General features: G+C 53.4%; 104 protein-coding genes, 1 tRNA gene and 1 other annotated feature (1 of these 106 running past the window's edge). Of the genes, 69 read left to right on the top strand and 36 right to left on the bottom strand.

The window, feature by feature from the left end:
• Positions 1-1,286: the 5' portion of a nucleoside permease gene (locus A936_RS04710; protein WP_008455141.1), read on the bottom strand. Its footprint begins 7 nt before the window's first position; the window shows 1,286 of its 1,293 coding nt (coding positions 1-1,286); the start codon lies at positions 1,284-1,286; its stop codon lies off the left edge, out of view.
• A gap of 259 nt (positions 1,287-1,545) precedes the next feature.
• Here A936_RS04710 and fbaB point away from each other — a divergent pair, with 259 nt between their 5' ends.
• Positions 1,546-2,598: a class I fructose-bisphosphate aldolase gene (gene fbaB / locus A936_RS04705; protein ID WP_008455139.1), complete on the top strand. Its 1,053-nt coding sequence runs from the start codon at positions 1,546-1,548 to the stop codon at positions 2,596-2,598.
• A gap of 175 nt (positions 2,599-2,773) precedes the next feature.
• Here the strand turns inward: fbaB and yegS are convergent, their stop codons facing one another.
• The 9 genes from yegS to A936_RS04660 all read right to left on the bottom strand — a co-directional run bounded on the left by yegS (position 2,774) and on the right by A936_RS04660 (position 16,767).
• The gene (yegS, locus tag A936_RS04700) at positions 2,774-3,673 is read right to left on the bottom strand and encodes a lipid kinase YegS (RefSeq protein WP_008455137.1); all 900 of its coding nucleotides are present in this window, start codon (positions 3,671-3,673) and stop codon (positions 2,774-2,776) included.
• Positions 3,674-3,923: 250 nt separating this feature from the next.
• The gene (gene trhP, locus A936_RS04695; RefSeq protein WP_008455135.1) at positions 3,924-5,285 is read right to left on the bottom strand and encodes a prephenate-dependent tRNA uridine(34) hydroxylase TrhP; all 1,362 of its coding nucleotides are present in this window, start codon (positions 5,283-5,285) and stop codon (positions 3,924-3,926) included.
• 129 nt (positions 5,286-5,414) lie between these two features.
• On the bottom strand, positions 5,415-5,672 hold the full coding sequence (locus A936_RS04690; protein ID WP_008455133.1) for a hypothetical protein: 258 nt from the start codon (positions 5,670-5,672) through the stop codon (positions 5,415-5,417).
• 113 nt (positions 5,673-5,785) lie between these two features.
• Positions 5,786-6,508 (bottom strand): envelope stress response regulator BaeR, encoded by a 723-nt coding sequence (baeR, locus tag A936_RS04685; RefSeq protein WP_008455132.1) that lies wholly within the window; start codon positions 6,506-6,508, stop codon positions 5,786-5,788.
• Entirely contained in the window at positions 6,505-7,899 is a 1,395-nt protein-coding gene (gene baeS, locus A936_RS04680; protein WP_008455130.1) for an envelope stress sensor histidine kinase BaeS, read from the bottom strand. The genes baeR and baeS overlap by 4 nt, the downstream gene beginning before the upstream one ends.
• Entirely contained in the window at positions 7,896-9,311 is a 1,416-nt protein-coding gene (locus A936_RS04675; RefSeq protein ID WP_008455128.1) for an MFS transporter, read from the bottom strand. The genes baeS and A936_RS04675 overlap by 4 nt, the downstream gene beginning before the upstream one ends.
• Positions 9,308-12,391, bottom strand: a complete 3,084-nt coding sequence (mdtC, locus tag A936_RS04670; protein ID WP_008455125.1) for a multidrug efflux RND transporter permease subunit MdtC — start codon at positions 12,389-12,391, stop codon at positions 9,308-9,310. Before mdtC ends, A936_RS04675 begins: the two co-directional genes overlap by 4 nt.
• Positions 12,392-15,514, bottom strand: coding sequence for an MdtB/MuxB family multidrug efflux RND transporter permease subunit (locus tag A936_RS04665; RefSeq protein ID WP_008455124.1), 3,123 nt, complete (start codon positions 15,512-15,514; stop codon positions 12,392-12,394). It abuts the gene before it with no gap.
• The gene (locus tag A936_RS04660; RefSeq protein WP_008455121.1) at positions 15,514-16,767 is read right to left on the bottom strand and encodes an MdtA/MuxA family multidrug efflux RND transporter periplasmic adaptor subunit; all 1,254 of its coding nucleotides are present in this window, start codon (positions 16,765-16,767) and stop codon (positions 15,514-15,516) included. The genes A936_RS04665 and A936_RS04660 overlap by 1 nt, the downstream gene beginning before the upstream one ends.
• 270 nt (positions 16,768-17,037) lie before the next feature.
• Here A936_RS04660 and A936_RS04655 point away from each other — a divergent pair, with 270 nt between their 5' ends.
• Positions 17,038-17,397: a type II toxin-antitoxin system RelE/ParE family toxin gene (locus A936_RS04655; RefSeq protein ID WP_008455119.1), complete on the top strand. Its 360-nt coding sequence runs from the start codon at positions 17,038-17,040 to the stop codon at positions 17,395-17,397.
• A complete protein-coding gene (locus tag A936_RS04650) occupies positions 17,381-17,677 on the top strand; it encodes a helix-turn-helix domain-containing protein (protein ID WP_008455117.1) in 297 nt (98 codons plus the stop codon). Before A936_RS04655 ends, A936_RS04650 begins: the two co-directional genes overlap by 17 nt.
• Before the next feature lie 45 nt (positions 17,678-17,722).
• Here A936_RS04650 and yegD read toward each other — a convergent pair whose 3' ends face one another.
• On the bottom strand, positions 17,723-19,075 hold the full coding sequence (yegD, locus tag A936_RS04645) for a molecular chaperone (RefSeq protein ID WP_008455114.1): 1,353 nt from the start codon (positions 19,073-19,075) through the stop codon (positions 17,723-17,725).
• A gap of 161 nt (positions 19,076-19,236) precedes the next feature.
• On the opposite strand from yegD, the gene alkA reads away from it, so the two are divergent.
• The 4 genes from alkA (at position 19,237) to A936_RS04625 (ending at position 24,228) form a co-directional block, all read left to right on the top strand.
• On the top strand, positions 19,237-20,079 hold the full coding sequence (gene alkA / locus A936_RS04640; RefSeq protein WP_008455113.1) for a DNA-3-methyladenine glycosylase 2: 843 nt from the start codon (positions 19,237-19,239) through the stop codon (positions 20,077-20,079).
• A gap of 156 nt (positions 20,080-20,235) precedes the next feature.
• Entirely contained in the window at positions 20,236-21,180 is a 945-nt protein-coding gene (locus A936_RS04635) for an NAD-dependent epimerase/dehydratase family protein (protein WP_034807778.1), read from the top strand.
• Positions 21,180-22,208, top strand: a complete 1,029-nt coding sequence (locus tag A936_RS04630; RefSeq protein ID WP_008455109.1) for an MraY family glycosyltransferase — start codon at positions 21,180-21,182, stop codon at positions 22,206-22,208. The genes A936_RS04635 and A936_RS04630 overlap by 1 nt, the downstream gene beginning before the upstream one ends.
• A gap of 121 nt (positions 22,209-22,329) precedes the next feature.
• Positions 22,330-24,228: a nucleoside-diphosphate sugar epimerase/dehydratase gene (locus A936_RS04625; RefSeq protein WP_008455107.1), complete on the top strand. Its 1,899-nt coding sequence runs from the start codon at positions 22,330-22,332 to the stop codon at positions 24,226-24,228.
• A gap of 123 nt (positions 24,229-24,351) precedes the next feature.
• Here A936_RS04625 and A936_RS04620 read toward each other — a convergent pair whose 3' ends face one another.
• Positions 24,352-27,684, bottom strand: coding sequence for a diguanylate cyclase (locus A936_RS04620; RefSeq protein WP_008455105.1), 3,333 nt, complete (start codon positions 27,682-27,684; stop codon positions 24,352-24,354).
• Positions 27,685-28,039: 355 nt separating this feature from the next.
• Between A936_RS04620 and udk the strand changes: the two genes are divergently transcribed.
• The 3 genes from udk (at position 28,040) to asmA (ending at position 31,286) form a co-directional block, all read left to right on the top strand.
• Complete coding sequence (gene udk / locus A936_RS04615) at positions 28,040-28,681, top strand: uridine kinase (RefSeq protein ID WP_008455103.1); 642 nt, start codon at positions 28,040-28,042, stop codon at positions 28,679-28,681.
• Positions 28,682-28,804: 123 nt separating this feature from the next.
• The gene (dcd, locus tag A936_RS04610) at positions 28,805-29,386 is read left to right on the top strand and encodes a dCTP deaminase (RefSeq protein WP_008455101.1); all 582 of its coding nucleotides are present in this window, start codon (positions 28,805-28,807) and stop codon (positions 29,384-29,386) included.
• A 46-nt stretch (positions 29,387-29,432) separates the two neighbouring features.
• Complete coding sequence (asmA, locus tag A936_RS04605; RefSeq protein WP_008455099.1) at positions 29,433-31,286, top strand: outer membrane assembly protein AsmA; 1,854 nt, start codon at positions 29,433-29,435, stop codon at positions 31,284-31,286.
• Between the two features lie 30 nt (positions 31,287-31,316).
• Here the strand turns inward: asmA and A936_RS04600 are convergent, their stop codons facing one another.
• Positions 31,317-32,900, bottom strand: coding sequence for a TerC family protein (locus A936_RS04600; RefSeq protein WP_008455097.1), 1,584 nt, complete (start codon positions 32,898-32,900; stop codon positions 31,317-31,319).
• A gap of 726 nt (positions 32,901-33,626) precedes the next feature.
• Here A936_RS04600 and A936_RS04595 point away from each other — a divergent pair.
• From A936_RS04595 to wzzB, 35 genes are all read left to right on the top strand, one after another.
• Positions 33,627-34,766, top strand: a complete 1,140-nt coding sequence (locus A936_RS04595) for a polysaccharide export protein (protein WP_008455095.1) — start codon at positions 33,627-33,629, stop codon at positions 34,764-34,766.
• A 6-nt stretch (positions 34,767-34,772) separates the two neighbouring features.
• Positions 34,773-35,216, top strand: a complete 444-nt coding sequence (gene wzb, locus A936_RS04590) for a low molecular weight protein-tyrosine-phosphatase Wzb (RefSeq protein WP_008455093.1) — start codon at positions 34,773-34,775, stop codon at positions 35,214-35,216.
• Between the two features lie 2 nt (positions 35,217-35,218).
• Positions 35,219-37,387, top strand: a complete 2,169-nt coding sequence (gene wzc, locus A936_RS04585; RefSeq protein ID WP_008455091.1) for a tyrosine-protein kinase Wzc — start codon at positions 35,219-35,221, stop codon at positions 37,385-37,387.
• 10 nt (positions 37,388-37,397) lie between these two features.
• Positions 37,398-38,246: a colanic acid biosynthesis glycosyltransferase WcaA gene (gene wcaA, locus A936_RS04580; RefSeq protein WP_008455089.1), complete on the top strand. Its 849-nt coding sequence runs from the start codon at positions 37,398-37,400 to the stop codon at positions 38,244-38,246.
• A gap of 2 nt (positions 38,247-38,248) precedes the next feature.
• Positions 38,249-38,734, top strand: coding sequence for a colanic acid biosynthesis acetyltransferase WcaB (wcaB, locus tag A936_RS04575; RefSeq protein WP_008455087.1), 486 nt, complete (start codon positions 38,249-38,251; stop codon positions 38,732-38,734).
• Positions 38,731-39,948: a glycosyltransferase gene (locus tag A936_RS04570; RefSeq protein WP_008455085.1), complete on the top strand. Its 1,218-nt coding sequence runs from the start codon at positions 38,731-38,733 to the stop codon at positions 39,946-39,948. Before wcaB ends, A936_RS04570 begins: the two co-directional genes overlap by 4 nt.
• Complete coding sequence (gene wcaD / locus A936_RS04565) at positions 39,923-41,155, top strand: colanic acid polymerase WcaD (RefSeq protein WP_008455083.1); 1,233 nt, start codon at positions 39,923-39,925, stop codon at positions 41,153-41,155. Before A936_RS04570 ends, wcaD begins: the two co-directional genes overlap by 26 nt.
• Complete coding sequence (wcaE, locus tag A936_RS04560) at positions 41,155-41,907, top strand: colanic acid biosynthesis glycosyltransferase WcaE (RefSeq protein WP_008455081.1); 753 nt, start codon at positions 41,155-41,157, stop codon at positions 41,905-41,907. Before wcaD ends, wcaE begins: the two co-directional genes overlap by 1 nt.
• A gap of 17 nt (positions 41,908-41,924) precedes the next feature.
• The gene (gene wcaF / locus A936_RS04555) at positions 41,925-42,464 is read left to right on the top strand and encodes a colanic acid biosynthesis acetyltransferase WcaF (RefSeq protein WP_008455080.1); all 540 of its coding nucleotides are present in this window, start codon (positions 41,925-41,927) and stop codon (positions 42,462-42,464) included.
• A 103-nt stretch (positions 42,465-42,567) separates the two neighbouring features.
• Complete coding sequence (gmd, locus tag A936_RS04550; RefSeq protein WP_008455078.1) at positions 42,568-43,689, top strand: GDP-mannose 4,6-dehydratase; 1,122 nt, start codon at positions 42,568-42,570, stop codon at positions 43,687-43,689.
• Between the two features lie 2 nt (positions 43,690-43,691).
• On the top strand, positions 43,692-44,657 hold the full coding sequence (fcl, locus tag A936_RS04545; protein ID WP_008455076.1) for a GDP-L-fucose synthase: 966 nt from the start codon (positions 43,692-43,694) through the stop codon (positions 44,655-44,657).
• Between the two features lie 2 nt (positions 44,658-44,659).
• Positions 44,660-45,139: a GDP-mannose mannosyl hydrolase gene (locus A936_RS04540; protein WP_008455075.1), complete on the top strand. Its 480-nt coding sequence runs from the start codon at positions 44,660-44,662 to the stop codon at positions 45,137-45,139.
• Complete coding sequence (gene wcaI, locus A936_RS04535; RefSeq protein ID WP_008455072.1) at positions 45,136-46,356, top strand: colanic acid biosynthesis fucosyltransferase WcaI; 1,221 nt, start codon at positions 45,136-45,138, stop codon at positions 46,354-46,356. Before A936_RS04540 ends, wcaI begins: the two co-directional genes overlap by 4 nt.
• A 3-nt stretch (positions 46,357-46,359) precedes the next feature.
• Positions 46,360-47,802, top strand: a complete 1,443-nt coding sequence (cpsB, locus tag A936_RS04530) for a mannose-1-phosphate guanyltransferase (RefSeq protein ID WP_008455070.1) — start codon at positions 46,360-46,362, stop codon at positions 47,800-47,802.
• A gap of 74 nt (positions 47,803-47,876) precedes the next feature.
• Entirely contained in the window at positions 47,877-49,247 is a 1,371-nt protein-coding gene (gene cpsG, locus A936_RS04525; RefSeq protein ID WP_008455069.1) for a phosphomannomutase CpsG, read from the top strand.
• A gap of 195 nt (positions 49,248-49,442) precedes the next feature.
• Positions 49,443-50,837, top strand: coding sequence for an undecaprenyl-phosphate glucose phosphotransferase (gene wcaJ / locus A936_RS04520; RefSeq protein WP_008455068.1), 1,395 nt, complete (start codon positions 49,443-49,445; stop codon positions 50,835-50,837).
• A gap of 12 nt (positions 50,838-50,849) precedes the next feature.
• A complete protein-coding gene (locus A936_RS04515; protein WP_008455067.1) occupies positions 50,850-52,328 on the top strand; it encodes an MOP flippase family protein in 1,479 nt (492 codons plus the stop codon).
• Between the two features lie 56 nt (positions 52,329-52,384).
• Positions 52,385-53,665 (top strand): colanic acid biosynthesis pyruvyl transferase WcaK, encoded by a 1,281-nt coding sequence (gene wcaK, locus A936_RS04510; protein ID WP_008455066.1) that lies wholly within the window; start codon positions 52,385-52,387, stop codon positions 53,663-53,665.
• The gene (wcaL, locus tag A936_RS04505; RefSeq protein ID WP_008455065.1) at positions 53,662-54,882 is read left to right on the top strand and encodes a colanic acid biosynthesis glycosyltransferase WcaL; all 1,221 of its coding nucleotides are present in this window, start codon (positions 53,662-53,664) and stop codon (positions 54,880-54,882) included. The genes wcaK and wcaL overlap by 4 nt, the downstream gene beginning before the upstream one ends.
• A 26-nt stretch (positions 54,883-54,908) precedes the next feature.
• Positions 54,909-56,333, top strand: coding sequence for a colanic acid biosynthesis protein WcaM (gene wcaM / locus A936_RS04500; protein WP_008455064.1), 1,425 nt, complete (start codon positions 54,909-54,911; stop codon positions 56,331-56,333).
• A gap of 174 nt (positions 56,334-56,507) precedes the next feature.
• Positions 56,508-57,407, top strand: coding sequence for a UTP--glucose-1-phosphate uridylyltransferase GalF (galF, locus tag A936_RS04495; RefSeq protein WP_008455063.1), 900 nt, complete (start codon positions 56,508-56,510; stop codon positions 57,405-57,407).
• Between the two features lie 379 nt (positions 57,408-57,786).
• Positions 57,787-58,803, top strand: coding sequence for a glycosyltransferase (locus A936_RS04490; protein WP_008455062.1), 1,017 nt, complete (start codon positions 57,787-57,789; stop codon positions 58,801-58,803).
• Positions 58,804-58,831: 28 nt separating this feature from the next.
• Positions 58,832-59,905, top strand: coding sequence for a dTDP-glucose 4,6-dehydratase (gene rfbB, locus A936_RS04485; protein WP_008455061.1), 1,074 nt, complete (start codon positions 58,832-58,834; stop codon positions 59,903-59,905).
• Complete coding sequence (gene rfbA, locus A936_RS04480; RefSeq protein WP_008455060.1) at positions 59,905-60,768, top strand: glucose-1-phosphate thymidylyltransferase RfbA; 864 nt, start codon at positions 59,905-59,907, stop codon at positions 60,766-60,768. Before rfbB ends, rfbA begins: the two co-directional genes overlap by 1 nt.
• An 8-nt stretch (positions 60,769-60,776) precedes the next feature.
• Positions 60,777-61,172 carry a sugar 3,4-ketoisomerase gene (locus tag A936_RS23635; RefSeq protein ID WP_008455059.1) on the top strand — a complete coding sequence of 132 codons (396 nt, stop codon included), beginning with the start codon at positions 60,777-60,779 and terminating at the stop codon, positions 61,170-61,172.
• Positions 61,173-61,631: an acyltransferase gene (locus A936_RS23630; protein ID WP_008455058.1), complete on the top strand. Its 459-nt coding sequence runs from the start codon at positions 61,173-61,175 to the stop codon at positions 61,629-61,631.
• A 3-nt stretch (positions 61,632-61,634) separates the two neighbouring features.
• The gene (locus A936_RS04465; RefSeq protein ID WP_008455057.1) at positions 61,635-62,738 is read left to right on the top strand and encodes a DegT/DnrJ/EryC1/StrS family aminotransferase; all 1,104 of its coding nucleotides are present in this window, start codon (positions 61,635-61,637) and stop codon (positions 62,736-62,738) included.
• Positions 62,739-62,967: 229 nt separating this feature from the next.
• Positions 62,968-64,251, top strand: coding sequence for an O-antigen translocase (locus A936_RS04460; RefSeq protein WP_008455056.1), 1,284 nt, complete (start codon positions 62,968-62,970; stop codon positions 64,249-64,251).
• Complete coding sequence (locus tag A936_RS04455; protein WP_008455054.1) at positions 64,232-65,221, top strand: glycosyltransferase family 2 protein; 990 nt, start codon at positions 64,232-64,234, stop codon at positions 65,219-65,221. Before A936_RS04460 ends, A936_RS04455 begins: the two co-directional genes overlap by 20 nt.
• A 2-nt stretch (positions 65,222-65,223) precedes the next feature.
• Complete coding sequence (locus A936_RS04450) at positions 65,224-66,111, top strand: glycosyltransferase family 2 protein (protein WP_008455053.1); 888 nt, start codon at positions 65,224-65,226, stop codon at positions 66,109-66,111.
• 1 nt (position 66,112) lies between these two features.
• Complete coding sequence (locus A936_RS04445; RefSeq protein WP_008455051.1) at positions 66,113-67,258, top strand: EpsG family protein; 1,146 nt, start codon at positions 66,113-66,115, stop codon at positions 67,256-67,258.
• Positions 67,259-67,260: 2 nt separating this feature from the next.
• Positions 67,261-68,367, top strand: coding sequence for a glycosyltransferase (locus tag A936_RS04440; protein ID WP_034807770.1), 1,107 nt, complete (start codon positions 67,261-67,263; stop codon positions 68,365-68,367).
• Positions 68,368-68,463: 96 nt separating this feature from the next.
• On the top strand, positions 68,464-69,474 hold the full coding sequence (gene galE / locus A936_RS04435; RefSeq protein ID WP_008455049.1) for a UDP-glucose 4-epimerase GalE: 1,011 nt from the start codon (positions 68,464-68,466) through the stop codon (positions 69,472-69,474).
• Positions 69,475-69,622: 148 nt separating this feature from the next.
• A complete protein-coding gene (gnd, locus tag A936_RS04430) occupies positions 69,623-71,032 on the top strand; it encodes an NADP-dependent phosphogluconate dehydrogenase (protein WP_008455048.1) in 1,410 nt (469 codons plus the stop codon).
• 233 nt (positions 71,033-71,265) lie between these two features.
• Positions 71,266-72,261 (top strand): LPS O-antigen chain length determinant protein WzzB, encoded by a 996-nt coding sequence (gene wzzB / locus A936_RS04425; RefSeq protein WP_008455046.1) that lies wholly within the window; start codon positions 71,266-71,268, stop codon positions 72,259-72,261.
• Positions 72,262-72,320: 59 nt separating this feature from the next.
• On the opposite strand, the gene hisIE is transcribed toward wzzB, so the two are convergent.
• The 9 genes from hisIE to hisL all read right to left on the bottom strand — a co-directional run bounded on the left by hisIE (position 72,321) and on the right by hisL (position 79,555).
• Entirely contained in the window at positions 72,321-72,932 is a 612-nt protein-coding gene (hisIE, locus tag A936_RS04420) for a bifunctional phosphoribosyl-AMP cyclohydrolase/phosphoribosyl-ATP diphosphatase HisIE (protein ID WP_008455044.1), read from the bottom strand.
• Positions 72,926-73,702: an imidazole glycerol phosphate synthase subunit HisF gene (hisF, locus tag A936_RS04415; protein WP_008455042.1), complete on the bottom strand. Its 777-nt coding sequence runs from the start codon at positions 73,700-73,702 to the stop codon at positions 72,926-72,928. Before hisF ends, hisIE begins: the two co-directional genes overlap by 7 nt.
• The gene (hisA, locus tag A936_RS04410; RefSeq protein WP_008455040.1) at positions 73,684-74,421 is read right to left on the bottom strand and encodes a 1-(5-phosphoribosyl)-5-[(5-phosphoribosylamino)methylideneamino]imidazole-4-carboxamide isomerase; all 738 of its coding nucleotides are present in this window, start codon (positions 74,419-74,421) and stop codon (positions 73,684-73,686) included. Before hisA ends, hisF begins: the two co-directional genes overlap by 19 nt.
• A gap of 3 nt (positions 74,422-74,424) precedes the next feature.
• Positions 74,425-75,015, bottom strand: a complete 591-nt coding sequence (hisH, locus tag A936_RS04405) for an imidazole glycerol phosphate synthase subunit HisH (protein ID WP_008455038.1) — start codon at positions 75,013-75,015, stop codon at positions 74,425-74,427.
• Positions 75,015-76,082: a bifunctional histidinol-phosphatase/imidazoleglycerol-phosphate dehydratase HisB gene (gene hisB, locus A936_RS04400; protein ID WP_008455036.1), complete on the bottom strand. Its 1,068-nt coding sequence runs from the start codon at positions 76,080-76,082 to the stop codon at positions 75,015-75,017. Before hisB ends, hisH begins: the two co-directional genes overlap by 1 nt.
• Complete coding sequence (gene hisC, locus A936_RS04395; protein ID WP_008455033.1) at positions 76,079-77,161, bottom strand: histidinol-phosphate transaminase; 1,083 nt, start codon at positions 77,159-77,161, stop codon at positions 76,079-76,081. The genes hisB and hisC overlap by 4 nt, the downstream gene beginning before the upstream one ends.
• The gene (hisD, locus tag A936_RS04390) at positions 77,158-78,465 is read right to left on the bottom strand and encodes a histidinol dehydrogenase (protein WP_008455031.1); all 1,308 of its coding nucleotides are present in this window, start codon (positions 78,463-78,465) and stop codon (positions 77,158-77,160) included. Before hisD ends, hisC begins: the two co-directional genes overlap by 4 nt.
• Before the next feature lie 4 nt (positions 78,466-78,469).
• Positions 78,470-79,369 carry an ATP phosphoribosyltransferase gene (gene hisG / locus A936_RS04385; RefSeq protein ID WP_008455029.1) on the bottom strand — a complete coding sequence of 300 codons (900 nt, stop codon included), beginning with the start codon at positions 79,367-79,369 and terminating at the stop codon, positions 78,470-78,472.
• Positions 79,370-79,406: 37 nt separating this feature from the next.
• Positions 79,407-79,529 (bottom strand) — a sequence feature (His leader region).
• Entirely contained in the window at positions 79,505-79,555 is a 51-nt protein-coding gene (gene hisL / locus A936_RS23405) for a his operon leader peptide (protein ID WP_126358378.1), read from the bottom strand. It overlaps the preceding feature by 25 nt.
• 200 nt (positions 79,556-79,755) lie before the next feature.
• On the opposite strand from hisL, the gene A936_RS04380 reads away from it, so the two are divergent.
• The 5 genes from A936_RS04380 (at position 79,756) to A936_RS04365 (ending at position 83,316) form a co-directional block, all read left to right on the top strand.
• The gene (locus A936_RS04380; protein ID WP_008455027.1) at positions 79,756-80,583 is read left to right on the top strand and encodes an SDR family oxidoreductase; all 828 of its coding nucleotides are present in this window, start codon (positions 79,756-79,758) and stop codon (positions 80,581-80,583) included.
• A gap of 26 nt (positions 80,584-80,609) precedes the next feature.
• Positions 80,610-81,524, top strand: a complete 915-nt coding sequence (locus tag A936_RS04375; RefSeq protein ID WP_008455025.1) for a LysR substrate-binding domain-containing protein — start codon at positions 80,610-80,612, stop codon at positions 81,522-81,524.
• A 36-nt stretch (positions 81,525-81,560) separates the two neighbouring features.
• Positions 81,561-81,797 (top strand): hypothetical protein, encoded by a 237-nt coding sequence (locus A936_RS04370; RefSeq protein WP_008455023.1) that lies wholly within the window; start codon positions 81,561-81,563, stop codon positions 81,795-81,797.
• A gap of 102 nt (positions 81,798-81,899) precedes the next feature.
• A complete protein-coding gene (locus A936_RS24040) occupies positions 81,900-81,962 on the top strand; it encodes a hypothetical protein (RefSeq protein ID WP_494493252.1) in 63 nt (20 codons plus the stop codon).
• Complete coding sequence (locus A936_RS04365) at positions 81,952-83,316, top strand: APC family permease (RefSeq protein WP_008455022.1); 1,365 nt, start codon at positions 81,952-81,954, stop codon at positions 83,314-83,316. The genes A936_RS24040 and A936_RS04365 overlap by 11 nt, the downstream gene beginning before the upstream one ends.
• 60 nt (positions 83,317-83,376) lie before the next feature.
• On the opposite strand, the gene sbcB is transcribed toward A936_RS04365, so the two are convergent.
• Both sbcB and A936_RS04355 read right to left on the bottom strand, forming a co-directional pair.
• Positions 83,377-84,804, bottom strand: coding sequence for an exodeoxyribonuclease I (sbcB, locus tag A936_RS04360; RefSeq protein WP_008455020.1), 1,428 nt, complete (start codon positions 84,802-84,804; stop codon positions 83,377-83,379).
• Between the two features lie 76 nt (positions 84,805-84,880).
• The gene (locus A936_RS04355) at positions 84,881-86,032 is read right to left on the bottom strand and encodes an acyltransferase family protein (RefSeq protein WP_008455017.1); all 1,152 of its coding nucleotides are present in this window, start codon (positions 86,030-86,032) and stop codon (positions 84,881-84,883) included.
• A 252-nt stretch (positions 86,033-86,284) separates the two neighbouring features.
• Here A936_RS04355 and dacD point away from each other — a divergent pair, with 252 nt between their 5' ends.
• From dacD to A936_RS04330, 5 genes are all read left to right on the top strand, one after another.
• Entirely contained in the window at positions 86,285-87,451 is a 1,167-nt protein-coding gene (gene dacD, locus A936_RS04350) for a serine-type D-Ala-D-Ala carboxypeptidase DacD (protein ID WP_008455015.1), read from the top strand.
• Between the two features lie 152 nt (positions 87,452-87,603).
• Positions 87,604-88,068, top strand: a complete 465-nt coding sequence (sbmC, locus tag A936_RS04345; RefSeq protein ID WP_008455013.1) for a DNA gyrase inhibitor SbmC — start codon at positions 87,604-87,606, stop codon at positions 88,066-88,068.
• 12 nt (positions 88,069-88,080) lie between these two features.
• Positions 88,081-88,515 (top strand): VOC family protein, encoded by a 435-nt coding sequence (locus A936_RS04340; protein WP_008455011.1) that lies wholly within the window; start codon positions 88,081-88,083, stop codon positions 88,513-88,515.
• Positions 88,516-88,669: 154 nt separating this feature from the next.
• Entirely contained in the window at positions 88,670-89,728 is a 1,059-nt protein-coding gene (locus A936_RS04335) for an FUSC family protein (RefSeq protein WP_008455009.1), read from the top strand.
• A gap of 173 nt (positions 89,729-89,901) precedes the next feature.
• Positions 89,902-90,237, top strand: coding sequence for a DUF496 family protein (locus tag A936_RS04330; protein ID WP_008455006.1), 336 nt, complete (start codon positions 89,902-89,904; stop codon positions 90,235-90,237).
• A gap of 37 nt (positions 90,238-90,274) precedes the next feature.
• On the opposite strand, the gene A936_RS04325 is transcribed toward A936_RS04330, so the two are convergent.
• The gene (locus A936_RS04325; RefSeq protein WP_008455004.1) at positions 90,275-90,583 is read right to left on the bottom strand and encodes an ArsR/SmtB family transcription factor; all 309 of its coding nucleotides are present in this window, start codon (positions 90,581-90,583) and stop codon (positions 90,275-90,277) included.
• A 202-nt stretch (positions 90,584-90,785) separates the two neighbouring features.
• On the opposite strand from A936_RS04325, the gene fusA reads away from it, so the two are divergent.
• From fusA to proR, 3 genes are all read left to right on the top strand, one after another.
• Positions 90,786-92,885 carry an elongation factor G gene (gene fusA / locus A936_RS04320; RefSeq protein WP_008455002.1) on the top strand — a complete coding sequence of 700 codons (2,100 nt, stop codon included), beginning with the start codon at positions 90,786-90,788 and terminating at the stop codon, positions 92,883-92,885.
• Positions 92,886-93,106: 221 nt separating this feature from the next.
• On the top strand, positions 93,107-93,481 hold the full coding sequence (locus tag A936_RS04315; RefSeq protein ID WP_008455001.1) for a type II toxin-antitoxin system RelE/ParE family toxin: 375 nt from the start codon (positions 93,107-93,109) through the stop codon (positions 93,479-93,481).
• Complete coding sequence (gene proR, locus A936_RS04310; protein ID WP_008454998.1) at positions 93,466-93,768, top strand: transcriptional regulator ProR; 303 nt, start codon at positions 93,466-93,468, stop codon at positions 93,766-93,768. Before A936_RS04315 ends, proR begins: the two co-directional genes overlap by 16 nt.
• 34 nt (positions 93,769-93,802) lie before the next feature.
• Here proR and A936_RS04305 read toward each other — a convergent pair whose 3' ends face one another.
• Together A936_RS04305 and A936_RS04300 are read right to left on the bottom strand one after the other, a co-directional pair.
• Positions 93,803-94,177, bottom strand: a complete 375-nt coding sequence (locus tag A936_RS04305; protein ID WP_008454996.1) for a DUF4440 domain-containing protein — start codon at positions 94,175-94,177, stop codon at positions 93,803-93,805.
• A gap of 3 nt (positions 94,178-94,180) precedes the next feature.
• Positions 94,181-95,557: an MFS transporter gene (locus A936_RS04300; protein WP_008454993.1), complete on the bottom strand. Its 1,377-nt coding sequence runs from the start codon at positions 95,555-95,557 to the stop codon at positions 94,181-94,183.
• Between the two features lie 110 nt (positions 95,558-95,667).
• Between A936_RS04300 and A936_RS04295 the strand changes: the two genes are divergently transcribed.
• The gene (locus A936_RS04295) at positions 95,668-96,567 is read left to right on the top strand and encodes a LysR family transcriptional regulator (protein WP_008454991.1); all 900 of its coding nucleotides are present in this window, start codon (positions 95,668-95,670) and stop codon (positions 96,565-96,567) included.
• Positions 96,568-96,584: 17 nt separating this feature from the next.
• On the opposite strand, the gene A936_RS04290 is transcribed toward A936_RS04295, so the two are convergent.
• Positions 96,585-98,111 carry a purine-cytosine permease family protein gene (locus A936_RS04290; RefSeq protein ID WP_008454989.1) on the bottom strand — a complete coding sequence of 509 codons (1,527 nt, stop codon included), beginning with the start codon at positions 98,109-98,111 and terminating at the stop codon, positions 96,585-96,587.
• A gap of 22 nt (positions 98,112-98,133) precedes the next feature.
• Positions 98,134-98,847 (bottom strand): purine-nucleoside phosphorylase, encoded by a 714-nt coding sequence (deoD, locus tag A936_RS04285; RefSeq protein WP_237717566.1) that lies wholly within the window; start codon positions 98,845-98,847, stop codon positions 98,134-98,136.
• Between the two features lie 281 nt (positions 98,848-99,128).
• Between deoD and A936_RS04280 the strand changes: the two genes are divergently transcribed.
• From A936_RS04280 to A936_RS04260, 5 genes are all read left to right on the top strand, one after another.
• Positions 99,129-99,797, top strand: coding sequence for a Crp/Fnr family transcriptional regulator (locus A936_RS04280; RefSeq protein ID WP_008454985.1), 669 nt, complete (start codon positions 99,129-99,131; stop codon positions 99,795-99,797).
• An 84-nt stretch (positions 99,798-99,881) separates the two neighbouring features.
• On the top strand, positions 99,882-101,009 hold the full coding sequence (locus tag A936_RS04275) for a DNA alkylation repair protein (protein ID WP_008454983.1): 1,128 nt from the start codon (positions 99,882-99,884) through the stop codon (positions 101,007-101,009).
• Positions 101,010-101,367: 358 nt separating this feature from the next.
• Positions 101,368-101,904, top strand: a complete 537-nt coding sequence (locus tag A936_RS04270) for a hypothetical protein (protein WP_008454981.1) — start codon at positions 101,368-101,370, stop codon at positions 101,902-101,904.
• Positions 101,901-102,257 carry a putative T6SS immunity periplasmic lipoprotein gene (locus A936_RS04265; RefSeq protein ID WP_008454978.1) on the top strand — a complete coding sequence of 119 codons (357 nt, stop codon included), beginning with the start codon at positions 101,901-101,903 and terminating at the stop codon, positions 102,255-102,257. Before A936_RS04270 ends, A936_RS04265 begins: the two co-directional genes overlap by 4 nt.
• A gap of 124 nt (positions 102,258-102,381) precedes the next feature.
• The gene (locus A936_RS04260; protein WP_008454976.1) at positions 102,382-102,738 is read left to right on the top strand and encodes a putative T6SS immunity periplasmic lipoprotein; all 357 of its coding nucleotides are present in this window, start codon (positions 102,382-102,384) and stop codon (positions 102,736-102,738) included.
• Positions 102,739-102,804: 66 nt separating this feature from the next.
• On the opposite strand, the gene A936_RS04255 is transcribed toward A936_RS04260, so the two are convergent.
• Positions 102,805-102,880: transfer RNA gene (locus A936_RS04255), tRNA-Asn, on the bottom strand.
• A gap of 197 nt (positions 102,881-103,077) precedes the next feature.
• Here A936_RS04255 and A936_RS04250 point away from each other — a divergent pair.
• On the top strand, positions 103,078-104,532 hold the full coding sequence (locus tag A936_RS04250; RefSeq protein ID WP_008454974.1) for an EmmdR/YeeO family multidrug/toxin efflux MATE transporter: 1,455 nt from the start codon (positions 103,078-103,080) through the stop codon (positions 104,530-104,532).
• Here A936_RS04250 and A936_RS04245 read toward each other — a convergent pair.
• Positions 104,529-105,770 carry a mechanosensitive ion channel family protein gene (locus A936_RS04245; protein WP_008454972.1) on the bottom strand — a complete coding sequence of 414 codons (1,242 nt, stop codon included), beginning with the start codon at positions 105,768-105,770 and terminating at the stop codon, positions 104,529-104,531. The genes A936_RS04250 and A936_RS04245 overlap by 4 nt on opposite strands.
• A gap of 160 nt (positions 105,771-105,930) precedes the next feature.
• Here A936_RS04245 and ldtA point away from each other — a divergent pair, with 160 nt between their 5' ends.
• Positions 105,931-106,866 carry a L,D-transpeptidase gene (ldtA, locus tag A936_RS04240; protein WP_008454970.1) on the top strand — a complete coding sequence of 312 codons (936 nt, stop codon included), beginning with the start codon at positions 105,931-105,933 and terminating at the stop codon, positions 106,864-106,866.
• A gap of 44 nt (positions 106,867-106,910) precedes the next feature.
• On the opposite strand, the gene A936_RS04235 is transcribed toward ldtA, so the two are convergent.
• The 5 genes from A936_RS04235 to puuD all read right to left on the bottom strand — a co-directional run bounded on the left by A936_RS04235 (position 106,911) and on the right by puuD (position 111,750).
• On the bottom strand, positions 106,911-107,171 hold the full coding sequence (locus tag A936_RS04235; protein ID WP_008454967.1) for a YdgH/BhsA/McbA-like domain containing protein: 261 nt from the start codon (positions 107,169-107,171) through the stop codon (positions 106,911-106,913).
• 323 nt (positions 107,172-107,494) lie between these two features.
• On the bottom strand, positions 107,495-108,775 hold the full coding sequence (locus tag A936_RS04230) for an NAD(P)/FAD-dependent oxidoreductase (RefSeq protein ID WP_008454965.1): 1,281 nt from the start codon (positions 108,773-108,775) through the stop codon (positions 107,495-107,497).
• On the bottom strand, positions 108,772-110,265 hold the full coding sequence (puuC, locus tag A936_RS04225) for an aldehyde dehydrogenase PuuC (RefSeq protein WP_008454963.1): 1,494 nt from the start codon (positions 110,263-110,265) through the stop codon (positions 108,772-108,774). Before puuC ends, A936_RS04230 begins: the two co-directional genes overlap by 4 nt.
• Before the next feature lie 137 nt (positions 110,266-110,402).
• The gene (gene puuR / locus A936_RS04220; RefSeq protein ID WP_008454961.1) at positions 110,403-110,960 is read right to left on the bottom strand and encodes an HTH-type transcriptional regulator PuuR; all 558 of its coding nucleotides are present in this window, start codon (positions 110,958-110,960) and stop codon (positions 110,403-110,405) included.
• Positions 110,961-110,985: 25 nt separating this feature from the next.
• On the bottom strand, positions 110,986-111,750 hold the full coding sequence (gene puuD / locus A936_RS04215; protein ID WP_008454959.1) for a gamma-glutamyl-gamma-aminobutyrate hydrolase: 765 nt from the start codon (positions 111,748-111,750) through the stop codon (positions 110,986-110,988).
• A 212-nt stretch (positions 111,751-111,962) separates the two neighbouring features.
• Between puuD and A936_RS04210 the strand changes: the two genes are divergently transcribed.
• The 3 genes from A936_RS04210 to A936_RS04205 all read left to right on the top strand — a co-directional run bounded on the left by A936_RS04210 (position 111,963) and on the right by A936_RS04205 (position 115,148).
• On the top strand, positions 111,963-113,381 hold the full coding sequence (locus A936_RS04210; protein WP_008454958.1) for a glutamine synthetase family protein: 1,419 nt from the start codon (positions 111,963-111,965) through the stop codon (positions 113,379-113,381).
• Positions 113,382-113,566: 185 nt separating this feature from the next.
• Complete coding sequence (locus tag A936_RS23400) at positions 113,567-113,770, top strand: hypothetical protein (RefSeq protein ID WP_157141374.1); 204 nt, start codon at positions 113,567-113,569, stop codon at positions 113,768-113,770.
• Complete coding sequence (locus A936_RS04205) at positions 113,760-115,148, top strand: APC family permease (protein ID WP_008454957.1); 1,389 nt, start codon at positions 113,760-113,762, stop codon at positions 115,146-115,148. The genes A936_RS23400 and A936_RS04205 overlap by 11 nt, the downstream gene beginning before the upstream one ends.
• Positions 115,149-115,343 lie beyond the last annotated feature (195 nt).

The following is a 115,343-nucleotide window of genomic DNA, read 5'->3' as shown; positions in this document are numbered from 1 at the left end:
TCCTTTAATACTTTTTCAGATTCATCACCGGCAACGGCGATGGCAGCAATCTCTTTGTCCGACTCGCGGAAGAAGACCATGAACAGCACGGCGATGACGGCAATCATTATTGCGCCAAAGCCCCACATCCCCGCCCAGTTAAAGGTCTGACCGTTCACCGGTGAGGAGTAAGCAAACATTTTTTCCATCATTTTGCCGCCAAAGCTGTAGCCCAGCAGGCTGCCGAAGCCCTGGCAGCAAAGGGTGATCAGCCCCTGCGCCGCGGTGCGCATGTACACCGGGGATTTCTTGTCTACGTAAATGTAGGCGGTGACGTAGTAGAAGTCGTAGCTCACGCCGTGCAGCAGAATGCCGAGGAACAGCAGGCCGTAAGTGAACAGGTGCGACGCGTCGCCGTAGACAAAGAAGCCGTAGCGGATGGCGGCGGTGATCAGACCCAGCAGCAGAACCTTTTTAATACCAAAGCGCTTAGTGAAGAACGGCAGCGCCAGCATAAAGAAGATTTCCGAGAACTGGCCAAGCGTCATCCAGCCCGTGGCGTTGTGCATCCCGACTTCGGTCAGATAGCCGTTGGCGAAGATGTAGTAGAACGCCAGCGGCATCGCAAACAGGAAGGAACAGAAGAAGAAGACCAGGAAGTTTTTGTCCTTCAGCAGCACCAGCGCGTCCAGGCCCAGCATCACCTTCAGGCTGAGCTTGCCGGTGCTTTTCGGCGGCGTGTTCGGCAGGAACAAAGCGAATACGCCTAACATAACCGAGCTGATGGCGGTGATCAGCAGCGGTACGTTGGTTGGCGAGATATCGCTAAAGCCCATTATCTGCGGCAGGAAGCCACACACGATCCCGGAGGCAATCCAGCCGATGGTGCCCATCACGCGAATACGCGGGAAATCACGCTCCACGTCGTCGACGTTGGAAAACGCGATGCTGTTGGTCAGCGCGATGGTTGGCATATAGGTGAGCGAGTAAGCCAGCAGTAACGGGAAGAAATAGACAAACTCCGTTTGCTGGGCGGCCAGATACATCAGCCCGGCGCCGACAAACATCAGCAGCGCCAGTACTTTTTGTGCGGCAAAGAAGCGGTCGGTCAGCGAGCCGACCAGAATAGGAGACAGAATAGCAGCGATGGCGGTGCAGGCGTAGGACCAGCCGATTTCACCGGCGGTAAAACCACTTTTGTTGAGGAACAGCCACAGGGGCAGAAACCAGGCGCCCCAGATAAACCATTCCATAAACATCATGAACGAAAGGCTAATCGTTGTACGTTTCATGCTCAGGACCTTCATGACAGGTGTAGGGTGTGCCTTAACCATACCAATTAATAATACCTTTTAAATACCTTTGCGTCGATTCTATGATCGCCTTTGCAAAAATAGCCGGGGTGGCCACCTGGCTTTACTCCTGGAAAGGAGGCAAAAGTGCGCTTGAACTGGCAAATCCCCGCCGTCGGTACCAGGCTTAGTGCGGCCGGTTTTTTCGACCCGGCAGAACAGGATTCTTCATGCGCAGCGGGCAGGGGGCTCGCTGCCTTTACGGGAGCGTATTATGACTGATATTGCGCAGTTGCTTGGCAAAGATGCCGACGGCTTGTTACAGCATCGTTGTATGACTATTCCGGCAGACCAGCTTTATCTGCCCGGCTCGGACTACGTTGACAGGGTGATGGTAGACAACAATCGCCCGCCTGCGGTGCTGCGAAACATGCAGACGTTGTACAACACCGGGCGTCTGGCTGGGACTGGCTACCTCTCTATTCTTCCCGTCGATCAGGGCGTTGAACACTCGGCGGGGGCTTCTTTCGCCGCGAACCCGCTCTACTTCGATCCGAAAAACATCGTTGAACTGGCCATCGAGGCAGGCTGTAACTGTGTGGCTTCTACCTATGGCGTACTGGCCTCGGTTTCACGCCGCTATGCCCACCGCATTCCGTTCCTGGTGAAGCTTAATCACAATGAGACGTTGAGCTACCCGACCACCTACGACCAGACGCTGTACGCCAGCGTAGAGCAGGCCTTCAACATGGGCGCCGTTGCTGTCGGGGCCACGATTTACTTTGGTTCACCGGAATCCCGCCGCCAGATTGAAGAGATCTCCGCCGCCTTTGAGCGTGCGCATGAACTTGGCCTGGTCACCGTGCTGTGGGCCTATCTGCGTAACTCCGCATTTAAAAAAGACGGGGTGGATTATCACGTCAGCGCCGACTTAACCGGGCAGGCTAACCACCTGGCGGCGACCATCGGGGCCGATATTGTGAAGCAAAAAATGGCGGAGAATAACGGCGGCTATAAAGCGGTAAACTTTGGCTACACCGACGAAAAAGTTTACAGCAAGCTGACCACCGACAACCCTATCGACCTGGTGCGCTACCAACTGGCTAACTGCTATATGGGCCGTGCCGGCCTTATCAACTCCGGCGGTGCCGCTGGCGGTGAAACTGACCTGGCGGATGCGGTGCGTACGGCGGTGATCAACAAACGTGCGGGCGGTATGGGGCTGATTCTGGGGCGCAAAGCGTTCAAGAAATCAATGGCCGACGGCGTGAAGCTGATCAACGCCGTGCAGGATGTTTACCTGAATGAGAAAGTGACCATCGCTTAAGCTCTGTTGAGTAAGGTTATAAGGCCCTCTTTTATGAGGGCTTTTTTATGCGGATTTTTATACTGTGGCATTATTACCCTCACCCTCACCCTCACCCTCACCCTCACCCTCACCCTCACCCTCACCCTAACCCTCTCCCTGGAAGGGAGAGGGGAAAAGGCTTCACCGTGCTGGCTTACCCCAATAGCGGGCAATTAGGCGGTAAACGACAGGCCAGCGCATTCGGATGCACTTCAATGCGAAAATGCCGTCCGCTCAGCGGTTCCCCGTCCAGGTTAAAGGTAATATCGTGCGGGGCCGAAATCTCAAACCAGGCCGATTTCCCTTCAATAATGTTTGGGTTTTCATCCGGGCGCGTGAGCGTAGTCAACAGCGCAGGAAGCAGGTCTTCACCGGTGAAAATCCGTAGATCAAGCAGCCCGTCGTTGATCAACGCCTCCGGGCAAAGCTGTTGCCCGCCGCCGGCCTGGCAACCGTTACCGATGCCGATCACTAATGCGTCGCCCTGCCAGCTAAAGCCTTCTCCGCGAATGTCGCAGCGATCCGGCTTGAGCATGTCCATGCGCATTAAACCGTGAATAAAGTATGAGACGCCGCCAAGCGCTGCTTTGAGTTTTTCTGGCGTTTCGGTGGTGATGCGTGTGCCAAATCCGCCGGTCGCCATGTTGATGAAGAAGGCTTCATCGTTGACCTGCACCAGGTCGATATTGGCGGCTTTGCCAAACAGCGCGAGGCGCAGCGCTTTTTCAAAGTCCTCAGGAATACCGACGCTGGTGGCAAAGTCGTTGGCCGTCCCCAGCGGGAGAATGCCCAATGCCGGGCGGCTGTCCGGAGAAAGCTTCGCGAGGCAGGTGGCAATCTCATTGATTGTGCCGTCACCGCCGCCGGCAACCACGGTGTCTACGCCTAGGCTCAGGGCTTCGTCAATGTAACGTTCGGCATCACCTTTTTCCCAGGTCACCCTGATATGCAAGGTGTAACCTTCCTCACGCAGCGTATGCACGGCCTCGCGCAGCTGTGGGTTACCGGCGCCTTTACCGTTCAGAATCAAAAATGAATGCGGGGATCTCTCCATGACTTACCTCAGAAAAGTGAGCATTATCAAAGTGTAGAGCAAAGTGGGCGCGGGGGAGTAAGAACTGGCTGAATCAGCGGAAAAAAGAAAGCCTGCGCAAGGGAGATTGCGCAGGCCAAGGAGGTGGTTCCTGGTACAGCTAGCATTTATGGGTTATGTTTTTCAGCTTGCGGATAATAACGTTATCTTGTGTAACCGTATGTGATCGGTTTCTAAGAATGCTCTTAGCGCGAAAAATAACCCTAATTCACTAGTTTGCGTGCGGTTTACGGGTTGTCTGACCAGAGAGATTGCGCATCAGTAGAGCATAATCCAGCGCTATCTCCTGAGGTACAGGCATCCATACGGTATGACCGTCGCCCGGAGCCACGTCTATCGGCTGGGATTTGCCATTTTCCAGCGTTTCCAGCGTAAAGGTGATATTCCCCTGCGGGGTCATCATTTCCAGACTGTCGCCCAGCAGGAATTTGTTTTTCACCGCTACGGCCGCCAGATCACCCCGGCGTTCGCCGGTAAACTCGCCCACAAACTGCTGGCTCTCGGAAATGGAGTGCCCGTACTCGTAATTCTGATGGCTGTCGTGGGTATGTCGGCGCAGGAATCCTTCGGTATAGCCACGGTGGGCCAGGCCTTCCAGCGTTTGCAGCAGCGTAGGGTCGAACGGCTTGCCCGCTGCGGCGTCGTCAATGGCGCGACGATACACCTGCGCGGTACGTGCGCAGTAGTAGTAGGACTTAGTACGGCCTTCGATTTTCAGCGAGTGCACGCCCATTTTTGTCAGGCGCTCCACGTGCTCAATGGCGCGCAGATCTTTCGAGTTCATGATGTAGGTGCCGTGCTCGTCTTCGAAAGCGGTCATGTATTCGCCTGGACGTTTGGCTTCTTCCACCATAAACACTTTGTCCGTTGGGGCGCCGACGCCAAGCGTAGGCTCAACGTTTTGCACCGGAATTGGCTCGTGCACGTGGACGATATTGCCGATGTCGTCTTCTTTGCCTTCCTGAACCTTATATTCCCAGCGGCAGGCGTTGGTGCAGGTTCCCTGGTTAGGATCTCGCTTGTTGATATAGCCGGAGAGCAGGCAGCGGCCTGAATACGCCATGCACAGTGCGCCGTGGACGAAGATCTCCAGCTCCATTTCTGGAACCTGTTCGCGAATTTCGGCGATTTCTTCCAGCGACAGCTCGCGGGAAAGAATCACGCGCGTCAGCCCCATTTGCTTCCAGAACTTCACTGTCGCCCAGTTAACGGCGTTAGCCTGCACGGAGAGGTGAACGTCCATTTCCGGGAACGCCTCGCGCACCATCATGATTAGCCCTGGATCGGACATGATCAGCGCATCCGGGCCCATGTCGATAACCGGCTTAAGGTCGCGAATAAAGGTTTTGAGCTTGGCGTTATGCGGGGCAATGTTCACCACCACGTAGAATTTTTTACCCAGCGCGTGGGCTTCGTTGATCCCTAGCTGGAGGTTTTCGTGGTTGAATTCGTTATTGCGCACGCGCAGCGAATAGCGCGGCTGGCCAGCGTAGACGGCGTCTGCACCGTAGGCGAAAGCGTAACGCATGTTTTTCAGCGTTCCCGCCGGGGAGAGGAGTTCCGGTTTAAACATGAAGTTCTCGTTCTGATATCAGGTCAGAACCGCTCCATCTGGTGAAGCGGCTAAAGTCGAGTGGATTACCACAATTTAAGGGCGGGAATTGTAGCGCCGTGAGGCTGGAGAGTAAACCGTCTTGCGGATTCAGGCGATGAGCGGGATACCGACAAAAAGGAGCGACGCGAAGGCAATATTCTCCGTGTACTCTTTCAGTGCTTCGGTATTTTCTTTGAAATGCGCGATGAACTTGTCGAGCGCGGCGGCTTCATCCGTCGCCAGTATCTCGAAGCCAATTTTTTTAAATCCATCAGCGGCCAACTCTTTTTTCTCTTCCACACCAAGAGATGCCTTCGGGTAGATATTGAAAGCAATATCCCGGCTATAGAAAACATACTTTTCCACGACAACCTCCTTGCAGGGAAGACGCCGGTCAATGTTGACCGGCCTGTGTTCTATCTTAGAGTTTTTTGGGTTCTCTGAGCAGTCTACTAAAAGTAGTCGTCCCGGATATGAGTTTAAATTACTCGCCCGGCGTCCGCCTCCCAGCGATAACCCACCCCGTAAACGGCGCGAATAAACGACTGATCGGTATCCAGCGCTTCAAGCTTGCGGCGCAGGTTTTTTATGTGACTGTCGATGGTGCGGTCGGTGACCACGCGGTAGTCGTCATACAGATGGTTCAGCAGCATTTCGCGGGAGAACACCTTCCCCGGCTCGTGGGACAGGGTTTTTAGCAGGCGGAACTCGGCGGGGGTGAGATCCAGCAGTTTACCGCGCCAGATAGCCTGGAAACGGCCTTCATCAATCACCAGCGGACTTTCTTCCGACCCGGCGGAAATGGCAAGCTGACGCTTGCAGCGGCGGAGAATTGTTTTCACGCGTGCGACGACTTCGCGCGGGCTGTAAGGCTTGCAAATATAGTCGTCAGCGCCAATTTCCAGCCCCAGCAGACGGTCAATTTCTTCTATTTTGGCGGTCACCATGACGATGGGGACTTCGGAGAAACGTCTAATCTCTTTGCACAGCGTCAGGCCGTCTGTGCCGGGCAGCATCAAATCCAGCAGAATGAGATCCGGCGGCGTGTGGCGAACATACGGCAGCACCTGGTCGCCGTGGTTCAGCAGAGTAGGGGCATAGCTTGCCGCGCGGAGGTAGTCGATGAGCAACTGTCCAAGCTTAGGTTCATCTTCTACGATCAAAATACGGGGCGTACTGTCGTCAATCGGTAGCTCGGTCATAGTGTCCTCGACGTTTCTGTTTCCAGAGGAAGTTCAACGGTAATACTAACGCCGCCAAAGCGTGAATGGGAGGCGGTTAGCGTTCCGCCATGGGCGGTCACAATATTCTGGCAGATAGACAGGCCCAGCCCTGAACCGCCGCTGGCGCGGTTGCGGGAACCTTCCGCGCGGTAGAAACGGTCAAACAGCTGGCCTAGCTGCTCGTCCGAGACGCCGGGTTCGCTGTCGTCAAAGCTCATCACAAACTGCTGATTCACAATTTTACCGCCGATCACCAGTTGCCCACCGCTGTCGGTGTAGCGGAGGCTGTTTTCCAACAGGTTATTGAACAGCTGCATCAGGCGGTCTCCGTCACCGAAAATAGTCGCGGTTTCCGGTAGCGCAAGGCGTATTGTCAGCCCGCGTGACTCAAAACGGGATCGAAATGCCCCGGCAACCACTTCCAGCAGCGCAATGATATCCAGCGATTTTTTCTGGTAGGCCAGCGCGCCTTCATCGGACATGGAAAGCTGGTGCAGGTCGTCAACGAGCTTGGTCAGGGTGGCGACTTCCATCTGCAGTGACGTGACGGACTCCGGCGTAAACTGACGCACGCCGTCCTGAATTGCCTCTAGCTCACCGCGCAAAACGGCAAGCGGGGTGCGCAGCTCGTGAGAAATATCCGCCATGTAAGCCCGGCGCATTTTATGGTTTTTTTCCAGGGTGCTGGCAAGCTGGTTAAAGTCCTGTGCCAGCCGCCCCAGCTCATCCTGGCTGCCGACCGCAACCCGGGTGGAAAAATCTCCGGCGGCCAGCTTGTGCGTACCTTCAACCAGGCGTTTCACCGGGGCCAGAAGGCCACGGGCAAGCAGGAAGGTGGCCGCTGCCGCCAGCAAACTGGACAGGGCGACGATGATCCAACTTGTGCGCCGCTGCTGGCGATCGAAGTTAATGTCGGTATTGCGGGTCAAACGCTCAATGGGGGAGGCTATCACCCAGCCAACGTCCTGACCATTGACGTTAATCGGTTTGCGCATCCCGTCTGGAGGGAGCTTCTCTCGAGGGCCAACCAGAACCTGATAGTTTTGATCGACCACCCAAAACTTAGTGCGCCAGCCCTGCGGCGGCATGCCGTGAGCTTCATCCCCTTCGCGCTCAAACGAACGTAAAATCTGAAACACAAACCTGTCGTTGTGCCGCAGGAAGCGCCAGTTGCCGTGCAGCGCATACTGTTCGCCCAGGGCATCACTCAGCATCTCAATGCGCTGAGTATTACCGCGTTTGATGTAGTCGATAAAGCCACGCTCAAAGCTTAACCTCACGCCCCAGTGCATGATGGCCAGCACCAGCAGGCAGGTGGAGAATATGGCGAGGAATAATTTCCCGGTGATCCCGGAGCGGTAAAGTTTCATGTTTCGCTCCTTTTACGGCGGCTGATGACCGTGTTTTCTGAACGGTCATTTGGGACGCGGGCAAACAGCAATGCCGGAAGGGCGATGACCAGCGCCATGCAGAAATAGGTGTACATAAAGATGCTGTGAGCCTGTTCCCCACCCACCGGAAGCTGCTGGTGGCCAAACATGCCCAGCAGCAGGCCCGCGACGGTCACGCCGATACTCATGGAAAGCTGCATGACCATTGAGAGCATGCTGTTGCCGCCGCTGGCGAGGTCATCCGGCAGATCTTTTAGCGTCAGCGTATTCATGGAAGAGAAGCGCATGGAGTTGACCATGCCCTGTACAAACAGGACGACCGGCAGCAGCCAGAACCAGCCCATCAGGGCCGTACCCATAAACATCAGCGTGATCAACGCCAGGCCGAGCGTGGCGACGACCAGCACGTTGCGGTAGCCGAAGCGGTTGACGACCTGCACAACGATACGTTTCATGCCCATGCTGCCAAGCACCATTGGGACCATCATCAGCCCGGCATGGAATGGCGAGAAACCCATCCCAATCTGCAGAAACACCGGCGTCATAAACGGCAACATGCCGCTGCCGATGCGCCCGCACAGGCTGCCCAGCAGGCCAAGCGAAAAGGGTTTCGTGTTGAACAGATTGAGATTGAACAGCGCGTTTTCGTTGTCGCGGGCATGCCACAGGTAAAGCAGAATGGCGATAACCCCGCCAAGGATCAGCAACCCGAGCGTTTCACTGGAAATGCCCAGGCCTTTTTGTCCGTCCAGGGCAATGGTCAGCGCCGCCATCCCAAACGCCAGTAGCAGGAAGCCGGAAATATCAAAGCGTCGGGTTTGCATGGTGTAGTTGGGCATCAGCCACAGGGTAGCGATGGCCCCGACAATGCCGACAGGAATGTTTATCAGGAAAATCCAGTGCCAGGAGGCGTACTCCACCAGCACGCCGCCCAGCGCAGGGCCGAGCAGGGGGCCTACCTGGCCTGGGATCGTCACGAAGGTCATCGCCGCCATATATTGCGCCCGCGGAACGATTTTCATCACCGTGAGGCGCCCCACCGGTACCATCATGGCCCCGCCAATGCCCTGCACGACGCGGGCGAGAACAAGCTCGTTGAGCGTTGAGGCATTGGAACAAAACAGGGACCCGAGGGTAAAAAGAATTATCGCCGTGAAGAAGATATTGCGAACGCCCACTCTGTCCGCCAGCCAGCCGCTTGCCGGAAGCATGACCGCAACCGTTAACACGTAGGCCACCACCACCGAGTGCATATGCAGCGGGCTTACGCCCAGACTATGCGCCATCGAGGGAAGCGCGGTGTTCACAATCGTGGTGTCCAGCGCCTGCATAAAGAAGCCAAAAGCGACAATCCATAACTGCCAGCGAACGGCGGTGGGCAAATCAGTCATACGGACAGAGCCTTACTTTCACGGGGTTTGCGGCTAAAGCGCAATCTCAGTCGGTCAAAGAACAGGTAAACCACCGGCGTGGTGTAAAGCGTCAACAGCTGGCTCATCACCAGCCCGCCTACGATGGTGATCCCCAGCGGCTGGCGAAGTTCTGCGCCATCCCCGCTGGTTAGCACCAGCGGTAGCGCGCCAAACAGCGCGGCCAGCGTGGTCATCATAATAGGGCGGAAGCGCAGCAGGCAGGCCTGGAAAATCGCCTCTTCCGGCGTTAAATCGCCCTTACGCTGCGCCTCTATTGCGAAGTCCACCATCATAATGGCGTTCTTTTTCACGATACCTATCAGCAGCATGATACCGATTAGCGCAATCAGGCTGAAGGGGGCGCCGAAAAGTTCCAGCGCCAGCAGCGCCCCGACGCCCGCAGAAGGCAGCGTCGAGAGGATGGTCAGCGGGTGAACGTAGCTTTCGTACAATATACCCAGCACGATATACACTGTGGCAATGGCTGCCAGAATCAGAATCACCTGCGAGTTCATCGTCTGCTGGAACACCTGTGCCGTCCCGGCGTAGCTGCCGCGCACGGTAGTCGGTACGCCCAGCGAGGTCATGGTTCTGTCGATGGCGTCGCTGGCTTCAGAAAGCGATACCCCGTCAGGCAGGTTGAACGAGATGGTTGATGCGGCGGACAACCCCTGATGGTTAACCGACAGCGGGGCATTCGCTGGCTGCCATTTGGCAAAGTAGGAGAGGGGGATCGACTTCCCTTCGCTGTTAATCACAAACATCTGGTTGAGCGAGCTGATGTCCTGGGTGTAGCGCGGGTCGACCTCCATGACCACCTTATACTGGTTCAACGGCTGGTAGATGGTGGAAATCTGGCGCTGACCAAAGGCGTTGTTGAGCAAATTGTTGGCATCCGAGACGCTGATCCCCAGACGTGACATGGTTTCACGGTCGTAAATCAGGTCCATCTCCGAGCCGTTATCCTGCTGGTCGGAGTTAACGTCAGCCAGTTCCGGCAGCGCCGCCAGCGCTTTACGGATTTTCGGCTCCCACTCTCGCAGGGCGCTTAACTCATCGGAAAGCAGCGTGTACTGGTAGCTGGCGTTCGCCTGACGGCCACCAACGCGAATATCCTGCACCGCCATTAAATAGAGGTTGGCGCCGGGCTCTTTTGCAAGCTTGCCGCGCAGTCGGTCAATCACCTGCTGGGCGGTTTCCTGGCGTTCGCTCAATGGCTTAAGTGAGATAAACATCATGCCGCTGTTAACCCGAGAGCCGCCGGTAAAGCCGGTGACGTTATCCACCGCCGGATCTTCACGAATGATCTTCATAAAGTCCTGCAGCTTACCGCGCATGGCCTGGAAAGAGATGCTCTGATCGGCCTGAATATTGCCCATCAGCCTGCCGGTGTCCTGCTCCGGGAAGAAGGTTTTTGGGATCGCAATGTAGAGCCAGACGCTCAGGGCTATCGTCCCCAGCAGCACCATGCCCACCAGCCGCGTATGGTTTAGCACCCATTTCAACGACCGGGCGTAACCGCCCTGCATGGCAATCAGCAGGCGACCAAATCCACGGTTTTTGTTTCTCTTTTCCGGCGGACGGTTCTTCAGGAGCCAGCCACACATCATCGGCGTGAGGGTGAGCGACACCACCAGCGAAATCCCGATAGCGACCGAAAGTGTGACCGCAAACTCGCGGAATAGGCGCCCCGGCAGACCGCCCATCAACAGCAGCGGCAGGAAGACCGCCACCAGCGACAGACTCATGGACAACACGGTAAAGCCCACTTCCCGCACGCCCTGGAGCGCCGCTTGCATGGGCTTCACTCCCGCTTCCAAATGACGGGAAATGTTTTCCAGTACCACGATGGCGTCATCGACCACAAAACCTGTGGCGATGGTCAGCGCCATCAGCGACAGGTTATTGAGGCTGAAGCCGCACAGATACATGGCGGCAAAAGTCCCGATCAGCGACACCGGCACGGCCACCGCCGGAATAAAGGTCGCGCGCCCTGAGCGAAGAAACAGAAACACCACCAGAATCACCAGCGACACGGAGATCACCAGCGATTGTTCTACCTCGGCCAGCGAGGCGCGAATGGTTGGCGACCGGTCCTGGGCTACCTGCAGGTCGATGGAAGCCGGAATGGTTTCTCGTAGTTCGGGTATTTTGGCGCGGATGCGGTCCACGGTTTCGATGATGTTCGCTTCCTGCGACTTGCGAATCATCAGCAAAATGGCTGGTTTGGCGTTGGTCATCCCGGCGTTACGCACGTCCTGTACGCTGTCGGTGACGTTGGCGACATCCTGAAGGCGTACGGCCGAACCGTTATTGTAATGCACGATAAGCGGCATATAGTTTGCCGCTTTTTTTAGCTCGTCGTTGGTCTGAATTTGCCAGCGGCTTGTACTGTCCTCTACCGAACCAAGGGGACGGCGAACGTTGGCATTGCTTATTGCAGTCCGGACGGCATCCAGCGACACGCCCTGGTTAAACAGCGCCTGTGGGTTGAGGTCCACGCGCACCGCGGGCAGAGAGCTTCCGCCGACGTCCACGTCGCCCACGCCGTCGATTTGTGAGACGGTTTGCGCGAGCTGCGTGGAGGCAAAATCATACAGCTCACCCTGCGATAGTGTGTCCGAAGTGAGCGTCAGGATCATGATCGGCGCATCGGACGGGTTGGCCTTGCGGTAAGTTGGCCGCCCCGGCATCCCGCTTGGCAGCAGGCTTTGGGCAGCGTTAATCGCCGCCTGCACGTCCCGCGCGGCACCGTTGATGTCACGGTCGAAATTAAATTCCAGAATGATGCGGGTGCTGCCCAGCGAACTGGACGAGGTCATTTCGTTGACCCCGGCAATGCGGCTCAGGGAACGCTCTAGCGGCGTGGCCACGGACGACGCCATGGTTTCCGGCGACGCGCCCGGCAGCGAGGCGCTGACCATGATCACCGGAAAATCGACCTGCGGCAGCGGGGCAACCGGCAGCAGGCGGAAGCCCAGCACGCCGCACAGCGTAATGGCGACGGTCAATAAAATCGTCGCCACCGGGCGGTAAATGAAGAGGGCAAAAAACTTCACTTACGCCTCCTCATGCTGTCGGCCGAAACGACGGCGCGTGTAGTGCGACAGGCGGTCGAACAGCAGGTAAATCACCGGCGTGGTAAACAGCGTCAGCACCTGGCTGAGCAGCAGGCCACCCACCATGCCAATACCCAGCGGGCGGCGAAGTTCTGCGCCAACGCCGGTTGAAAGCATCAGCGGGAGTGCACCCAGCAGCGCGGCGAGCGTGGTCATCAGAATCGGACGGAAACGCAGCAGACAGGCCTGGTAAATCGCTTCGTACGGGGCCATGCCCTGTTCACGCTCGGCGGCCAGCGCAAAGTCGATCATCATGATCGCATTCTTCTTCACGATACCAATGAGCAGAATGATGCCGATAATAGCGATAACGTCCAGTTCGGCCCCCGCCAGCATCAATGCAAGCAGCGCGCCAACGCCCGCCGTGGGCAGCGTCGACAGGATAGTGATCGGATGGATAAAGCTTTCATACAGCACGCCAAGCACGATGTACATCGCCACGACCGAAGCAATAATCAGCCAGATGGTGCTGCCCAGCGCGGCCTGGAAGGCGAGGGTGCTGCCCTGGAACTGCGTCGTGATATCGGACGGCATCGCCAGCTCTTTTTCCGCCGAGGTGATGGCGTTCACCGCGTCGCCCAGCGATTGCCCTTCCGGCACGTTAAAGGAGAACGTGGTGGACGGGAACTGGTCCAGGTGATTGATCGACAGCGGGGCAAAGCGCTGCTCCACCTTCGCAATCGCGCTTAATGGAATGCTTCCGCCGGTGCTGCTGGTGAGGCGAATGTTGTCGAGCGCGCTCAGCCCTGGCGTGGTGCTAGTGTCATGTTCGAGTACCACGCGATACTGGTTGGCCTGGGTGTAAATGGTTGAAATAAGGCGCTGGCCGAAGGCGTTATACAGGGCGCTGGTCACCGATGACATGTTGATGCCGAGGCGGCTGGCGCTGTCGCGGTCAACGTTGACGTAGGCCATCAGCCCCCGATCCTGCCAGTCACTGCTGATATCCGCGAGCTGAGGCAGCGTTTTAAGCTTGTCTTCCAGCTGCGGCACCCAGGTGCTCAGTTCGTCCAGCGAGGTCGCCTGCAGGGTGAACTGGTACTGGGTGCGGCTCACCGTGGTGTCGATAGTCAGATCCTGGATCGGCTGCAGATAAAGCTGCACGCCCGGGACACTGGCGACATTCTGCTGCAATCTGTCAATCACCGTCGGGATGCGGTCATCACGGTCGCTGAGCGGCTTAAGGTTAATTTGCAGGCGGGCGCTGTTTAACGAAGGGTTGGTGCCGTCTACGCCGACAAACGAAGTCAGGCTTTCCACCGCCGGATCTTTCAGTATCACGTCTGCGACCTGCTGCTGACGCTGGGCCATGCTGGCGAAGGAGACCGACTGCGGAGCCTGCAGCGTGCCCTGGATAATGCCGTTATCCTGAATCGGGAAGAAGCCTTTGGGGATAAAGATCCACAGCACAATGGTCAACGCCAGCGTGCCAAAAGCAACGCTCAGCGTCAGCCACGGATGATTCAGCACTTTGCTAAGCAGGCGGCCATAGGCGGCAATGATGTTATCAAACATCTTCTCGCTGGCGCGGGAGAAACGGTTCTGCTTACGCAATGATTCGTGGCTCAGCATTCTGGCGCACATCATCGGGGTAAGCGTCAGCGAAACCACGGCGGAGATTAAAATAGAAATTGCCAGCGTCACGGCAAACTCGCGGAACAGACGGCCCACGATATCACCCATAAACAGCAGGGGGATGAGCACCGCAATCAGCGAGAAGGTCAGGGAAATAATGGTAAAGCCGATTTCCCCGGCACCTTTTAGCGCGGCGGCTAGCGGCTTCTCGCCTTTTTCGATGTAGCGAGAAATGTTCTCTATCACCACGATGGCATCGTCCACCACGAACCCGGTGGCGATGGTCAGCGCCATCAGCGTCAGGTTATTGATGGAGAAATCAAGGAATACCATCACCGCAAATGTGCCGACCAGCGACAGCGGCACGGCGACGGCAGGAATGATGGTGGCCGGCACGTTGCGCAGGAACAGGTAAATGATCATCACCACCAGCGCAATGGCCAGCATCAGCTCGTGCTGGGTGTCAGTCACGGAGGCGCGAATGTTGGTGGTACGGTCACTGAGCAGTTTTACTTCAACCGACTTCGGCAGGCTTTGGGTCAGCGTCGGCAGCATCTGGCGGATGCTGTCTGCCGTCTCAATGATGTTGGCCCCAGGCTGGCGCTGGACGTTCATCACTATGGCCTGCTGCTTGTTTGCCCAGGCGCCGAGCCAGCTGTTCTCTGCCCCTTGCTCAACGGTGGCAATATCCCCGAGGCGGATTGGCGCGCCGTTCTGATAAGCGATGATTAAATCCCGGTATTCCTGGGCCGACTTCATCTGGTCGTTGGCGGAGAGCGTGACGGCGCGCTCCGGGCCGTCAAGGCTGCCTTTGGCGGAGTTGACGTTGGCATTGGTGATGGCGGTGCGAATGGTTTCGCTGGTCAGGCCGAGTGCGGCAATCGCCGGCGCGTTCAGCTTAACTCGCACGGCAGGGCGTTGGCCGCCCGCCAGCGTAACCAGACCTACGCCAGAAACCTGGGAGATTTTCTGGGCTACGCGGGTTTCCACCATATCTTCCACCTGCGTCATCGGCAGGGCGGTTGAGGTCACGGCAAGCGTCATGATAGGCGGATCCGCCGGGTTGACCTTGCTGTAAACCGGCGGGTTTGGCAGGTCAGTGGGCAGGAGGTTTGTCGCGGCGTTGATGGCCGCCTGCACTTCCTGCTCGGCAACGTCAAGCGCCAGCGTCAGCTGGAACTGAAGGGTGATAACCGACGCCCCTCCGGCGCTTTGCGATGACATCTGCTTCAGGCCGGACATCTGCCCAAACTGGCGTTCGAGTGGGGCAGTGATCGCCGAAGTAATGACGTCCGGGCTGGCGCCGGGATAGAGCGTGACCACCTGAATGGTAGGGTAGTCCACCTCCGGTAGCGCTGATACCGGGAGAAAGCGATAGCCAATAATCCCCGCCAGCAGGATAGCCACCATCAATAGCGTGGTGGCAACTGGACGAAGAATAAACAGGCGGGAAGGGCCGCCAGTGGAGCCTGGAGGTAACACCTGCATCAGGAGCGTGCTCCGTTGTGTTTGTGGCCGGATTTTGCCTGGGCGGCAGGTTTGGCGTTATCGTCGGCCGCGCTGTGCGGTTCGACAACCTCAACCTGCGCGCCTTCCGTCAGGCGGTCAATACCGTCGGTCACTACGCGATCGCCTGCGGAAACGCCGGCGCTAATCACGACTTTCTGACTGTCCTGAATTCCCGGCGTAACCAGGTGTTTACTGACTTTGTTATCGCCGTTCAGTACCCAGACGAAGTGGCCTTCATTGCCCATTTGCAACGCACCGGCTGGGATCACCACGGCATTTTGCTGGGTGTCCACCAGCATACGGGCGTTCACAAACTGATTTGGGAACAGAGCGTCATCCAGATTATCAAAGCGCGCTTTCAGCTTGATGGTGCCGGTGGTGGTATCGATTTGGTTATCAAGGCTCAGCAGTTTACCGCTGCTGAGTTTTGCGCTGTTGGTGCGGTCCCAGGCTTCAACGCTCAGCGTTTCGCCGGCTTTCTGCGCTTTAATCACCGTGGCGATGTCGTTTTCCGGCAGGGTGAACACCAGGTCAATCGGGTGCGTTTGCGTCAACACGACAATACCGTTGGTGTCGCTGGTGGAGATCTGGTTGCCAATATCGACCTGCTTCAGGCCAACCCGGCCGTCGATAGGGGCGGTGACGCGACTCCAGTTAAGCTGCAACTGAGCGCTGGCAACGCTGGCTTCATCGGCCTTAACCGTGCCGAGTGTGGATTCCACAAGCGACAGCTGAGTATCGAGGTCCTGGCGGGAGACTAAGTTGGTTTTTACCAGCTGTTGGTAGCGGGCGAGGTCGCGGCGAGCATTTGCCAGGGTGGCCTGATCCTTAGCCAACTGCCCCTGGGCCTGAGCCAGGGCGACTTTGAACTGGCTCGGGTCAATTTCTGCCAGCAAATCACCGGCTTTTACCTGCTGGCCTTCCTGGAAATGAATGGCCAGAAGTTGCCCGTCAACGCGGCTGCGCACCGTCACGGTATTGGCCGCGGTGATAGTGCCCAAGCCGGTTAAGTAATGCGGCACGGCTTCACTGGTTGCCGTTGCGGCCTGAACCGGGGCCAGCGCACCGCCGCGCATTCCGCGTCGGCCGCCCTGGGCGGTTGTCTGGCCTGATTTAGCCTGGGGCTGAGTCCCCGAAGATGTATTGTGGCTGCGCCAGAACCAGACGGCGGCAATCACCACCAGAATAAAGGCTGTAATCCACAACCAGCGAGAAGTCTGCGTGCCTTTCATAGATGACGTGTTCTCTTTCTGAAACGATTAGGCTTAATGTGACTAGTTTAGTAATCAATAGCCCCGTAATGATGGAGGAAATATGAAGTACTGTCAGATTAGCAACATATAGTAAGTAAGTGATGTTTTCGTGGCCAAATAAAACTGTTATTCCCAAAACGTTTTCCGAGGCGTCACGCAAGTTTCAGTCCCAGGAGTAGTCATATCACGAAGCGAGAAATAAGCTGTGGTTTATATTTCAAATATAATCTATAGTTTATGAGGTGAGTGATGATCTGGCGCGTGATATTTACCGACTCTTTCTACTTTTGGTATCAGGCCCAGCCCGTAGAGCTCCGCAAACGACTTGTGGCGGCCTTCGGCAATATTGAGTTCTGGGGGCCGGCTTTAAGCCGCCCGCAGGCGGACACGGTAAAGGGATCTCGCTATCCCAATATGAAGGCATTACGTTTGCTATGGCGCGGCAAGCCATATCGGATCTTTTTTGCTTTTGACCCGCATCGCAGAGCCGTTGTGCTGTGTGGTGGAGACCAATCAAACGATACGCGTTTTTATCAGGCGCAGATAAAAGTGGCCGATACGCAGTTTGCGCATCACCTGGCAGAACTGGAAAATGAAAACGTTAACTGAAGTGATGGCGGAGTTTTCGGCGGAAGAGCAGGCCGAGATCCTTGCAATGACCGAAGTCTTAATTCTGAAAACGGGATTGCAGCTGGTACGTGAGCAGCAGGGACTTTCTCAAAAACAAGTGGCGCAAAAAATGGGGGTTTCCCAGCCGGCAATCGCCGCGATTGAACAACGCGGTAACGATCTCAAAGTGCTCACGCTGAAGCGCTACGTTGAGGCGCTGGGCGGTAAACTTTCGCTGCATCTGGAGTTTCCAGAAAGCGACCGGCGTTTCCAGATATAAAAAACCGCAGGAGGCCTGCGGTTTGAGCTGTATGTTTGAATGTGGTTATCTGAAAACCACGTCTGACCAACGGGCAAGCCCCTGCGTCACCGAGCCAAAGTCATCCCCTCCGGCAATTGGAATATCAGGCAACTGCTGGGCGAGCGCATGGCGCAGCAGCGGAGAACGAGCGCTGCCGCCGGTCAGGTAAATAACCTCAGGTTTAGCCTGGCTGTTGTCCATCGCCAGCGTGACCTGTTCCATGATGCGCTGTAGCGGCTGGCTGATAGCGGTTTCCAGCGCTTGCTGGCTGATGTCGCAGCCTACGTCTTTGGCAATAAACGGCAGCAATGCTGAAACCTGCTGGCTGTTGGAGAGCGCAATCTTGCTCTCTTCTGCCGCCCTGACAAGGCGATAGCTCAGACGCTGACGCCAGACTTTCTGCAGATACGCCACCTTTTCCGGCTCGCGCGCGTCCCGCACCAGCTCATTGAGCGCGCGGCCGTTAGCCGCGCTGTAGAAGTCATTCTGAGCCGGGACATCGTTAATCGCGACGGCGTTCCACCAGGGTAATACCGGCAGCGCGATGCCTTTTTCCGTCTGGCCGCCCATGCCAAGCAGCGGAGCCAGCTGTTTAAATGCCAGCATAATATCCAGATCGTTACCGCCCACGCGGCAGCCGCTGTGGCCCAGAAGGCTTTGTTCACGGTCGCGGCGCTGGTGCCAGTCAGGCCCCATCAGCAGTACCGAGCAGTCGGTGGTGCCGCCGCCAATGTCGACCACCAGCACCTGCTTTTCTTCCTGCAGTGTGGCTTCAAAATCCAGCCCCGCAGCTACGGGTTCAAACTGAAACACCACGTCGCGGAAGCCAGCGCGGTGCGCGGCGCGTTCCAGAATCCCCTGAGCCTGCTGGTTAGCATCTTCCCCGCCAAGTCCCTGGAAGTTAATCGGCCTGCCAATCACGGCCTGGTCGATGGTCCCTTCCAGCTGGTTTTCCGCCTGTTTACGGATGTGCAGCATCATCGCGCAGACCAGATCTTCAAACAGCGCGACCTGCTGCGGTTTCAGGCCGGTGGCGCCGAGGAAGGACTTTGGCGATTTAACGAAGTAAACCTCTTCCGGATCTTCCATGTACTGGCCAAGAGAACTTAAGCCAAATTTTACGCTGCCGGGCAGCACATCAATGTCTTCTTCGCGGTTGTAGCTCACCGCACGGCGCAGCAGTGCCTGGGTCTCGCTTCCCGTAGCCGGAACTTCGTGGTGACGGAAGAGCCACTCGCTCACCGCTTCACGCGTCGGTGCACAGAGCATAGAAGGCAGCAGCGATGAGCCGTTCTCCATCTCCAGCAGCTGTGGTTTTCCGTCGCGCATAATGGCGACCGAGCAGTTCGCCGTCCCGTAGTCAAAACCGATTTTCATTTTCGTTGATTATCCCCATGCCAGTGAGAAGGGGGGCGACTTTAGCGGAATGCCGGTCCGTGGGCAACTGAATATGAAAGCAAGGCAGAAATCGGCATTTGGCGGTATGCTAAATAAGCTGTGTTGTCTGCCTAATACCCTCATTCTCTTCAGGATTATTTATGTACACCCTTAGCTATCAACCGCCCTATGACTGGTCCTGGATCCTTGGTTTTTTACGGGGACGTGCCGTGGAGGGCGTGGAAGTTGTTACCGCCAGTCGCTATCAGCGCAGCTTCGCGCTGGGAGAATATGCCGGGCTGGTGACGCTTGAACCAGACGAGAAAAATCTTTGCCTCAATGTGACGCTAAGCGACGGCCTGCAGCCTGTGGCAGGCGAAGTTTTACAACGCGTGAAGAACTTACTGGATTTGGACAAGGATCCGCAGCAGGTATTAAGCAGCCTGGGCACGTTGGCGGCAGCCCGGCCCGGCCTGCGTCTGCCGGGATGTATGGACCCGTTCGAACAGGCCATTCGGGCCATTCTTGGGCAACTGGTTAGCGTGGCGATGGCGGCAAAATTGACCGGCAAAGTGGCAAAGACCTTCGGAGGGAAGCTTGAAGGTCACGAGGGCTGGTATCTGTTTCCGGATGCCAGGACGCTGGCAAACTGCGATGTTCAACAGCTGAAATCTTTAGGCATGTCGCTTAAGCGTGCAGAGGCTATTGTGCATCTTGCCGGAGAGGTGGTGAAAGGGCAGTTTCCGCTGCAGCTACCCGATGATTTGGAGCAGGGAATAAAAATCCTGATAGCTTTGCCCGGTATCGGGCGCTGGACAGCCAACTATTTCGCCCTGCGCGGCTGGCAGGCCAGCGACGTTTTCCTGCCGGACGATTACCTGATTAAACAGCGCTTTCCTGATATGACGCCTGCACAAATCCGCCGCTACGCCGAGCGCTGGCAGCCCTGGCGCTCCTACGCGCTGTTACACATCTGGTATAGCGACGGCTGGACGCCAGACTGACTCACAGGATTATATGCTACGATATTTGAACTTGTAACCGACCTTTATTAGTAAGAAAATCCCGATATAAAAGTGGTGTCTGAATTTTATATTTAAATTAATATTACTGAATGAGTTTCATTTTTAATTCAGATGAACGGATTATAAGGGTCGAATGTGAGAGTTTTAGTTACAGGGGCCACGGGTTTCGTGGGGAGTCGCTTGGTTACAACGCTCAGGGAATTGGGGTATGAAGTCGTCGGCACAACTCGTCGTGGCTCGCAGAATACTGCTGGACTGGTTGATATCGGCGATATTTCGGCAACAACGGACTGGTCCCCGGTGCTTGAAGGGTGTGATGCCGTCGTGCATACCGCCGGTCGGGCTCATATCTTAAAAGACTCAGCTGCGGATAAACTCTCGGCGTTTCGGCAGGTTAACTGTGACGCAACCTTAAAGCTTGCTCACGACGCGTTGAATGCAGGGGTCAACCATTTTATTTTCATCAGTTCTATTGGTGTAAATGGCAATGCCACTACTCATACGCCATTTACCGAAAAATCAATACCTAAGCCTGTCTCAGATTATGCGATTTCTAAATTTGAAGCTGAGCAAAAGCTGAACGAAGCATTTTCTTCAGGCCCAATGGCGATTACGGTGATTCGCCCGGCGCTTATCTGTGGCGAAAATGCACCGGGCAATATTCGGCGTTTGTTAAAACTGGTTGCCAGTGGGCTGCCGCTTCCTTTCAAAGGAATAAAAAACAAGCGAAGCATGGTTTCTCTGGAAAACGTTGTCAGCTTTATTGCCACTTGCCTGAACGATCCTCGTTCAAAAAATCAGCTTTTTGTTCTCGCCGATAAAGATAAACCCGCCACGGAAGATATTGTTCGATCATTCGCGGGTGGAATGAACAAATCTCCTCGTGTCTTTTGGTTTCCAGCGGCTATATTGAAGGTTTTACTGATGCTAACAGGGAAGCAAAGCATTTATGAGCAGCTCTATGGCTCATTGGATATTGATGCCTCCTACGCCTCCGAGCTGTTGGGTTGGCAGCAACCCGTTACGCTTTCCGAAACGATGGAAAAAGCAGCAAAATATTATTCAAAGGACGCTCAGTAATGCAGGCATTAATTGTGGCCGTAGTCGTTTTTATTCTCTCATTTATTCTGACCTGGTGCCTACGAGCCTATGCGTTAAAAAACAACGTTATTGATATACCGAATCAACGTAGCTCTCACTCTATACCGACGCCTCGTGGTGGCGGTGTGGCCATTGTTATCAGTCTTATGGTTGGGTTGATTGCGCTGTCCCTCCTTCAGCTCATTTCATACTCGACGATGTTCTCGCTGATTGTTGCCGGCGGAATTACCGCGGTGGTCGGTTTTCTTGACGACCATGGGCACATTGCGGCTCGCTGGCGATTACTGATGCACTTCCTGGCCGCCGCAGCAGGGCTTTTCTTTCTTGGAAACTTTCCTGCGATCGAGCTTTTCGGCTACACCTTCTCTGCCGGATGGATTGGGATGGTTTTCGGATTAGTCTATCTGGTATGGATGCTGAATCTTTATAACTTTATGGATGGCATTAATGGGCTGGCGAGCATGGAGGCGATTGTTTTTTCCCTTTCATCTCTGCTGATTGTCTGGATTGCTGTGCCTGATGCTTTGGGGTCAGACGCATCGCTTAGCGTTTTGCTGCTGGGGGCTGCCGCGCTCGGTTTTATCTTCTGGAATTTCCCGAACGCAAAAATTTTCATGGGCGATGCCGGAAGTGGCTTTCTGGGAATAACCATCGGCTTACTGGCTCTTCATATTGGCCTGCTTGATAGCAAACTCTTCCTTGCCGAGATGTGTTTACTTGGCGTTTTTATCGTAGATGCTACCTTAACGTTACTGCGCCGTTTGCTGGCAGGCAAAAAGGTGTACGAAGCTCACGCAAGCCATGGCTACCAGATACTTGCAAGAAAATATGGTAGCCATAAGCCCGTTACTCTTGGTGCGCTGTGCGTCAATCTTATCTGGTTAACCCCTTTTGCCATGTTGATTGCAGCGGGTGCCATTACGGGAGTGGTAGGATTAGCGATAGCCTGGGCTCCGGTTGTGATTGTCGCGTGGCGCTGCGGAGCTGGCGTAAAGGATAAGGGCTAACAGCCATAAAGCAGGGTTACGGTCACCACTGATATATATTTAGTTGTATCAGCGAGTGCTCAGTAAAAATTTCACTTTATAACAACAGGTTGGTGGACAGGTGTCCTGTTCTATTGCAAATATGCTTACGTTTCTGCTTGCTTTACCAAGACCGGTAAAAAGAATTATTACGCTGGCAATTGATGTTGTGCTGCTGTTGTGTGCTTTCTGGTTCTCTTTCTGGGTGCGTATTGATGCCCTGACACCTCTGACAAGTGGGCCGCACTGGTTACTGATTTTGTCGATTATTCTGGTCACGCTAGGCTTCTTTGTCAGACTTGGCCTCTATCGTGCTGTTATTCGATATATTACGGCTAAAGTTTTGGTCTCGGTTGCGGTGGGTATGGTGGCGTCGTCCATCTTGCTTATCGTGACCGCATTTTATACAAATATCTATTTGCCTCGCACCATCCCATTTATCTATTTTTCCTTTGGTTTACTGTTGGTTACAGGCTCCAGGCTGGCGTTAAGAATGCTGGTCAACCATGGATTAAAACTGGGAACCAAGGTCATTATCTACGGTGCAGGTGCATCAGGCTGCCAGTTACTGCCTGCCTTAAGCCAGGCGTCTGAGTATTACCCGATTGCTTTTGTTGACGATAATCCTCGTCTACAAAAAACCGTTATGCATGGTGTGACGGTTTACTCGCCTGAAAAGCTCGCCTGGTTAGTCGAGAAGTACGAGGTCCAAAAAATCTTGTTGGCCATGCCAAGCTTGAGCCGCTCCCGTAAAAGCGAAGTGATGAAAAAGCTGGAAGGTCTCCCCTGTGAGGTGCTTTCTATTCCCGGGATGGTTGATCTGGTGGAAGGGAAAGCCAGCATTGCTACGCTGAAAAAAGTCTCTATTACCGACCTTTTAGGACGTGACCCCGTGGCGCCTGTACCTGAGTTAATTGCCCGGAATATCCAGGATAAGTCGGTCATGGTGACAGGGGCGGGTGGATCCATCGGCTCAGAACTTTGTCGCCAGATTATTCTGAACGGGCCGAAAGCGTTAGTTCTCTATGAGATCTCTGAGTTTTCGCTTTACGCTATCGAGCGCGAATTATCTGAGATGATCAAGAGCAAGGGATTGACGATCAAACTCTATCCTGTGCTGGGTAATGTGCAAAACCAGGCTCATCTGGAGCGGGTTATCGGGAGTTTCGGTATCGAAACTATCTACCACGCCGCGGCTTATAAACACGTACCTTTAGTTGAGTATAACGTTGCCGATGGCGTCAGAAATAACGTCTTTGGTACGCTGGCCTGTGCACAGGCAGCAATCCGCTGCGGTGTCCCGAAATTTGTATTGATCTCTACGGATAAAGCTGTTCGCCCGACCAACACGATGGGGGCAACAAAACGCATGGCGGAGCTTGTGCTGCAGGCATTGGCGGTACAGCAGTCAGGTACCTGTTTTAGCATGGTGAGATTTGGTAATGTGCTGGGATCTTCAGGTTCTGTTGTGCCACTCTTTGAGAAGCAGATAGCTAAAGGGGGGCCAATTACGTTGACACACCCGGACATTATTCGCTACTTCATGACGATTCCAGAGGCCGCGCAGCTGGTTATACAGGCTGGAGCGATGGGCAACGGCGGAGACGTTTTTGTCCTCGATATGGGCGATCCGGTAAAAATCATCGACCTGGCAGAGCGTATGGTTTCTTTAAGTGGCTTTACCTTACGTGATGATTCGAATCCGGAGGGTGATATTGAGATTAAAACCACCGGATTGAGACCAGGTGAGAAGCTCTTTGAGGAACTCCTCATTGGTGACAATGTGATGACGACGCAGCACCCACGAATCATGGCCGCCAGTGAAGTGAAGCTTTCATGGGAGGAGCTTAACGTTTATCTCACCGACATGAACGACGCCTGTGGACATTATGACATGGATACCATTCGTTCCATTTTGCTCAAGGCGCCTACAGGCTTTAATCCTAGCGATGATATTTGCGATATCGTATGGAAAAATGCTCCCTGCAATATGCCCAATTAAAGTCAGGATGAAGGTCACGAGTTGAACTCAGCGGTGACTAAGCCAGTTCTGGCTGGCAGACGCTAAATAAAAACCCCTGAATCGGTCAACCGGACAGGGGTTTTTTTATTGGGGTGGGGCCGGTCAGTTAATGCCAAAATAACTATTCGTCAGCAGCAGCTCCAGCGGCTGCGGCTGGGCGATGGTTTCCCCATAGATTAAATCAATGCCAATGCCCGACAGCGTATCCATTACCAGAGGCATATCCGCCGGACCGGCGATAGTTTGCAGCGCCATGCGTTGGGCGTGACCATGCACAATCGTCACCATCATTTCGTCCATCAGATTACAGTGCACGTTGAGGATCAGGTCCGGGTCTAACATCACGTAGTCGAACAGATGATGGCTCAGGGTATTAAACAGTTCCAGATCGCGCCCAACGTGGCTCAGCACTATGCGGCAACCGGCTTTGCGCAGCCGTTTCAGGCTGGCATAAGCGCGCTGTGGTTCGGCGAGCAAGTCGCTGCTTTGAATCGTCAGGTGCAGCAGACGGGCCGGCATTGTGCGGGAGGAAAGCTGTTCCAGCAGCTCATTGACGAAGGTATCGCTGACCAGGCCCGCACCGGAAACGGGCAGCGCGACGCCAAAACCTTTCCTTGCGACCTGAGCGGCATACTTGTCAAAAAATTCGCTAAATACGCGGCGATCCAGCGCATGGTGAAGTGCCGGGTCGGCGAGGCCTGAGCGGAATGCGGGTTCGTTGATAACGTCCCCTTCGTTGCCCCAGAAGCGCAGGGTCAGGAGATAGAAACAGGTCGATTCCGGGATGCGCGGCGGCGCAATCGCCATCGCTATCATCAGCATGGGATTGTCTTTGATCACCTGCCACTGCTCGTCGAGGGGCATGGTGTCTCGCCCTTGCTCCATGTAGTGGCGATGCGGTTCATAAACCGTGACCTGGCCGCGGCCGTTGTTCTTCGAGGCGTAGCAGGCGATATCGGCCTGGGAGAGCACTTCAGACGCGATAGCATTATCGCCGTCAATGTGCGTGATCCCGGCGCTGGCGCCGATGCGGTGCAGACGGCCATCCCACATAAAGTGGTAGTCGTTGATACTGCGAATGATGCGCTCAGAAATATAACGTGCGTTTTCAGTGGAACAATCTGGCAGCAGCAAACCAAATTCGTCGCCGCCGAGGCGAGCAAGGAAATCCCCCGTGCGCAGCATACTCAGCATCATCGCCGCCAGCTCCCGCAGCAAAGCATCACCTGCGGCATGGCCCGCGGAGTCGTTTACGGCTTTAAAACGGTCGAGGTCAATGAACACCAGGGCATGGCGCTGGCGGTGTTCAACCGCACCCTGCAGTAAGCGCTTCAGGTGATTCTCAAAGCTTACCCGGTTGGCCAGGTGCGTCAGGCTATCGTGCGAGGCGCTGTAGCTCAGCTGTTTGAGCATTTTCCGGGACTCAGTCACATCCTGGATAACCAGCACGGAGCCAATGCTTTGGCCGTCCAGCGTAGTCAGCGGCGTAATGGTGTAGTGGATGTCGTAGCTACCGCCGTTGCGGCAATGCAGCACGACATCCTGCTCTATAGCGCTCCGGGAAAAATCGCCGCTGTGTATGTTTTCCATCACCGGGCCATTATCACCGAAGGTGATGCGCAGAATCGCCAGAATGTGCTGGCCGATGGCCGCCTCCTGCGCCCAGCCGCTGAGCTTCTCGGCAATCGGGTTCATAAAGGAGACATTCATGTCGACGTCGGTGCAAATTACCGCTTCGCCGATCGAGTCCAGCGTGATGTGCAGCCGCTCTTTTTCCTGGTACAGCGCTTCGTTGAGCTGCTTAACTTCGGTCATGTCCATATTGATGCCCAGCAGCCGTTCCACGTCGCCGTTCTTATTCAGCACGCGGTTAGCCAGGGAGCGGATATGGCGGATACCGTCTTTGACATGGATACGAAATTCAAGCTTAAACGGCAGGCGGTTTTTTAACGACTCGCGAATAACGGTTTCCGAGTGGGCGAGATCTTCTTTCACCAGCCTGTTCAGCCAGAGCTGGTAGGTGGGTTTGGTATGCGGCGGCACGTCGTAAAGCTCAAACATCCGCTTATCCCAGCTGATGACATCGTTGGTCAGATCCCACTCCCAGATGCCGATGCCGCCGGCTTCATTGGCAAGCGTAATCCGCTCCATCAGCCGCTTGTTGATCCACTCGGTATGCTTCAGGTCGTTGATGTCTTCAATCTGGGCGATGTAGTAGAGCGGCGTGCCGTCGGTATGACGCACAACGGACGCCGTGAGCATGGCCCACACGACATTGCCCGCGCTGGTGTAATAGCGCTTTTCCATTGAATAGCTATTGATGTGCCCGGCCTCGAGCTTGCTCAGGTGCTGAAGATCGAGATTCAAATCTTCGGGCCAGGTAATTTGCTGGAAGGTGAGATCGCTCAGCTCTTCGCTGGAATAGCCGAGGAACTTACATAATGACTTATTGACCTGCAGCCATTTGCCCTCGGTAGAGACCAGCGCCATGCCAATAGCCGAGTATTCCATGGCGTTACGAAAGCGCGTTTCGCTTTCGGTGATGTGTTTACGCTCTGTGCGGGAGGAGTACATCACCATTGTGATGACGTTTGCCGGCAGCAGAATCAGCAGAAACGGCAGCCACGGCGCATATTCCAGCACGCGCGGGTGGGGCGTTAACATCGGGAGCTTGCCGATGGCTATCATCGCCGAGACCATCATCAGCGTGGCAAGGAAAATAATAAAGGCTTCCAGACGCGGCAGCCGAATGGCGCTCCACATCAGAATGACGATGATAAAAGTGAACGGCCAGGGCAGATAAATTAATGAAAAATAGCTGAGTGCCAGCGTGACGGCGAAGGTTGCCACGGTTTCGAACAGCAGGGCCGCTTTGCGGTGACGAAGCAAATAATAAGGTTTAAACAGCAGCCCTGCCGGCATCAGCGCCAGCGCCCCGATGGATTCAGACAGCACCCATATAAAGAAGGTTTTCAGCGACGAGGAGTCAACCGGTATCGGCAATAGCGTCACCAGCAGGCCGCCGACCAGCGGAGGGATTACCGCACTGCACACGGCAAGTCGTGACCAGTTATTGAGGTTTTGTAAGGGGTTTTTCCGCGGCAAAAAGCGGCGTAACAAAAGCGCGCCCAGCAGCGCCTCAAACAGATTTATTGCGGTTAACGAAATATTCAGACCGCTAAATGAAAAAACGACGGCGCTGGCTGCCATGCTGCCCAGTGCACAGACGGCGGCAATGAACGGCCATTGACGGAGAGGAGAACGGAAAAATGCCGCCATCATCACCGAGGTGGTAAACCAGATAGGCACCAGATCGGTGCCTTTTAACGTCAGCTCAAGGGAATAGAGGGTGAAAACAAAGCTGAGTAACCCCAAGCCAGCCAGCAGTATCAGTGAATGGACGGCGGCTTCTGTTTGTCTGTTTTTTCTAATCATTACCGCAAATCCGCTTGGACACTGCCGCCAGGAGTCATGCCCGGATGCATATAAATAAAGAATCGGTTTATGCTAGTACAAACAATTTACAATTCCTATGCTCGGTTGTCAGAATTTACCTACAGAGTGTCAGAAATTGCGTAGTCAAATCACGTAATTAAATAATTCCACTTTACCCGTTGCCTGGCGATGGTGCGCTGTCATGCCTTTGTCACTTTGTTGGCCCTTTGCCGCGTAATTTCACGATTGCAGGGGGTAAGAGGCTGGTATCAAAAGGCGGTTGTCCCTATAATTGCGGCGTTTGACGCCTCCGCGTCGTCCTTCCAACACTTTTCGTATTCAGGCCGTAAATAATATGACCGATCAGTCTCATCAATGCGTCATCATCGGGATAGCCGGCGCATCGGCTTCAGGGAAAAGCCTCATTGCCAGCACGTTGTATCGTGAACTGCGCGAGCAAGTCGGCGATGAACACATTGGTGTCATTCCAGAAGACAGTTACTACAAAGATCAAAGCCATCTGTCGATGGAAGAGCGTGTTAAAACCAACTACGATCACCCCAGCGCAATGGACCACAACCTGCTTTTCCAGCATTTGCAGACGCTGAAGTCCGGCAAAGCTATCGAACTGCCGGTTTATAGCTACGTGGAGCACACCCGCACCGACCAGACCGTGCATTTGGTCCCGAAGAAGGTGATCATTCTGGAAGGCATCCTGCTGCTGACCGATGCGCGCCTGCGCCAGGAAATGAACTTCTCTATTTTTGTTGATACACCGCTGGATATCTGCCTGATGCGCCGTATGAAGCGCGACGTTAACGAGCGCGGCCGTTCAATGGATTCCGTGATGGCGCAGTATCAAAAAACGGTACGCCCAATGTTCCTGCAATTTATTGAGCCTTCCAAACAATACGCCGATATTATCGTGCCGCGCGGGGGCAAGAACCGCATCGCAATCGATATTCTGAAAGCCAAAATCAGTCAGTTCTTTGAATAAAGACCTTTGCGGGCGCGCGTAAGCCGCTCGCTTTTACGTTGAATCCCTCATCCATTGCCAATTGGCTATCGTCGACGCTCTGTGGCAGTGTGTGTAAACTGAGATTGATAAGGAGAATCTGCGATGCGCCTTTGCGATCGTGATATCGAAGCCTGGCTGGATGATGGCCGTTTAGCGATTACCCCCCGTCCTCCGGTTGAACGCATTAACGGTGCCACCGTGGATGTGCGCCTCGGCAATAAATTCCGCACGTTTAGCGGGCATACCGCACCTTTTATCGATCTCAGCGGCCCAAAAGATGAAGTCACCGAAGCGTTAGAGCGCGTGATGAGTGATGAGATTGTGCTGGAAGAAGGTGAAGCTTTCTTTCTACATCCCGGTGAACTGGCGCTGGCGGTAACGCTGGAATCTGTCACGCTGCCGGACGACCTTGTGGGCTGGCTGGATGGGCGTTCCTCGTTAGCGCGCCTGGGCCTGATGGTACACGTCACCGCCCACCGCATCGATCCGGGCTGGCATGGCTGTATCGTGCTTGAGTTCTACAATTCAGGGAAGCTGCCGCTGGCGCTGCGTCCGGGCATGATGATTGGCGCGCTAAGCTTTGAACCCCTCTCCGGGCCAGCCGCTCGCCCTTATAATCGCCGTCAGGATGCCAAATACCGCGACCAGCAGGGTGCGGTAGCAAGCCGTATCGATAAAGACTGAATTGCAGTGAGTTGTTCGCCCTCTGGCGAATGATATGGAGAATGTTATGAGACGACTATTAACCACGTTGATGATTCTGCTGGTTGTGCTGATAGCCGGCCTGACCTCACTCGTGTTGTTGGTTAACCCTAACGACTTCCGTGGTTATATGGTTCGTCAGGTTGAGGCCCGCAGCGGCTATCACCTTGAGCTGGAAGGGCCGCTGCGCTGGCATGTCTGGCCGCAGCTGAGTATTTTGTCTGGCCGCATGTCACTGACTGCGCCGGGTGCCAGTTTGCCAATGGTTAGCGCGGAAAATATGCGTCTGGATGTAGCGCTGATTCCGCTGCTTTCTCACCAGCTTCAGGTTCGCCAGGTCATGTTGAAAAGCGCGGTGATTCAGATGACGCCGCAGGCTGAAGCGAAGCTTTCGGCTAACGCGCCGGTAGGGCCAAAAGACACCATTAGTGAACCGGATACCGGGCGTGGCTGGTCCTTTGATGTTGCGAAGCTTAAGGTCGTCGACAGCGTGCTGGTCTTCCAGCATATCAATGACGAGCAGGTCACCGTCCGCAATATTAACCTGCAAATGACGCAGGATGATAAGCGCCAGGCGCATATTGAACTCAGCAGCCAAATCAACCGTGACCAGCGGGATTTAACGCTTTCGGTCACCGCAGATGTCGATCTCCATGACTATCCGCAGCAAATCAACGCCACGTTAAGCCAAATTGACTACCAGCTGCAGGGCGCCGACCTTCCGGCTGGCGGCATCGGCGGCTCGGGATCGCTTCAACTGGGCTGGAAAAACACGGGCAGCCAGCTTTCGCTGACAAATATGCAGCTCACGGCCAACGACAGTGATTTACAGGGCAATGTCAGCGTGGCGATGCAGGATAAACCGCAGTGGACGGTGGATCTGCAATCTCGCCTGCTCAATCTCGACAAACTGGTGGCCAATGCACCCGTTGCGGATACCTTGATTAACCAACAGGCCCAGCAGGCTCAGCAACCGTCCCGCCCGGGCCCGGTGATTGCCGAACAACAGGGTGAAACCAACTACCACAGCCTGCGTAATTTTAATGCCGTACTGAATATCAAGGCCGGTGAAGTGCGCTGGCGCGGCCTGGCGTTCAGCGATGTGCAGACCGCGCTGGTGAATCAGGAGGGTAAACTCAGTATTAACCAGCTCAACGGCAAGCTGGGGCAGGGCACGCTCTCGCTGCCGGGCTTCCTGGATGCCAGTGGCAAGACGCCTGAGCTTGCCTTCCAGCCGCAGGTGAAAAATATTGAGATCGGCAAAATTCTGACCGCGTTTGATTACCCGATTGCGTTAACCGGGCAGTTTTCTATGACGGGTGATTTCAGCGGTGAACGCCTTGATGCGGAGGATTTCCGCAGTAACTGGCAGGGAGACGCCCAGCTTGAGCTGGTCCATTCCCGCCTCGAGGGAATGAACTTCCAGCAGCTGATTCAGCAGGCGGTCAGTCGGAACAATGAGGGCGTGGATGCGCAGCAGAATGTTCAGAACGTCACCGAGCTTGATCACTTCTCCACGTCTGCGTCGCTGGATAACGGGCTTCTGACGATGACGAAGATGGTCGGTGAGTCCAGCGTATTGTCCCTGACCGGCGAAGGCACGATGGATCTGGTGAAAGAGGTCTGCGACACCAACTTTGCAATTAAAGTCGGCGGCGGCTGGCAGGGCAGCGACAGTAAACTGATTGAAGTGCTAAAAAACACGGCCGTTCCGCTCCGGGTTTATGGCCCGTGGCAGCAGCTGAATTACACGCTGCAGGTTGACCAGGTGCTGCGTAAGCAGCTGCAGGATGAAGCTAAGCGTCGGCTCAATGACTGGCTGGATAAGCATAAAGAGAGCGACAAGGCGAAAGACGCTCAGCAGTTACTGAATAAGCTTTAACGACAAAAAAACCGGCTCTCGCCGTTTTTTTTATACCTCATAATCCAGCAGAGTATCGTCTTGTTCGAGCGGGGTGATTTGTACTTTGTTGACCCTGTGATTCACCACCTCCAGCGTTTTGAGCAAATAATTCCCCACTTCAACGCTCTCGCCTTCGGCTGGAATATGCTGCAAATGCTCCATCAGCAACCCGGCAATGGTGTGGTATTCCCGTTTCTCATCCAGGGGAAGGGCGATGTACTGCACCAGGTCGTCCAGCGGCATGTGGCCGTTAGCCGTCCAGCTGCCGTCCTGATTTTTCTGGATATCGTGGCGGGCATCTATCTCTTCCACTTCGTTCGGCAGATTACCGGCGATGGTTTCCATCACGTCGCTCAGGGTGACAATGCCTTCCACCGAGCCAAACTCATCGACGACAAAAGCAAAATGGGTGCGCGCGTTACGGAACTGTTCTAACGCCTGCAGCAGCGGTAATGCCTCCGGGAAAACCAGCGGCTGACGAATCAACGGCGTAATATTCAGCGCTTCGCCGTGCAGCGATTGCTGCAATAAATCGATAACGTGCACCACGCCGAGGATGTCATCGTCATTGTCCGTGACCACGATGCGCGTGTGCTGGTTTTTATTCAGAAGTTCGCGAACCTCGGCTTCCGGGGCGGTAATGTCCAGATGCTCGACGTCGTGGCGGGAGGTCATGATACTGCTGACGCTGCGCTGGTTCAGGTGCAGCACGCGCTCGATCATCCGCGTTTCCTGCGGGTTAAAAACATCGCTGTTAATGCCGCTGTCGGCAATAAGTGAGGCGGTCTGGGCATCCAGTTCCGCGTCTTCTTTCTTGCCGTTCAACAGCCGCAGCACGGCTTCGGCGGTGCGCTCCCGCAGCGACTGATTTGCGGAAAGAAAACGTCGGCGGTTAAATATCGCCAGCTGATTGAGTGATTCAATCATCACCGAGAATCCGATGGCAGCATAGAGATAGCCTTTCGGGATTTGATAGCCAAAGCCGTCGGCCACCAGGCTAAAGCCAATCATCAGCAGGAAACTCAGGCACAAAATCACGATGGTCGGGTGGCTGTTCACAAACCGAGTCAGCGACTTGCTGGCCAGCACCATCAGCCCGATGGCGATGATAACCGCGACCATCATGACCGCCAGATGGTCGACCATGCCAACGGCGGTGACCACCGAATCAAGGGAAAACACGGCGTCAAGAATGACGATTTGCGCCACAACGGGCCAGAATTTGGCCCCCCGTTTTTGCGTGTGATGCTCGCTGTCTTTGCCCTCCAGCCGCTCATTCAGCTCCATCGTGGCCTTAAACAGCAGGAACATACCGCCCAACAGCATGATCAGATCCCTGGCGCTAAAGCTAAGGTCGTGAAGGGTGAATAGCGGTCGGGTAAGCGTCACCAGCCACGAAATGGAGGCCAGCAGCAGCAGGCGCATAACCATCGCCAGCAGTAAGCCCGTGACGCGGGCACGATCGCGCAGTTTAGGAGGCAGCTTTTCGGCGAGGATGGCAATAAAAACGAGGTTATCAATGCCCAGAACCAGTTCTAAAACGACCAGGGTAACTAACCCGGCCCAGACTGAGGGGTCGGCAATCCATTCCATACGGGGTTTATAGCCTTTAACTTACGGGCAAATGCCACACGGAAATGATGGATAATTGTCGGACAAAAAGCAATGTTTGTCTGAGAATAATCCGTAATGACTTATAGAATTTTCAGCATTAAATGAATGCCCGGCAAATTATTGCGGATAATATTTAAAGAAGCATTTGAGTTATATATTTTATATATGAATACGCCGCTATGAGATAGTTCTGCATATTTTCCCAGACATTGTCTTATTATTTTTATTGTCAATATAAAGAAAATCCTAAAATGTTATTATTGCGTGGTTCATATTATTCTTAAAAGTCCGCCTCCAGCCTTTTGTCTCCTTGCCTGCTGAGTTTTAAGCTGCAACAATCTTTGGCGATGATTAGCAATGAATGTGTGATTACTCGTTTAGTAATAGTTTGTCCCAGCATTGTCATAAGACCTGATTCATTTTTTTCAATATTTTTCGGATATTAGAGAATCTCAGGTTATTAGGATTATTTACCTTTTTCAGTGGGTTGGTGACTGTGAGCCAGGGGCGGTAGCGTGCCCGGATGCGGCCAGATAACAGCAAGTGATGGCGTCATCAGAATGTCGGGGAATAAGCTTATTTTAGGAATAATGCCAGTTTTCTCATTCTCTGAATATGTTCAATTCTGCACTTCGTTCTCACGGTTAATTGCTTGCCTGTTTTATTCGCTCAGGATAATTACTCTGCCATAGTGATAAATATTCAATGATAAAATACAAACTGAAGTTGATGCCATTATTGGTGTCAGTCACCCTGATGAGCGGCTGCACGATATTTCCCGGCAGCAATATGTCTACGTCGGGAAAAGACGTCATCAAACAACAGGATGCCGATTTCGACCTTGACCGAATGGTCAACGTTTATCCTTTAACGCCGCGACTGGTAGAGCAACTGAGGCCTCGTCCAGTGGTTGCCCAGCCGAATGCCGGGCTGGATAAAGATATCGCCAATTACCAGTACCGCGTCGGGCCGGGGGATGTATTAAACGTCACGGTCTGGGATCATCCGGAACTCACCACGCCTGCGGGGCAATATCGCAGTTCAAGCGACACCGGTAACTGGGTACAGCCCGATGGCACCATGTTCTATCCGTATGTGGGCAAAATCAGCGTGACCGACAAAACGCTGGCAGAAATTCGCAGCGATATTACCAGCCGTCTTGCGCAGTACATTGCCCAGCCGCAGGTGGACGTTAATATCGCTGCCTTCCGCTCGCAAAAAGCCTATATCTCCGGGCAGGTAAATAAATCCGGCCAGCAGCCCATCACTAACGTACCGCTGACTATCCTCGACGCGATCAATGCCGCAGGCGGTTTAACCGAAGTAGCCGACTGGCGTAACGTCGTTCTGACCCATAACGGGCAGGAAAAACGCATTTCTCTACAGGCGCTGATGCAAAACGGCGACCTCAGCCAAAACCATTTGCTCTACCCCGGCGACATTCTGTTTGTGCCGCGTAATGACGATCTGAAAGTGTTTGTGATGGGGGAAGTGAAGAAGCAAACCACCCTCAAAATGGACTTCAGCGGCATGACGCTTACCGAGGCGCTCGGCCAGGCCGAAGGTATCGATCTCACCTCGTCCAACGCCAGCGGCATCTTCGTGATCCGTCCGCTCAAAGGCCAGACGCAGCAAAACGGCAAGATTGCCAACATTTATCAGCTCGATATGTCCGATGCGACTTCGCTGGTGATGGGCACCGAGTTCCAGCTCCAGCCGTATGACGTGGTGTACGTCACTACCGCCCCAGTTTCTCGCTGGAATCGCCTGATCAACCAGCTTCTGCCAACCATCAGCGGCGTGCGTTACATGACCGATACCGCCAAAGATATTCACACCTGGTAACGCGCTATGTTCAACAAAATACTTGTGGTTTGCGTGGGGAACATCTGCCGTTCCCCCACGGCTGAACGGCTGCTCAAACGTTACCATCCGGAGCTTAGCGTCAGCTCAGCCGGGCTGGGAGCGCTGGTCGGCAAGGGCGCTGACGCCGGTGCTGTTGAGGTTGCCGGGCGGCACAACCTTTCGCTTGAGGGGCATTTAGCCCGCCAGGTTTCGGGGCGTCTATGCCGGGAGCACGATCTGATTCTGGCGATGGAAAAACGCCACATCACCACGCTGTGCGAAATGGCACCCGAAATGCGCGGCAAAGTGATGCTGTTTGGCCACTGGGATGCCGGCAGAGAAATTCCTGACCCCTATCGTAAAAGCCGTGACGCCTTCGAAGCGGTCTACAGCATGCTCGACCTTTCTGCCCAAAAGTGGGCTAACGCACTCAACGCTCATCAGGGATAACAATGACAGAGAAAGTACGCCGTTCGAGCGCCCCGACCGAGGGCAATGACGAAATTGATATTGGCCGTTTGTTTGGCACCGTGCTGGAGGCTCGCTGGTGGGTGATCGGCATTACGGGGCTGTTTGCCGTGCTGGCCGCGGTTTATGCCCTGTTTGCCACGCCGGTCTACAAGGCCGATGCGCTGGTGCAAATCGAACAAAATGCCGGTAACACGCTGGTGAACGACATCAGCTCCGCGCTCAGCAATAAGCCACCGGCGTCTGCCGCAGAAATTCAGCTGATCCAGTCCCGCATGGTGCTTGGGAAAACCGTTGATGACCTGAATCTGGACATCTCGGTGACTAAGAACACCTTCTGGCTGTTCGGCGCCGGCTGGGACCGCCTGCAGGGGCACCAGAACGACACGGTGAATGTCACCACGTTTACGCTGCCGGCAGCGATGAACAAAGACACCTTTACCCTGGAAGTGCTGAACGATAAACAGTATCAGCTGACCAGCGACAATGGCTTTAGCGCCAAAGGGGAAGTGGGCAAGCTGCTGAGTAAATCGGGCGTCACGATGCAGGTGGAGGGCATCCAGGCGCAGCCTGGTGACAATTTCACGGTGGTGAAATATTCCACGCTGGGGATGATCAACCAGCTGCTGGGCAACCTGACGGTGACTGAAAACGGCAAAGATACCGGCGTGCTTAGTTTGTCCTACACCGGGGAGGATAGAGATCAGATCCGCACCATTCTCGACAGCATCACCCGCAACTATCTGGCGCAGAACGTGCAGCGCAAATCGGAAGAGGCGGCCAAAAGCCTGAAGTTCTTGGCCGAGCAGTTGCCTGAAGTGCGTCGCAATCTGGATGCCGCAGAGAACAAACTGAATGCCTATCGTCAGCGCCAGGATTCGGTGGATCTTTCTCTGGAGGCCAAATCGCTGCTGGATTCCGTGGTCAACATCGACGCTCAGCTGAATCAGCTGACCTTCAAAGAAGCTGAAATCTCCAAGCTGTACACCAAAGCCCACCCGTCCTACCGCACGTTGCTGGAGCAGCGCCGAACGCTGGAAGATCAGAAAGCTCGCCTGACTAACAGCATCGCCGCGATGCCCAAAACCCAGCAGGAAATTGTGCGCCTGACCCGCGATGTGGAGTCCGGGCAGCAGGTTTATATGCAGCTGTTGAACAAGCAGCAAGAGCTGAAAATCACCGAAGCCAGTACGGTGGGTGATGTGCGCATCGTCGACCCGGCGATTACGCAGCCTGGCATGGTTAAACCTCAGCGCGTGCTGGTGGTGCTGGGCAGCATCATTCTGGGCCTGATTGTGTCTGTGATCGGGGTGCTGCTGCGCTCGCTGTTTAACGGCGGCATTGAAAGCCCGACCGTGCTGGAAGAGGCGGGGCTCAGCGTGTATGCGAGCATTCCGCTCTCCGAATGGCAGAAAACCCGCGACCAGGCCAACCTGCGCAACGTCAAAGGCACTAAGCGCTTCAAACAGAGCCAGTTGCTGGCGGTGGGTAACCCGACCGACCTGGCCATTGAAGCCATTCGCAGCCTGCGCACCAGCCTGCATTTCGCCATGATGCAGGCCCCCAACAACGTCCTGATGCTCACCGGCGTTAGCCCGTCTATCGGTAAAACCTTTGTGTGCGCCAACCTCGCGGCGGTGATCAGCCAGACCAACAAGCGCGTGCTGCTGATGGACTGCGACATGCGCAAAGGCTATACCCACGAACTGCTGGGGACCACCAACGTTAACGGGCTGTCCGATGTGCTGTCAGGGCAGGGGGATATTACCCGCTGTGCGCAGAAAACCTCCGTGCCGAACTTTGACCTTATCCCACGTGGGCAGGTCCCGGCTAACCCGTCCGAACTGTTGATGAACGAGCGCTTCTCTCAGTTGGTGAAGTGGGCCAGTGAAAATTATGACCTGGTGCTGATAGATACGCCGCCGATTCTGGCCGTCACCGATGCGGCAATTGTGGGGCGCCATGCGGGCACCACGCTGATGGTGGCTCGCTACGCGGTGAACACGCTGAAAGAAGTGGAAACCAGCCTGAGCCGCTTTGAGCAGAACGGCATTGCCGTGCGCGGCGTGATCCTTAACTCGATTTTCCGCCGGGCCACGGGCTACCAGGATTACGGGTATTACGAATACGAATATAAGTCGGATGCTAAATAAGGTGATAGCCATGAACAGCAGCGCAACTCGCCCGCTTATCTCTATATATATGCCGACGTGGAACCGCCAGCAGTTGGCCATTCGCGCCATCAACTCGGTGCTGCGGCAGGATTATGACCACTGGGAAATGATCATCGTCGATGACTGCTCCGCCAGCTTCCAGCAGCTGGAGCAGTTTGTTGCAGACCTCGGCGATCCTCGGGTGCGTTACATTCACAACGACATGAACAGCGGTGCCTGCGCGGTACGTAACCAGGCCATTGGGCTGGCGCAAGGGCGTTTTATCACCGGCATTGATGATGATGACGAATGGACGCCGAACCGGCTGTCGGTGTTTCTGTCCCACCAGAATCAGTTGGTCACCCACGCGTTTTTATATGCCAACGACTATTTGTGTGAAGGGCAGGTCTACTCGCAGCCGACCAGCCTGCCGCTGTACCCGAAGTCGCCGTATTCCCTGAAGCTGTTCTACAAGCGCAATATCATCGGCAATCAGGTCTTTACCTACGCCGAACGCTTTAAAAGCAGCCTGTTTGATACCGAGCTGAAGGCGGCGCAGGATTACGACATCTTCCTGCGCATGGTGGTGGCGTTCGGCCAGCCGTGGAAGGTGGAAGAGGCGACCCAAATTCTGCACGTTAATCACGGCGAAATGCAGATAACCAAATCCCCCAAGAAATTTGCCGGTTATTTCCACTTTTACCGCAAGCACAAAGCCAAGTTCGACCGGGCCAGCAAGAAATATCAGCTGTATACGCTCTACCAAATCCGCAATAAGCGCATGTCGTGGCGCACCCTGTTAGCTCTGCTGACGGTGCGCAACGGCAAGCGCCTGGCCGATAGTCTGCGGGGGAGGTAAGCGTGCTGGAGGATATTCGTGCCAATAGCTGGAGCCTGCGCCCGTGCTGCATGGTGCTGGCCTATCGCGTAGCCCACTTTTGCTCGGTGTGGCGCAAGAAAAACGTCATCAACAACCTCTGGGCTGCGCCCGTGCTGCTGGCCTACCGATTCATTACCGAATGCCTGTTTGGCTATGAAATTCAGGCGGGAGCCACCATTGGCCGCCGGTTCACTATTCATCACGGCTATGCGGTGGTTATCAATAAGTTCGTCGTCGTCGGGGATGATTTCACCATCCGCCACGGCGTCACCATTGGTAACCGGGGGAACAGTCTCGCCTGCCCGGTGATTGGCAACGGCGTTGAGCTGGGCGCTAACGCGATCGTCGTGGGCGATATCACCCTCGGTAATAACGTGACTGTAGGCGCGGGCAGCGTGGTGCTGGACAGCGTGCCGGACAATGCGCTGGTGGTCGGTGAAAAAGCTCGGGTGAAGGTGATCCAATGAACATCATGCAATTTAATGTCCGCCTGGCCGAAGGTGGCGCGGCGGGCGTGGCGCTCGATCTGCACCAGCGTGCACGTCTGGCCGGGCTGTCCTCACGTTTTATCTACGGCTATGGCAAAGGCGGCAAGAAAAGCGCCAGCCACGACATTTATCCCGACGTTGAGAAACACACGCCTCGCCTGGTGTCGGTTGCCAATATCGCGCTGTTCCGTTTTCTGAACCGCGATCCATTCGGCAATCTGAATAAGCTTTACCGTCGGGTCATCCGCAGCCCACAGCCGGTTGTGCTGCACTTCCATGTGGTGCACAGCTATTGGCTGAACCTGGACGAAATGGTGTCGTTTTGCCAGCGGGTGAAGGCGCACAAGCCGGATGTTACCTTCGTCTGGACGCTGCACGATCACTGGAGCATTACCGGGCGCTGCGCCTTTCTGGACGGCTGCGAAGGCTGGAAAACCGGCTGTGTTAAATGCCCGACGCTGAACAACTATCCGCCGGTCAAAGTGGATAAGGCGCACCAGCAGGTGGCGGGCAAGCGCCAGCTGTTTCGCGAGATGCTGGCGCTGGGCTGCAAGTTTATCTCCCCCAGCCAGCACGTCGCCGAAGCTTTTAATCAGCTCTATGGTGCCGGGCGCTGCAGCATCATCAATAACGGTATCGACGTCGCCACCGAGGCGATTCTGGCGGAGCTGCCTGAAAGCGGCGTCGCGACGGTGAAGCCCCGCGTGGCTATTGTGGCCCACGACCTGCGCTATGACGGCAAAACCAACCAGAAACTGGTACAGGCAATGATGGCGCTGGGCGACAAAATTGAGCTGCATACCTTTGGCAAATTCTCGCCGTTTGAAGGCGCTAACGTGGTGAACCACGGCTATATGACCGACAAGCGCGCGCTGATGAGCGAGCTGAACACGATGGACAGCCTGGTGTTCAGTTCCCGCGTGGATAACTATCCGCTGATCCTGTGCGAGGCGCTGTCTATCGGCGTGCCGGTGGTGGCGACGAGCAGCGAGGCCGCGGATGAAGTTCTGCGTAAAGTGGGGGGCAAAACCTTCACCCCGGAACACGTTCTGGCGCTGGTGCAGCTTAAAAAAACGCAGCTGGCAGAGCAGGTTTTCGCGACTGATTTAGCGACCTTCCGTGCAGCCAGCCGCACGGCCTATAGCGGCAAGCAGATGCTGGAGGAATATGTCTCGTTCTATCAGGGTCTGTAGCTATCTGCTGCTGCCGTTCATCTATCTGGTGGTGAACATTAAGCTCGCCTCGCTGGGGGAGAGTTTCCCGATAACCATCGTGACCTTCCTGCCGGCGATTTTGTTTCTGTATATCGAGCGCATTAACCTTAAAAAATTGATGATTGCGTTGGGTGTGGGGGCGGGACTGACGGCATTTAACTACATTTTTGGCCAGTCGCTCGACCCGGCCAAGTATGTCACCTCGATGATGCTGTTTGTCTATATTGTGCTGATATTGGGCATGACATGGAGCTGCCGATTCAAAACTATTTCTCAGCGCAATCACCGCAAGATATTACGGTTTTTCTATGCCGTGGTGGGCATTATTGTGGCGCTGGCGGCGGCGGAAATGGCTCAGATTATTCTGACCGGCGGCAGTAGCCTGATTGAGAAAATTTCAAAGTTTCTCATCTACAGCAACAGTTACGTGCTCAACTTTATTAGCTTTGGTGGGCGGCGCACTACGGCGCTCTATTTCGAGCCCGCTTTCTTCGCCCTGGCATTAATCTCAATTTGGCTCAGCATCAAACAGTTTGGTATCAAAACGCCGAAAACTGATGTTATGATTCTTTTAGGGATAATCCTGTCAGGATCTTTCTCCGGGGTAATGACGTTTATTTTGTTTTATCTGCTGGAGTGGGCGTTTCAATATCTTAATAAAAGCGCCATTAAAAAGAAGTTGCCATTAGCAATTATTTCACTGGCTGTTTTTTTAATCGGTTTGGTATTCGCTTTCCCTTATATCGCAACCCGTGTTGGTGATTTGGGAACCGAAGGGTCGTCATCGTATTACCGTATTATTGGTCCATTGGCGATGGTTGGTTACTCTCTGGCAAATGTTGATGGCGTAGTACGGTTTGGTTCTCTCTATGAATATGTCGCATCATTCGGAATATTTAACGGTGCGGATGTAGGGAAAACCGTGGACAATGGACTGTATCTGCTGATTATTTATTTCTCATGGTTTGCAGTATTAATGACCGCTGGCTATATGTGGCGAGTTATGAAAATGATGCGCAATGCCTTTGGCAATAATGAGAATTATCGTGTTCAGCTTTGGTTGTTTATGCCTGTATCTTTGTTCTTTACCGGTTCTATTTTTAGCCCGGAATATGCATTTTTAATTGTTTGCCCATTTATTTTGCGTAAAGCAATTAAGCATTCGCTGCCAGGAGGTGCGCAATAATGTTATTAAGTGTTATTACAGTGGCATGGCGTAACCATGCCGGGGTCGTGAAGACCTGGCAATCGCTGGCGCACCTGGCACAGGCCAAAGGCATCGAGTTCGAATGGATTGTGGTGGACGGCAACTCTCCAGACGGCACGGCTGAGTTTCTTGCTGGCCTGCAGGGCCAGTACAACCTGCGCTTTGTCAGTGAGAAAGACAGCGGCATTTACGACGCGATGAACAAAGGCATCGCCATGGCGCAGGGGCGCTATGCGCTCTTTCTGAACTCCGGCGATGCTTTCCACCCTGAGATTGCCGAGGTGATTTATCAGCTGGCAGCCTTAGGCGAGCGCGATGACGCGATGGTGATTGGTGACGCGCTGCTGGACTTTGGTGACGGCAATAAAATTCGCCGCAGCGCCAAGCGGGGCTGGTATATCTACCACAGCTTGCCGGCCAGCCATCAGGCTATCTTTTTCCCGCTCTCTGGACTGCGTAAATATCCCTACGATCTGCAATATAAAGTCTCATCCGATTACGCGCTGGCGGCAAAAATGTATAAAAACGGCTATGCCTTTAAGCGTATCAAAGGGCTGGTGTCTGAATTTTCAATGGGCGGCGTGTCTACCTCTAACAATATTGAATTGTGTCGTGATGCGAGACATGTTCAGCGAGAAATATTACGTGTGCCGGGCTTTGTTGCCGAACTCTCTTTCCGACTCAGGTTAAAAACAACCGGCAAAGCAAAAGCGCTTTATAACAAAGCTTAAAGCTAACAGGAAATATTATGCAGGATTTAAGCGGCTTCAGTGTACCGAGGGGATTTCGCGGCGCGAGCGGCATTAAAGTGCAGTTGTGGTGGGCGGTTCAGGCCACTTTATTTGCCTGGTCTCCGCAAGTTTTATATCCGTGGCGTGCCTTTTTATTACGTGTTTTTGGGGCGAAGGTAGGCAAGAAGGTTGTTATTCGCCCCTCGGTGAAAATTACCTACCCATGGAAGTTAACGCTCGGAGATTATGCCTGGGTTGGCGATGATGTCGTGCTCTATACCCTCGGTGAAATTAGCATTGGCGCAAATTCCGTGGTGTCGCAAAAATGTTATTTGTGCACCGGCAGTCACGATTATATGAGTCAGCATTTCGATATTACCCAGTCACCGATTGTTATCGGCGAAAAATGCTGGCTGGCAACGGATGTATTTGTTTCCCCGGGCGTCACGATAGGCGATGGCTGTGTCGTGGGAGCCCGGAGCAGCGTTTATAAATCATTACCGGCGAATGCCGTTTGCCGGGGAAACCCGGCAGTAAAAATACGCGACCGCGCGTAATGCTTTCACCCTTGCTCTGTTTGTGACTGTTCATCTCCCTCTGCGGAGAGACAGGGAGTGAGGGGTAAGGGCCAATAAAAATGTTCACAGAGGATAAATTATCATGACTAAAGTAGCTCTCATTACGGGTGTCACCGGACAAGACGGCTCTTACCTGGCGGAATTCCTGCTGGAAAAAGGCTATGAAGTCCACGGTATCAAGCGCCGCGCCTCTTCTTTCAATACCGAACGCGTGGACCACATTTATCAGGATCCGCACGCGGGTAACCCAAAATTCCATCTGCACTATGGCGACCTGACCGATACCTCCAACCTGACCCGTATTTTGTCCGAAGTGCAGCCGGATGAAGTCTACAACCTGGGCGCGATGAGCCATGTCGCGGTTTCTTTTGAGTCACCGGAATACACCGCGGACGTGGATGCGATGGGCACCCTGCGCCTGCTGGAAGCCATTCGCTTCCTCGGCCTCGAAAAGAAAACGCGCTTCTACCAGGCATCCACTTCAGAGCTGTACGGCCTGGTGCAGGAGATCCCACAGAAAGAAACCACGCCTTTCTACCCACGTTCCCCCTACGCAGTTGCCAAGCTTTACGCCTACTGGATCACCGTCAACTACCGTGAATCCTACGGCATGTATGCCTGTAACGGCATTCTGTTCAACCACGAATCTCCGCGTCGCGGCGAAACCTTCGTCACTCGCAAAATTACCCGCGCGATTGCCAACATCGCTCAGGGCCTGGAGAAGTGCCTGTACCTCGGCAACATGGATTCCCTGCGCGACTGGGGCCACGCCAAAGACTACGTGAAAATGCAGTGGATGATGCTGCAGCAGGAAAAACCGGAAGACTTCGTGATCGCCACCGGCGTGCAGTACTCCGTGCGTCAGTTCGTAGAAATGGCGGCGGCTCAGCTCGGCATCAAACTGCGCTTTGAGGGTCAGGGCGTGGAAGAGAAAGGCATTGTGGTTTCCGTCACGGGTCACGACGCACCGGGCGTGAAACCAGGCGACGTTATCGTCTCCGTTGATCCGCGTTACTTCCGTCCTGCGGAAGTGGAAACCCTGCTGGGCGACCCAACCAAAGCGCACGAAACGCTTGGCTGGAAGCCGGAAATTACCCTGCAGGAGATGGTTGGTGAAATGGTAGCCAAAGACCTTGAAGCGGCGAAGAAACACTCTCTGCTGAAGTCCCATGGTTATGAGGTCGCCATCGCGCTGGAGTCCTGAGCATGAATAAAAAACGTATCTTTGTTGCCGGTCACCGTGGGATGGTCGGCTCGGCCATCGTCCGCCAGCTCGGGCAGCGCGATGACGTTGAGCTGGTGCTGCGCGGGCGCGATGAGCTGAATCTGCTGGACGCAGGGGACGTTAATGCCTTCTTCGCCAGCGAGAAAATCGACCAGGTTTACCTGGCGGCGGCAAAAGTGGGCGGTATCGTCGCCAATAACACGTTCCCGGCAGAGTTTATCTACGAGAACATGATGATCGAAAGCAACATTATTCATGCCGCGCACACGCACGGCGTGAACAAACTGTTGTTCCTCGGCTCATCCTGTATTTACCCGAAGATGGCGAAGCAGCCGATGGCCGAAAGTGAGCTGCTGCAGGGCACGCTTGAAGCCACGAACGAGCCGTATGCGATTGCCAAGATTGCCGGGATCAAGCTGTGCGAGTCCTACAACCGCCAGTACGGGCGGGATTACCGCTCGGTGATGCCGACCAATCTGTACGGGCCGAACGACAACTTCCACCCGAGCAACTCTCACGTTATTCCGGCCCTGCTGCGCCGCTTCCATGAGGCCACCCAGGAGAATGCCCCGGACGTGGTGGTATGGGGCAGCGGCACGCCGATGCGTGAGTTCTTACACGTCGACGACATGGCGGCAGCCAGCATTCACGTGATGGAGCTGGATCGGGAAGTGTGGCAGGAGAATACCGACCCGATGCTGTCACACATTAACGTCGGCACCGGCGTGGACTGCACTATCCGTGAGCTGGCGCAGACGCTGGCCAAAGTGACCGGCTACCGGGGGCGCGTGGTGTTTGACGCCACCAAACCTGACGGCACGCCGCGCAAGCTGCTGGATGTATCCCGCCTGCATCGCCTCGGCTGGTATCACGAGATTTCCCTGGAGGCGGGCCTCGCCAGAACTTACCAGTGGTTCCTCGAAAATCAGCAGCGGTTCCGGGGGTAAGCATGTTTTTGAGCGCGGAAGATTTTGCCACCGTAGTGAGCGCCACGCCGCTGATCTCCATCGACCTTATCGTCGAAAACCAGGCGGGCGAATTCCTGCTGGGTTTGCGGACCAATCGCCCTGCGAAGGGCTTTTGGTTTGTGCCGGGGGGCAGGGTGCTGAAGAACGAAACGCTGGCGAATGCTTTTATTCGTCTCACCGAGGCTGAGCTGGGCAAATCGTTCACTCTGCTGGACGCGGAGTTTTACGGCGTCTGGCAGCATTTCTACGGCGATAACTTCTCCGGGAAGGATTTCTCGACCCATTACGTGGTGCTGGGTTTCCGCCTGCGGGTGGACGACAAACAGCTGAACCTGCCTGCTGAGCAGCACAAAGCGTACTGCTGGCTGACGCCGGAAGCGCTGCTCAAGCGGGAAGACGTGCACGACAACAGCCGTGCTTACTTCATCACCCAGGGCAAAGGGAAGGTACCGGGCTTATGAAAATTCTGGTCTACGGCATTAACTATTCCCCGGAGCTGACCGGCATCGGCAAGTACACCGGTGAAATGGTGGAGTGGATGACCAGCCGGGGCCATGAGGTGCGGGTGATCACCGCGCCGCCTTATTATCCGGTCTGGCGCGTGCACCCGGACTACTCGGCGTGGAAATACAGAAAAGAGCAGGGGAAAGCGACCGTCTGGCGCTGCCCGCTGTATGTGCCGAAGCAGCCTTCGACGCTGAAGCGCCTGATTCACCTGGGCAGCTTCGCGCTGAGTTCATTTTTCCCGCTTCTGGCGCAGCGCAGCTGGAAGCCAGACCGGGTCATTGGCGTGGTGCCGACGCTGTTTTGCGTGCCGGGGATGCGCCTGCTGGCAAAACTGAGCGGGGCGCGCACGCTGCTGCACATTCAGGACTACGAGGTGGACGCGATGCTCGGCCTCGGTATGGCCGGAAAGACACCGGGAAAAATTGCTCGCCTGGCCCAGCGCTTTGAAAAAAGCGGACTGCACAACGTTGATAACGTCTCCACCATTTCTCGCTCGATGATGAACAAGGCTACCGAGAAAGGCGTCGACCCACAGCGGGTGATTTTTTTCCCTAACTGGTCGGAAGTGGCGCGTTTCCGTGACGTTGATCCGGCGCAAACCCAGGGCGTGCGCCAGGCGCTCAACCTGCCGGAAGATAAAAAAATCATTCTTTACTCCGGCAACATCGGCGAAAAACAGGGGCTGGAAACGGTGATTGAAGTGGCGGGCCGCTTCTCTGAGAGCCCGTATCTGTTCGTGATTGTGGGCCAGGGCGGCGGTAAAGAGAGGCTCGAAAAACTGGTGCACGTTCACGGGCTGAGTAACGTGGTGTTCCACCCGCTTCAGTCTTACGACGCGCTGCCCGCGCTGCTCTGCCTGGCCGATTGTCATCTGGTTATCCAGCGCCGGGGAGCGGCGGACGCCGTCCTGCCGTCAAAACTTACCAATATCCTGGCCGTCGGCGGCAATGCGGTGATTACCGCCGAGCCTGAAACAGAGCTGGGCCAGCTTTGCGAAGCGTATCCGGGCATTGCGGTTTGCGTGATGCCTGAATCCGCCGATGCGCTGGCGGCGGGCATTGAACGCTGTCTGCAGCTGCCACAACACAACACGACGGCACGTGAATATGCCGAACGCACGCTCGAAAAAGAGAACGTGTTAAGCCAATTTATTGCTGACATTCGGGGATAAATGATGAGTCAGTCACAACTCTATCCGGTGATCATGGCGGGCGGAAACGGGAGCCGTCTCTGGCCGCTGTCCCGCGTGCTGTACCCCAAGCAGTTCCTCTGCCTGAAAGGGGATCTGACCATGCTGCAAACCACCATTAATCGCCTGAACGGGGTAGAGTGCGAAAGCCCGGTGGTGATTTGCAATGAGGAACACCGCTTTATTGTCGCCGAGCAGCTGCGCCAGCTAAGTAAACTGACCGAAAATATCGTGCTGGAACCGGCCGGGCGCAACACCGCGCCAGCCATTGCGCTGGCCGCCCTGGCCGCGCTGCGTAACCAGTCGCAGCAGGACCCGCTGATGCTGATCCTCGCCGCCGATCACGTCATCCAGAATGAAGAAGCCTTCCGCGAGGCGGTGCGGTGCGCGATGCCTTATGCGGAAGCAGGCAAGCTGGTGACCTTCGGGATCGTCCCCGACCTGCCGGAAACGGGCTACGGCTATATTCGCCGTGGCGCAGTGGCGACGCCGGAAAATGGCGCCGATGCCCTGGCGTTTAGCGTCGCGCAGTTTGTCGAAAAACCCGATCTCTCCACCGCCCAGGCCTATGTCGCCTGCGGCGAATACTACTGGAACAGCGGCATGTTCCTGTTCCGCGCGGGCCGCTATCTGGAAGAGCTGGCGAAGTTTCGCCCCGACATTCTGGCCGCCTGCGAAAAAGCCATGGCGGGCGTTGACCCGGATCTGGATTTCGTTCGCGTGGATGAGCAGGCGTTCCTGGCCTGCCCGGATGAGTCTATCGACTATGCGGTAATGGAAAAAACCGCCGATGCGGTGGTGGTGCCGATGGACGCCGGCTGGAGCGATGTGGGCTCGTGGTCCTCGCTGTGGGAAATCAGCGCCAAGAGCCCGGAAGGGAACGTACATCACGGCGATGTCATCAGTCATGAAACCGAAAACAGCTACATCTATGCCGAATCCGGCCTGGTCACTACCGTGGGGGTGAAAGACCTGGTCGTGGTGCAAACCAAAGATGCGGTGCTGATTGCCGACCGTGACCACGTACAGAACGTGAAGAAAGTGGTGGAGCGCATCAAAGGTGATGGCCGCCACGAGCACCATAACCATCGGGAAGTTTACCGCCCGTGGGGGAAATACGACTCCATCGACGCCGGGGAGCGTTACCAGGTGAAGCGCATCACCGTTAAGCCTGGCGAAGGGCTCTCGCTGCAAATGCACCACCACCGCGCCGAACACTGGATTGTGGTGGCGGGCACCGCCAAAGTCACTCTGGGGGATGAGATTAAGCTGCTGGGTGAAAACGAGTCTATCTACATTCCGCTCGGCATGACCCACTGCCTGGAAAACCCCGGCAAAATTCCCCTCGACCTGATTGAGGTCCGCTCCGGTACCTATCTGGAAGAAGACGACATCGTCCGCTTCCAGGATCGCTACGGACGTATTTAATCCCTGACTAAAAAACAAGCTCCACGGGCCAAAGACCCGTGGGTTGGGTAACTGTTGCCCGAAGGAGCGAAATCATGCAGCAACTGACCTGTTTTAAAGCCTACGACATCCGCGGCCGCCTGGGCGACGAGCTAAATGAAGACATCGCCTGGCGCATCGGCCGCGCCTACGGCGAGTACCTGAAGCCAAAAACTATCGTGCTGGGCGGCGACGTGCGTCTGACCAGCGAATCGCTGAAACAGGCGCTGGCGCGCGGCCTGCAGGATGCGGGCGTGGACGTGCTGGATATCGGCCTGTCCGGCACCGAAGAGATTTACTTTGCCACCTGGCATCTGAACGTGGACGGCGGCATCGAAGTGACCGCCAGCCACAACCCGATGGACTACAACGGCATGAAGCTGGTGCGCCAGGGAGCTCGCCCTATCAGCGGTGACACCGGCCTGCGGGACGTACAGCGCCTGGCGGAAGCCAACGACTTCCCGCCGGTGAATGAGGCGGCGCGCGGCAGCTATCAGAAAGTGTCGGTGGTAGACGCTTATCTCGACCATCTTTTCTCGTACATCAACGTCAGCCACATCAAGCCGCTGAAGCTGGTGGTGAACTCCGGTAACGGCGCGGCCGGCCCGATTGTGGACGCCATCGAAGCCCGCTTTAAGGCGCTCAACGTGCCGCTGACGTTTGTGAAGGTGCACAACACGCCGGACGGCAATTTCCCGAACGGCATTCCTAACCCGCTGTTGCCGGAGTGCCGCGCCGATACGCGCGACGCGGTGATTGCGCACGGGGCGGATATGGGCATTGCCTTCGACGGGGACTTTGACCGCTGCTTCCTGTTCGACGAGAAAGGGCAGTTTATCGAGGGGTACTACATCGTGGGCCTGCTGGCGGCGGCGTTTCTTGAGAAACAGCCTGGGGCAAAAATCATTCACGATCCGCGCCTGTCCTGGAACACGGTCGATATCGTCGAGCGTGCGGGCGGCCAGCCGGTGATGTCGAAAACCGGGCATGCGTTTATCAAAGAGCGGATGCGTGAAGAGGATGCCATTTACGGCGGGGAGATGAGCGCCCATCACTATTTCCGCGATTTTGCCTATTGCGACAGCGGGATGATCCCGTGGCTGCTGGTGACCGAATTGCTGTGTCTGAAGGGTAAAACGCTGGGCGAGCTGGTCGAGGATCGCATGGCGGCGTGGCCGGCCAGCGGTGAAATCAACAGCAAGCTGGAAGCACCGGCAGAGGCGATTGAACGTGTTCGCGCGCATTTCGGCCCGCACGCGGCAGAGATTGACCACACGGACGGCATCAGCATGGCGTTTGGCGACTGGCGCTTCAACCTGCGCAGCTCTAACACCGAGCCTGTGGTGCGCCTGAACGTGGAGTCTCGCGGAAACGAGGCGCTGATGCAGGCGCGAACGCAGGAAATTATGGCTCTGCTGAACCAATAATCTGCCGTATTGAGGTGTTTAACCCTCACCCTGACCCTCTCCCTGGAAGGGAGAGGGAATATCAAGTGCCAGCTTTTCTCTCACTCTCCAGTGGAGAGGGAATAGTCAGGTGCCAGCTTTTCCCCCTCTCCCCCGTGGGGAGAGGGCTGGGGTGAGGGGGAAAACACCGATGCGACAACTTTCAAAGGTAAAACGATGACAAATCTAAAAAAGCGCGAGCTGCCAAAAACCAACGCATCGTTGATCTCTATGGTGCAACGTTTTTCTGACATCAGCATCATGTTTGCCGGGCTATGGATGGTTTGCAAGGCTAACGCTTTGCCTTTTCTCTATATGCATTTGCTGATGGCTTTATTAACCCTCGTTGTATTCCAGATGATCGGTGGGATGACGGATTTTTACCGTTCATGGCGCGGGGTGAAAATGTCCAGCGAGCTATTCCTGTTGCTGCAAAACTGGACGCTGAGCGTGGTTTTCAGCGCCGGGCTGCTGGCGTTTAACAGCGATTTTGATGGCTCTTTCTGGGTTTATCTGGCCTGGTATGCCTTGGCCGGTGTGGGGATGGTTATCTGCCGGTCATGGATCCGTTTTGCCGCAGGCTGGCTGCGTAATAAAGGTTTTAATACGCGACGCGTTGCCATTGCGGGCTCTTTGCCGGTCGGACAGATGCTGGCGCAGAGCTTCAAGAATGAACCGTGGCTCGGCTTCAACGTGCTTGGCGTGTATGACGATGAGCCGCCTGCAGGTGCCCTGGTTAGCTATATTGGCAACTTCAATACGCTGGTGGCGGACGCCCGCAGCGGCCAAATTGATAAAGTCTATATCGCGATGGAAATGAGCCACGAGTCACGCATTAAAAAGCTGGTGAGTGAGCTGGCGGATACCACCTGTTCGGTACTGCTGATCCCCGATGTTTTCACCTTTAATATCCTTAATGCCCGCACCGAAGAGGTCAACGGCGTGCCGGTTGTGCCCCTGTTTGAAACGCCTTTGAGTGGCTTTAACAGCGTACTCAAACGGCTGGAAGATATCGTGCTCTCCTCTTTTATCCTGCTGCTCATTTCCCCGGTTCTGCTTTGTATTAGCCTGGCGGTGAAACTGACTTCGCCCGGGCCGGTTATTTTCCGCCAGACGCGCTACGGCATGGACGGCAAGCCAATCAAAGTGTGGAAATTCCGCTCTATGAAGGTGATGGAAAACGACGCGGTGGTTGTGCAGGCCACGAAGGGGGATTCGCGCATCACGCCGGTAGGCAGCTTTCTGCGCCGCACCTCCCTCGACGAACTGCCGCAGTTTGTCAACGTGCTGCTGGGCGGTATGTCCATCGTCGGCCCTCGTCCCCATGCCGTGGCGCATAACGAGCAATATCGCGCGTTAATAGAAGGCTACATGCTGCGCCACAAGGTCAAACCGGGCATTACCGGCTGGGCGCAAATTAACGGCTGGCGCGGGGAAACGGATACGCTTGACAAGATGGAAAAGCGCGTGGAGTTCGACCTGGAATACATTCGCGAGTGGAGCCTGTGGTTCGACATCAAGATTGTCTTCCTGACCGTTTTCAAAGGCTTTGTTCACAAAGCGGCATACTGACCGGAATCCAACATGAGCCTGAGAGAAAAAACCATCAGCGGGGCGAAGTGGTCCGCGATTGCAACGGTGATCATTATTGGTTTAGGGCTGGCGCAGATGACGATTCTGGCCAGAACTATTGATAACCACCAGTTTGGCCTGCTGACGGTGTCGCTGGTGATCATCGCCCTGGCCGATACGCTGTCTGATTTTGGTATCGCCAACTCGATTATTCAGCGCAAAGAGATAAGCCAGCTGGAGTTGACCACGCTCTACTGGCTGAATGTCGGGCTGGGCGTGCTGGTGTGCATCGCGGTGTTTTTACTGAGCGATGTGATTGCCGGCGTGCTGCATAACCCGGACCTGTCGCCGCTGATTAAAACGCTGGCCTTTGCTTTTATTGTCATCCCTCACGGGCAGCAGTTTCGCGCCCTGATGCAAAAGGAGCTGGAGTTTTCAAAAATCGGCTCGATTGAGACTGTGTCCGTGCTGGTGGGGTTCAGCGTCACCGTGACGGCGGCGATGTACTACCCGTTTGCCATCACGGCAATCATCGGTTACCTGGTGAATACCGTCGTTCGTACCTCACTGTTTGGCTTCTTTGGCCGCAAGATTTACCGCCCTGGCTTCCACTTCTCCCTAAAGTCGGTGAATTCCAACCTGAAGTTTGGCGCCTGGCTGACCGCTGACAGCGTGATCAACTACGTCAATACCAACCTTTCCACGCTGGTACTGGCGCGTATTCTCGGGGCTGGGGTCGCCGGCGGCTATAACCTGGCTTATAACGTGGCCGTCGTGCCGCCGATGAAGCTCAACCCGATCATCACCCGCGTGCTGTTTCCGGCGTTTGCCAAAATTCAGGACGACACGGCGAAGCTCCGGGTAAATTTTTACAAGCTGTTGTCGATTGTGGGCATCATTAATTTCCCGGTGCTGCTGGGGCTGATGGTGGTCTCCAATAACTTCGTCCCGCTGGTGTTTGGGGAGAAGTGGCAGTTCATCACGCCCATCCTGCAGCTGTTGTGCGTTGTTGGCCTGCTGCGTTCCATCGGGAATCCCATCGGTTCGCTGCTGATGGCCAAAGCGCGCGTGGACATCAGCTTCAAATTCAACGTGTTTAAAACCTGCCTGTTTATTCCGGCGATTATTGTCGGCGGCCAGCTCGGCGGCGCGCTCGGCGTGACGCTCGGTTTCCTGCTGGTTCAGGTTGTGAACACCGTGCTCAGCTATTTCATCATGATTAAACCCGTGCTGGGCTCCAGCTATCGGGAATACATCCTCAGCATCTGGCTGCCTTTTTATCTCTCACTCCCAACGCTGATTGTCAGCGCCGGGCTAGGCATCGCGCTGACCGGGCATTTGCCTCTGGCGATGTTGCTGGCGGCACAGGTCGTCGCGGGAGCGGCGGCGTTTATCATGATGATTATTTTGTCCCGCAATGCGCTGATCGTTGAACTGAAGCGGCAGTTTTGCCGCAGCGAACGCCTGAAAGCGCTGCTCCGCGCTGGCTAAGAACAACAAAGAGGGGAAACCACATTTTCCCCTTTGTCATAAAGTTAGAGGTCGATATGAAATTACTTATTCTTGGCAACCATACTTGCGGCAACCGCGGTGATAGCGCCATTTTACGCGGGTTGATTGACGCCATCACGACGCTTGATGACAGCATTCATGTGGATGTGATGAGCCGCTACCCGGTCAGTTCTGCCTGGCTGCTGGGGCGCCCGGTGCTGGGTGACGGGCTCTACAAGCAGATGAAGCGGTATAACAACGCCGCCGGGCTGGTCGGGCGGGTCAAAAAAGTCCTGCGCCGTAAATATCAGCACCATGTGCTGGTAGCGAAAGCAAGCAACACCGGGCGGCTGCGTAACATCGCCATCCCACAGGGGTTTATTGATTTTGTGAAATCGCTGCAGGAATACGACGCGATTATTCAGGTGGGCGGCTCTTTCTTTGTCGATCTTTATGGCGTCACGCAGTTTGAGCACGCGCTGTGCAGCTTCATGGCCCGCAAGCCGGTTTATATGGTTGGCCACAGCGTGGGCCCGTTCCAGGAGCCGCAGTTTAACCAGCTGGCGAACTACGTCTTTGGGCACGCGAAATCCCTGATTCTGCGCGAAACCGTAAGCCTGGAGTTGATGAAGCAAAGCCAAATCGACACCAGCAAGGTGGAACAGGGCGTCGATACGGCGTGGCTGGTGGCGCAGCATGAAGAGGATTTTGTGCCGGGTTATGCGGTTAAGCACTGGCTGGGCGTGGTCGAGAGAAAGAGAACCGTGGCGATTACGCTCCGCGAACTGGCGCCGTTTGATAAACGCCTCGGCACCACCCAGGAAGCCTACGAGAAGGCCTTTGCCGAAGTGGTAAATCGCACGATTGAACAGGGCTATCAGGTCCTGGCGCTTTCCACCTGCACCGGCATCGACAGCTATAACAAAGACGACCGCATGGTGGCGCTCAATATCCGCCAGTACATCAACCAGCCCGATGACTACCACGTTGTGATGGACGAGCTGAACGACCTGGAAATGGGCAAGATTTTTGCTGCCTGCGAGCTCACGGTGGGCACGCGTCTCCACTCGGCCATTATTTCGATGAACTTCGGCACGCCAGCTATCGCCATCAACTACGAGCACAAATCTGCGGGCATCATGCAGCAACTGGGGATGCCAGAAATGGCTATTGATATTCGCCAGTTGCTGGACGGCTCTTTGCAGGGCGTAGTTGCGGATGTTTTGGGGCAATTGCCCGCGATTAACCAACGTCTTACGGCGGCAGTGAGCGCTGAGCGTGCTAACGGCATGAACATGGTGCGCTCGGTGCTTGAGCGAGTTAAGGAGGATAAATGAAGGTCGGTTTCTTCCTGCTGAAGTTTCCCCTGGCGTCGGAAACTTTTGTGCTGAATCAGATAACCGCTTTTATCGACATGGGCCACGAGGTTGAGATTGTTGCCCTGCAAAAGGGCGACATGACCAATACCCACGCGGCGTTTAAAAGCTATGGGCTTTCGGAAAAAACCGTCTGGCTGCTCGACGAGCCAGAAGGTAAAGTCGCGAAGCTGAAAAACCGGGCGTGGAATACGCTGCGGGGGGCTTTGCGAGGCAACACATGGCGAGCGCTTAACCGCACGCGCTATGGCGATGAAGCCCGCAATCTGATCCTGTCCTCGATTTGTGGCCGGCAGAAACAGCCGCTTGAGGCCGACGTTTTTATTGCTCACTTTGGCCCGGCGGGCGTTACGGCCACCAAGCTGAAGGAGCTTGGCGTGCTCAACGGCAAAATTGCCACCGTGTTTCACGGGATTGATATCTCGCACCGGGATGCGCTGGCTCACTATACGCCGGAATACAGGCAGCTGTTTGAGCGCGGGGACTTAATGCTACCCATCAGCAATCTCTGGGCCAGCCGCCTGAAGAACATGGGCTGCCCGGAGAGCAAAATTGCGGTCTCTAGGATGGGCGTGGATATGGACAAGTTTTCTTTAAGACCCATGAAAACGCCGGGGGCGACGCTGGAGATTATCTCGGTGGCGCGGCTGACGGAAAAAAAAGGGTTACATTTTGCCATTGAAGCCTGCCGCCTGCTGAAGGCGCGCGGCGTGGCATTTCGCTACAACATTTTAGGCATTGGCCCCTGGGAGCGTCGTCTGAAGACGCTGATTGAGCAATTGCAGCTGGAGGACGTGGTCTTTATGCCCGGGTTTAAGCCGAGCCATGAAGTGAAGGCGATGCTGGACCAGGCCGACCTGTTCTTGCTTCCTTCGGTGACCGGCGAAGACGGGGATATGGAAGGCATCCCCGTGGCGCTGATGGAGGCGATGGCCGTTGGCATTCCGGTCGTGTCTACCGTTCATAGCGGTATTCCTGAGCTTATCGACGCCGATGAGTCGGGCTGGCTGGTGCCGGAAAAGGATGCTTTTGCGCTCGCCGATAAGCTACAGGTTGCGGCTGCTGTGCCAGAAAGTGACCTGCAGTTAATACTGGCTCGGGCAAGAGAGAAAGTCGCCGGCCAGTTCAATCAGCAGGTTATCTACCAGCAGCTTGCCCGTCAGCTTCAGACGCTATAAATCACCGAATCTTATGCTGAGGACTTATGTCGAAAAGCAATTCACTGAAGCATCTTCCTTTCTCTGCGTCTCGCCGCAAACTGCTCGCCGCAGGCTCTGCGTTAGCAGCGACATCCCTTATTCCCGGCACGGTAAACGCCATTGGCCGGGGAACACAGGTAAACATCAAAGATTTCTACCAGGCCGATTGGATCGCCGCGTTTAACAAGGCGTTTGCCGCAGCGGATGTGGTTGAAGTCCCGGCAGACGTTGTCTGTGACAGCATGAATACCGCCATTTTTATGCCGCAGGGGAAAACGCTTCATGTGGCTGGTGGGCTGAAAGGGAATGGCAAAGGGCGATTTGTACTGCAGGATAGCTGCCAGATAGTCGGGGAGGGAAAAGGGCGATTTAACAACATCACGCTGGATGTGAGGGGATCCGACTGTACGATCAAGGGCATAGATATGAGCGGGTTTGTCAATGTGGCGCAGATTTACATTGGCGGGAAAGATAACCGGACTATGCGCAATCTGACTATCGACAACATCACGGTACATGATGCCAACTACGCCATCCTGCGGCAGGGGTTTCACAACCGGATGGAGAATGTGCGTATCACCAACGGCCACTTCAGCCATCTGCAAGGGGATGCCATTGAGTGGAATGTGGCGATCAACGACCACGACCTGCTGATTTCCGACCACGTTATTGACAACATTAACTGTACTAATGGAAAGATTAACTGGGGAATAGGTATTGGGCTGGCGGGCAGCACATATGACAATAATTATCCCGAAGATCAGGCGGTAAAAAACTTCGTTGTGGCCAACATTACCGGCAGCAACTGCCGGCAATTAGTCCATGTTGAGAATGGGAAGCATTTCCTTATACGTAACGTAAAGGCGCGCAATATTAATCCGAGCTTTAGCCGCACGGCAGGGATTGATAACGCAACCGTGGCAATATATGGCTGCGATAACTTTGTCATTGACGATGTGGATATGGTTAACAGCGCCGGGATGCTGATTGGTTATGGCATCATTAAGGGAAATTACCTGTCTATTCCGCAAAACTTTAAGTTAAGCGATATTAAACTCGATAATAGCGAACTGAGTAGCCCTCTGCGCGGCATTCAGATCTCATCCGGGAACGCAACCTCCTTTGTGGCACTGAATAACGTCACACTCAAGCGCGCCTCGCTTGAGTTTCATAACAAACCTCAGCACCTTTTCATGCGAAATATCAACGTAATGCAGCTTTCTACGGCAGGACCAGCCCTGAAGCTGAACTTCGACCTCCGCAAGGATGTGCGCGGCAAGTTCATGGCCAAAGACGGCACACTGCTGTCGCTGGCGAATATTCACGCAGTAAATGAAAGGGGGCAAAGCTCGGTAGACATAGACCGGATCGATCAGCTGCACGTCAACGGTGAGAATCTTAATTTTGCGCTCTCAAAAGTAAGTAAATAATAATGCAACCCCTTTTACGACAATTCTGAGTCAACGAAGGCTGAAATAGCGACATTGACATATTTCGTTGACACTTCTATGGCGCTAGCATGAATCATTCGTTTAATAAATTCATGCTGGCATCAGAGCACGAAAAGACTATAATCTTCCAACCATTTAGAGGTGGGACTAAGAATGACTAATTTAAAAGCAGTTATCCCGGTAGCCGGTTTGGGCATGCATATGCTGCCTGCCACTAAGGCGATTCCTAAAGAGATGCTGCCTATCGTTGATAAGCCGATGATCCAGTACATTGTCGACGAAATTGTTGCCGCTGGTATCAAAGAAATCGTGCTGGTAACCCACTCTTCCAAGAATGCTGTTGAAAACCACTTCGACACCTCATACGAGCTGGAAGCCCTGCTTGAACAGCGCGTTAAGCGTCAGCTGCTGGCCGAAGTCCAGTCTATTTGCCCGCCAGGCGTCACCATCATGAACGTTCGTCAGGCCCAACCGCTTGGGCTGGGGCACTCTATACTTTGCGCACAGCCTATCGTGGGTAACAGTCCTTTTGTTGTGGTACTGCCGGATGTTGTGCTTGATGGGGCTACTGCCGACCCGCTGCGCTATAACCTGGCAGCAATGGTGGCTCGCTTCAATGAAACGGGGCGAACTCAGGTTCTTGCTAAGCACATGCCAAATGAAGATCTGGCGGCATATTCTGTGATCACCACGAAAGAACCGCTGCAGAATGAAGGGCAGGTGAGCCGTATGGTCGAGTTTGTTGAAAAACCTGACCAGCCGCAAACGCTGGACTCCGATCTTGCAGCCGTTGGACGTTATGTGCTTTCGGCTGATATTTGGCCGTTGCTGGAAAAAACAGAACCGGGTGCATGGGGGCGTATTCAGCTCACGGATGCCATCGCGGTATTGAATGAAACTCAGCCGGTTGAAGTGATGCAGATGACCGGCGAGAGCTACGACTGTGGTAAGAAAATGGGCTATATGCAGGCGTTCGTCCAGTACGGGCTGCGCAACCACAAGGAAGGCCAGAAGTTTCGCGAAAGCATTCAGAAGCTGCTAGCTAAGGCATAAATTCTGTTTTAAGTCGCTGTCATGGAGGAGAGCGGGGTAAACGGTGGCATGGCGTTCAGTCTTAGGCAGGCTTTGAACGTTGAGCCGCCGTTTTGCTTTATAAGTAAACAATGAAGTTTAAGATTTTCATAGGGTTATCATTTTTTGGTTGTTCTGTATAGACCAAAATTTTTCCTTGAGAATCGCTGTGTGAAATATAGAATCGTGGCGATTTCTGATACGCAGTACCGGAAGGTACGAGATCTCCCATGTTTGCAGTGCACTGGTAGCTGTTGAGCCAGGGGCGGTAGCGTGTTCTTATCAAAAGCTTATTCAACCATTCTCGACATTCCTCATGAGTTTGTGTCATATCATCTAATTGCCGAAGCTTATATCATATATGAATAATATTGCGTTTATTGTTACAAAATCTGAAATAGGTGGAGCTCAAAGCTGGACCAATGAGATGATGAAGTTAATTAAAAATGATGCCTCAATTCATTTGATAACATCAGAGCATGGATGGTTAACGGAGCAAGGGAACTTCGATAAAGTTTTTATTTTACCTGAATTGAAAAAACACTTTAGTTTTTTAGGTTATATTCGGTTATTGAAATATATTAGAAAAGAAAAAATATCTGTAATGATAGCAAGCTCAGCTAATGCCGGGATTTTCAGTCGGATGGCAAAGCTGTTTGTTAGATTTAAATGCATTTATGTATCTCATGGATGGTCATGTATCTATAATGGTGGGACATTAAAGTCACTCTTTATTAAGATTGAGAAGTATCTTTCTGTTTTAACTGACGCTGTTTGGTGTGTCTCAAAAAGTGACGCTGATAAGGCCAGGGATATAATTGGTATTAATGAAAATAAGATAATTAATCTAACCAACTCTGTGCCAAAAATGCAAAGCAGAATTAAACAGAGCAACGAAAAGAAAATAATCTTTGTTGGAAGACTAACGCATCCAAAACGTCCCGACCTTCTGCTGTCGGTTGTTGCGAAACACCCGGATATTAAATTAGATGTAGCGGGTGCCGGCGATCGGTTGGCTGCGTTAGCAGCAAAATATGAGAAATTTAATAACATAAAATTTTTAGGTGAGGTTAAAAACTTCAGTAATTATTCTGAGTATGATGTTTTTGCACTTATTTCAGATAGTGAAGGCCTCCCGATGTCTGCATTAGAAGCACACACTGCAGGTTTACCTTTGCTTCTAAGCGATGTTGGTGGTTGCTATGAAGTTATAAAAAAAAATGGATTATTAGTATCTAATAATGAAAAAGATATAGAAGAAAAATTACTGGAGATACTAAATAATTATGAACTTTATCTTGTTAATGCACAGCAGGATAAAGAAAAATTTGAATTCAATAGTTATAAAGATGCATACAAGCAATTTATTTTGTCTTAGTCATAAACGTAATTAGTGTAGAGTCGAAATGAAAATTCTAATCACTGGTGGAGCGGGCTTTATTGGGTCTGCCGTTGTACGTCATATTATTAAAAACACGCAGAGTCATGTCGTTAATGTTGATAAGTTAACTTATGCTGGTAACCTTGAATCTCTAACCAGTGTCAGTGCTGATGAGCGTTATTGTTTCGAACAAGCAGATATTTGTGATAGCGCAGCAATCGAACGTATTTTTACTCAGCATCAGCCCGATGCTGTAATGCACCTGGCAGCGGAAAGTCACGTCGATCGCTCTATTACCGGCCCGGCGGCATTTGTTGAAACAAACATTATTGGTACATATGTTCTGCTGGAAGCCGCACGTCGCTACTGGTCTGAACTGAGCGGCGAGAAAAAAGCAGCGTTCCGCTTCCATCATATTTCCACTGATGAAGTGTATGGCGATCTTCCCCATCCTGATGAAGTAGGGCAGGGCGAGACATTACCCCTGTTTACTGAAACAACAGCCTATGCGCCAAGCAGCCCATATTCTGCTTCTAAAGCCTCCAGCGACCACCTGGTCCGCGCCTGGCTGCGCACCTATGGCCTGCCAACTATCGTTACTAACTGTTCTAATAATTATGGCCCATATCATTTCCCTGAGAAATTGATCCCGCTGGTTATTCTGAATGCGTTGGAAGGTAAGCCGCTGCCGATTTACGGTAAAGGCGACCAGATTCGTGACTGGCTTTACGTCGAAGACCACGCGCGGGCGCTGTATACCGTGGTGACCCAGGGTAAGATTGGCGAAACCTACAATATTGGTGGCCACAACGAGAAGCAAAACCTTGATGTGGTAGAAACTATTTGCTGTCTGCTGGATGAAATCGTTCCAAAGGAAGGCTCCTACCGCGAGCAGATCACCTATGTGGCCGATCGCCCGGGGCACGATCGCCGTTACGCGATCGATGCCGAGAAAATTGGCCTTGAGCTGGGCTGGAAACCACAGGAAACCTTCGAAAGTGGGATCCGTAAAACGGTGGAATGGTATCTGGCAAATCAGAAATGGTGCCAGCGCGTGCAGGATGGCAGCTATCAACGTGAACGCTTAGGATTAGAATAATGAAAGGTATCATTCTGGCCGGAGGATCCGGCACTCGTTTGTATCCAATAACGATGGGCGTCTCTAAGCAACTACTCCCGATTTATGATAAGCCGATGATTTATTACCCGCTGTCAGTGTTAATGCTGGCGGGAATTCGCGACATCCTGATCATCACCACGCCGGAAGATCAAGACAGTTTCATTAGATTATTGGGTGATGGCAGCGCCTTGGGCATTAACCTGACGTATGAAGTCCAGCCTACACCGGATGGCTTAGCGCAGGCATTTATTATTGGCGAGAAGTTTATCGGCAACGATTCGGTTTGCCTTGTGCTCGGCGATAATATTTTCTTTGGACAAGGTTTTAGCCCTAAATTAAAAGCCGTGGCGCAGCGTGAAACAGGCGCAACCGTTTTTGGTTATCAGGTTATGGATCCTGAGCGCTTTGGCGTGGTCGAATTTGATGAAAACAACAAAGCTATTTCCATAGAAGAAAAACCCTCCCAGCCGAAATCTCATTGGGCGGTGACCGGGCTTTACTTCTACGATAACGCGGTCATTGAAATCGCAAAAAATGTAAAACCCTCCGAGCGGGGAGAATTAGAGATAACCGCAATAAATGATGAGTATCTCAAGCGCGGGCAATTAAATGTTGAACAGCTTGGCCGCGGTTTTGCGTGGCTTGATACTGGCACACATGACAGTCTAATTGAAGCCGGTAGCTTTGTTGAAACCGTTCAGAAGAGGCAGGGCATGATGGTTGCTTGCCCTGAAGAGATTGCATGGCGCAATGGCTGGATGGACGATAAAGAATTAAGTGCCAGGGGCGAGCTTCTGAAAAAAAATCATTATGGCCAGTATTTATTAAAACTTTTGAAATAAGAAATCTTATGAAAATCGATTTTATTCCATTACAAATTCACGGCGATGAGCGTGGTTCTCTTGTCGCGCTCGAAGAAGCCAAAAACATACCTTTTCCAATTAAACGCGTCTATTATATGTTTGACACACTTGAAGGAATCAGACGAGGCTTCCATGCCCATAAGGAATTAACGCAGGTAGCAATACCTGTAAAAGGTTCCTGCCGATTCCTTTTAGACGATGGTAAAGAGAAGGTTAATGTTTTATTGGATAGTCCAGCTTGTGGCCTGTTAATTGAGCCAATGGTATGGCATGAAATGTATGACTATTCACCAGACTGCATTCTCATGGTTTTAGCGAGTGATGTATATGATGAGTCCGATTATATACGGAATTATGAACAGTTCAAAAATACGGTGGAGTAAATGTATATTCATCCTCTCAGCGATGTGCAGAGTGAAAATATAGGTACAGGTACGCGTGTTTGGCAGTTTGTTGTTATTCTGAAAAATGCAAAAATTGGCGAAAATTGTAATATATGTGCTAATGCTCTTATAGAAAACAACGTGTCTATTGGCAATAATGTTACGGTTAAATCTGGTGTATATATTTGGGATGGGACTACAATTGAAGATAATGTCTTTATCGGTCCTTGTGTTGTATTTACAAATGATAAATTTCCTCGCTCGCAGGTTCATTTAGAAAAATACCCAGAAATACATATCAAAAAAAATGCATCAATAGGTGCTAATGCTACCATTTTGCCTGGAATCACAATCGGTGAGAATAGCATGGTCGGCGCTGGAGCAGTGGTAACAAAAGATGTGCCAGATAATGTAGTAGTGGTTGGCAATCCTGCAAAGATCATCAAAAAATTGGATTAAAAAATGATTAATTTTCTAAACCTTAAACAAATCAATAACAAATATGAAAAGGAATTATTGTCAGCCTGTGAACGTGTTATTCAATCTGGCTGGTATATACAGGGCGAAGAGCTATCTGCTTTTGAGTCTGAGTTTGCAGAGTATTGTAATGTAAAATATGCAATTGGCGTTGCCAACGGTCTTGATGCCCTTATTTTGGTTCTTCGTGCATGGAAAGAACTCGGTAAGCTAAAAGATAATGACAAGGTCATGGTCCCGGCGAACACTTATATAGCTTCTATAATGGCGATCACGCAGAATAATCTAATTCCTGTGCTGGTTGAGCCGGATAGTAGTACATTTAATATGACCTATGATGGACTATCTAAATCCTGGGATGATGGGGTAAAAGCCATTTTACCAGTACATTTATATGGTCAAATTTCGCCTATGCCAGAAATCATGAGGTTCGCCGAAGAGAATAATCTGCTGGTGTTAGAGGACTGTGCTCAGTCACATGGTGCTTCTATCGGTGGAAAGAAGGCGGGGGCGTGGGGGGATGCGTCAGGATTTAGCCTTTACCCAGGGAAAAATTTAGGTGCACTTGGTGATGCAGGTATTATCACCACGAATAGCGATGAGTTGGTTAGTGTACTAAAAGCTCTGCGCAATTATGGCTCTCATAAAAAATATGAGAATATTTATATTGGTTACAACAGTCGCCTTGATGAAATACAGGCAGCAATGCTGCGTGTTAAGCTGCCTTATCTTGATAAAGAGACTGAACTAAGAAGAAAAATAGCCAATAAATATTTAAATGAGATAAAAAATTCTCATGTTCAATTACCAACACTATCCGTTGATGAAGAACATGTTTGGCACTTGTTTGTAATACAGACTAAACATAGAGAAGCATTACAACAATATCTGACTGAGAATGGGATTCAAACATTAATTCATTATCCGATTCCTCCTCATCATCAGCAAGCTTATAAACAGTACAGTCATTTAGAGCTGCCAATAACTGAGAGCATTCATCGTCAGGTTCTGTCCTTGCCAATGGATCCTAATCTATCCGACAGTGATGTGGACTTCATTATTAGAACCATTAATTCATTTTCCGTCTAAATATCAATAATTATAATGCGATTGGCTGTACATGCTTTTGGTGACAGCCTTTTCTTTTGCAACGCCACACGTTTCTGCGAATAGCATACGCTTTTTATTTTTCAAGCAGAGTACTGAAGCTAGCGTTTAGTGGGTAACGTCACACTGTCTATATTTCTTATTCATTATCTAATGATGAAATGCAAGAGATAAATAACCAGTGCTAAACCTGTATTAAAAGTGATGTAAAATGGAAAAAATGAATTTTGCCAAAGTTACTATTCTTAGTGGCGTTGTAACATGTTTTCGTTTGATTTGCGGTTTACTCATATCAAAAGTAGTTGCAATATATACGGGTCCTGCTGGCATTGCTAACCTTGGACAGTTACAGAACTTTGTTACTTTTGTTAATGGCTTTATTTCTTCACAGGTATCCCAGGGGGTAAATCGTTACTCAGCCGAGAATAAAAGCGATTATGATAAAGCCCAACCCTACTGGCGTGCATCAATCAAACTTTCAATAATAGCCTGTTGCTTTATTATCACCGTTGGTGTTCTTTTTTCTGGAAATATTTCGAATTTACTATTCCAGAGTAAAGAGCTCTATTGGCTGATTATAGTGGCATTAATGGTATTGCCATTAAATATAATCAACAATTTATTTCTCGGTGTACTTAATGGCTTAGGTGAATACAACCGATTCTTTCTTGCTAATGTGCTTGCAATTGCTGCAGCACTTTTGTCAATGACCGCACTAGTTTATTTCATGGGACTCAAGGGAGCCCTGCTCGCCGCAGCTTTGAATAATGCTATTGCGGGCATCCTGCTTCTGACTATTATTATAAAAAGACCATGGTTTAGGTTAGTATATTGGCTAGGTCAGGTACCGAAACATCATTTATCTGAGATGAGAAAGTATTTTCTGATGGGGGTCATTGGTGCCTTAACGGGACCGATATCGCTTATTGTTGTCAGAACGATATTGACGAATAATTTTTCAATTGAAGATGCAGGGAATTGGCAGGCAGTATCCAAAATATCAGAAGCTTATCTTGCCGTTCTCACAACAGCATTGACTGTATATTATTTTCCTAAAACAGCAGCAGCAAAGACATTCAAAGACTATATTTCAGTTTTAAAATCCGGGGTTGTGATTGTTATTCCGCTTGCTTTCGTGATGGCGATAAGTATCTTTTTATTGAAAGATTTGATTATTAGCATTTTATTCACGAAAGACTTTTCTACGGCTAAAAATTTATTTTTATTCCAAAATATTGGTGATTTTTTAAGAATATCGAGCTGGCTCTTTGCTACCATTCTTTTGGCTAAAGGCTATTTTAAAATTAATGCAGTCCTGGAAATATCATTTTCTATATTGTTTCCATTATTAGTCAAGTTTTTAATCGTTCCCTTTGGGCTTGAAGGTGTAAGTATTTCTTATTGTATAACCTATTCATTCTATTTGATCGCGACAATGATAATATACCTATGGCACATGAAGAGGGTTATAAGTAATGAAACCGCATCAAAGTAACCCGCTCAGTGTAATTGTACCTGCGTACAATGAAGAAAAAAATATTATAAAAATCTTAAAGCAATTTGAACAACAGACAATAAGTGATTTTGAGGTAGTCATTGTTGATGATGGTTCTATTGATAATACGGTGCATTTAGCCAAGAATTTTCATTCTGAAAATTTTAAAATAAATTTATTGCAACAGAGTAATATGGGAGCCGCAAGAGCCAGAGAAAACGGAATCATGGCAGCAACTGGAGATTATGTTGCTATTGTTGATTGCGATGATGGACTCGCAAATAATTCACTCGAATTGGCAATGCAATCTTTTATCAATTGTCCAGAAGTTGATATTTCTCTATTTGATTTATGCTATGTTAACGAGCTTGGCTCAGAGATTTCCGGCAAGTTTTCATATTATACTGATAAAAAATCTGTATGCGGCAAGGATGCTCTGGCGAACAGTATTTCTATCTGGGGGATACATGCATTTGGTATTTACAAAAAAGAAATAATTTTACAGGCATATAATATTTATAATAAATATAACAATAATCATGTTAACTTATTAAATAACGACGAAATCGTCAGTCGTATTTCATTCGGCTTAGCAAAAAAAATAACCTTCTCTGACGCGAAATATTTTTTTGTCAACAACATGCAGTCAACAACTCGTCGTGTAAACGAAAATTATTATAAGGTTATCCATAACGCATTTATTCTTCAACAGATTTTAAAAGAACCTAAAATATGTTGTGAAGATAAATTTGATGCTGCGGCATATACGTTAATTATTAGTACCCAGTGGGGAGTTTTTAGACGTTATCTAAGCTGGCATAAACACTTCTCTAAGGATGCCCGAATAGCCTGGCGAAACGCATTGAAAGAGTCTACTTTGCAGGTTATCAATGCACAAAGAAAATATGAATTCATCTTAAGTCGTAAATCAAGACTGCAACTTATTATATTAAAGCTATTTTTTAGGTAAGCATGAAAAATCCACTTATTTCAATTATCATTGCATCATTCAATGCTGAAAATTATATACGTGAAACGCTAGAGTCATGTATCAACCAATCATATAAAAAAATTGAAATTATTATTGTAGATGATTGTTCAACAGACAATAGTGTAAACATTATTAGCGATTGGTGTGAGGAAAAGAAAAAAACACATCCTGGTGTTGATTGCACGCTTATTCCAAGTGAAAAAAATAATGGCATAACTACCAACTTTAATAATGCATTACCTAGTATTAAAGGGGACTGGATTAAGTGTCTTGGCTCTGACGATCTGCTTTTGCCCGATGCCATCCAAAATTTTGTTTCCAGACTTGAGAGGCTCAAGAATACTGAGAGATTAGGAGCAGTATTTACTTATTTTGAAACGTTCGGTCTGCATGTAGAAAAACCACAGCGTTATCCATTGGCATGGACCAAAGATGTCATTCAATTAAAACCTTCATGGCTGAAAGCCAAATTGTCCATGATCCATTTTAATAATGTGGCGCCCGGTGCATTCATAAATAAGAAGCACTTTTCAGGGTTTGATACACATTTTAAGTTATTAGAAGACTTACCTCTATGGCTAAAGTTTATCGACAATAATATCAACGTATTGTTTTTCGAGTACACGAGCGTTTTATATCGCATTCACGCAAATCAAGTTACCTCATCGGGAACTTCTGCCATCGGGAAAATACTTTTAAGCGATTTAATGAAAGTTAACTCCAGAAGGTGGGATAGCGGAAATTGTCTTAGTTATCTTCATCACAAGTTCAATCTGTACTGCGTATCAAAAGGTAAAAAATATCGGATTCTTAAAGTGATGAACCCCATTAATTTATTGATTTATCTTTATGAAAGGGTAAAAAAATAAAATGTTTGTTTTGCTTCTTTCTACTCCAATGCTATTGCTCTCGTTGATCTGGGAGAAATTTAACTACCGCTCCAAAGCGATGCTGAGTGTTCTTTGTTGTATTATGTTTAGTTTATTATTCTCAGCATATTATTTAAATGGAGTAGACTGGAGTATATACTATTTAAAGATTTTATATGAGAATAATCCATACATATCCTTTGAACCAGGATTTGTTTTATCATTCAAGGCAATGTTGTTCATTTTCAATAACAATTTTGGACTTGTCATTCTTGTCTGGTATTTCATTTGTTTTGGTTTGTTATCGAGGGTGCTTGCGGCTTATCAGGTTAATAAACCATTATTTTGGTGCTGTCTATTATTGTTATTCGGCTATAATTTAATACTTGAGCAGTTGAGGCAGTTTTTAGCTTGTATTATTGTTTTTTATGCAGTGCTTAATTATAACGAAGATCACAATTTTAGAAAGTTCATTATGCTTTCAATTTTAGGGTCTTTGTTTCACGTTTCTTCCTTGATCATTATCCCTGCCGTAATGCTAGCGTCCATTAGAGAGCATGGTAAATTTATGATCAGTACTTTGTTTTTTATCGGTGGTGCTGTTGCGTTCATGTTTTTAGGTACCGCGATAATCAATGAATTGTCGGGATTTAACCTTATTTTTAGAAAAATTTCCATCTACATGGAAATGCATCCAATTAGTTTGACTATTGGATGGCTTAACATAATTGACCTTGTCTTTATTGTTATCTATTTCTGTTATAGAAAAACCATTGACCGCCACGAAAATATCAGACTCTTGACAAGGTTGGTTTTCCTTGGTGCCGTTGTTCATTTTTTTAGCGGCAGCATAACATTCCTTGCTCGTGTGAGTTTTATATTCTTTTTCCTGGCGATATATGTTTTTTGTATCATATCACCGACGTCGCACAGGCGCATGTTCGCGATACGTACGTACAATACATTATTTTTATCTATTTTTGTTTTCTTCATGCTGGCAATTAATCTTTCGTCTTATTTCAGAAATGCTCAGGCACCCATTAACTTCACCACAATGGACCTAAGGTTTATAAGTTTGTTTGATAAAGGTTATGTCGAATCTCTGGCACATGAAAAATTTAGTAAAACATTAGAAGCGACTTACTGATCATGAATAAGAAAATAATGTTGGTTATTACCGGACTGGGCATAGGTGGTGCGGAAAAACAAGTTTCATTGCTTGCTGACAAGTATCTTGAAAAAAACAATGAAGTTGAAATTGTTAGCCTTACCGGACCTGTTGAAGTTACACCTCGCACTGGTATCAATATAATAAATCTTGGAATGAACAAAAGTCCTCTTGGATTTATTGCTGCTGTATTTAGGCTTGCCAAAATAATTAAAGATTTCGCTCCTGACATTGTTCATAGCCATATGTTTCACGCGAATATTATGGCAAGAATAACTCGCTTGTTCTGTAGAAATAAGTTTAAACTAGTTTGCACTGCCCATAGCAAAAATGAGGGTGGTAAAATTAGAATGCTGACTTATCGTATGACAGATTTTCTTTGCGATGTTACAACAAATGTCAGTAAAGAGGCTTTGGATGAGTTTATTAAAAAAAAGGCTTTTTCTGCTCTTAAGTCCATTGCTGTTTATAACGGTGTGAACACGGATGAGTTTAAATTTGATAATAACGCTCATGAACATCTGCGCGACCAACTCTCTATTCTTACTGATGAAAAACTTATTCTCGCGGTTGGCAGACTGACTGACGCAAAAGATTACCCTAATCTCCTTCATGCTTTTAAAATACTGCCTGTAAACTATAAGCTTGCTATCATTGGCGATGGAGAACTCCGCGTAGATATTGAGCGGATTATTCATGAGTTAGATCTTGCATCACGTGTTTCCTTGCTGGGAAGTCTCAATGATGTGTCACAATATTACTCCGCATGTGACATATTTGTCTTTTCATCTAAATGGGAAGGTTTTGGGTTGGTTGCGGCTGAAGCAATGTCATCTGAATGTCTCGTCGTGGGTACTAACTCTGGTGGTGTAGCTGAGGTTATAGGCGATGAACGGTTTGTGGTCCCTATTTCTGATTCTAAAGCTCTCGCCAAAAAGATTCATGAGATCATGAATCTTCCACCGAATAGTAGAGCTGATATTAAATGTAGAAATAGAAAACACATTGAAGATAATTTCTCGATTGACTTTATCACTGATCAATGGATGAAAATTTTCTTTGATAAAACGGAATCAAAGAAAAACTAGCCAGTCCAAAATTTGGCTTTTTATATGATTGCTATAAATAGCCAAAAAAAGCATGAGCTAGATTTGTTTTTTTATATTAAAATCTGAGGCAACAAAATGGCAGTATTGATAACGGGTGGGGCTGGTTATATCGGTTCGCATACGGTCCTGTGCCTTCTTGAGCAAGGCTATGAAGTTGTTGTGTTAGATAATTTTTACAATTCTTCTTCTGAGTCCTTGCGTCGTGTTAAAAAAATAACAGGTGCTGATTTTGTCAATTATGACGGTGACGTGCGTGATCGCGAGTTACTAAAAAAAATATTTTGTGGCCATAAAATTGATAGTGTTATTCACTTCGCTGGGCTTAAATCTGTTGGTGAGTCTGTGCGTGAGCCGCTTAGCTATTATGATAATAATGTGTCAGGAAGCATAGTATTGCTCGAAGAAATGAATAACTTCAATGTTAAGAAATTCATTTTTAGCTCTTCAGCGACAGTATATGGCCAACCGGAATCTGTTCCATTATCTGAATGTTCAAAAATTGGTGGTACAACCAATCCTTACGGAACGTCTAAGTTGATGGTTGAACAGATTTTGCAAGATATAGCAAAAGCTACTCCTGATTTCGACATTACAATATTAAGATATTTCAATCCTGTTGGGGCTCACAAGTCCGGACTTATTGGCGAAGATCCTAATGGTATTCCAAATAATTTGGTGCCTTACATTAGCCAGGTTGCGGTGGGTAAGTTGCAACAAGTCTCGGTCTACGGTAATGATTTCCTGACTAAAGATGGAACCGGCGTGCGAGATTATATCCACGTAATGGATTTAGCCGAAGGGCACATTGCGGCATTACAGCATATGGATACCGGTGGCTGTAAAACATACAATCTGGGGACGGGTATTGGCTACTCTGTACTTGACCTGATTGAAGCTTATGAACGCGTTATTGAGCGACCTATCCCCTATGTTTTTGCCGGACGCAGGCCTGGAGATATCGCTGAATGTTGGTCAGACCCAAGTCTCGCTTTAAAAGAGCTGAACTGGTCAGCAACCAGAAATCTTGATGATATGGTCAGGGATTCATGGCATTGGCAGAAAACGAATCCGGACGGTTACGAATGATAGCCATTGAGCAGAATCTGGTCTGATAGTGCACTACGTGCGACTTCACGCAGCAAAGTTTACCTATTTTTCGCAGAGTGAGTTAACATCAAAGCCACATTTAGAGCCGCGTGTAGGGCGCGGTGAGCACACCTGACAGGAGTATGTAATGTCCAAGCAGCAGATCGGCGTTGTGGGTATGGCCGTGATGGGGCGCAACCTGGCGCTGAACATTGAAAGCCGTGGTTATACCGTTTCCGTATTCAACCGCTCCCGTGAGAAGACTGAAGAAGTTGTCGCAGAGAACCCGGGCAAGAAACTGGTTCCTTACTACACTGTAAAAGAATTCGTTGAGTCCCTCGAAACACCACGTCGAATCCTGTTGATGGTGCAAGCGGGCGCAGGTACCGATGCTGCCATCGACTCCCTGAAGCCTTACCTCGATAAGGGCGACATCATCATTGATGGCGGCAACACTTTCTTCCAGGACACTATTCGTCGTAACCGTGATCTGTCTGCTGAAGGCTTTAACTTCATCGGGACCGGTGTTTCCGGCGGTGAAGAGGGCGCCCTGAAAGGCCCATCTATCATGCCTGGCGGCCAGAAAGACGCTTACGAGCTGGTTGCGCCAATCCTGACCAAAATCGCTGCGGTTGCGGAAGACGGCGAGCCTTGCGTAACGTACATCGGTCCTGATGGCGCTGGCCACTACGTTAAAATGGTTCACAACGGCATCGAATACGGTGACATGCAGCTGATTGCAGAGGCCTATTCCCTGCTGAAGCATGGCCTGGATCTCTCCAACGAAGAGCTGGCTGAAACCTTCACCGAATGGAACAAAGGCGAGCTGAGCAGCTACCTGATCGACATCACCAAGGACATCTTTACTAAAAAAGATGAAGAGGGTAAATATCTTGTCGATGTGATCCTGGATGAAGCGGCCAACAAAGGTACCGGGAAATGGACCAGCCAGAGCTCTCTGGATCTCGGCGAGCCGCTGTCTCTGATTACCGAATCCGTGTTCGCGCGCTATATCTCTTCCCTGAAAGATCAGCGTGTGGCGGCGTCTAAAGTGCTGAGTGGCCCGCAGGCCAAGCCCTTCACCGGTGACAAAGCTGAGTTCAGCGAGAAAGTTCGTCGCGCACTGTACCTGGGTAAAATCGTATCTTATGCTCAGGGCTTCTCCCAGCTGCGTGCCGCGTCTGAAGAGAATAGCTGGGATCTGAACTACGGTGAAATTGCGAAGATTTTCCGTGCGGGCTGCATCATTCGTGCTCAGTTCCTGCAGAAAATCACCGATGCCTATGCTGAAACGCCAGCTATTGCGAACCTGCTGTTGGCCCCTTACTTCAAGAAGATTGCCGACGATTACCAGCAGGCTCTGCGTGATGTGATTTCTTACGCGGTACAGAACGGTATCCCGACGCCGACCTTCTCCGCGGCGATTGCCTACTACGACAGCTACCGCGCAGCGGTTCTGCCGGCTAACCTGATCCAGGCTCAGCGTGACTATTTCGGGGCGCATACCTATAAGCGCACGGACAAAGAGGGCGTCTTCCACACCGAGTGGCTTGACTGATTCTTTTCACGTTCAGATAAAAGGCCCTTCGAGGGCCTTTTTTACATTTGAGATCTGGTCAAATATCACACAGCTTATTCTTGTGATTTTTTGGCATTCGGTCTCTGTGCTGATTTTTCAGCAAATTCCGATCTTTTCCTTACAAATCATTAAGGTCTTTTGCCCATTATCTTTCTATACTATAAATCTGATGAATATACGAAGCTGTTCTCATTATTATTTCAAAGGCAATTATGAATCGAGCTGACTTAAATGTGGCGAAAGAACACACCAGCAATCAACAGGAAAATATTGATTTAATTGATCTTCTTATCCAGCTATGGCGAGGCAAAATCGCCATTGCGGCAGCAATGATTTTAGCCATCTTAATCGCTATTGCTTATCTCACTTTTGCAACAGAAAAATGGACTTCTGAGGCGATAGTTACGCTCCCGGATACCGGTCAGATTTCGAACTACAGCAATGCCATGAGCGTTCTTAATGCCCAGTCTCCAGAGGCTGTGCCCTCGCTGGCCGAGATCCAACAGCGTTATTTTGGGCGATTCAACTCTGCCATTTCGGCCCTCTCTGAGCAGTTGGCCAATCAGCAAATACCAGAAAAACTGACCATAGAACCCGCCGGAAAGGATCAACCGCTGCCGCTCAAGATTAGCTATGTGGCGAGTTCTGCTGAGCAGGCGCAGACAACACTGAATACTTATCTCCAGCAGATTAATAAGCGGACTGTCGCTGAGCTGGATGATGACCTTAAAACTTCCGTTGACGCAAAAATAAGCGATTTAAAAGGCCTGCTCGACACAAAAGTAAAAGTTGCTAAGGAGAAACAGCAAAAGCGTCTGGATGAGCTGAACCAGGCGCTGTTGGTGGCTCAGCAATCTAATATTACTAAGCCTGCCGTTTCACAGGCTGAAACAATGTCTGAAGATACGCTGTTTGTTCTGGGAAGCGAGGCGCTTTCTTCGATGATCAAGAACGAAGCGTCCCGACCGCTGCCTTTAGATAACTCTTATTTTAACGCCCGTCAGTCGCTCCTTGCGGTGAGTGAATTAAGATCGACGCCGGAAACGACCTATGCGTTTCGGTATGTCATGAAGGCAACTTTGCCGGTGCGTAAAGACAGCCCGAAAAAAGGCCTGACGCTGGTGCTTGCCGCCTTGTTGGGCATTATTGTCGGCTCGGGCTATGTCCTTGGGCGCAACGCGCTGCGTAACTATAAATCAGCAGCCTAAGCTTGCTAAAAAAAACAAAAAGGCCGCATTAGCGGCCTTTTTTACATCTGTTCCAGGGCTTATTTATGCCGGGCCCGTAAATTCTCAATCACCGTACTCAAGTCTAAATCCTGATCCTGCAGCAGCACCAGCAGGTGATACATCAAGTCAGAAGCTTCGTTGGTCAGTTCGTGACGATCGTTCACGGTTGCTGCCAGCGCGGTTTCCACGCCTTCTTCGCCTACTTTCTGCGCAATACGCTTGGTGCCGCTGGCGTACAGTTTGGCGGTATAGGAACTGGCGGGATCGGCAGTTTTCCGCGAGGCCAGCAACTGTTCAAGTTCAAACAGGAAAAGCCAGTCGTGGTGAGTATCCCCAAAGCAGCTTGAGGTGCCGAGGTGGCAGGTTGGGCCTATGGGGTTAACTAGCACCAGCAGCGTGTCGTTATCGCAGTCTGGCGCAATACGCACCACGTTCAGGAAATGGCCTGACGTTTCACCTTTAGTCCACAGGCGCTGTTTGGTGCGCGAGAAGAAGGTCACTTTGCCGCTTTCCTGGGTTTTTGCCAGCGCGTCCTGGTTCATATAGCCGAGCATCAGGACTTCACCGGACACCGCGTGCTGAACGATAACCGGCATCAGGCCATCTGTTTTTTCCCAGTCCAGCTGGGCTAGCTGTTGTTCTGTTAACACACTCGAATCTCCACGCCTTGCTGAACCAGATACGCCTTCAGTTCACCAATATTGATAATTTGCTTATGGAACACGGAAGCTGCCAAAGCGCCGTCAACGTCCGCATCGCGGAAGGCCTCATGGAAGTGTTCCATGGTGCCTGCGCCACCTGAGGCGATAAGCGGCACGTGGCACACTTCACGCACTTTCTTCAGTTGCGTCAGGTCATAGCCGTTACGCACGCCATCCTGGTTCATCATATTCAGGACGATTTCCCCGGCGCCGCGCTTCTGCACTTCCTGCACCCAATCCAGCGTTTCCCACTTTGTTACACGGGTACGGCTTTCGTCGCCGGTGTACTGATTCACGTGGTATTTGCCTGTTTCAGCGTCAAACCAGGTATCAATGCCGACCACGATGCACTGCACGCCGAAGCGATCCGCCAGGCGAGTGATAAGCTCAGGATCGGCCAGAGCAGGGGAGTTAATGGAAATTTTATCCGCCCCGAATGACAGAATTTGAGCCGCGTCTTCGACGGATTTGATCCCACCCGCCACGCAGAAAGGAATATCGATCACTTCCGCCACGCGAGTCACCCAGCTTTTGTCTACCACGCGGCCATCGCTCGAGGCGGTGATATCATAAAACACCAGTTCGTCAGCGCCTTCCAGAGCATAGCGCTGCGCCAGCGGCACGATGTCGCCGATGATTTCGTGATTACGGAATTGCACGCCTTTCACCACCTGGCCGTCACGCACGTCCAGGCAAGGGATTATCCGTTTTGCCAGCATGAAATCGCCTCCTTCACGTTAAATTTACCTTCCAGAAGCGCGCGTCCAACAATCACGCCTTTCACGCCGCTGCCGCGCAGGGCGGCAATATCATCCAGCCCGCCAATACCGCCTGAAGCCTGAAAGGCAACCTGCGGGAAGCGCGCGCACACTTCCTGATAAAGCTCGACGTTTGAGCCTGCCAGCGTGCCATCGCGAGAGATGTCGGTGCACAGCACATGCTTCAGGCCAAACGGCAGGAACTCATCGACAAGCTGTTCCAGCGTGGTGCCGGAGGTTTCCTGCCAGCCGCTCACCGCAACCTGTTTGTTACCTTCGGCATCAATGCGCACGTCCAGCGCCAGCACCAGAGCATCGGCGCCAAAGCGTTTAAACCAGCGTTGTACCAGCGCCGGAGATTTCACCGCAGTGGAGCCAACCACCACGCGAGCGGCACCCGCATCCAGCAGGGCCTCAACGTCCTGCTCGGTACGCACACCGCCGCCAACCTGAACCGGCACGCTCACGCCAGCCAGCAACTTTTGCAGCAAAGGGATTTGGCGGGCCGCCGGATCTTTAGCCCCGGTCAGGTCAACGAGGTGCAGCACTTCCGCACCCTGAGCCTGATAATCCTGTAAACGCGGAAGCGGATCGCTGCCGTAGTCACGCTGCTGGCCGTAATCTCCCTGATGGAGACGCACCACGTTGCCGTCAATTAAATCAAGAGCCGGAATGATCATCGTCTACATCTCCAGAAAGTTTTTCAGCAGCTGAGCCCCAGCCGAACCGGAACGTTCGGGGTGGAACTGAACGCCCCAGAAATTATCTTTTTGCACCGCCGCGGTGAAGGCTTCACCGTAGTTTGCCTGGGCGATGGTGTTTTCGCAGACCGGCATCGCGTAGCTGTGAACGAAGTAGAAATACGCCCCGTCTTCAATGCCGCGGAACAGGCGGTCGCCCGCCTTCGGGTAAACGCGGTTCCAGCCCATGTGCGGCAGCGGCAGGCCGAAGTCTTTCATCTGCAATACCGGCTGGTCGATAATGCCCAGCATTTCCACGCCGTGGCTTTCGTCACTGCGGCTGCCGAGAAGCTGCATTCCCAGGCAAATACCCAACACGGGCTGGGTACAGGCTTTAATCAACTCCACCAAATCGCGCTCGATGATTTGGTTCATGGCCGCCTGCGCGGTGCCTACGCCCGGCAGAAAAAGCTTATCGGCGCGCAGCACCACGTCCGGATCACGGCTGACCAGCGGCTCATAGCCGTGGCGCTGAATGGCCGATTTCACCGAATGCAGGTTGGCGCAGCCCGTGTCGAGGATCACCACGTTCATCAGAGCACTCCTTTCGAGGAGGGGAGCGTATCGCCCTCTACGCGAATCGCCTGGCGCAGGGTGCGGCCAAAGACTTTAAACAGGCTCTCCACGCGGTGGTGATCGTTCTTGCCTTTGGTCTTCAGGTGCAGCGTCACGCCCATGGTGTAAGAGAGCGAGCGGAAGAAGTGTTCCACCATTTCGGTGCTGAGATCGCCCACGCGCTGGTAGTTGAACTCGGCTTTATATTCGAGGTGCGGGCGGCCGGAGATATCCAGCGCGCAGCGGGCGAGGCATTCGTCCATCGGCAGCACAAAGCCAAAGCGGATGATGCCACGTTTGTCGCCCAGCGCCAGCTTCAGCGCTTCGCCCAGCGCCAGACCGGTATCTTCCACGGTGTGGTGATCGTCGATGTATAAATCGCCTTTCACCGCGATCTCCATGCGGAAGCCGCCATGGGTGCAGATCTGGTCCAGCATGTGATCAAAGAAACCGACGCCGGTAGCGATTTTGCTGCCGCCTTCACGATCCAGCCACACCTTCACGTCAATCTGCGTTTCTTTGGTGTTGCGCTCCACGTGGGCGTAGCGATCGCGCTTAGTGAGTTTCTCGGCGATTTGCTTCCAGTCCAGGCCATCGCTGTTGTAGCGCAGGCCCTGAATGCCCATGTTTGCGGCCAGCTCAATGTCCGTGGCGCGGTCGCCAATCACGTAACTATTAGCTTTATCCAGCACGCCGTCCTGCAGGTAGCCAGTGACCAGCGCCAGCTTCGGCTTGCGGCAGTCGCAGTTGTCCGCCGGCAGGTGAGGGCAAATCAGCACCTCATCAAAAAGAATGTCCTGTGAGGTCAGCACCTGCATCATCAGGTTGTGCGGGCCGTCGAAATCGGCCTGAGGGAAGCTGGCGGTACCCAGGCCGTCCTGGTTGGTGATCATCACCAGACGGTAACCCGCCTTTTGCAGCTGCAGCAGAGCCGGGATCACTGCAGGCTCAAAGGCGAGTTTCTCCATGCGGTCGACCTGGTAATCGCTCGGTGGCTCGGAAATCAGGGTCCCGTCGCGGTCAATAAAAAGTACTTTCTGGCTCATTTGCTCTCCGTGGCCTGCAGGCCGGGTTGCTGACGCAGCGCCTCAATGGCGCGCTGGCACTCTTCTCGCGTGCCGATGCTGATGCGCAGGCAGCCGCTTAACGTCGGTTGTTTATTCTGGTCACGTAAGATAATGCCCTGATCCCACAGTGATTTAAAGACTGCGCTGGAGGCGGTCATTCTGGCGATGACGTAGTTGGTTTCGCTGTCGAAAACCTGCTCAACGCAAGGGACGCTTTTCAGCTCATTGATCAGATACTGGCGATTAAGTAGCACTTCGGCCACGCGCTCACGCATCGCGTTGATGCCCTGCGGGCTTAGCGCCTGGGCGGCGATGTCAGCTACCGGTGTAGAAAGCGGGTAAGGGGCGATGACTTTTAGCAGCAGGTTGATCACTTCCTCATTCGCCAGCGTAAATCCGCAGCGCAGGCCTGCAAGCGCAAATGCTTTGGAGAGCGTCCGCAGCACGACCAGGTTGGGATATTCCTGAAGCCAGCCTGCCAGCGTCGCCTGGGGGCAAAACTCGATATAGGCTTCATCGGCAACGACCAGCGCTTTATCGCGGGTCATTTCCAGCAGCGCGCGCAGATCCTGCGGATTAATCAACTGGCCGGTTGGGTTGTTTGGGCTGCAAACATAAACAACTTTTACGCCGTCGAGCTTCTCTGCAATCGCCGGAAGATCCAGTTGCCAGCTATCCAGCGTGGCCACGGTGCGGCACTCTACGCCAAAGGTTTCGGCACTGACGGTGTACATGCCGTAGGTCGGCGGACAATAGAGAATCGCGTCTTTGCCCGGTTCGCAGAACGCGCGAATCAGCAGTTCGATACCTTCATCCGCGCCGCGGCTCACCAAAACCTGCTCAGGCTTCACGCCTGCGTAGCTGGCATAGTTGGCGATGACCTGCTTTGGCTGGCACTCCGGGTAGCGGTTCAGCGTCTGCGCGGTTAACTGGAACTCTACCGGCGTCGGGTATTCGTTGGCGTTCAGCCAGACGTCACCGTTCCCGCCCAGGCGGCGGGCAGACTGATAAGGGGTCAGGGCGCGAACGTTGGCGCGGGCTAACTCTTCGAGGCTCATGCTTGCTCCTTCAGGGCGGCTACGCGGAGGGTAACGGCGTTTTTGTGGGCGGTCAGTTGCTCGGCGGCGGCCAGGGTTTCAATGGTTTTTGCCAGAGAAGCAAAACCCTGCGGAGACAGCTCCTGCACGGTCATGCGCTTCTGAAAGTCCGCCAGCCCGAGGCTTGAGCAGGTGGAGGTGTAACCGTAGGTCGGCAGGACGTGGTTTGTCCCGGAGGCATAATCCCCGGCGGATTCCGGCGACCAGTCGCCCAGAAATACCGAGCCTGCGCTGGTAATATCGTCCACCAGTTCACGGGCGTTGCGGGTCTGAATGATCAGATGCTCTGGACCGTATTGGTTGGAAATCTCAATGCACTGCGCTAAATCACGGGCAACAATTAAGCGACTGCTTTCCAGCGCTTTGCGTGCGGTTTCTGCGCGCGGCAGGGCGGCAAGCTGGCGCTCAACGGCATCGGCAACGGCCAGGGCCATGGTGCTGTCTGGGGTCAGCAGAACCACCTGAGAATCCGGGCCGTGTTCCGCCTGAGAAAGCAGGTCGGAGGCGACAAAATTAGGCGTGGCGCCGCTGTCGGCGATCACCAGCACTTCCGATGGGCCAGCAGGCATATCAATAGCTGCGCCGTCGAGACGCTGACTGACCTGGCGCTTTGCTTCGGTGACGAAGGCGTTGCCAGGCCCAAAAATCTTGTCCACTTTCGGAATGCTTTCTGTGCCTAGCGCCAGCGCGGCAATAGCTTGGGCGCCGCCGACCTGAAACACTTCCTGTACGCCGCAAAGCTGGGCCGCGTAGAGAATCTCATCGGCAATTGGCGGTGGGGAGCAAAGGACGACTTTTTTGCAGCCAGCAATGCGGGCAGGCGTGGCCAGCATCAGCACGGTGGAGAACAGCGGGGCGGATCCACCGGGAATGTACAGGCCCACGGAGGCTACAGGGCGAGTCACCTGCTGGCAGCGCACGCCGGGCATGGTTTCCACATCCACCGGGGCAAGCTGCTGCGCGAGGTGGAATTTTTCGATGTTAGCGACGGCCACGGCCATCGCCTCTTTAATCTCGCTGCCGAGTCTCGCGACGGCTTCATCGATTTGCTGCTGAGTGACCTGCAGCTGCTTCACTTCAGTTTTATCGAACTTCGCGCTGTATTCACGCAGGGCGGCATCGCCGTTGCTTTTAACGTTGTTCAGGATTTCCGCCACGGTGCGAGTGATGCTGTCCGAAGCGGAGATAGCCGGGCGCATTAGCAGCGCGCGTCGCGCGCCTTCGTCGCAGGCGTTCCAGTTAATCAGCGTGTTGAAGTTGCTCATCACATCACTCCATCATCTTCTCAATCGGCAGCACCAGAATGGAACTGGCACCCAGCGCCTTCAGTTTTTCCATGGTTTCCCAGAACAGCGTTTCGCTGCTCACCATGTGCATCGCCACGCGCTGCTGATCGCCGGCCAGCGGCAGAATGGTTGGACGCTCGGCGCCCGGCAGCAGGGCAATCACTTCATCCAGGCGCTCGGTTGGCGCGTGCATCATGATGTATTTGGACTCGCGAGCCTGAATCACGCCCTGGATACGGGTCAGCAGTTTGTCGATCAGCTGCTGCTTGGCTGCCGGCATTTCGCCGTCACGCTGGATCAGGCAGGCTTTGGAGCGGTAGATAACTTCGACTTCACGCAGCCCGTTGGCTTCAAGGGTTGCGCCGGTAGACACCAGGTCGCAGATGGCATCGGCCAGACCGGCGCGTGGGGCCACCTCCACCGAGCCGTTCAGCAGGCAGGATTTAAACTGCACGCCTTTCTGGTCGAGGTAGCGCTTCAGCAGGTGCGGGTAAGAGGTCGCAATGCGTTTGTTGTTGAGGCTGGCCGGGCCATCCCACGGCTCGTCTACGGCGGTGGCCAACGACAGGCGGCAGCCGCCAAAGTCCAGGCGACGCAGCGTGTAATAACGCGGATCTTCGCCCTGGGCGCGGCGCGTCAGCAGCTCTTCTTCGAGCACGTTTTCACCGATGATGCCGAGGTCCACGACGCCGTCCATCACCAGCCCTGGAATGTCGTCATCACGCACGCGCAGGATGTCGATGGGCATGTTTTCGGCCAGCGCAATCAGGCGTTGGGTGTGCAGGTTAATTTTTATGCCGCAGCGGGCGAGTAATTCGCGTGAATCATCGCTAAGACGGCCAGATTTCTGCATAGCTATGCGTAAACGGTTGTTGTCGGTCATCGGTAGTTACCCCTTATCAATTCCTGTCTGACGCCCAATAAAAAAGCCCCCGGAAGATATCTTCCGGGGGCTTTTTCTCGCGTTCACGCACCACTGGAAGATCTTTTCGTCTCCCAGCACCAATCGCCTGAAAGACTAGTCAGGGTGATGGTGATGATGGTGGTTTTTAAACTGAGCGCGTGTCATAAAATTCTCGTATGAATGACTATTCATTATGTGCCAATTAACGTAAACCAGATGACGCACCGAGCGCAAGGGGTTTTTTCCTCGTTGATTAATATTCTGTAAGGCTGAGGGAATTGTCAGTTCTGCCCGGGTGGCGTAGCCTTAACGGAGAGCTAAATTCACTCGTCAGAAGATAATGCTGCAAGGTCAGGAGACAAGGCATGAAAAGGGTCGCAATAGTCGGATTGGGGTGGTTGGGTATGCCGCTGGCGCTCTCATTGTCAGCGCGCGGTTATCAGGTCACCGGCAGCAAAACCACGCTGGATGGCGTAGAAGCAGCTCGCATGTGCGGGATCGAAAGTTATCAGCTGAATCTGCAGCCGGAACTGGTTTGCGACAGTGAGGACCTGGAAGCGCTGCTGAACGTTGACGCGTTAGTGGTGACGCTGCCCGCCCGACGTACTGGAGAAGGCGATGATTTTTATCTGCAGGCGGTGCAGGAAATAGTCGACAGCGCGCTGGCGCATTCCGTGCCGCGCATTATTTTTACCAGCTCGACCTCCGTGTATGGGGAAGGGGAGGGTAGCGTAAAAGAGACGTCCCCGCTTAAACCTGTTACCGCCAGTGGGAAAGTGCTTAAAGAGCTGGAAGACTGGCTGCACAAACTCCCGGGGACGTCCGTGGATATCCTCCGCCTCGCGGGGCTGGTGGGGCCGGAACGCCATCCTGGGCGTTTTTTAGCGGGAAAAAGGGACGTGGCAAACGGGCAGCACGGCGTAAATCTCGTGCATCTGGAAGATGTGATTTCGGCCATCACGCTGCTGCTTCAGGCACCTAAAGGCGGGCGAGTCTATAATCTATGTGCTCCGGCCCACCCAACGCGGGAAGAATTCTATTCGCTTATGGCGCGGCAAATTGGCCTTGAGGCCCCGTCGTTCCGTAAAGACGCGGCCACCGGCCACGGCAAGCTGATTGACGGCAGCCGCATCTGTAATGAGCTAGGCTTCGACTATCAATATCCTAATCCGCTGCTTATGCCTATGCAGTAAATTCAGCCGCACATCCGGGAGTGAATATGAAACCTTTACTGGAGGTCCTGATCATTCTCGATGCGCTGGATAAAGAAGGGAGTTTTGCTGCGGCGGCGGCAAAGCTCTTTAAAACCCCTTCGGCGCTGAGCTACAGCGTGCAAAAGCTGGAAAGCGACCTCAATATTCAAATCCTCGACCGCAGCGGCCACCGGGCGCGCTTTACGCGAACCGGCCAGCTCCTGCTGGAAAAAGGCAGGGAAATTCTGCATTCGGTACGCGAGCTGGAAAAGCAGGCGATCAAACTCCAGCAGGGCTGGGAACACGAACTCACCATCGGCGTGGACAATGCCTTTCCCTTTTCCCTGCTGACGCCCTTAATTGAGGCGTTCTATCAAAGCTACAGCGTAACGCGGCTAAAATTTATCAACGATGTGCTTGGCGGCTCGTGGGAGGCGCTCACGGAAGGGCGGGCGGACATTATTGTCGGGGCGATGAGCGAGCCGCCTTCGCTGAGCGGTTTTGGCTTTACGCTTCTGGGCCGGCTGGAGATCGTCTTTGTTGTCGCCCCACATCATTCGCTGGCGAAAGCGGAGGAGCCACTGCCCAGACGGCTGGTTAAGCAGTCCCGGGCGGTGGTCGTCGGAGATACCTCCAGAATCGAGTCCGCCCGAGCGCTGCATTTGCTTGAAGAGCAGGAGGCGATCACCGTGTTTGATTTCAAAACCAAGCTCGAGCTGCAAATCAGCGGCATTGGCTGCGGGTATATGCCACGCTATATGGCGCAGCGCTATATTGAGAGTGGTGCGCTGGTGGAAAAACAGGTTGCGGGGCAGGTGCCTTATGTACCGGTTTGGATTGGCTGGAATGAGCAAACGGCCGGGCTTGCCAGCGAATGGTGGCGAGAAAAAATCGTCGCCGACCCGCATATCGCCCAGGTGTATATGCCAGTAGAAAAATAGTGCCTTTTTGACTGGCGGAATTTTACTAACCTGGCTATGTTGAATGGCAGTCAGGCAGTGCGTTATGGCAGCGATGTGTCGGAACGGGATTATCTTCTTCTGCCGTGCTGGATGTGGGAGTTTTTACTTCCGCCAGGCGCTGAAAAAGAAATTGCCAAAGATGGCTTTAACATCTTGTCATTGTGCCTTCGTATGGTGCAAAATACGCGGCCTGCAAAAGAGAAAACTAACCGACGTTTAAGAGACGTCGGTTATTTTTTTGCAATCAATTAAGTCAGACAAACGGCATTTGCCAAAAAAACCAAGAGGCCGGGCTTCGTACCGGATAGATACTAGCTTTTAAAAAACGACAGTCGTGTCGCCGAGGAAATTAAGATGGGGCAGATTTTTGCTTTTGCGCAGGCTTTCTCCACTGAGGGAAACAACCATGTCGCTTAACGTCACCGCAGGTGCAAACACCCGCCCAGGTCTGCGTAAGACCCTGACGCTGGTACCGGTAGTCATGATGGGCCTTGCCTACATGCAGCCGATGACCTTGTTTGATACTTTCGGTATTGTTTCCGGGATGACCGATGGCCATGTGCCGACGGCTTATGCCTTTGCTCTGGTGGCGATCCTGTTCACCGCGCTGAGCTATGGCAAGCTGGTGCGTCGTTTCCCGTCTGCGGGTTCCGCTTATACCTACGCCCAAAAATCCATTAACCCGCTGGTCGGTTTTATGGTGGGCTGGTCGTCGCTGCTGGACTACCTGTTCGCGCCGATGATTAACATCCTGCTGGCAAAAATCTACTTTGAAGCGCTGGTGCCTGCGGTGCCGTCGTGGATCTTCGTGGTCGTGCTGGTCGGCTTTATGACCGTTTCTAACCTGCGCAGCGTTAAAACTGTCGCCAACTTCAACAGCATCATCGTTATCCTGCAGATTCTGCTGATTGCGGTAATCATGGGAATGGTGGTGTACGGCGTTGCGGGCGGTGAAGGTGCGGGTACGCTGACAAGCAGCAAGCCGTTCTGGTCTGAGAACGCGCATATCGTGCCGATGATTACCGGCGCGACAATCCTGTGCTTCTCGTTTACCGGGTTTGACGGCATCAGCAACCTGTCTGAAGAGACCAAGAACGCCGAGCGTGTGATTCCGCGCGCTATCTTCCTGACCGCGCTGATTGGTGGCCTGATCTTCATCGTCTCCACCTATTTCCTGCAGCTGTACTTCCCGGATATCTCTCGCTTCAAGGATCCGGATGCGTCTCAGCCGGAAATCATGCTGTTTGTGGCGGGTAAAGCCTTCCAGGTTGGCGCGCTGATCTTCTCCACCATTACCGTACTGGCTTCCGGTATGGCCGCGCACACTGGCGTTTCCCGCCTGATGTACGTGATGGGCCGTGACGGCGTGTTCCCGAACCGCTTCTTTGGTTATATTCATCCGAAATGGCGTACCCCGGCGTTCAACGTGCTGCTGGTGGGCGCAGTTGCGCTGATGGCTATCGACTTTGACCTGGTTACCGCCACCGCGCTGATTAACTTCGGTGCACTGGTTGCCTTTACCTTCGTTAACCTGTCGGTTATCTCGCAGTTCTGGATCCGCGAAAAGCGCAACAAGACGTTCAAAGATCACCTGAACTTCCTGGTTCTGCCGACGATTGGTGCCCTGACCGTGGGTGCGCTGTGGATTAACCTGGAACAAAGCTCGATGATTCTCGGCCTGATTTGGGGTGCGATCGGCCTGATTTACGTGGCCTGCGTGACCCGCAGCTTCCGTAACCCGGTGCCTCAGTACAACGAAGACATCGCTTAATCAGTTTCGAAGCAATAAAAATGGCTCCCAAAGGGAGCCATTTTTTATCTGTCAAAAGGGTTAACCGACCAGGTACTGGGCATATTCAAATAGCGATTTCAGCAGCGCCATTTTCTCTTTATCCCCTTCATGCTGGTTATACAGCGATTCCAGCTCAAGAGCATAGGCCTGCAGAGCTTCCTGGGAAAGTACGTCCCGGCGATACTGCAGCCAGCGGTTCTGCTCATCTTCGCTTAACGTGCCCGGCCAGTTGCGCGCGCGGTAGTTGAACAACAGCTTCTCAATGCGCTTATCGGCAAAGGTGATATCCAGCGCCGGCAGATTCTGCGGGTCGGTTTGCAGCACGATGCGCATTGCAGCACGGTCGGCGTCACTAAAGAAGCCGTTGTAAAGCTGGGCATCGACGTTATCGGAAGGCACAAACGGCTCGGCTTCGGCAAACAGCGCCACCACCTTCTCACGCACTTCCGGGTGTTCGCGCAGTACTTTCAGGTTATCAAGGCATTGCTGGCGGTTAATGCCGAGGCGTTCAGCATCTTCCGGGCGCAGGGTGTTGGCGACGGCCAGCACCGGACATTTATTCAGATGCACCAGCTTGATCGGCACCGCTGCGTTATCACCCAGTTCGGCTTTGGGTGTGTACAGGCGTTCACGCAGGGTGGCGGCATCCAGCGCCAGCAGCGGCGAGATATCCCCGGCCAGGTCGACCATTATCACCGCATTGCGGTTGTCCGGGTGCCAGGCCAGCGGCGCTATCCAACTGGTATTGCCGCGCTGGGCGCCGAACATGCCGGATACATGGACCAGCGGCTTCATCTGCGGGATATCAATCAGCGTCTGTAACTTCTGCTTTGAGCGATGGCTGTAGAGATACTCAAACAGGCGCGGCTGGCGGGTTTTCACTAGCTGAGCCATCGCGATGGTGGCGTAAACGTCTGACATCGCATCGTGTGCGTTAGCGTGTTCAATGCCGTTGGCTTTGGTCAGGTGCTCAAGGCGGAAGCTCGGCAGCCCGTCCTCATTTTCCGGCCAGACAATGCCTTCGGGACGCAGGGCGTAACAGGCGCGCATCACGTCGAGCAAATCCCAGCGGGAATTGTCGTTCTGCCAGCTCCAGGCATACGGATCGTAAAAGTTACGGTAAAAAATATTCCGCGTCACTTCATCGTCGAAGCGCACGTTGTTGTATCCCACCACGCAAGTCTTTGGCACCGTGAAGATGTCGTGAATACGCTTCGCGAAGGCCGCTTCGTTCTCGCCGTGCGCCAGCGCCTGCTGGGGCGTAATGCCGGTGATCATCACGGCTTCAGGCTGGGGCAGGTAGTCATCCGCAGGCTTGCAGTAAAACACTTCCGGTTCGCCAATAACGTTAAATTCGCTGTCGGTGCGAATCGCGGCAAACTGGGCCGGTCTGTCCAGCGAAGGGCTTTTGCCGAAGGTTTCGTAATCGTGAAACAGAAAGGTAGCAAGTGAGGCAGAATCGGACACAGAGGTTACCATTGAGCTAGTTATCATCAGACTCAATGGTAAACCATCTGCCGGCGCATCAGAAGGAAAAGCGCGTTTAAGATACGGACCTTTCGGACTTCATTTTCGCCCCGCTAAGCAACTGTTTACCCAGCGCGATGCCGCGTTTTTCAACCTTGTGGTAAAGCGCAACGGCAATCAGCCAGACGGTGGGCAGCGCGATGGCCGTGACTATCAGGAAACGCATCAGCGAAGGCTGATGGGCAAAACCGGTGTAGCGGACGAGCAGGCCGATGGTGGGGAGGACAATCATCAGGTGTAGCAGGTACACCGAATAAGAGACATCCCCCAGAAACAGGCTAAACCGACAGGTGAGCAGCTTGCGAGGCGCCGCCGTGATTCGGCGCAGACGATTTTCTTTGTCAGGCTGCCAGAGCAGCAGCGTCATGCCGGTAATCATCATGCACTCTGCCACCAGCCGCAGATGGGTTTCGGCGATATGCATCTGCCAGGCAATGACCGGGGCGAGCAGCGCCAGCGCGCAATAGCGCAGGTTTTTTTGCATTACCGCGTGGGATATCAGCATTCCGGCGATAAACAGCGGCAGTTTTATCAGGATCATCGACGGCATAGGAAAGGCGTTGAAGTAGTCCGGGAAGAGCCAGCGGGCCGCCAGGCAAACCACCATCAGCAGCGTCGCGCTAACCGTAAACCCGTAGCGCATCACCAGCAGCATAATGAACGGGAACAGCAGATAAAACTGCATCTCCAGCCCAATGCTCCAGTCTGGCAACACGGTGCGGAAGGACCAGGCCGGTAAGAGGCCAAAAATAAACGTCAGATGGCTGAAAATATTCATTGCGGAGTGGTCGGCATAGCGGCTGCTTGCGGTGGCGGTTGTCGGCCAGGCGCTGGCGATAATATCGCGCATTTCGCCGAACCAGCTGCCAAAAATCAGCGCCACGACCAGCAGCAAATAATAGAGCGGGGCGATGCGAAAGAAGCGGCGTAGCCAGAATTTGCGAAAGGTATCCGGGCTATTCCACGGCTCTTTTTCCCGACGCTCCTGATAATTTTTTGCCATCAAATACCCTGACAGCAAAATAAATAAATCGACCCCCATCCCAGGATCATAAAGAAGAGGAATGCGGCACTGCACCAGCAGGCAAATGTGGCCGAGCAAAACCCAAAACGAGGCCAGCCCTCGCAGCCCCTCCAGCTCTGGAGACCAGCGTTTACTTTCCACCATACGATGACCTTTATGCGTGTATTCTTCGGTCAGAGTAAAAATGAATCAGCGCTGTCACAATCAGAATGTCACGCAAACATGGAATATCGGAATAAACGCAGTGTGATGTCCGGGGGAATATATTTAGTACAAATATCATTCATTATTATTGCTAAATATGAAATGTCATATTTTCTTGCAATTTAAAGAAGCAAATTAACAAGAACTCCCGTAAAACGAGCCGCTGTAAATTAAGTCTTTGAGGAAAATCCGTTGAAAACCCGCCTGCTTGTTGCCCTGAGCTTTTTGTCCCTTTCCGTCAATGCTGCCTATGCTGATGATATTTTCCCCCATCAGCCGCAGCCGCCTCAGGTAGAAGCCGGCGCATGGGTACTGATGGATTACACCACCGGGCAGGTGCTGACCGCAGGCAATGAACACGTCCAGCGTAACCCGGCCAGCCTGACAAAACTGATGACCGGCTATGTCGTTGACCGCGCAATCGACAGTAAACGTATTACCCCGGACGACGTCGTCACAGTGGGGAAAGATGCCTGGGCAAAAGGTAACCCGGTGTTTGACGGGTCATCGCTGATGTTCATTAAGCCAGGAGACCGGGTGACCGTGCGCGATCTCAGCCGCGGGTTGATTATTGATTCCGGCAACGATGCCTGCGTTGCGCTGGCAGACTATGTTGCCGGGGGACAAAAGCAGTTTGTCGCCATGATGAACCACTACGTCGACCAACTTGGCCTGCACGATACTCATTTTGAAACCGTGCATGGCCTGGACGCGCCGGGGCAGCACAGCTCCGCCTATGATCTTGCCGTGCTGTCCCGCGCTATCATCCACGGTGAACCCCAGTTCTACCATATGTACAGCGAGCGCAGTCTCACCTGGAACGGGATTACCCAGCAAAACCGCAACGGCCTGTTGTGGGATAAATCCCTGAACGTGGATGGCCTGAAAACGGGGCATACCGAAACAGCAGGGTTTAACATTATTGCCTCCAGCGTGCTGGGCCAGCGCCGCCTGATTGCGGTGATTATGGGCGGCCTTAGCTCAAAAGGGCGTGAAGAGCAGGCCCGCAAGCTGCTGCACTGGGGGCAGGATAATTTCGACACCGTGCAGGTCTTGCAAAAAGGCAAACCTATCGGCAGCGAGCACATCTGGTACGGCGACAAGGCCAATATCAATGTGGGCCCGGATCAGGACGTCTTCCTCGCGCTGCCTAAATCGGAAGTGCCAAACATCAAAGCAAAGTATGTGCTGAGCAAGCAGGATATGGAGGCGCCGCTGGCAGCCAATACGCAGGTGGGCGAGATCCAGCTGTTTGATGGTGACAGGCTCATCTCCCACTGGCCGCTAGTGAACCTCACGCCGGTGGAGAAAGGCGGGATGTTTTCGCGTCTCGGCGACTTTATCAGCCGCAAGCTTTAACCCTTTGTCTTGTTGATGAACCGCGCGATTTGCGCGGTTTTTTTGTCGCCATTTCCTGCGAGGTTGCTCCCAAATCTGGCAGCTTGTGCCCCACCTTTAAAAAATATAGTGTATAAATGTACAGTGTATTTATTCATCAGCGTGGAGGCAGTATGACATTCAAAGTTCAGCATGTTCCGGCGCGTAAAGTGGCCGGTTTTCATCTGGTCGGGCCGTGGGAAACCACGGTTCCGCAAGGGTTTGGCCAACTGGCCATGTGGGCGAAAACCCACAGCCTGCATGGCGACTGGCTGGCCATTTACTATGATGACCCCGATGTTGTTCCGCCAGAAAAGCTGCGCGTGGACACGGTGCTGGGCGTACCTGAAGAGTTCAAACTACCGGAAAACAGCGAAGGCGTTATCATCACGGCTATTGAGGCAGATACTTACGCCATCGGGCATGCCATCGTAAAAAACGAAGCATTCCAGGAAGCCTGGGAAACCTTCTTTGACCAGGTAGAGGCTGATGGTGACTATCAGTTAACCGGCAAACCCTGTTACGAAATCTATCTCAACGACGGCTCGGCGTCCGGCGTATGGGAAATTGATATGTATATTCCGGTCGCTAAAGTCTGACAGGAGCTCGCCATGACGGAAGCTATCGCAGGATTAAACGTGTTATTCATCGCCGGGTATGGCCCCGTTACGCGCGACGTGGCGGCAAGTGCCGGGTTTTATCAGCAGGTGCTCGGTCTGCCACTAAAAGCGATGGAAGGCAACGAGGACTATCTGGCAACGGAACACGGTGAGCTGGATGGCGTGAAGCATTTTGCGCTCTGGCCGCTCGCTCAGGCGGCACAGTCCTGCTTCGGCGTGGACGGTTGGCCCGAGCACATTGTCGCGCCCCAAAGCTGGGTCGAATTTGAAGTAGAAGATGTCGGGCAGGCAACAGCGGTGCTAAAGCAGGCCGGGTATCAGATGCTGGTGGATAACCGTATCGAGCCCTGGGGGCAAACGGTGTCACGTATGCTCAGTCCTGAAGGGCTGCTGGTTGGCGTGACCGTTACGCCCTGGCTGCGCTAGCTGGCTTGAATCCGGGCGGCAGTCTGCCGCCCATTTCTGATATTCAGCAAAGAAATGTGAAATATTCCGCGTAAAAGCCCCGCCGCACCCGGCAACATGATTTCTTTGTGAGAAAAACGGGTACAATTTCTTTTTTATTTTCGGAGAGCCGGGTGTGCGCCCCGACAAATCACTGACCCCGTTTGAGATCCGTATTTACCGCAACTATCGCGTTGCCCACGGCATACGTATCGCCCTTGCTTTTGTGCTGACATTTGTTCTGGTTCGCCTGCTGAACATCCCCGAAGGCACCTGGCCGCTTATCACACTGGTGGTGGTAATGGGCCCCATTTCCTTTTGGGGGAACGTTGTTCCGCGCGCCTTCCAGCGTATCGGTGGCACCATTTTTGGCGCGGCCATCGGACTGATAGCCCTTAAGCTGGAGCTTATTTCCTTACCGCTGATGATCATCTGGTGCGGGCTGGCGATGTTCCTGTGCGGCTATCTGGCGCTGGGTAAACGTCCCTACCAGGCGCTGCTTATCGGCATCACGCTCTCCGTGGTTGTTGGGGCGCCTCCGGGGGATATGGAAGTTGCTCTGTGGCGCAGCGGCGACGTTATCTTCGGCTCGCTTCTGGCCATGCTGTTTACCAGCGTTTACCCACAGCGGGCGTTTATTCACTGGCGTATCCAGATGGCGACCTTCGTGCAGGCGTTTAGCAAAATCTACACTGCGGGGTTCTCGCCAAACCTTGTGGAGCGCCCACGGCTGGAAAAACCGTTGCAGAAAATCCTGAATGACGTGGTCAAGATGCGCGCCCTGATTGGCCCCGCGGGTAAGGAAACCCGTATTCAGAAGTCAGTCTTTGAGGCGATTCAGACCATTAATCGCAACATGGTCTGCACCCTTGAGCTGCAAATCAACGCCTATTGGGCGACGCGGGAAAGCCATTTTGTGATGATCAACGCTCATACGCTGCGCGACACGCAGCAAATGACGCAGCGCACACTGTCGGCCATTGCAACGGCGCTGTATGAAGGGAACCCTTCGCCCATCTCAGCCAACACCGAGAAACTGAATGAGATCGTTTTTGAACTTCGCCAGTTGATGGAGGAGGGCAAGGGCAGTCAGCTGCAGGAAACGCCTATTCACGGCTACGTCTGGCTCAGCCTTGAACTGGCCCGCCAGCTTGAGCTGCTGTCGCACCTCATTTGCCGCGCACTGCGCAAATAGCGCGCGTAAAGCACAGAAATGACAATGCTTGTTTCGATTCAGCAGAAATTGAGGTTAAGATAGGGCAAGCCCGTTAGTGAGACTGACAAAAAATTGTAATCGTCAACCGCTACTACTAAGGTTATGGCGGTTGTCTTAACGAATCCGAGTACCAATTTAGCAGGGGTGTAAAAATGGAAAATATCAAACCTACCTTCCAGGACGTTCTGGAGTTTGTTCGTCTGTTCCGTCGTAAAAACAAACTGCAGCGTGAAATTCAGGACGTAGAGAAAAAGATCCGTGACAACCAAAAGCGCGTGCTGCTGCTTGATAACCTGAGCGACTACATCAAGCCAGGCATGAGCATCGAAGCGGTGCAGGGTATCATTGCCAGCATGAAAACCGACTACGAAGACCGCGTGGATGACTACATCATCAAAAACGCCGAGCTGTCTAAAGAGCGTCGCGAGATCTCTAAGAAGCTGAAAGTGATGGGCGAGCAGAAAGTGGCTGACACCAAGTCTGAATAACTTCAGCGATAAAAAAACCGCCTTCAGGGCGGTTTTTTTATGCCTCGTTCACCATCACCCGCAGTAGGGTTTCCAGCAGTCCGGGGAACCGAGCATCCAGATCTTCACGCCTCAGCGAAATCAAATTTTCACGTCCCTGAGGGCGCTGCCAGATTACGCCGCTATCGCGCAGAACCCGCCAGTGGTGGGTCATGGTCGACTTCGCCACATCCTGAATTAAAGCGCCACAGGTAAGCTCTTCCCCCCCGGCAAGCGATCTGACGATCCCCATCCGCAAAGGGTTGCCCAGCGCAAAAAGCACATTTTCAAGGCGGATTTGTTCTCGTTCCGGATGGTTGGCGATCATACTCTTCCTGTAGGCGGTGGCGGCACGGCGGCCGGCTACTATAGCAAACTTGATAGCAAACTTGATGCCCTTCGAATGTATTGATATTAACGATAGCTCAAATTGTTCGAATATACTCGTACAATTGTACTATGCTGATGGCGAACAACTCTGGCGGCCATAGTGGCCGTCGCTTAACAGTCAACAAGACTAAGGACACATCATGCCCCGACCCATCCCTCTCGAACGCTATCGCAACATTGGTATTTCAGCCCATATTGATGCCGGTAAAACAACCACGACCGAACGTATTTTGTTTTACACCGGCATGAGTCACAAACTGGGTGAAGTTCACGATGGCGCAGCAACGACAGACTGGATGGCTCAGGAGCAAGAGCGCGGTATTACCATTACGTCCGCCGCGGTGAGCTGCTTCTGGCCGGGTATGGATCGCGGTTTTGAACCGCACCGTATCAACATCATAGACACGCCGGGACACGTGGACTTCACCATTGAGGTGGAGCGATCCATGCGTGTGCTGGACGGCGCGGTAATGGTTTACGACTCAGTGGGCGGCGTGCAGCCGCAGTCAGAAACCGTTTGGCGGCAGGCAAATAAATACCGCGTGCCGCGGCTGGCCTTCGTTAACAAAATGGACCGCCCGGGCGCTGATTTCTTCCGTGTGGTGCAGATGATGATTGACCGCCTGAAAGCCAATCCTGTTCCCATCGTCATCCCGGTCGGGGCAGAAGACAGCTTCACTGGCGTGGTAGATCTCATCAAAATGCGCGCCATTATCTGGGACGATGCGACCCAGGGCATGACGTTCAGCTATGGGCCTGTGCCGCAGGATTTGCTGCAGACTGCACAACTGTGGCGCGAAAAAATGGTCTCTGCTGCGGCGGAAGCTAGCGATGAGCTAATGGATAAATACCTGGAAACCGGCGATCTGAGCGAAGCGGAAATTATTACCGGCCTGCGCAAGCGCACCATTTCCGGGGAAATTCAGCCGATGCTGTGCGGCAGCGCGTTTAAAAACAAAGGTGTGCAGCGCATGCTGGATGCGGTCGTAGAGCTGATGCCGTCTCCGCTCGACATTCCTGCCATTGACGGCGTGGATGAAAAGGGGGAGCACGCGGAACGCCATCCCAGTGATGATGAACCCTTCTCGGCGCTCGCTTTCAAGCTGATGACCGACCCGTATGTTGGGCAACTGACCTTTATCCGTGTTTATTCCGGCGTGCTGAAAAAAGGCGATTCGGTTTACAACCCGGTGAAAGGCAAAAAGGAGCGTATCGGACGTATTGTGCAGATGCATGCGAACGACCGCCACGAGGTGGATGAGCTGCGTGCCGGGGATATCGCCGCCTGCGTAGGGCTGAAAGACGTCACCACTGGCGATACGTTAACCGACCCGAATGCGGCGATCACGCTTGAGCGAATGGAGTTCCCTGAGCCGGTGATTTCCCTCGCTATCGAGCCGAAGACCAAGGCCGACCAGGAGAAAATGGGTATCGCGCTGCAGCGTTTAGCGGCGGAAGATCCCTCTTTCCGCCTGCATACGGACGAAGAATCCGGCCAGACGATCATCTCCGGCATGGGCGAGCTTCACCTGGAAATCATCGTCGACCGCATGAAACGTGAGTTTGGCGTGGAAGCGAACATTGGCCGGCCACAGGTCACCTACCGCGAAACGATCCGTAAAACGGCGAAAGACGTGGAAGGGAAATTTGTGCGGCAGTCAGGCGGTAAAGGCCAGTATGGACATGTAGTGCTGACGCTCGAACCGCTTGAGCCGGGCAAAGGCTTTGTGTTTGAAGATGCCACCAAAGGGGGCGTAGTACCACGCGAGTTCATTCCTTCTGTGGAAAAAGGTCTGCGTGAGGCGATGAATACAGGTGTGCTCGCCGGTTACCCTGTGGTGGACGTCAAAGCCACGCTGACCTTCGGCTCTTACCATGACGTCGACTCTTCGGAAATGGCGTTCAGGATGGCGGCGATCTTCGGTTTCAAGGACGCCGTGCGCAAAGCGGATCCGGTTATTCTGGAGCCTATCATGCACGTCGAAGTGGAAACGCCGGAAGACTACGCCGGTAACATTATGGGCGACCTCTCTTCCCGCCGCGGCATGGTGCAGGGCATGGAAGAACGCTTTGGCAGCCAGATTATTCGGGCCGATGTCCCGCTGGCAGAGATGTTTGGTTATTCCACCACGCTGCGCTCAATGTCTCAGGGCAGGGCGACCTACAGCATGGAGTTCCATCATTATGCCGAAGCGCCGCGTAACGTGGCCGACGACATTATTGCCAGCCGTAAATCATAATTAGTCAGTCAGGGTGGATGGGGTTTTCTCATCCACCTTTCACCTGAGCAAATTTACGAGTCCGTTTCCAGTGAGGCTGCAACTCGCTGAACGTCATTATTCATTTCCGAATCTCTCTCGACGACTCACCCAAGGCCAAATGATTAACTTGGTCTTTGCTCACACAATCGGCACATAGGCTTGTTCCTATATAGTATTTAACCTATATTGCGGAGGGCGATGTGTGGTCGATTAAAATGACGGATACGTTTGATGCCTGGGTTACGGCGTCAGATGACATGACCAAAGCCTGCGTTATGGCAGGGGTTGTACTGCTCAAAGAGAGAGGGCCTTTACTCGGACGGCCTTATGCCGATACGGTAAAAGGGTCGCAGTACTCCAACATGAAAGAGCTGCGAATTCAGTGCCGGGGTGAGCCCCTCAGGATCTTTTTTGCTTTTGATATAAAACGCTGTGCCATCCTGCTCTGTGCGGGAAATAAAGCAGGGAACGAGAAGCGTTTTTATAACGTCATGGTGCCATTAGCAGACAACGAGTTTCGGGCGCACTTACAGCAGTTAACGGAAAAGGAGCAAATAGAATGGGTCGAACGTTAGAACAATGGATGGCCGAAGAAAAACCCGAAGTGGTGGCCGCCGCGCAGGCCATGGCCGACGAAATGCTGCTGAATATCCACCTGGCCGAACTTCGTGACAAAGTCAGAAAAACGCAGACTGAGATGGCGCAGAAGCTGGGCGTGAAGCAGCCCACCGTTGCCGAAATGGAAAAAAAAGGCCGCGACATCAAGCTTTCTTCCCTCAAGCGTTACGTTGAGGCGGCCGGGGGTAAGGTTAAGCTCGATATCGAGCTGCCGGACGGGACGCATTTCAACATCGCGCTTTAAGGCTGCTGGGGCGGTTTTCACCGCCCGCTCCGGCTTAAGCCTGCGCCGTTTCCTGTAAATGTCGCCATAACACTTTCTCGCCCTCGCGGCGGAAAATAACCGTAGACCAGCGCACGGTGCTGGAGCCGTTCAGCGTTTGCGTTTCGCGGTAAAGCACGGCGGCACCCTGCGGCCATTCGTCCAGTAACTGGAGGCTATCGACCTCAATCGCCAGCCCTTCGCGGCTGCCGCCGCTGGTACGGAAAAAGCTGCAAAGTGCCGGATAATCCAGCCTTGCGCCGCTCAGCGCGACCATTGAATAGTCGTGAGTAAAGCATGCCAGCAGCGCTTCCAGCTCCCCCTTGCCCGCACCAAGCCATTGCTCAATGGCAACATGGGCCTCAATCACTTCTTCAAACCAGATATTCATTGCTCAGAGTTCCTTTTGGGTCAGTTGATTTTTAATCTGCTGATTGTTGAGCCGCCAGGCGTAAACCAGCGGGGCAAGCGTCCCGGCGGCGGCAAGGCTAAAAGTGAAAAAATAAGCGCGAGGGGCGGGCATCAGCGCCTGTAAAACAGTCAACAGCAGGCTCAGTAGCGCCACGCCAAAGCAAAAGCTTAACTGGCGATTAATATTCCACAGTGCGCTCGCTTCCGGCATAGCCTCCGAAGGGATGGCGATAAAAGCGGTGCTCTGCGCTGTGCTGCTGGAAAGACTTCCCCCCAGGCCCATCAACGCGTAAGCGGCTACCAGCCACGAGGCTTGCTCGCCGGAGTTGATTTGTGTGAGCAGCAAAATCCCTGCGGCCTGAAATATGCCCCCGGCGGCGATCAGTGGGCGAGGGCCGAGGCGATTAAACATCTTGCCGGTAAATGAAATCGCGACAAAAGAGGCCATCGCCCACGGCAGCATCAACATTCCGGTTTGAGTGGCAGACAGGCCCAACTGTGTTTGCAAATAGACAATGCTGACCAGGCTGGTGCCCATAAAAATCCCCGGAATGCACTGGTAAACCAGCATGGCGTAACGCAGCAGAGGATCTGCCAACAGCGGCAGGCTGAACAGCGGGGTCGGATGTTTGCCATTCCGGCGAATAAAAAACCAAAGAATAAGCATGCCAGCGATGAGCCACACTAATGCCGCGCCATGAGCCGCCGGGTTTCCGGCCTGCGTGACGCCCAGCAAAATAGCGAATAGCCCCGCCGATCCCAGTATTAGCCCTTTAACGTCCAGCGGCCTGCGGGCAGTTTGTTGCTCTGCAGGTTTTAGCCAAAATCCCGCCAGAACTAGCGTCAGCAGCGCCAGCGGCAGGCTGGAGAGAAATATCCAGCGCCAGCCAAAAGATTCCACCAGCAATCCACCTGCGGTTGGCGAAAGCGCCGGAGCCAGCAGCGCAACCAGCATAATTGCCGAGGAAAGCTTTGCCCGCTCGTGCACCGCGAAAAGCTGCCAGGTCAGGGCCTGGCCAACAGGGATGAGCAGCCCGCCTCCCACGCCCTGCAGAATACGTGCGGCGACCAGCGTTTCAAGGCCGGGAGCCAGGCCGGAAGCCAGCGTGCCGAGAGAGAAAAGCCCCAAAGAAAGCATAAACAGGCGCCTGGCACCCAGCCGCTGCGTCAGCCACGCGCTGCAGGGGATAACCAGCGTCAGGCCGCAAAGATAGCCGTGGCTTATCCACGCCAGCTCGGTAACCGGCGCGTGAAACTCCCTCCCCATTTCAGGCCAGGCAACGTTGGCGATAAACATAGTGATTAAGTCGAGAAAAAAACCGAGCAGATAAACGGCGGCAACCCTGTAGCGATAAGGCATGGCGGCTCTCGTGAAAAAGAAAAGGCGATTTCAGCAGGTTCCGCGAGACGGATAAATCCCGTTCCGGCTGATACACTGTCAAAAATAATTTGATAATCAGGCGAATTGGCATGCTCAACTTGCAGCGGGTGGCGCAGTTTGTTGCGGTGGTGGAGGCCGGGGGATTTACCGCGGCAGCGCAATCCATGCAGCAAACGAAAGCGGCGATCAGCTTTAACGTTCGTCAGCTTGAGGCGGAACTTGGCGTTTCGCTGCTTGTACGCTCCACGCGGCGCGTGGCGTTAACCCAGGCGGGGGAAGTGTTTTACCAGCGCGCTCTGCAGCTGTTAAGGGAGAGCGAAGCGCTGGTGGAAGATGTGCAGGGGCATCACGGCGGATTTTCTGGCGAACTGAGTATTTCGACAACGCCGGAATACGGCCATGCAAAGGTTATCCCGGCGCTAAGTGCCTTTGGCAGGCTGCATCCGGGGCTGACCATCCGGCACGAATCTTCATCTGCCCCGGCTAATCTCATCTCCGGGCAGTTTGACGTGGCTATTCGCCTGGGCAAGCTGGCGGATTCGTCCTACCGCGCGGCGCTGATAGAGCGGTTCGAGATTGTGGCGGTTGCCGCGCCGCAGTGGCTTGAGCGTAACCCGGTTGGCAGCCTGGAGGCGCTGGCCGAAGCGGAATGGGTCATTCATCGTCGGCTGCCGACCCCCAGAGAATGGCAGGTCATTGGGCCTGACCAGGAAACGAGGGAGTTAACGATCACCGGGCCGGCCCGCTTTATGACCGACACGGCGGCGGCGCTCATGGCTTTTGTGGTTCAGGGCTGCGGCGTAGGTTTATTGCCCGAATGGCTGGTGCGTAGTGCGATAGGGCGCGATGAACTTCAGCATGTGCTACCGGAATACCGTTTCCCATCCCAGGGCATTTATGCGGTTTACCCGAACACGAAGCATGTTCCGGCGAAGGTGCGTGCGCTGATAGACTTTTTGCAGGAGTGGGAAAATAACAGGCCCGCTTAGCGGGCCTGTTTTTCGGCTTACAGCGCTTTTTGGGTTTTACCCTGCACGGTTGAAGCCGCTTGTGCAGACGAAATGCCCGGCAGCTCAATCTTCAGGCCGAAGGTCAGCAGCGAATACAATACGCCCCCGGTCAGCATCGAGACAATAACGCCCAGGTTCGCCGTCGCAAAGACGCTGTGGCGGGTTTCTTCCGTCAGCAGGAAGCCCACCACGTGCGCGATGTACGGGTCACCGGAAGTAATTGTGCCCAGCCCTACAAAGGTCGCGATACCCAGTGAAAGCAGTGCCGTCCAGCGGCCATCGCAGCCACCAAAACCCGCTTTATTCGCCATCGCCACATCCCAGCCCAGGCGCTTCTGGCGCAGGAAGTCGATCAGCTGAATTGCCCCGGCGGAGCCGATCACCACCGAAATAGAGGCCAGGAACGACTGGAAGGTCGCCAGGAACGAATCGGAAATAAACATCAGGTAGAACGCGCCGAAGCCGATGATAGCCGCGTTCAGCGTGGTCGTCGTGGCGCGGCTGGCCGGAATACCAAGCGCCAGCAGGGCAAGACCTGAACTGTATACGCCGGTAATTGCCGCCGCCAGCAGCGAAACAATAATCACGATGGAGAACGGTACGTAGAACCAGAACGGCAGCAGGTTAGTCAGCGAGGCAATAGGCGACTGCGCCGCCGCTGCGCTCAGGTCCGGGTTGCTGTCGGCAAGGAAGGCGCCCAGCACCAGCAGGATGCTCACCGGCAGAGAAATCCCCGTCGTCGTCCAGAAAATAACCTTCGAGGCCTGGGTTTTCTTCGGCAAATAGCGCGCGAAGTCGCCGCCGTAGTTCAGGAAGCCAAGGCCCACCATCGTCATCGCCATCACCACGCCGCCGATGTAGGTCAACAGGTCGCCGTGCGCCGCGCTCTGGCCCAGCTTTTCCCAGTGAATATGCGGCAGCATCAGGAAGATAAAGATGATGCTCATAAACCCGGTCAGCCAGGCGATGTATTTCTCCACCTTCATGATCAGCTGGTGACCATAAATGGCGACCGACATGGTCAGCGCCAGGCTGACGATGAACCAGCCGAGAATACACACCAGCGTAGGTTTGCCGTCCGCCAGCGCAAAGGCCGCAGGCCAGAGCCTGGCGAACAGCGCCGCGCCGGTGGACGAGGCAAGGGTAATAATGGTGATTTTCCAGCCCATGTTGGAGATATAGGCGAACAGCGTCGGGAATTTATTGCCGTGATAGCCGAAGCAGAAGCGGGTCTGGGTCAGCGTAGGCAGACCGGTTCTTGGCCCGCCCACCGCCAGCACGCCGACCAGGCAGCAGGAAAGCAGGTAGCCAATAATCCCGGCGGTGATTGACTGCCAGACGCTCAGGCCAAGTGAGTAAACGTAAATGCCGTAGGTCATCCCCAGAATAGAGACGTTCCAGGAGAACCAGATCGGAAACAGCCCGGCGGGTTTGCCGTAGCGCTCAGCCTCCGGGACGGCATTCACGCCGTTTGCTTCAACTTTTATGCCGCCCGAGGCCGGCTGATGTGTAGAGTTTGTCATCGGAGAACCCTTATGGGAGAAATCAATCGCAGAGAAGTGCGGTTTCTAAAGCGAGCTCAATCATGTTGTCTAACGTGTTTTGTAGTTCTTCTGCCGTCGGCTCTGCCCCCGTGACGCTGCTTACGCAGGCGGTCAGCAGGCTCAGGGCTTTGGCGCGGTACTGCGCGGCGATGGTGAACAGCGCCGAGGTTTCCATTTCCACCGCAAGGATGTTCATCTTTTTGAGGGCAGGGAGCATGCCTTCGGGTTTGTCGTACAGCAGGTCGTTGGTAAAAGTGTTGCCGAATCGGGTCGGAATATTGTGTTGCTCGGCCGCCGTCCAGCAGCGGCGCAGCAGGTCGAAGTCCGGCACGGCCGCGTAGTCGTAGCCGCCAAAACGGTCGCGGTTTACCGAAGAAGACGTTCCCGCGCCGGTGGCGACAATCACATGGCGCATATCCACGCTTTCATCCACCGCGCCGCAGGTGCCGATGCGAATAAGCTGTTTCACACCAAAGGCGTTGATCAATTCATGGGCGTATATGGAAACGGACGGAATGCCCATCCCGTGAGCCATCACGGAAAGTCGCTTGCCTTTGTAGTAGCCGGTAAAGCCAAACATATTGCGGGTATCGCACACGCGCTTTGCATCGGTTAAATACGTCTGCGCAATGTACTGCGCGCGCAGCGGGTCGCCGGGCATGATCACGGTTTCGGCAAAGTCGCCGGGGTTGGCGTTAATATGTGGCGTCATCAGACGATCTCCTGGCTGGTTTCATGCCATTACGATAGAAACCCCGTAGCTTGCAGAAAAAGGCAAATGTCCGACCAGGCCGACGGCGATCACAAATTTGATTTTTGCCTTTGCAAGAAAAGTGACACGCCAGGGCTGGCGAGGGGGGAGTAAAGCGCGGAGTATTGACAATACCGAGGGGCGATAGTTAATCTCAGCCGCCTTTTTCGCCGCAGATTCTGGCGAAACAGGCAATACTTGACGTTATTTAGCTGCGAGGCAGCCTGCCGGAGAGCGACAACACCATGAATATTATTCAGCAATTCGCTCAGCGCGGGCACCAGATCCTACGCGATGCCGTGTACGCCGCGCCGCTGAAAAGCAAAGAGATCGGCCCCGATGAATTTATTCTGCGCCAGGGCGAAGAGATCAAAGCGCTCTACTGGATCACGCTCGGCGAGTACACCATGCATTACAACGCTGAAAACGGGAAAGCGTTCAGTCTCGGGCAGCGCTTTGTCAGCGACACTATCATCGGCGAAATAGAATATCTTACCCACACGCCGAGCCAGTTCTCGGTCGTCGCCCACGACACCATGACGGTCAAAGTCATCCCGCTGGCGATGATGGACACCATTCTGACCAGCCACGCGGAAGTCGGCGTCTGGCTCAGCCAGCTGCTCTCCACCAGCTACCAGCGCGGGATGGCGAGAACCATGGAGCGTTTCCTGCAGCCGCTGGTGTTTAACATCGTGGCCGACCTGTATGAACGCCATCAGCAGAGCAAGCCGCTGGTGGACTTCTCACAGGTATCCCGCGAGGCTGAACGGTTTGGCTGCTCCGAGAGAACCTACCGCCGGGTGATCAATCAGCTGATAGAAGAGCAGTACATTCAGAAAGTGGCCCATGAATACGTGATTTGTGACATAGAAAAATTCCGTCAGGTGCTGACGAACCCTGGGCGAATTAGTTAGCAGTTTTTTGTAGCAAACGGCTAAAAAGCAAAGAAAAAACAGTGATAGACTCCGGCAATACGTTATCCGCCAGGGAGTAGTGCAGTGAGTGAGCCCGTCGAAAATCAGAACGCGTTTAAACATGCTTTTAATCATGGGCTTTTGCAGGACATCGCGAGCTTAATCGCGCGGCATCATCCCGCCTTCAACGCCAAAGCGTTTTTAAAGCAAGCGGAAAACCTCGATAAGCTGGAAATGAAGGCCAGAGTTCAGGCCATCCGCGACGCACTGGCGGCTGAGCTCCCGCAGGACTACCCGGCTGCATTGGGCGTGGTGGTTGCTGTATTAAAAGAGCATAAGCTGCGCGGTTTTGCCGTCTGGCCTTTTGCGGAGTTTATTCAGGTCTATGGCCTGAACCACCCGGCACTTTCCCTCGAAGCCCTGAAAGTGGTGACAGTCTGCTTTACCGCCGAATGGGCGGTGAGGCCTTTTATCAAGCAGGATCCCGACGCGACCATGCGGTTTCTGCTTAAATGTGCGCAGGACGAAAGCGTAGACATCCGCCGCTGGGCCTCAGAAGGCACCCGCCCGCGCGTGCCGTGGGGCGAAAAACTGCATCTGTTTATCAAAGACCCGGCGGGAACCAGAGCCATTCTGGACGCCCTGAAGTTCGACCCGGAGCTTTACGTCAGAAAAAGCGTCGCCAACCATCTGAACGACATCACCAAAGACCACCCGGACTACGTGATTCAGCTTTTGCAAAACTGGCAGCAGCAGGCGAAACAGTCCGGCGGTGACGACGTAAAAAAAGTCGCCTGGATAACCCGCCACTCGCTGCGCACCTTAATTAAGAATGGTCACCCGGATGCGCTGGCGCTTATTGGCGTGCAGCACGGAGCGGACGTCGCGCTGGATGCATTCGCCCTCAAACAAAAAGCGATTGCGTTGGGCGAATACCTGGCATTTAAAGTCAGCCTCTGCTCAACCAGCAGCACCCCGCAAAACATCGTGGTGGACTACGTGCTCCACTTTATGAAAGCCAACGGCAGCACTGCCCCGAAGGTCTTCAAGCTCCGAACGTTCGAACTCCCGGCCGGAGGCTCGGTCACCATAGAGAAAAAGCACGCGGTGAAAACAATCACCACCCGCCAGTATTACCCTGGCGTGCAGAAGATCGAGATTCAGGTGAACGGCAAGGTGCTTGGGGGAGAGGAGTGGGTGTTGGATTTATAGCAAGGATCCGCCGCCGGCGTTTTGCGGGTGGCGAGGGTGTTATTGCGCCTAAGCATTGATTATACCAAAAGAACAGATTTTGCCTTAAAACTATTTAATAAATGGATTTAAAAGATCTGGAATAAATAGGTTCATGCAGTAAATGAAAAAATTCTTGAATGGGCTTCACAGTTTGGCTTCTCTGGCCGGGGATGAATTTTAAAGAAGAAAAATATTAATGAAAATCTATTAAGACTCAGATGTATATCGGCCACATACTATTTCCCGCATGATTACATTATCGAAATTCATTCATAAACTAAATAATTGTATGATTTTAATCCGATGGTAACATAAACCCTTCCAAAAGGAGGGTTATATGTCTAAAGGAATAAAGCAAGGCGGCTTGAGATTGCTGACACTCGGGGAAATTAAGCTCGCCAGAACACTCTACGGTAACGCTATTGAATATTACAAGGTCTGGATTCATCGTGGGAGCTATTTGCCATTTAATATGCAAAAAAATAGCTTCGCTATGACGCCTAATGGAGAAATATGGTTTCAGGAAGGCGTCTATGAGCCTGATTTCTCCTCACCTCAACGTAATCCCATCGATGCACGTCATCTCTTCATGCATGAAATGATGCATGTCTGGCAGCATCAGCGAGGGATGTGGGTGCGCACTCGCGGAGCTTTCTCCTGGGCCGTTGACTACACCTATGATCTCGAAAAACCGACACTGCTTGATTACGGCCTGGAGCAACAAGCCTGCATTGTAAGCGATTACTGGCTATTGAAGACTCACGGATTTAGAGGCAATTCTAATATCTACAATCTTCGCCACTTTAACCCGGCAGAGCCGACGGTTTCACTGTTGTCACGGTACAAGAAAATACTGGGGAGATTTCCTTTATGAATCGCTTATTCAAGTTAATATTTTTGTGTACCGCGTTGTCTGGCTGCGTCGGCGAAGGTTTGGGGGTTGGAGATTGGAAGAGTCTTTATATTGACGGAAACCACATTTGTTTCACCGTGGACAAATCGGACGTGTTGACTCGCTATGTGCTTTCTTCGACTCAGGGTGGCGAATATAAAGTCCTTGCCGTAACCGATCTCGATAATCTTACTTATCCGAATACATGCATAAACATCGAACTAACACCGGGATATATTTATCAGGCATCCTACACGATGAATAAAGCAAACTATCAGTACAGTTTTTTTATTGATAATGACAGGCAAATCATCGAGCTCGGCTGTGGGAAGTAACACCTTTGCCGGGATACTTACACAACCACCTGAACGACATCACCAATCTTCGCCACCTTAACCCGGCGGAGCCGACGGTTTCACTGCTGTCACGGTACAAGAAAATACTGGGGAGATTTCCTTTATGAAGCATGTTGTTGCATTTGTTTCTGCTTGTTCTTTGCTTACTGGCTGTGTGGGTGAAAATCTAGGTGTAGGCGAGTGGCGAAGCTATGACATTATTAACGGCAATCTCTGTTTTACCGTTGATAAATCCGATGTACTAAGTCGCTATTCAATTTCTTCATTACAAGGTGACGACTTTAAAAATCTTGCTGTTGCTGACTACAAACACCTCATTTATCCAGATACTTGCATAAAGGTTCCGCTTACCCGTGGCTACATCTACCAAACGTCCTATACGCTGAATAACAAAGTCTATCGATATGGCTTTTTCATCGACAACAACGGATTATTCATCGAGCTCGGCTGTGGGAAGTAACGCCTTTGCCTGAACCACCAACAGCAAAAAGCCCGCTTAAGTTTCCTTAAGCGGGCTTCTCAAATATGGCTCCTCTGACTGGACTCGAACCAGTGACATACGGATTAACAGTCCGCCGTTCTACCGACTGAACTACAGAGGAATCGTGTGAACGGGCCGAATATTAGCGGCGGCTCCGGGGCTTGTCAAAGGCAAAATTTCACCCTTAGGTGCGTTTGCGGAAACTATCAACATCTTGTTGCCTTTTCAGGCAATCAGAGACAAAAAAATCCTTTGCAGGATAACGATTTGTCGCTCATTATTTGAAATGCCGTTTTATCTTTCCTTGCAGGTCCTCGCTTGAACTTACATGCAGTCCTTCGCCAGACCGTGGCGAAAACGCCGTGGTACGCCAAACGTAAGAGTTATCGGGTGCTGTTCTGGCGTGAGATAACGCCGTTGGCGGTGCCAATCTTCCTCGAAAACACCTGCGTGTTGTTGATGGGCGTACTCAGTACCTTTCTCGTCAGCTGGTTAGGGAAAGAGGCGATGGCGGGCGTAGGGCTCGCTGACAGTTTTAACATGGTTATCATGGCGTTCTTCGCCGCTATCGATCTCGGCACCACGGTGGTGGTGGCGTTCAGCTTTGGCAGGCTGGATCCGGAGCGGGCGAGGGCGGCGGCCCGGCAGTCTCTGGTGCTGATGACCATAGTTTCTTTTATCATGGCCGCAGGCATTCATCTGGCGGGCACGCACATTATCGATGTCATTGCCGGTAGCGCCACGCCGGAAGTTAAAGCTCTCGCACTTTCTTACCTGCAAACCACCGTCTGGAGCTACCCGGCGGCAGCCATAGCGCTTATCGGTAGCGGCGCCCTGCGCGGGGCGGGGAACACCAAAATCCCGCTGCTGATTAACGGCGGCATGAACATCCTCAACATCATCATCAGCAGCATTCTTATCTACGGCATCTTTGGCTGGGGCGGGCTGGGCTTTGTTGGCGCGGGACTGGGGCTGACGATTTCCCGCTACATCGGCGCGGCGGGCATTATCTTCGTGCTGATGATTGGCTTTAACCCGGCGCTGCGTATCTCGCTGAAAAGTTATTTTACGCCGCTCAACTGGGGCATTTTGTGGGAAGTGCTCGGCATCGGCATTCCGGCGAGCGTCGAGTCGGTGCTGTTCAACGGCGGTAAGCTGCTGACGCAGATGTTCGTTGCCGGGATGGGGACCAACGTGATTGCCGGTAACTTTATTGCTTTCTCGGTGGCCTCGCTGATTAACCTGCCGGGTAACGCCCTCGGGTCGGCGTCAACGATCATCGTCGGCAGACGGTTAGGGAAAGGGCAAATCGGCCAGGCCGAGCGCCAGCTGCGCCATACGTTCTGGCTCGCCACCATTGGCCTGACGATCATTGCCTGGGGAACCGCGCCGTTCGCCGGGTTATTCGCCTCGTTCTACACCAGCGAAGATGACGTCAAAGAGGTCGTTAAAGTCCTGCTGTGGATGAACGCCGCCTTTATGCCAATCTGGGCCGCGTCCTGGGTGCTGCCTGCCGGGCTGAAGGGCGCCCGTGACGCACGTTTTGCGATGTGGGTGTCGATGGCGGGGATGTGGGGTTGCCGCGTTATCGCCGGTTACACGCTGGGGATTGTATTGGGCATGGGCGTGGTAGGCGTCTGGCTGGGGATGTTCGGCGACTGGGCGGTGCGCGGCGCCTGCTTCTACTGGCGAATGGTCAGCGGCCGCTGGCTGAAAAAATACCCGCGACCGCCGAAAGAACCACTTTCGGTTCAGGAAGAAAGCCCCGTTTAGCGTTCGAAAGCCCCGGCAATGGCCCGCATGTCGTTGCCGGTTGGCGTCTGGTGAATACGCAGGCCAAACTCGTCCACCACGGCAAAAATGTGGTCGAAAATGTCGGCCTGAATGCTTTCATACTCGGCCCAGGCCACGGTGTTGGTGAAGGCATAAATCTCCACCGGCAGCCCTTCGCTTTCAGGGGCAAGCTGGCGCACCATCAGCGTCATGTCTTTGCGAATGCGCGGGTGGTTGCGCAGGTACTCATTCAGATAGGCCCGGAAGGTGCCGACGTTGGTCATCTGGCGCTGGTTCAGCACCGAGTCGTCGGCGTGCTGCTGGTTGTATTCGCTGATCTCTTTCCCGCGCTCCGCCATATACGGCTGCAGCAGTTTCGCCTTAAGGAGCTTCTCCTGCTCGTCCTGCGACAGAAAACGAATGCTGGTGGTGTCAATGTTCACGCTGCGCTTGATGCGGCGCCCGCCTGAGGCCGACATCCCGCTCCAGTTTTTAAACGCGTCGGACACCAGCACATAGGTTGGGATAGTGGTAATGGTGTTGTCCCAGTTTTGCACTTTCACCGTCGTCAGGCCGATGTCGATCACCGCCCCGTCCGCGCCGTATTTCGGCATTTCCAGCCAGTCGCCCATTTTCAGCATGCTGTTGGCAGAAAGCTGAATGCCAGCGACCAGGCCGAGAATCGGATCTTTAAACACCAACATCAGCACGGCGGCCATCGCACCGAGACCGCTTATCAATATTGCCGGGGATTTCCCGATAAGCAGCGACACCATCATGATGCCGACGACAATCGCGGCCAGCAGCTTCACGCCCTGGAAAATGCCTTTCAGCGGTAGCTGAGAAGCAAAGGCGAATTTCCCCGACAGGCCGAAGATCACATCCAGCAGCGAGAAAAAGGACATCAGCGCGTAGAGCATGACCCATAGCTGGGCGCAGGTGGTCAGAATGGTGGCCGCGTCGCTGCCTTTTTGCAGCCACAGCACCGCCTGAACGTTAACGATGATGCCCTGCAGCAGAAACGCCAGCCGCTGGAACAGCTTGTTCTGGGTGATTATCTGTAAAGAGAGGCTGGCGCTGGACTGTGCGCGCTTCTCAAAGGCACGCAGCACTATGCCGTGCAGAATAAAATGCACCACCAGCGCGGTAAGAAAAATGATGCCGAAAATGACGATCAGGGAAGTGGTGTGGCTGGGTTGAATGCCGTATTGCTCGAGGGCGGATATCAATTCCTGCATAACGTCTCCTTTAAAAAACAAGAGGACATCATGCCCTCTGCGGTCCGCGGTCGCAACCCGACTGTACAATTAGTAGACATATTAACGCGCAATCCTTACAGAATTGTCTCAGGGCGGTTATGCTTAGTGCATTCACATCATGTTAACTAACAGGGAAATTATGATTCGTTTCTCCACGCTGGCATTTGTTCTGGCGGCGGTCACGCAGAGCGCGATGGCCGTGACCTATCCTTTACCGCCTGAAGGCAGCCGCCTGGTGGGTGCGCCCCTGACGATTACCGTGCCGGAAGGGAACAAAGAGCCGCTGGAACACTTTGCCGCTCAGTACGGGCAGGGCTTCAGCAATATGCTGGAGGCCAACCCAGGCGTCGATCCGTTCCTGCCCAAAGTCGGTACGCAGCTGGTTATTCCGCAGCAGGTGATTTTGCCGGATACCGTGCGGGAAGGGATTGTGGTGAACGTGGCGGAAATGCGCCTTTATTATTATCCGAAGGACACTAACACCGTAGAAATCCTGCCGATAGGTATTGGCCAGGCGGGGCGCGAAACGCCGCGCAACTGGGTGACCCGCGTCGAGCGCAAACAGGATGCCCCGGCCTGGACGCCAACCCCGAATACCCGTCGCGAATACGCCAAAGAGGGCAAAACGCTGCCGGCTTTTGTGCCGCCGGGGCCGGATAACCCGATGGGCCTGTACGCCATTTACATCGGCAAGCTGTACGCCATCCACGGCACCAATGCCAACTTTGGCATTGGTCTGCGCGTCAGCCAGGGCTGCATCCGCTTGCGCAACGACGACATCAAATTCCTGTTCGATAATGTGCCGGTCGGGACCCGCGTTCAGCTCATCGACCAGCCGGTGAAGGTGACCGCCGAGCCGGACGGCAAGCGCTGGCTGGAAGTTCACGAGCCGCTGTCGCGCAACCGTGCGGAGTTTGAGTCCGACAAGAAAGTGCCGCTGCCGATGACTACCTTATTGCGCAGCGAAACTCAGGCTTCAGGTGTAAATACGTCTGTGGTGAGTGAAGCACTTAATCGCCGCTCGGGGATGCCGGTACAAATAAATTCAGCCGCCACGGAAACAGGGCGACTGTAATAATCAGTAAGAAAAAGAAAAGCTCGCGCGTTGCGAGCTTTTTTTTATTTGAATAATATTGCCGTAGCGTAAAGTTTATTATTTCCGCCTGCCGACGTGACTTTAAATTCGGTTGCCCCGGCCTGGCTGGCTTTATCGGCAAGTTTGTTAACGGCCTCGTCAAGCGTTGTGGCACCGGTGACTGAAACATAGCCCATGCGCTGGCCGGCGGTGGTTGACTGGACTTCGGTGGCGGCTAAAGCCGTGCCGCTAAGGGCGGTAAATACGGTAAGGGCAAGGGCGGAATTAATCAGTTTACGCATCATAATAAATCTCTCATTGTGAATAATTAAACAAGGTTTCGGTTGATGCGTTGCATGTTAGGTTGCCGTCCGGGCAATGAACAGATGGCATTATTGATGAAGACTTTCAAAAATTCTGGCTGGTAATATCCGGGTGTTATTGACTGTAAATTAATATCAGCCAGCTTATTTTTTTCTTTCATTAATCTGCGGCAACGTGAAGTTTTGGTGGCTATAAAACGGTGGGCCGCTAATAAAAAAACGCACGGAGGGGATCGCTCCGTGCGTCGGGTTATTGCTCATCAGACCCAGCGTCGCTGAGCCTTTAGCGCAATAGCGAAGGCAAATTAAACCCCAAGGCGATCGCGAAGACTGTAGTAAGCCGCGCCCATCGCGGTAAACGGGATGCGGAACGTGCGGCCACCCGGGAACGGGTAATGCGGCAGGTTGGCGAAGGCATTGAAGCGCTCCGCATCGCCGCGCAGCAGCTCTGCAATCAGGCGGCCGGCCAGGTGGGTATAGGTCACACCGTGCCCGCTGCAGCCCTGACTGTAGTAAATATTCTTATCCAGACGGCCCACCTGCGGCAGGCGAGACAGGGTTAGCAGGAAGTTCCCGGTCCAGCTGTAGTCAATCTTCACGCCTTTCAGCTGTGGGAAGGTTTTCAGCAGGTTGGGCATCACCAGGCGTTCAATATCCGCCGGGTCACGGGCGCCGTACACCACGCCGCCGCCGTACAGCAGGCGGTTATCGGCGGTCAGGCGGTAGTAATCCAGCAGGTAGTTACAATCTTCCACACAGTAATTTTTGGGGATCAGCGAGCGGGCGAGATCTTCTCCCAGCGGCTCGGTGGTCAGCACCTGCGTGCCGCACGGCATGCTGCGCTTCGCCAGTTCAGGTTCGAGTTTATTGCCGAGATAAGCGTTCCCGGCGACGATCACGTACTTCGCCGTGACCTTGCCTTTCTCCGTGCTGACGATGGCCGGGCTGGCGTGCTCAATGTGGGTCACCGGGGACTGTTCGAAAATGCGCCCACCGTTCAGGCGAATTGCATTAGCCTCGCCAATGGCCAGGTTGAGCGGGTGAATATGGCCGCCGCTGTGGTCGAGCAGAGCGCCGACGTAGCGGTCGCTGTTCACTTCCCGCTTCAGTTCGCTGGCGTCCAGCAGTTCAAGCTGGGTGTTGCCGTAGCGCTCCCAGTTGGCCTTTTGCTCTTCGAGGGTTTCCATTTGCTTATGGTTCATCGCCACAAACAGACCGCCCGGACGATAATCACAGTCAATCTGGTAGCGCTTGATGCGCTCGCGAATAATTTCCCCGCCTTCGAACATCATACTGCCGAGCATTTTGGCCGCTTCCGGGCCATAGCGGCGCTCAATCACGTCGATGTCGCGGCTGTAGGAGTTCACCAGTTGCCCGCCGTTGCGCCCGCTGGCACCAAAGCCGATGCGTGCAGACTCCAGCAGCACCACGTCATAACCCATTTCAGACAGATGCAGCGCAGACGAAAGGCCGGTATAGCCGCCGCCAACCACGCACACGTCGCAGGTCACGGATTCATTCAGCTGTGGGAACGGCTCATAGTGGTTGGCGCTGGCCGCGTAATAGCTGGTGGTATGTTCAGTCATGATGAAGGCTCCAGGGCAATCCAGATGGTTTTCAGTTCGCTAAATTTCTCAAGGGCATGCAGGGATTTATCGCGGCCGTTGCCGCTCTGCTTGTAGCCGCCGAACGGGACGGTCATATCGCCGTCGTTGTAGTTATTGACGAAAACGGAACCGGCTTTAAGGCTGCGGCTCATGCGGTGGGCGCGGGAGAGATCCCGGGTCCAAACGGCAGCACCAAGGCCATAATCGCTGTCGTTGGCAAGGGCGAGCGCCTGGGCTTCGGAGGTGAAACGGGTGACGACGAGCACCGGGCCGAAGATCTCTTCCCGGCCCACACGCGCATCCGCCGCCGTATCGGTAAAAATCGTCGGGCCGATAGCCGCCGGGTGAGCGTTGTTCCGCCCGTCGAGCGCCAGCTTGCCCTGGTTTTCCCCGTCGCGAATAAAGCCGTGAACGTTGTCGGCGTGGGCGCAGTCGATCAGCGTCCCCATGGTGGTTTCCGGGTCGAGCGGGTTGCCGGGCTGCCAGTTTTTTGCCTGCTCTTTCAGCAGGGCAATAAACTCGTCGGCGATGCTCTCTTCCAGCAGCAGGCGAGTCCCGGCGATGCAAACCTGGCCCTGGTTATAGAAAATACCGGCGGCGGTGGTTGCCGCGGCTTTGTGCAGATCCGGGCAGTCGGCAAAAACGATATTGGCGCTTTTCCCGCCGGCTTCGAGCCAGACGCGTTTCATGTTGCTGTCGCCCGCATCTTTCAGCAGCTGTTTACCGGTGCGGGTGGAGCCGGTGAAGGTAATCACGTCCACGTCCGGGTGCTGAGCCAACGCCTGGCCCGCTTCGTGACCAAACCCGGTCACGACGTTAAACACGCCATCCGGCAGGCCAGCTTCTTTAGCCAGCGCCGCAAGACGAATTGCCGACAGCGGTGATTTTTCAGAAGGTTTAAGGATCACGCTGTTGCCCGCCGCCAGCGCCGGGCCTAGCTTCCAGCAGGCCAGCAGCAGCGGGAAGTTCCACGGCACAACGGCGGCAATTACGCCAATGGGTTCGCGCACAATCAGCGCCAGTTCGTTGACGCCGGTGGTGGCTACTTCGCCGTAGACTTTGTCGATGGCCTCGGCGTACCAGCGAATAGCGCGGGCGCTGCCCGGAATATCATCGCGCAGGCTATGGCGAATAGGTTTGCCGGTGTCGAGCGTTTCCAGCAGCGCCAGCTCCTCGCGATGCTGCTCCATTAAATCCGCCAGCCTGCCGAGCACGGCTTTGCGTTTGGCCGGGGAAGCCTGCGCCCAGTCACCGCGATCAAAGACATCGCGGGCGGCCTTCACCGCAATATCGACGTCCGCTTTTTTGCCTCGTGCCACTTCGGCAAGGTCACGCTGGGCAAAAGGATCGACGGTACTAAATGTTTCGCCGTCCTGTGCCGCGCAATATTCGCCGTTAATAAACAAGCGCGTTTCCGGCGAGGTATTTTTGGCTTTCTCCTGCCAGTAATTAAGATGCTGAAAGTCCATGATGACTCCTTTTATTCAATCGGATAAATGGCCTTACTGGGTTCTTCAGGCAAATTTGGGCTGCAAAAAGCCCCAGGAAATAAGTCCTGTTAAAAAAGGTTTTGAAATAAGGCCTGATTACTCAGGCCTGAAAATAATTAGAACGTGGTGGGGGTATGGGCGCTGATAATGCGGCAGATGCCTGCCGAGGTGTTGCTGAAGCTGTGCGGCATGCCGGTATTAATGGCATAGCTTTGCCCCGCAACCAGGTGCCAGGTCTGGCCGTTTACGGTCAAAACCACTTCACCTTCCAGTATCGTGCCTGTCTCCTCACCCTGGTGTTTGATCCTCTCGCCGGTGGTGGTTCCCGGCTGATAGGTCTCAATGATCATCGCCAGCGTACGGTTAGGATTCCCATTGTGTATTAATTTCATTGAAACACCCTGACTGCCTATTTCAATCAGATCGTCGTAATTAATCACGACCTGCGGCTCATCAGGTTTTTCCGGTTCCGCGAAGAACTCGGAGAGCGACAGCCCGTAGACTTTCAGCAGCTTCTGCAGCGTACTGATAGCAGGACTGACTTTGTCCTGTTCTATGGTGCTGATGGCGCTATGCGTTAATCCAGACAGTTCGGCGGCACGACGTTGAGAGAGACCCAGTTGCTGGCGGATCGCTGACAAACGTTTACCCGGCGCCAGGCCGTCATCGCTCATAATGGCATTTCCTTAACGGTAGTGGTCAGAGCCGCTGCTTTTCAGCGAGGTGGTTCTGACTGGCGGTGATAAAACCCTCAAGCAACAAACGCGATAGTGCATATTCGCTACTGTTCCATTCCGGATGCCACTGAACCCCGAGGGCAAAAGGATGATCGTGAACGCTCGCGGCCTCCACCAGACCATCCTGTGAACGCGCCTCGACGCGCAGCAGCGGACCCAGCGTTTTCGCTCCCTGGCCATGTAATGAATTCACCCAAAACGTGTTGCAGCCCGGTATCAACTGCGAAAGCAATCCTCCCTCATGAACCTGGACTTCGTGTGATGGGGCATACTGCTGCTCCACCGGGAGTTCCGGATCTTCACGGTGCTCCAGAAACTCGGGACGATCGCTCAGGCGACGATACAGAGTCCCGCCGGTGGCGACAACAAGTTCCTGTAAACCCCGGCAGATGGCGAAAATGGGGATGCGCCTTTTGAGCCCGGCGGCGATAAGCGCCATGCTCAGTTCATCACGCCCGGGGTCGGCGTCAGGCTCATCGCCGTTTTCACCATAGAGGTGCGGCTGCACGTTGCTGGGGCTGCCCGGCAGGAAGATCCCGTCCAGTTTTGGCAGCAGCGCTTCCAGCAGTTCCGGCTCTGCCAGCGCGTGGGGCAGGGCAATGGGCAAGCCGCCTGCATTCAATACCGCGTTCAGGTACTTTTCTTGCAATGTTTGGGTCAGATGACCCTTAAGCCTGTTTCTGCACATCACAACGCCGATTAATGGCTTGTCAAATATATCGACCATGATCAACCTCACATTCTGGACTAAATTATTTCCAAACGATTCCATGTTGGCCATTTCCGTTCAATATTTTCTCAACTTAGCAGCGGTTTAACTGTCTTGCAAACTTAAATTAACATTTGACAAACATTTTGTTTCACACCATTGTCGATAAGTGGACATTATATTTAACGGTCGACATCAGCGACCGGCATCCAACGCAACGGCGGTGAATCATGGAAACCAATATCGTAGAAGTTGAGAATTTTGTTCAGCATTCCGAAGAGAGACGAAGTAGCGCGTTTGCACGCGAAGTGAATACCTTCCTTGAACGTTATCCCAATACCCAATATGTCGATGTCTTGCTCACTGACCTGAACGGCTGCTTCCGGGGGAAACGTATTCCGGTGGCCGGGCTGCGTAAGGTAGAGAAGGGCTGTTACTTCCCGGCGTCCGTGTTTGCCATGGATATTCTCGGGAACGTAGTAGAAGAGGCCGGGCTGGGGCAGGAGCTGGGCGAGCCGGACCGCCGCTGCGTGCCGGTGCTGGGCACGCTGACCCCTTCGGCGGCTGACCCGGAATTTATCGGCCAGATGATGCTGACCATGCTGGATGAAGATGGCGCTCCCTTTGACGTTGAGCCGCGGAACGTGCTGAACCGACTCTGGCAGCAGCTGCGCCAGCGTGGTCTATTCCCCGTGGTAGCGGTAGAGCTGGAGTTCTATTTAATTGACCGCCAGCGCGACGCCGAAGGCTACCTGCAGCCGCCCTGCGCGCCGGGCACCGACGATCGCAATACCCAAAGCCAGGTCTACTCCGTCGATAACCTTAACCACTTCGCCGACGTGCTGACCGACATCGACGACCTGGCCCGCCTGCAGCTGATCCCCGCCGATGGCGCGGTGGCGGAAGCCTCGCCGGGGCAGTTCGAAATCAACCTGCACCACACCGATAACGTGCTGGATGCCTGCGATGATGCGCTGGCGTTAAAACGCCTGGTGCGAACTGTCGCCGAGAAGCATAAGATGCACGCCACTTTTATGGCGAAGCCGTATGAAGAGCATGCGGGCAGCGGGATGCATATCCACATCAGCGTGCTGAATAACAAAGGTGAAAACGTGCTGGCGGACGCCGACGGCGAAGACTCAGCGCTGCTGAAGCGCGCGCTGGCGGGCATGATCCACCTGATGCCTTCTTCTATGGCGCTGCTGGCCCCGAACGTGAATTCATGGCGTCGTTTCCAGCCGGGGATGTACGTCCCGACTCAGGCGTCGTGGGGGCATAACAACCGCACCGTGGCGCTGCGTATTCCTTGTGGCGACAGAGACAACCATCGCGTGGAGTATCGCGTGGCGGGGGCGGATGCCAACCCGTATCTGGTGATGGCGACTATTCTGGCCGGGATTTTACATGGGCTGGATAACGACCTGCCGCTGCAGGAAGAGGTAGAGGGCAACGGGCTGGAGCAGGAAGGGCTGCCGTTCCCGATCCGCCAGAGCGACGCGCTGTGGGAGTTCACCCAGAACGATCGTCTGCGCGACCTGCTGGGCGAGCGTTTCAGCCACGTTTTCCATGCGTGCAAGCACGATGAGCTGGTGCAGTTTGAGCGTTTAATCACAGAAACTGAAATTGAGTGGATGCTGAAAAACGCCTGAGTGTGGCGCCTGCCCGGCAGAGCTTACGTGTCCGGGCACGCGAATAAATAAGTAGCATCATACGGACTGAGCGGAGCCAGGCCGGACGTTTTGCAGGGCAACCTGCCATTTCCCGAAGTCGCGTAATGGAGCGCGGGCGGCAACGGGTCTTCAGTTAACGACAATGTGTACGACGAGGAAATGAAATGATGCAGATGCAAATGTTTAAATATCCGCACGGCGAGGGCGAACGCTGCTGCCGTATTGACAACGACGGGCCAGTGGCCTGCGTGAACCCCATTGCCGTTCCCCGACAGTTACGATTAACCCCCAGGCTAAGCAGGTTTGCCCGAACGAACAACGTTTCGCAAACCTGTATTCGCGTGGGGGGACATCGTCATGGCGACTAACTCTTCCGCAGATATTGTTTCGCAGGCGGGAAAACCGCAGCTGCGTAAATCTCTGAAACTCTGGCAGGTGGTGGTGATGGGCCTGGCCTATCTCACGCCGATGTCGGTGTTTGATACCTTCGGGATTGTGTCCGGCATCAGCGACGGCCACGTCCCGGCATCCTACCTGCTTGCGCTGGCGGGCGTGCTGTTTACCGCCATCAGCTACGGCAAACTGGTGCGCCAGTTCCCGCAGGCCGGGTCAGCTTATACCTACGCCCAAAAGGCCATTAGTCCGCACGTAGGCTTTATGGTGGGCTGGTCATCGTTACTGGATTATCTGTTCCTGCCGATGATTAACGTCCTGCTGGCAAAAATCTACCTTTCGGCGCTGTTCCCGGAAGTCCCGCCGTGGATCTGGGTGGTCGGTTTTGTCTGCATCCTGACGGCGGCTAACCTGAAGAGCGTCAATCTGGTGGCGAACTTCAACACTCTGTTTGTGCTGGTCCAAATCGCCATTATGGTGGTGTTTATCATTCTGGTGGTGCAGGGGCTGCACAAAGGCGAAGGCGTGGGCACCGTCTGGTCGCTGCAGCCGTTTATCAGCGAAAATGCGCACCTGATCCCGGTGATTACCGGCGCGACGATAGTCTGCTTCTCGTTCCTCGGCTTCGATGCGGTGACCACGCTGTCGGAAGAGACGCCCGATGCGGCGCGCACCATCCCGAAAGCTATTTTCCTGACTGCGGCCTACGGCGGCATTATCTTTATCGTTGCCTCGTTCTTTATGCAGCTGTTCTTCCCGGATATCAGCCGCTTTAAAAACCCGGACGCAGCGCTGCCTGAGATTGCGCTGTACGTTGGCGGCAAGCTGTTCCAGTCGATTTTCCTCTGCACCACCTTCGTTAACACTTTGGCATCCGGGCTGGCCTCCCACGCCAGCGTTTCCCGTCTGCTTTATGTGATGGGCCGCGACAACGTCTTCCCGGAAAAATACTTCGGCTACGTGCACCCGAAATGGCGCACCCCGGCGCTGAACGTGATCATGGTCGGGATCGTGGCCCTGTCCGCGCTGTTCTTTGACCTGGTGACGGCGACGGCGCTGATCAACTTCGGCGCGCTGGTGGCCTTTACCTTCGTGAATCTGTCGGTGTTTAACCACTTCTGGCGTCGTGAAGGCCGCAACAAAACCTGGCGCGAGAAGCTGCATTACCTCATTCTGCCGCTGATTGGCGCGGCGACGGTGGCGGTGCTGTGGGTAAACCTGGAAGTGACGTCCCTGACGCTGGGGCTGGTGTGGGCGGCGGTTGGTATTCTGTATCTGGCCTTCCTCACCCGCCGCTTCCGCAGGCCACCGCCGGTGTTTGACGCCACGAAGGCCGAGCGCGCCTGGGAGTAAGGGAAGGTTGCGTTAGAGAAGAAGAAGCTCGCTTAATATGCATTAAGCGGGCTTTTTTGTTCCAGATTTTGTCAGCTTAGAAAAGCAAAAAGCCCGCTTAGTTTCCTAAGCAGGCTTCTTAAATATGGCTCCTCTGACTGGACTCGAACCAGTGACATACGGATTAACAGTCCGCCGTTCTACCGACTGAACTAC

This window comes from Enterobacter sp. Ag1 (genome assembly GCA_000277545.1).
Classification (GTDB): domain Bacteria; phylum Pseudomonadota; class Gammaproteobacteria; order Enterobacterales; family Enterobacteriaceae; genus Cedecea.
This window is presented reverse-complemented; position numbering and strand designations above follow the sequence as displayed.

What these genes read in the sequence shown, in the direction of transcription:
- fbaB (WP_008455139.1), top strand. Translation starts at nt 1,546, where the DNA reads ATGACTGATATTGCGCAGTTGCTTGGCAAAGATGCCGACGGCTTGTTA.
- yegS (WP_008455137.1), bottom strand. Translation starts at nt 3,673, where the DNA reads ATGGAGAGATCCCCGCATTCATTTTTGATTCTGAACGGTAAAGGCGCC.
- trhP (WP_008455135.1), bottom strand. Translation starts at nt 5,285, where the DNA reads ATGTTTAAACCGGAACTCCTCTCCCCGGCGGGAACGCTGAAAAACATG.
- baeR (WP_008455132.1), bottom strand. Translation starts at nt 6,508, where the DNA reads ATGACCGAGCTACCGATTGACGACAGTACGCCCCGTATTTTGATCGTA.
- baeS (WP_008455130.1), bottom strand. Translation starts at nt 7,899, where the DNA reads ATGAAACTTTACCGCTCCGGGATCACCGGGAAATTATTCCTCGCCATA.
- A936_RS04675 (WP_008455128.1), bottom strand. Translation starts at nt 9,311, where the DNA reads ATGACTGATTTGCCCACCGCCGTTCGCTGGCAGTTATGGATTGTCGCT.
- A936_RS04665 (WP_008455124.1), bottom strand. Translation starts at nt 15,514, where the DNA reads ATGCAGGTGTTACCTCCAGGCTCCACTGGCGGCCCTTCCCGCCTGTTT.
- A936_RS04660 (WP_008455121.1), bottom strand. Translation starts at nt 16,767, where the DNA reads ATGAAAGGCACGCAGACTTCTCGCTGGTTGTGGATTACAGCCTTTATT.
- A936_RS04655 (WP_008455119.1), top strand. Translation starts at nt 17,038, where the DNA reads ATGATCTGGCGCGTGATATTTACCGACTCTTTCTACTTTTGGTATCAG.
- A936_RS04650 (WP_008455117.1), top strand. Translation starts at nt 17,381, where the DNA reads ATGAAAACGTTAACTGAAGTGATGGCGGAGTTTTCGGCGGAAGAGCAG.
- yegD (WP_008455114.1), bottom strand. Translation starts at nt 19,075, where the DNA reads ATGAAAATCGGTTTTGACTACGGGACGGCGAACTGCTCGGTCGCCATT.
- alkA (WP_008455113.1), top strand. Translation starts at nt 19,237, where the DNA reads ATGTACACCCTTAGCTATCAACCGCCCTATGACTGGTCCTGGATCCTT.
- A936_RS04630 (WP_008455109.1), top strand. Translation starts at nt 21,180, where the DNA reads ATGCAGGCATTAATTGTGGCCGTAGTCGTTTTTATTCTCTCATTTATT.
- A936_RS04625 (WP_008455107.1), top strand. Translation starts at nt 22,330, where the DNA reads ATGCTTACGTTTCTGCTTGCTTTACCAAGACCGGTAAAAAGAATTATT.
- A936_RS04620 (WP_008455105.1), bottom strand. Translation starts at nt 27,684, where the DNA reads ATGATTAGAAAAAACAGACAAACAGAAGCCGCCGTCCATTCACTGATA.
- udk (WP_008455103.1), top strand. Translation starts at nt 28,040, where the DNA reads ATGACCGATCAGTCTCATCAATGCGTCATCATCGGGATAGCCGGCGCA.
- dcd (WP_008455101.1), top strand. Translation starts at nt 28,805, where the DNA reads ATGCGCCTTTGCGATCGTGATATCGAAGCCTGGCTGGATGATGGCCGT.
- asmA (WP_008455099.1), top strand. Translation starts at nt 29,433, where the DNA reads ATGAGACGACTATTAACCACGTTGATGATTCTGCTGGTTGTGCTGATA.
- A936_RS04600 (WP_008455097.1), bottom strand. Translation starts at nt 32,900, where the DNA reads ATGGAATGGATTGCCGACCCCTCAGTCTGGGCCGGGTTAGTTACCCTG.
- A936_RS04595 (WP_008455095.1), top strand. Translation starts at nt 33,627, where the DNA reads ATGATAAAATACAAACTGAAGTTGATGCCATTATTGGTGTCAGTCACC.
- wzb (WP_008455093.1), top strand. Translation starts at nt 34,773, where the DNA reads ATGTTCAACAAAATACTTGTGGTTTGCGTGGGGAACATCTGCCGTTCC.
- wzc (WP_008455091.1), top strand. Translation starts at nt 35,219, where the DNA reads ATGACAGAGAAAGTACGCCGTTCGAGCGCCCCGACCGAGGGCAATGAC.
- wcaA (WP_008455089.1), top strand. Translation starts at nt 37,398, where the DNA reads ATGAACAGCAGCGCAACTCGCCCGCTTATCTCTATATATATGCCGACG.
- A936_RS04570 (WP_008455085.1), top strand. Translation starts at nt 38,731, where the DNA reads ATGAACATCATGCAATTTAATGTCCGCCTGGCCGAAGGTGGCGCGGCG.
- wcaD (WP_008455083.1), top strand. Translation starts at nt 39,923, where the DNA reads ATGTCTCGTTCTATCAGGGTCTGTAGCTATCTGCTGCTGCCGTTCATC.
- wcaE (WP_008455081.1), top strand. Translation starts at nt 41,155, where the DNA reads ATGTTATTAAGTGTTATTACAGTGGCATGGCGTAACCATGCCGGGGTC.
- wcaF (WP_008455080.1), top strand. Translation starts at nt 41,925, where the DNA reads ATGCAGGATTTAAGCGGCTTCAGTGTACCGAGGGGATTTCGCGGCGCG.
- gmd (WP_008455078.1), top strand. Translation starts at nt 42,568, where the DNA reads ATGACTAAAGTAGCTCTCATTACGGGTGTCACCGGACAAGACGGCTCT.
- fcl (WP_008455076.1), top strand. Translation starts at nt 43,692, where the DNA reads ATGAATAAAAAACGTATCTTTGTTGCCGGTCACCGTGGGATGGTCGGC.
- A936_RS04540 (WP_008455075.1), top strand. Translation starts at nt 44,660, where the DNA reads ATGTTTTTGAGCGCGGAAGATTTTGCCACCGTAGTGAGCGCCACGCCG.
- wcaI (WP_008455072.1), top strand. Translation starts at nt 45,136, where the DNA reads ATGAAAATTCTGGTCTACGGCATTAACTATTCCCCGGAGCTGACCGGC.
- cpsB (WP_008455070.1), top strand. Translation starts at nt 46,360, where the DNA reads ATGAGTCAGTCACAACTCTATCCGGTGATCATGGCGGGCGGAAACGGG.
- cpsG (WP_008455069.1), top strand. Translation starts at nt 47,877, where the DNA reads ATGCAGCAACTGACCTGTTTTAAAGCCTACGACATCCGCGGCCGCCTG.
- wcaJ (WP_008455068.1), top strand. Translation starts at nt 49,443, where the DNA reads ATGACAAATCTAAAAAAGCGCGAGCTGCCAAAAACCAACGCATCGTTG.
- A936_RS04515 (WP_008455067.1), top strand. Translation starts at nt 50,850, where the DNA reads ATGAGCCTGAGAGAAAAAACCATCAGCGGGGCGAAGTGGTCCGCGATT.
- wcaK (WP_008455066.1), top strand. Translation starts at nt 52,385, where the DNA reads ATGAAATTACTTATTCTTGGCAACCATACTTGCGGCAACCGCGGTGAT.
- wcaL (WP_008455065.1), top strand. Translation starts at nt 53,662, where the DNA reads ATGAAGGTCGGTTTCTTCCTGCTGAAGTTTCCCCTGGCGTCGGAAACT.
- wcaM (WP_008455064.1), top strand. Translation starts at nt 54,909, where the DNA reads ATGTCGAAAAGCAATTCACTGAAGCATCTTCCTTTCTCTGCGTCTCGC.
- galF (WP_008455063.1), top strand. Translation starts at nt 56,508, where the DNA reads ATGACTAATTTAAAAGCAGTTATCCCGGTAGCCGGTTTGGGCATGCAT.
- A936_RS04490 (WP_008455062.1), top strand. Translation starts at nt 57,787, where the DNA reads ATGAATAATATTGCGTTTATTGTTACAAAATCTGAAATAGGTGGAGCT.
- rfbB (WP_008455061.1), top strand. Translation starts at nt 58,832, where the DNA reads ATGAAAATTCTAATCACTGGTGGAGCGGGCTTTATTGGGTCTGCCGTT.
- rfbA (WP_008455060.1), top strand. Translation starts at nt 59,905, where the DNA reads ATGAAAGGTATCATTCTGGCCGGAGGATCCGGCACTCGTTTGTATCCA.
- A936_RS23635 (WP_008455059.1), top strand. Translation starts at nt 60,777, where the DNA reads ATGAAAATCGATTTTATTCCATTACAAATTCACGGCGATGAGCGTGGT.
- A936_RS23630 (WP_008455058.1), top strand. Translation starts at nt 61,173, where the DNA reads ATGTATATTCATCCTCTCAGCGATGTGCAGAGTGAAAATATAGGTACA.
- A936_RS04465 (WP_008455057.1), top strand. Translation starts at nt 61,635, where the DNA reads ATGATTAATTTTCTAAACCTTAAACAAATCAATAACAAATATGAAAAG.
- A936_RS04460 (WP_008455056.1), top strand. Translation starts at nt 62,968, where the DNA reads ATGGAAAAAATGAATTTTGCCAAAGTTACTATTCTTAGTGGCGTTGTA.
- A936_RS04455 (WP_008455054.1), top strand. Translation starts at nt 64,232, where the DNA reads ATGAAACCGCATCAAAGTAACCCGCTCAGTGTAATTGTACCTGCGTAC.
- A936_RS04450 (WP_008455053.1), top strand. Translation starts at nt 65,224, where the DNA reads ATGAAAAATCCACTTATTTCAATTATCATTGCATCATTCAATGCTGAA.
- A936_RS04445 (WP_008455051.1), top strand. Translation starts at nt 66,113, where the DNA reads ATGTTTGTTTTGCTTCTTTCTACTCCAATGCTATTGCTCTCGTTGATC.
- A936_RS04440 (WP_034807770.1), top strand. Translation starts at nt 67,261, where the DNA reads ATGAATAAGAAAATAATGTTGGTTATTACCGGACTGGGCATAGGTGGT.
- galE (WP_008455049.1), top strand. Translation starts at nt 68,464, where the DNA reads ATGGCAGTATTGATAACGGGTGGGGCTGGTTATATCGGTTCGCATACG.
- gnd (WP_008455048.1), top strand. Translation starts at nt 69,623, where the DNA reads ATGTCCAAGCAGCAGATCGGCGTTGTGGGTATGGCCGTGATGGGGCGC.
- wzzB (WP_008455046.1), top strand. Translation starts at nt 71,266, where the DNA reads ATGAATCGAGCTGACTTAAATGTGGCGAAAGAACACACCAGCAATCAA.
- hisF (WP_008455042.1), bottom strand. Translation starts at nt 73,702, where the DNA reads ATGCTGGCAAAACGGATAATCCCTTGCCTGGACGTGCGTGACGGCCAG.
- hisA (WP_008455040.1), bottom strand. Translation starts at nt 74,421, where the DNA reads ATGATCATTCCGGCTCTTGATTTAATTGACGGCAACGTGGTGCGTCTC.
- hisH (WP_008455038.1), bottom strand. Translation starts at nt 75,015, where the DNA reads ATGAACGTGGTGATCCTCGACACGGGCTGCGCCAACCTGCATTCGGTG.
- hisB (WP_008455036.1), bottom strand. Translation starts at nt 76,082, where the DNA reads ATGAGCCAGAAAGTACTTTTTATTGACCGCGACGGGACCCTGATTTCC.
- hisC (WP_008455033.1), bottom strand. Translation starts at nt 77,161, where the DNA reads ATGAGCCTCGAAGAGTTAGCCCGCGCCAACGTTCGCGCCCTGACCCCT.
- hisD (WP_008455031.1), bottom strand. Translation starts at nt 78,465, where the DNA reads ATGAGCAACTTCAACACGCTGATTAACTGGAACGCCTGCGACGAAGGC.
- hisG (WP_008455029.1), bottom strand. Translation starts at nt 79,369, where the DNA reads ATGACCGACAACAACCGTTTACGCATAGCTATGCAGAAATCTGGCCGT.
- A936_RS04380 (WP_008455027.1), top strand. Translation starts at nt 79,756, where the DNA reads ATGAAAAGGGTCGCAATAGTCGGATTGGGGTGGTTGGGTATGCCGCTG.
- A936_RS04375 (WP_008455025.1), top strand. Translation starts at nt 80,610, where the DNA reads ATGAAACCTTTACTGGAGGTCCTGATCATTCTCGATGCGCTGGATAAA.
- A936_RS04370 (WP_008455023.1), top strand. Translation starts at nt 81,561, where the DNA reads ATGTTGAATGGCAGTCAGGCAGTGCGTTATGGCAGCGATGTGTCGGAA.
- A936_RS04365 (WP_008455022.1), top strand. Translation starts at nt 81,952, where the DNA reads ATGTCGCTTAACGTCACCGCAGGTGCAAACACCCGCCCAGGTCTGCGT.
- A936_RS04355 (WP_008455017.1), bottom strand. Translation starts at nt 86,032, where the DNA reads ATGGTGGAAAGTAAACGCTGGTCTCCAGAGCTGGAGGGGCTGCGAGGG.
- sbmC (WP_008455013.1), top strand. Translation starts at nt 87,604, where the DNA reads ATGACATTCAAAGTTCAGCATGTTCCGGCGCGTAAAGTGGCCGGTTTT.
- A936_RS04340 (WP_008455011.1), top strand. Translation starts at nt 88,081, where the DNA reads ATGACGGAAGCTATCGCAGGATTAAACGTGTTATTCATCGCCGGGTAT.
- A936_RS04330 (WP_008455006.1), top strand. Translation starts at nt 89,902, where the DNA reads ATGGAAAATATCAAACCTACCTTCCAGGACGTTCTGGAGTTTGTTCGT.
- A936_RS04325 (WP_008455004.1), bottom strand. Translation starts at nt 90,583, where the DNA reads ATGATCGCCAACCATCCGGAACGAGAACAAATCCGCCTTGAAAATGTG.
- fusA (WP_008455002.1), top strand. Translation starts at nt 90,786, where the DNA reads ATGCCCCGACCCATCCCTCTCGAACGCTATCGCAACATTGGTATTTCA.
- proR (WP_008454998.1), top strand. Translation starts at nt 93,466, where the DNA reads ATGGGTCGAACGTTAGAACAATGGATGGCCGAAGAAAAACCCGAAGTG.
- A936_RS04305 (WP_008454996.1), bottom strand. Translation starts at nt 94,177, where the DNA reads ATGAATATCTGGTTTGAAGAAGTGATTGAGGCCCATGTTGCCATTGAG.
- A936_RS04300 (WP_008454993.1), bottom strand. Translation starts at nt 95,557, where the DNA reads ATGCCTTATCGCTACAGGGTTGCCGCCGTTTATCTGCTCGGTTTTTTT.
- A936_RS04295 (WP_008454991.1), top strand. Translation starts at nt 95,668, where the DNA reads ATGCTCAACTTGCAGCGGGTGGCGCAGTTTGTTGCGGTGGTGGAGGCC.
- A936_RS04290 (WP_008454989.1), bottom strand. Translation starts at nt 98,111, where the DNA reads ATGACAAACTCTACACATCAGCCGGCCTCGGGCGGCATAAAAGTTGAA.
- A936_RS04280 (WP_008454985.1), top strand. Translation starts at nt 99,129, where the DNA reads ATGAATATTATTCAGCAATTCGCTCAGCGCGGGCACCAGATCCTACGC.
- A936_RS04270 (WP_008454981.1), top strand. Translation starts at nt 101,368, where the DNA reads ATGTCTAAAGGAATAAAGCAAGGCGGCTTGAGATTGCTGACACTCGGG.
- A936_RS04265 (WP_008454978.1), top strand. Translation starts at nt 101,901, where the DNA reads ATGAATCGCTTATTCAAGTTAATATTTTTGTGTACCGCGTTGTCTGGC.
- A936_RS04260 (WP_008454976.1), top strand. Translation starts at nt 102,382, where the DNA reads ATGAAGCATGTTGTTGCATTTGTTTCTGCTTGTTCTTTGCTTACTGGC.
- A936_RS04245 (WP_008454972.1), bottom strand. Translation starts at nt 105,770, where the DNA reads ATGCAGGAATTGATATCCGCCCTCGAGCAATACGGCATTCAACCCAGC.
- ldtA (WP_008454970.1), top strand. Translation starts at nt 105,931, where the DNA reads ATGATTCGTTTCTCCACGCTGGCATTTGTTCTGGCGGCGGTCACGCAG.
- A936_RS04235 (WP_008454967.1), bottom strand. Translation starts at nt 107,171, where the DNA reads ATGATGCGTAAACTGATTAATTCCGCCCTTGCCCTTACCGTATTTACC.
- A936_RS04230 (WP_008454965.1), bottom strand. Translation starts at nt 108,775, where the DNA reads ATGACTGAACATACCACCAGCTATTACGCGGCCAGCGCCAACCACTAT.
- puuC (WP_008454963.1), bottom strand. Translation starts at nt 110,265, where the DNA reads ATGGACTTTCAGCATCTTAATTACTGGCAGGAGAAAGCCAAAAATACC.
- puuR (WP_008454961.1), bottom strand. Translation starts at nt 110,960, where the DNA reads ATGAGCGATGACGGCCTGGCGCCGGGTAAACGTTTGTCAGCGATCCGC.
- puuD (WP_008454959.1), bottom strand. Translation starts at nt 111,750, where the DNA reads ATGGTCGATATATTTGACAAGCCATTAATCGGCGTTGTGATGTGCAGA.
- A936_RS04210 (WP_008454958.1), top strand. Translation starts at nt 111,963, where the DNA reads ATGGAAACCAATATCGTAGAAGTTGAGAATTTTGTTCAGCATTCCGAA.
- A936_RS23400 (WP_157141374.1), top strand. Translation starts at nt 113,567, where the DNA reads ATGATGCAGATGCAAATGTTTAAATATCCGCACGGCGAGGGCGAACGC.
- A936_RS04205 (WP_008454957.1), top strand. Translation starts at nt 113,760, where the DNA reads ATGGCGACTAACTCTTCCGCAGATATTGTTTCGCAGGCGGGAAAACCG.